The organism is Kribbella sp. NPDC051587 (assembly GCF_044453945.1).
Classification (GTDB): Bacteria; Actinomycetota; Actinomycetes; order Propionibacteriales; family Kribbellaceae; genus Kribbella.
The window spans coordinates 396989-509147 of sequence record NZ_JBITDE010000001.1; the positions used below are offsets into that span (position 1 = coordinate 396989).

The following is a 112159-nucleotide window of genomic DNA, read 5'->3' on the forward strand; positions in this document are numbered from 1 at the left end:
TCTGGCAGAACAACCGCTGGAGCATCCTCAACAACTCGATGAGCCTGCCGACCGACACGCCCGTCCGCGACGAACGCACACCACCGACGATGGATGTGCAGGCGTACCGCGATGCGGCACTCCGCGAGTTCGGGATGGATCGCTTCTATGCCAAGTACCTGCGCGACCTGCCGCCAGGGACCGCGCTGCCCAGCGACGCCGTGAAGTCGCAGTACCCGGACATGGCCGGTGGGCAGGTCTCACTGGCCTGGAATCTCTATGAGCAGTACGGCGATCGCGGCACGCTGGCGGCGTCGTACCCGCTGATGAAAGCGTTCATCGACAAGAACGCCGCCGATCAGCCGACCCTCGTCTGGCCGGGTGATCAGGGGTTCGGCGACTGGTGCCCGCCCGATCACGGGCCGGAGGCGAACGGTGGGATGGGCAGCCCGAACGCCGGCGACTGCTTCAGCGAGGTCTCGCTCGTGAACACCGCGCTCTGGTACCAGCAGACCGTCGACCTCGCGAAGGCTGCTCGCGTCCTTGGCCACGATGACGACGGCGCTCACTACGAGGCGTTGGCCGCAGCCATCAAGACCGCCTTCAACCAGCGGTTCCTCAACGCCGACAACACCTACAGCTCCGGGCGGCAGACCACGAGCGTGCTGCCGCTGGCCCTCGGTCTGGTCCCGGCCGATCGACTCGCTGGTGTCGGTGCGAGGCTCGCCGAGACGATCACCGCGAAGGATGCGGGCCACCTCGACACCGGCATCTTCGGCACGCGCTACCTCGTCGACGCGCTGGCCGCGATCGACAGGCTCGATCTGGCGATGCAGATCCTCGGGCAACGGTCGTACCCGGGTTTCGGTTTCCAGATCGAGCACGGCGCGACGACCAGCTGGGAGCAATGGCTGTACGACGCCGGGATGATCACCCACGACCATGCGATGTTCGCGGGGATCAACACCTCGCTCTACACCGTGCTGGCCGGCATCCAGCTCACCTCACCGGCGTACAAGACCGTCACGATCGCACCGCGGATCCCGGCCGCCCTCAGCTCTGTCACCGCCTCCATCGACACCGTCCGAGGGCGGATCAGTTCGTCCTGGCACAAGACCTCCGCGCTGACCTTGACGATCAGTACGCCGCTCAACAGCGTCCCGACAGTCGTGGTCCCGCTTCCGAGCCGAACAGCGCACGTCACCGCCCCGGCGAACGCCGTACTCGTGAGCAGGACCACGACCACTGCCACCTATCAAGCAGCCCCTGGGCCGTCGACCTTCATCATCGGTTGAGCGGGCCCTTCAGGGCCTCGATCGCCGCGGCTCGCGCGGCAAGTGACCCACCGGCCGGCTTCGCGGTCTTCGCCGCCGCGGTACCGTCGGCCGGTACGTCGGGACGCGGTGCCCCGGCGCAGACCGATCGCGAGCCCGGCAGGACGCCCTTGATCAGGTAGTCGTTGATCTTGGCCGTGGCACAGGGGTTCGAGCCGTACTGCCCGTGGCTGCCCTCGTCGCTGACCGAGATCAGCTGGTTGTCGAGCTTGGCCGCCATCGCCGGCGAACCGTCGTACTGGGTCGCCGGGTCGAACTCGGCGCCGATCACCAGACCGACCGGGTAGCCCTTGCGCTTCAGGTCGACGAGCTTCTCCTGCGGCTTCCATTTCGCGTAGGTGCAGTTGGTCGGACCCGCCTGCATCGCGCCCGGACCGTACGGGTACTTCTCGCGGAACAACCGCATCTGCTCCTCGTAACCCTTCGGGTCCTTCGACCAGACCGCCTCGCAAGAAACCGCCTGGAAGACGCCCTGGTAGGTCTCCTTGATCTTTCCGTACAGGACCTTCAGCGCCTTGCTCGCGTCCTTGCTCAAGGCCCGCTTCCCCGCCGGCGCGTTCGCCGCATCCCGGATCAGGCCGATCAGCTCCGCTGCGAGATCCCACATCGGCCGGTATCCCGAGCCGCCGAGAATGATGTCGAAGAAGGGTCCGTCGACCGGCGATCCGCCGCCCGGGAGCGGCCAGTCCACCGGGTGCGCGGCCACCTTCGCCCGGACCTCGTTCAGGTACGCCGTCACCTCGGCGAGCGTCTTGCCGAAGTGGTAAATGCTGTCCCGCTGGGCCATCCATTCCGCGAGGGCGTCGAAGTTCTCCCTCGCGGACATCGACACCTCCTTGGCCTGCTCGTAGTACAGCCAGTCCGGATGCATCGACGAGTCGAGCACCGACCGGTTCAGCCGGCCCGGGAACAGCGAACCGTAGACGGCGCCGAGATAGGTCCCGTAGGAGTAGCCGAAGAAGTTGATCTTCTTCTCGGCCAGCACGCCGCGAATGATGTCCATGTCTCTGGCGGTGTTCGCCGTACTGATGTATTTCCGGATCCCGCCGTCCGCCGCCGCGCAGCCCTCTTCCTGAGCCTTGGCATCGGCCTCGATCTGGGCGAACTGCTGGTCGGTCGGCCTGGTCTCGAAGAGCGGCTCGGTAGGCGGCAGCTCACACTGCAAGGACGTCGACCGCCCGGTCCCCCGGGGATCGAACCCGATCAGGTCGAACGGCCCCGCGATCTTCTCGTCCTTCATCCAGTTCGGCATCGCCAGCCCGTCGCCGCCGGGACCGCCCGGGTTCAGCAGCAACACCCCTTGCCGATGGGCGGGGTCGGCCGCCTTGCGCCGACTGATCGCGACCGACAGATTCCCGTCACCAGGCTTCTGGTAGTTCATCGGTACGACGATCGTCGCGCAGTCGAGCCCGGCCCATTCCTTCTCCCACTCGTCCGGCGGAAAGCCTGGTGGCGGCGTACCGGCCTCACACGCCGCCCACTCCACTTTCTGGTTGTAGTACGCCGCAAGCGCGGCATTAGCTGCTCCGCTCGCCGGCACCACCACCAGTGATCCGGCCGCCATCGCCAGCCCGGCAGTCAGGCCCACGACTCGCGCCAACCGTGGTCGTCCACTCATCTGTTGTCTCTCCGTTCACTGAACGTCAGAAGTCAGTGACGCTAGTGACACAGCGGTGAGGCGATGATCAGTAAGAGATAGGGATCCTGTGAAGACCACCAACCGTCCGTCGAACGGACTATTCTGTCCGGATGACCGACCGAGGGATGCAGGAACTGGCCTTGCTGTTGCTGACGGCCCTCGCGAACGAGTCGCGCCACGGGTACGCGATCGCCCAAGAGGTCAAGGCGATCACGGACGGCCGGGTCGCCCCCAGGACCGGAGCCCTGTACGGCGCTCTGGACCGGCTACTGGCCGACGACCTGATCGCCGTTGAACGCGAGGAAGTCGTCGGCGGCCGCGCGCGCCGCATCTTCGCCTTGACCCCGAGCGGCCGTGAACGCCTGGAGACAGAGGCGGAGCGGCTGGCCGCGACCGCTCGGGAGATGCGCCGGCGCCTGGCCGGTGGGACTGCACAGGCCACATGAGGTTGTACCCGGCGAGCTACCGCGCCGCTGCCGAGATCCTCGACGTCCATCGCGAAATGACGGTCGGCTTGCCGTGGGCTGCCCGAGTGCGCGCCGACGCGGACCTACTCGCCCACGCCCTGCGCGTCCGGCTCAAACTCGACTCCGCGTCCGCCGGTGGGCGGTTCTTCGAGTTGGCGGCACCCTTCGCGCTGGCGGTTGCCGCGGCGTACGGCGGAATCTGCTTGATGAGCTGGTACGCCGGCGTCGCGATCTCGCCAGGATCCACCTGGAACCACCTCACGACAGTCGACCTCGCACTGGGCCTCAACGTCCTCTTCCCGCTACTCATGTGCGTCGGCGGAATCGTTGCCCTGCTCAAGTATTGGCGGGCCGGCGTCCTCCTCACGGTCGTTGGCCTGCTGGGCTTCGCCCTCCAGTGGACCGTCAACCCGGGCCTGTACGGCGATGGTCCGTTCGAGGCGATCGCCGCCGTACTGACCGTGGTCGTGATCCTGGCTTGCCCACCTGATCGACGGGGTGAACGGAAGCGAGCGGCGGTCGCCGGAGCGATGGCGGCCGTCGCGTGGTTCCCGTCGGCCTTGGTACTGACGCGGGGGTTTGTCGTGAGCACGGACTACGGCGCTTGGCCACTGCTCGCCCTCGCTCTGACCGGCCTCACCTTCTACGCGCGACCCTCGGGTCTCCGCACGCTGGCGGCGATGGCCGCGGCCGCTCCACTCTTCGTCGCCTATGCCGTGATTTCCCTATAGTCCGTTCAAGTGAGTATTCTCTGCAGCGTACTATCCGCGCAGCAGAGGAGAGCTCGCCATGCCCTTCACCCTGGCCCACCCGGCCGCGGTCCTTCCGCTGCTGCGTCATCCGTTCGTCCCGGTCGCACTGATCGCCGGCTCGATGGCCCCGGACGCGCCGTACTTCCTGACCGCCGCCGGGATTACCTCGACCAGCGCGGACGACTGGTACGGCTCGTTCCTCAATGCGACCACCACCCATTCCCTCGCCGGGCTACCGATCGATCTGTTCTACACAGCCGTTCTGATCGGGGCCTATTTGTTGCTGAGGGCACCGGTCACCGCGCTCGGACTGGCACTCCCGAAGCTCGGGCGACCAAACATCCTGTGGCTGATCCTTTCGGCCCTCATCGGGGCTGGCACGCATCTCCTGTGGGACTTCCTGACCGACGCCGACTTCGTGCCGGTTCCACGACTACTCCAATACGCGAGTACGGCATTCGGGCTCGTCGTGATCGGCTGGTATCTCTGGAAGCACCGCAGCCAGTTCCGGGGCGAGCCCACGCTCAAGCCCGGGCTGCGCCGGGTGACCATCGCTCTCCTGATCGCAGCTCCGGTGCTCGGCGCCGTCGTACTGGCGCACTCCGACTTCGTCGCCTACCGCGAGGCGACCGACACCTGGACCGCCGTCGCCGAAGGCGTGCTCACGGGAGCGATCAAGCGAGCGGGCGCCGCCTTCGCGATCGCCCTTCTGCTCTACGCCGCCGCCTGGCGACTCGTAACCGCCGCTAACTCGACCACCATGTCGACTCGGCGATCGTCGTGAAGCCCAGGGATTGATAGAGGTGCTGCGCGGGGGCAGCCGCGGTCAGTGTGACGGGCAGCGGGTCGAGCTCACGCAGGACGGCGTACATCAGCTGGCGGGCCAGGCCGTGGCCGCGGAACTCGGGTCGCGTGGTCACGAAGTAGACGCCGGCCACGTCGTCCTGGGTGATCGTCGCGCCGGCAGCGGCCCATTGACCGTCGACCGCGATCAGGTAGGCGTCGAATCCGGGACTGGACAGCAGAGCGGGCGGGACGGCGGCCGCACTTCCGTACGGCTGGAAGTGCGGTAGCGGGAACCCTTCCACCACGACCTTGTCGACCGCGGCGAGCTGCTCCTCGGTCCGCACGTGCACCACGTCGACCGTCGGCTCGGGCAGCGGCGCGGCCGGGCGGATCATCACCGGCCATCGGGCGGGTGTCAGCGGTGGCGAGACAACGCCGTACGGATCCTCGATCGTCACGCGTGGCCAGGCCCGGCTCGTGAGCAGGTCGGTCAGCTCGGCGAGATCCGCGGCCGGCGGTTGGTCCGATGTCAGGACGACGCGGAGTCCGTTGCGTATCGGATCGAGGGCGGCGAGAAACCCTGGACGCTCGATCAGCTCATAACCACGAGCCGGTCCGAGTGCGCGCCAGAAGGCGGCTCCGTTCTTGTTGGCCAGGTGAAGATCGTTCATGGCAACGAACCTACGACAGGGCTCCGACAGTTTGTGATGGTAGGGCTAGCCCTACCAAGAGTCTCTGGCTGGCCGGATGGTTCGGCGGTGGAATCGTCCATAGCGTTTGGGGTGTTCGCAAACGCCCATCCCAAGGAGTCCCTGATGTCGTCATCATCTCGCCGCCGGTTCGGTCTGCTAGCCGCGGTCGTAACCGCAGCACTCGTTGGTACGGCGGCGGTCTCGTCGGCCGCGCCGGCCGCCGAGCTGACCCGGCCGAACAACGCAGTGCAGCAGAGCTTGAACGCTCTGGTGCAGGGCCCGGCCTTTCCGGGAGCGATCGCCACGGTCCGCGACCGACAGGGGAAGTCGCGGACCTACACAGCCGGTGTTGGTGATCTCGCCACCGGGGCTCCCGTTCCGCGGGCCAGCCGGGTCCGAATCGGTAGCAATACCAAGACTTTCACGTCGGTCGTCCTCCTGCAGTTGGTGGGCGAAGGCAAGATCGGACTCGACCGACCGGTCGACACCTATCTACCAGGGCTGGTCCGCGGCGACGGTATCGACGGCCGCAAGATCACCGTCCGCCAGCTACTGCAGCACACCAGCGGCATCCCGGACTACGACGAGATCTTCGGCACGGACTATCTGCCGCTGCAGCACACCTATTGGGAACCGCGGCAGATGCTCGACGAGGCGCTGCGGAAGAAGGCATTGTTTGCCCCCGGCACCAATTGGGAGTACAGCAACACCAACTACATCCTGGCCGGGCTGATCATCCAGAAGGTCACCGGACGCCCGGTCGGCGAGGAGATCACCCGCCGAGTGATCGAGCGCGCGGGTCTGCGTGACACGTACTGGCCGGCGCTCGGCGACCAGCGTATCCTCGGCCCGCACCCGAAGGGGTACTACAAGACAACCCCGGACGGCCCGGCCACCGATGTGACGGAATCCGAGCCGTCGATGGGTTGGGCAGCAGGGCAGATGATCGCCACGCCTGGTGATCTGAACAAGTTCTTCAGCGCGCTGATCAACGGCAAGCTCCTCAAGCCGGCCCAGTTGCAGGAGATGCTCCACACCGTGCACGCACCCGATCTGGACGTCAACGGCGACGGCGAGTACGGACTCGGGATCGCGAAGCTTGCCTTGTCCTGTGGTGGATTCGCCTGGACCCACGGCGGCGACATCCCCGGCTTCGAGACCCGCAACGCCGTCACCCCGGATGGCCGCGAGGCCGCCGTCGCAGTCACCGCACTGCCGACCACCATGGAGGATGCCAAGCGAGTGGCCAAGACTCTGGACACCGCGCTCTGCAGCTGACCACCCCAGCCGCAGTCGCCTCGCTCACCTAGAGCGAGGCGATCAGCGGTACCAGGGTGAGCCAGTTGGTTCGGGCCGCGTCGGCAGCTGCCTCGGCATCGCCCGCTGCGCAGTGGTCGATGATCACGTTGTGCTGGGCAACTGATTCGCGTCCGCTCAGGGAACCGAAGCGAAGCCGTTCGATGCGACGAAGAGCCGGCGTGTACTGGTCGAGCACAGCAGCGACCGCCTGGTTCGCACTGACCCGGACCGGTACGGCGTGGAAGTCGTCGTCGGCCTGGAGAGCGGCGTCGACGTCAGTGGCCCGCAGCGCCTTGGCGAAGCGGGCGTTGGCGGCGCGCATCTCGGCCAGGTCGGCGGCAGCGAGGTGTGGGACCGCTTCGCGGACAGCCAGTTCGTGCATGGCGGCGGTGACCAACTGGGCCTCGCGGAGGGCGCGGGCGTCGAGCGGGCTGACCATCGTGTAGCGCCCGGGCTTGGTCTGCACCAGCCCGGCCTGTTCCAGCCGCGCGAGCGCCTCACGGACCGGCGTACGACTGACTCCGAGCCACTCCGAGAGGTCGGCGTCGTTCAGGCGTTCGCCGGGTGCGAGCTCACCTTTGACGATCGCATCGCGGATCGCCCGATAGGCGTCCTCGCGCAGCAGTGAGCGCGGGACGACCGCGCGTTCCTTGGGCACCGGCATGCGACCGCAACCTACCGGAAGAGTCCGCTGTAGGCGTTGAGGGCAGGCTGACCACCGAGGTGCGCATACAAGACATTCGAGTCCTTGCCGATCTCACCGTCGCGGACGAGATCGATCAGTGCGGCCATCGACTTCCCCTCGTAGACCGGGTCGATGATCATCCCCTCCAACCGGCCCGTGAGCCGGATCGCGTCCAGAGTCGACTGCACCGGTACGCCGTACAGGTCGCCGGCCCAGCCTTCGAGCACAGTGATCTCGTCGTCGCGCAGGTCGCGGCCGAGGCCGATCAGTTCGGCGGTGGACCGGGCGATCTTCTCCACCTGCGCGTGGGTCTCGGCGAGCTTGGCCGACGCGTCGATTCCGAGCACGCGCCGCGGCCGACCCTGACCGGCGAACCCGGCGATCATCCCGGCCTGCGTGCTGCCGGTGACACTGCAGACGACGATCGTGTCGAAGAAGACGCCGAGCTGGCGCTCCTGCTGCTCCACTTCGTAAGCCCAGTTGGCGAATCCGAGCCCGCCGAGCCGATGATCCGAAGCACCAGCAGGGATCGCGTACGGCGTACCTCCGTCGGCGCGCACTTCGTCGAGCGCCTGGTGCCAGCTGTCCTTGAGCCCGATCCCGAACTCGGCCTCGACCAACCGGACCTGCGCTCCCATGATCCGGCTGAGCAGGATGTTGCCGACCTTGTCGTTCACCGGGTCCGGCCAGTCCACCCAGCTCTCCTGCAACAGGATCGCCTTCAGCCCGACCTTCGCCGCCACAGCCGCGACCTGACGCGTGTGGTTCGACTGCACTCCCCCGATGGTGACCAAGGTGTCCGCGCCCTGCGCCAACGCCTCCGGGACCAGGTACTCCAGCTTGCGCGTCTTGTTACCGCCGTACGCGAGTCCGCTGTTGCAGTCCTCCCGCTTGGCCCAGACCCGCGCCCCACCCAGGTGAGCCGTCATGCGGTCCAACGGATGGATCGGGCTTGGCCCGAACAGCAGCGGGTACCGATCGAAGTCGTCCAGGGCCATCTGCGCTCCTCAGCGATGTGCAATATATCGCATATTACAGCGTCTTCGGCGGCTCCTGTCCAGACCTACCGACGGTGACCGTCGGGGCTTGCATGTCCTGGCAAAGGCGGGCGAAAAGCCCTTCAAACACTTGAATTTCGTGAGCAATATCGTGGATTCAGGGGTATTTACGAGGATGCGGCGACTCGGTATCGCTCCGTTATTGCCGCAGGTGGTTACCGCCTGGTAGGAACGTCCATCAGCTTCGTACTGAACGGTAGTTCAAGTACGTGAATCTTGGATTTTCCGGAGGGGGTCCCGGAGTCCGACAGTGAGGTGGAGGACTCAATGCAGCGCAGTACCTTGCTATGCGGTGCTCTGCTGGCCGTGGTCGCGGGTCTGTTGTGTCTGGTCGGGGAAGCTCTCGGTCTGAACACGCAGCACGTGGCTCTGGTCGGTGGGGCCCTGGGGGGTGTGGTGGGGCTGGTGCAGGAACGAACCCCGGCCCAGCGAGCGATCGGGTTCCTGATCGGGCTGTTCGTGGCCTGGCTCGGGTTCGCCGTACGGGCTCTGTATCTGCCGGACTCGGCCTCCGGGCGAGCGGTCGCGGCCGTTGTTGTCGTGGCCGTGTGCGTGGTGTTCGCGGCGGGGTCGGGGAATCGGCTTCCGTTGTGGACATTGCTGTTGGGCGCGGCCGCGATGGTGGCTGTGTATGAGGAGAGCTACACGGCGGACAGTCCGGCGTTCCTGGCCGAGTCGCCGTCGGCGGCGACGGGCGTGTTGCTCGCGGCAGGGATCGGGTTCCTGGCGACCTCGCTCCAATGGCCCGGACGTGCACCAGCTGCGGTTCCACCTGCAGCTGATGAACCAACACCTGACGAGGCCCCGACCCGCGAGTTCGCCACCACCGAAGGAGAGCGTCCGTGACCGCCCGCCGGATCACCCGGGGACTGGCCGCCGCCATCGCCGTCCCCACCGTCTTCGTCCTGGCCACGTCACCGGCGCTGGCAACAGCCACCGCTGACCCGGTCGCAGTCACCAACACCGAGACCGTACAAGCGCGCCTCGACCCCAGCGGCAAGGTCGACAGCGCCCGCATCTACGAACAGCTCGCCTTGGTCGGCAAGGGCAAGGTGAAGGTCACCAATCCCGTGTCAGACAAGGGCATCCGCAACCTCGACGGCTGGGGCGGCTACACCGTCAAGGACGGCAAGATGACCGTCGACACCACCGTCGACGGCGAACAACGCCTGCGAACCGTCAGCGACTACGACAAGAAAAAGCTCCCGATCAAGGTCGCGGTCACCTACACCCTGAACGGCAAGCAGCTCAAGAAGCCCGGCGACGTCGTCGGTAAGAAAGGTCACCTCGAAGCCCACTACGTCGTCGAGAACACCTCGGCCCACTCCGAAGAGATCACCATCACCGACGGCTACGGCAAACAGGTGAAAGAACAGGCCGACGTCGTCATCCCCATGGTCGGCCAACTGACCACGGTCCTCCCACCCGAGTTCGGCGACGTCACCTCGAACGAAGCCAACAAAGCCGGCGACGGCAAGGGCGGCACCAAACTCAGCTTCACGGTGACCCTCTTCCCGCCAGTAGGCGCAGCCACCGCCGAGTTCGGCTGGTCCGCCCAGGTCAAGGACGCCATCGTCCCCGAAGCCGAGCTAACCGCCTTACCAGTAAGCCCCCTCGACAGCCCGACCTTCAAGACAGCGGTCACAGGCTACGAAAGCGGCGCCGAAAAGGGCACCGACCTGGTCGAAGGCGGCACCGAGCTCGACACCAACCTCATCAAGCTCCGCGACGGCTCCGAGAAACTCCTCAGCGGCTTGTTGCAACTGAACGCCGGCGCCAAAACCCTCAACGAAGGTCTGTCGAACAAGATCGCCCCCGGCGCGAACAAGGTCTCCACAAGCCTCGCCCAACTAGCCGGTGGCCTCGGCAAACTGGATACCGGAGCGTCGTTGCTCCGCACCAAGATGGGCGAAGCCGCCGCAGGCGCAGACCAGCTGAACACCGGCGCCGGCCAACTCGCCGACGGAACCAGGGACCTGAATACCGGCGCGAACAAACTCGCCAAGGGCGCAGGCGACCTGAATACCGGCGCAGGCAAGGTGGCCCAGGGCGCGAACGACGTGAACGCCGGGGCGGGCAAGCTCAAGACCGGTACCGGCCAGCTCGCCTCCGGTCTGAACCAGGTCACCGGCAAGGCGCCCGAGCTGATCGACGGACTGAACAAGGTCAGCGGCGGACTCAAGGGTGTCCAGGACGGACTCACCCAGATGTACGGCGGTGTTGGCCAACTGCCGGACAAGGCCGAGGCACTGCACACAGGTGTGGCCCAGCTCCGCGCGGGAATCGGCTCCGTCGACTCTGCCGGAACTCTGCTCGGTGGCTTGGAGCGCTTGAAGGATCAGCTCGCGGCATCCGGACCGGGCATCGACAAGATGCGCGGTGGCGTCTACTGCGCCTCCGATGCACTCAAGGCAGTCAGCAACGGCAAGCCGGTCGGCACCTACTCCGAGGAGTGCTACGGCGCCGCGGCCGCACAGCTGAACGGCCCTGCTGGAGCATTGAACGTCGGACCGGAGACCAACGCGGTCAAGAAGCTGATCCTGGACTCGGTGATCGCCAAGATGGGTGATTTCGACGACGGGCCCGGCGATCTGGATTCACCGTTGCCCGACTCGGCCAAGCTCCAGGTCGCACTCGCTTATCTGAAGGGCCGGTTGACGCAGCGCGCCGTACCAGGTCTTGCACAGCTCGAGTGCGGGCTCGACAACCGAGTCGCAGGATGCCCGGACTCGAAGCCTGGCCTGACCCAGGGGCTGGCAGCGCTGGACGCCGGCATCAGTCAACTGGTGTCCGGCGTGGTCACCAGCGTGCAGGGTGGCATCGGGACGCCGAAGGACACTCCCACCAACAAGACGCTGCGGGGTGGCATCAACGGATTGCAGGTGGGCGTGGGCCAGATCCAGGCCGGCGGCAAGACGTTGCTGGCCGGGCTCACCCAACTGTCGGATGGCGCAGACCAGGTCGACGGCGGTATGGGTTCGCTCGTCACCGGCAGCGGGCAGCTCAAGACCGGCGCCGGAACGCTTGCCAACGGAACCGGGGTGCTGAAGGCGGGTGCCGGGACGCTCGCTCACGGAACTGGCAGGCTCAACGCCGGTGTTGGTGTCTTCGTTGGCGGGACCAAGCGGTTGGACAACGGGCTGTTCCTGCTCTCCGATGGAACGGGGCAGCTGGCCGATGGCCTGGGGACGGCGAAGGACGGGACTGATCAGTTGGCGAGCGGATCCAAGGAGCTGGCTACGGGGATCGGGTCGGCGACCGATGGATCGGGGAAGTTGGCGGCGGGCTTGACGACAGCCGCCGACAAGGCGACGGGGATCCCGGATGGCGCCAAGAGGCTTTCTACTGAGGGGGCGCAGGCCCTGCAGAAGAAGGGTGCGGATACTGTCCTGGACTTCGGGCGTCGGTACTCGATGTTGGCGGCTGCGGCTGACCGGGCGAAGACCGAGTCGATGCCGTATGGAGCTCCTGACGGTGCGGCTAGCGCGACGGCGTACTCGCTGAAGCTGGCTTCGGCTACTGGTGAGGGTGGGCGGAGCTGGATTCGGTTGCTGGCTGGGCTGGCGCTGTTCGGGGTGGCGATCGGGGCGACGGGGATGATCCGTCGGCGCGCTCGGCACTGACCTTTGCTGGGGACCAGGTCGCGGTACCGGCCACGACCTGGTCCCCGACCATCCGCCCGCGGGTGCGCGGCTTTGCCTGCTCGGGCACGTCGGTTGTGGAGGCGGACCGCTCCCACTCACCAAGCGCCTCCGACAGCCGTTCCCACCTCCGGCCTGAGCGTGCCGCACCCGGCACTGGGCAGGTTAGTGAGTGCTGGCGGTCCGCCTCCCACCCACTCACCGCGGCACCCATCAACCACACAACACCCGTCGAAACGGTCAAGCCGTGCTCAACGTCGTACCGGGTTCTGTCGCTGGGCCGGCTGTGGCGCTAGCGTCCGAAGACATGCCGACCACGCTCTTCGATTGTTCGGACGTTGCGCGGGGAGTTGGTGGAATGGGGTGGGTGGGTTGGGGGTTGGAGTCGGTAGGCGGTACTGGGCGGAGGAGGAGAGCGATGGGTACGGATCTGAAGCTTGAGGCGGTTGTTGTGCCGGTTGCGGATGTGGACCGGGCTAAGGCGTTCTACGCGGGGCTCGGGTGGCGGGAGGATGCGGACTTTGCCTTTGACAACGGGTTCCGGATCGTTCAGTTCACGCCGCCGGGGTCGCCGGCTTCGGTTCAGTTCGGTACGGCGGTGACCACCGCGGAGCCTGGTTCGGCGCAAGGCATCTATTTGGTGGTGGATGACATCGAGGCGGCGCGTAGTGATCTGACCAAGCTCGGTGTGGAGGTCAGCGAGGTCTTCCACCCTGGGGCACCGGGTGCGCAGTTCGTGCCGGGTGCGGCCAATCGCGCGGAGGGACGCGACGAGAACGCTGGTAGCTACGGGTCGTTCGCCACGTTCCAGGACCCTGACGGCAACACGTGGCTGCTCCAGGAGGTCACCACCAGGCTTCCGGGGCGCGTGACCGAGGCGACGTACGAGTCGGTGGAGGATCTGACCGCGGCGTTGCAGCGCGCGGCCGCGGCGCATGGTGAGCATGAGAAGCGGCACGGCGGCGAGTACGACGAGCAGTGGCCGGCCTGGTACGCGTCGTACATGATCGCGGACCGGACCGGCCAGGAACTCCCCGAGTAGTTACTCCGGAAGAGCCGCGCGGAGCATGTCTTCGCGCGGGACGACCTTGATGCGCTCGCGGCCGTGAGGGTCGCCGAGGGCGATCTCGTGGGCGTCGAGGCGGGCCCAGGCGTCGCGGTCGACGATGGTGGCGCCGTTCGCGACCAGGTGGTTGATGATCGCGTCGGGGTCGGAGACCTCGGGGCTCGGCAGGGTGTCGGCGTCGGCGAGCAGGTTGGCGATCGTCTCGGCCGCGTCGGACTTGGTGTGGCCGATCAGGCCGATCGGGCCGCGCTTGATCCAGCCCGTGACGTACATGCCTTCCAGCGGTACGCCGTCCAGGTCCAGCACGCGACCGCGGTCGTTGGTGATAACCCCAGCCTGGTGGTCGAACGGCAGCTCGGGCAGATGCGACGAGAGGTACCCGACGGCGCGATAGACGGCCTGCACCGGCGTATCGACGTACTCACCGGTCCCGCGAGCGGTGCCGTCGCCCTGCAGTTGGGTCTTCTCGGTGCGCAGACCCTCGACGCGGTCGGTGCCGAGGACCTCGACCGGCGCGTGGCAGAGGTGGATGTGGATGCGGTGCGGTGCACCGGTCGGCTCGGCATCGAGGTGCTTGAGCAGCGTGTCGACGACCAGGCGGGTGCTCTTGCTGGAGCTGATCGCGGCCTGGCTCGCCTCGTCGATCTCGAAGCCCTCGGGGTGCACGATCACGTCGACCGACGGCGAGTGCGACAGCTCGCGCAGTTCCATCGGCGTGAACTTGATCTGGGCCGGCCCGCGCCGCGCGAAGACGTGGATATCCGTTGCCTGGTTGAGCTTCAGGCCCTGGTACACGTTGTCCGCGATCTCGGTGCTGAGCTGCTCGTCGGCCGGCTTGGCCAGCATCCGCGCGATGTCGAGCGCCACGTTGCCGGCACCCAGTACGGCGACCTCACGCGCCTCGAGCGGCCATTCCCGCGGTACGTCGGGATGTCCGGCGTACCAGCTGACGAAGTCCGCGGCGCCGTAGTTGCCGGGCAGGTCGACACCCGGGATGTCCAGCGGCCGGTCGGTGATCGCGCCGGTCGCGAAGATCACCGCGTCGTAGTGCCGGCGCAGGTCGTCGAGCTTGAGGTCCACGCCGTACGTGACGTTGCCGATGAACCGGATCCGCTCGTGCTGCAGCACGCGGTGCAGCGCCTTGATGATTTCTTTGATCCGCGGGTGATCCGGGGCGACGCCGTACCGGACGAGGCCGAACGGTGCGGGCAGCCGCTCGATCAGGTCCACCTGAGCGGTCGGGTGCTCCTTGGTCACGATGTCGGCGGCGTAGATACCGGCAGGTCCGGCACCGATGACGGCGATGCGGAGATCCTTCACAAGCTGCAGTCCCTCACAGTGACTCGAATGAGTTAGGTAGTCCTAACTTTAACGAGCCTTCGGCATCGATCCCGACTCGTTCCACACCTTGAGATTCATTTCACAAGCCTGCGGACCTGTGCTTGCCTACTCCAACTCGAAGCCCAAGGCCTTCGCGGCTCGGGTGGGGACGGGGTCGGCCCAGTTGGCGCTGTAGTTCTCGATGGTGCACAGGGAGCGCGTCTCGAGCTTGTCCACGTAGACCGTGCCGCGCAGGTGGTCGGTCTCGTGCTGCACGATCCGCGCCTGCCAACCCTCGAAGGTCTTGTGGTGCGTCTCGCCGGACGGGTCGTCGAAGCTGGCGTGGACGGCGAAGTAGCGGTTCACGACAGCGGTGTAGCCGGGCATGCTCAGGCAGCCCTCGAAGAAGCCTACCCGGCGGTGCCCGGCCGAGCGGTAGGTCGGGTTGATCGCGGCGAAGAACTCCAGCTTGTAGCGATGCCGCGCTTCGGCGATCTCGGCCGGAACCGTGGCCGGATCCTCCAGTACGGCGATCTGCACCGGTACGCCGATCTGCGGCGCGGCCAAGCCGACACCGGGAGCCGCCCGGTTCGTGCGCTTCATCAACTCGATGAACTCGGCCAGTACGGCGGCGTCCACCTGACCGTCGAACGGCTCCGCGACCTGCCGCAGTACGGCGTCGCCGAGCGACACGATCGGCGCCACGCCGCCATCGCCGTACTTGTCGACGAGCTCCTCGATCTGGTCCTTCACGATGCCAACTCCTGAGGCTGTCTGGACAGAACCGGCCAACGGCAACGCCGCGGCACCGGTGAGCAAGGTACGCCGGGTCAGTGCCATGCGCACCATTATGTGGCGAGTGGGAGCCTCAGGTCGAAGGAGGCGCCGCCGGCGGGTGAGTCGCTGACGGTGAGAGTTCCGCCGTGGGACTGGGCGAGGTCGCGGGCGATGGCGAGGCCGAGACCGGCGCCACCCTCGTCGCGGCTGCGGGCGTCGTCGAGGCGGACGAAGCGCTCGAAGATCCGCTCCCGATCGGCCTCCGGTACGCCGGACCCGTCGTCCTGGACCTGGATCACAGCCTGCCCGTCAACAGTGCTCACGACGACGCGAATCTCCTTGCTGGTATGACGTTCAGCGTTGTCCAGCAGATTGCTGAGAACCCGGGCCAAGCGGGTTTTGTTGCCCAGGACAACCGGTTCACCGGTGATCTCCAACCGCGCGGTCCGGCCGTCGATGGCATCGCGGACGAGGTCGGAGACGTGGATCCGCTCGGGATCAGGGTGGTCGCCCGCGTCGAGACGAGCGAGCAGGAGCAGGTCGGCGGCGAGGTGCTGCAGCCGGATGGTGTCCGCGATCAGCTCGTCGAGTTCGAGGAGCTCGGGGTGGGCCGCGGCGACCTCGAGCTGGGTACGGAGCGAGGCGATCGGGCTCCGGAGTTCATGGGATGCGTCCGCGACGAAACCACGTTGCTGGGCGACTGAGGTCTCCAGCGCGGTCAGCGTGTCATTCGTCGTACGGGCGAGGCGGGCGACCTCGTCGCGGGACTCGGGCACGGGGACGCGGCGGCGTAGGTCGCGGGAACCGGTGATGCCGGCGAGCTCGGCGCGGATCGCCTCGACTGGCGCCAGCGCGCGGCGGGTCACCATCCAGGTGACCAAGGCAACGACCGCGAGCAGGAGCGGCAGGCCGATGAGCATGGTCCGGCTCACGCTCGAGACTGCGTCCCGTGCGGTGGCGAGTTCGGCACCGGCCTGGACGGTGACTTCGCCGGCGCCCTTCGGCAGGGTCACCTTCAGTGCGGCGAAGCGGTAGTCCGCGGTCCGGCCGTCGACCGTCGCCGTACCGGTGGAGTAGCTCGCGTCGCCGTCGGCCACCCGCCCCGCCGGCTGTGTCGGTGTCGGGGTCGGCGTGTCTTCGTCATCGGGGTTATCGTCTCGCCCGCGTCCGCGGCCACGGCTGTCATTGTCATCAGTCGGCGAAGGCGTCGGCGTCGGGATTGGCTTCGGCTTCACCGTTGGCACTGGAGTCGGCCGGGCCGGCTGCACTGCCCTGCTGTCGACGGCGGACAAGCCCTCGCTGGCGGCGAGCACCTTGCCGTTCGCGTCGGTGATGCGAACCGGGCGTTCGTCATCCAGGTCGAGCTTGGCGATCGCCGTACCGCCGGCCAACTGGGACGCGAGTTGCTGCGCGGTGACCTCTGCTTGCAGTTGAGCTTGGCTGGCGAGGTTGGAACGCAGCAGCAGTACGACGGCCAGTCCGGCGATCACGAGAGCGACCGCGACCACCGCCGTGGCGGCGACTGTGGTTCGGGTTCGGAGGGAGCCGCGCATATCAGCCACCGTCCCGCGCCAGGCGGTAGCCGGAGCCGCGCACGGTGGTGATCGCCTTGCGGCCGAACGGCGCGTCCAGCTTGCGACGCAGCGCACTCACGTAGACCTCGATGATGTTCGGATCGCCGTCGTACGCCGCGTCCCAGACGTGGTCGAGGATCTGCGTCTTCGACACCACCTGCCCGGCATTCGTGGCGAGATGCTCCAGTACGGCGTACTCCTTCGCGGTCAGCTCGACCTCGTCGGACCCCCGGAACACCCGGCGCGCGGCCGGGTCGACCCGCAGGTCGCCGAGCTCGATCACGGGTGCTGCTCCCCTGGTACGGCGACGCAGGAGCGCGCGGATCCGGGCCAGCAGGACGACGTACGAGAACGGCTTGGTCAGGTAGTCGTCGGCGCCGGTGTCGAGTCCCTCGGCCTCGTCGTACTCGCCGTCCTTCGCGGTCAGCATCAGCACCGGCGTCTCGTCGCCGGCCGCGCGCAGGTCGGCGCAGACGCGATAACCGTTACGGCCGGGCAGCATGATGTCGAGCAGGATCAGGTCGTACTCACCGCTCTGGGCGCGGTCGAGCCCGGTGAGTCCGTCGTACGCGACGTCCACCACGAATCCCTCGGCGACCAGGCCTCGCGCGAGCGAATTGGCCAGCCGTTTCTCGTCCTCGACGATCAGCAACCGCATGCCCCCAGCCTGACATGCCCGCCTGAAGCCCGCTTCAGGTTCCTTCAGGACCGCTTCAGGACGGGTTGGCAAGGTCATTCGTGTCAGCAAGTTCCCCACCGAAAGGCCGCCTGATGAAGCGCCTCGCACTGACCCTGAGCACCGCCGCCGTCCTCGCCACCGGCGGGGTCGCCACCGCGTACGCCGTCCAGTCCGACGACAAGCCCACGCCCAGCGCCTCCCCCACCAGCAGCCCGACGGCCAGCCGCCCGGCCGACGTACCGACCGGATCGCTGACCGCGGCGAAGGCGGTCGAGCAGGCTCTGAAGGACGTCCCGGGTGGCGTGGTGGCCGACGTCGACTGGGACAACAGCAAGTGGGAGCTGGACGTGCACACCACGGCTGGCTGGCGTGAGCTGAGCTACGACGCCAACGGCAAGCTCCTCTCGAACCGCGCCGACAACCACGGCGACGACCACGCAGACGACCGCTCCGACGACAGCGGTCGCGACAGCGCCCAGGACCGCGCCGAGAACAAAGCCGACCGCTCGGACGACAGCGGCAACGACACCGCCCACGACCGCGCGGAGAACAAGACCACGCGCTCCGACGACAGCGCCCACGACCGGGCTGAGAACAAGGCAACCCGGTCCGACGACAGCGGCAACGACACCGCTCACGACCGCGCCGAGAACAAGGCCACGCGCTCCGACGACAGCGGCAAGCACCAGAGCGGCGGGTCCGATGACAAGGGTGGCGACGACCACGGCAAGCACGGTTCGGGCCACGACGACGACTGAGCGTCGTACCGGAACGCAACCGAGCCGGCCGAGTTCACCTCGGCCGGCTCGTGCGCTCGGACAGCTCAGCAGGGACGGATCAGGTCCACCGCATCGTTCCAACTGATCGTCGGGTCCTGCTGCGGCGCGATCGACGACTGGATCTGGATGAAGCCGTTCTGCGTGTTGTTCTCGTCGCGGTAGTAGTAGATCCAGGCGACGGTCCCCGGGGTCTGGTTGTTGTCCCACGAGGACGCCTGGTTCCGCCGGCCCCATTGGCCCAGGTCGAACAAACCGCAGTCGTAGAAGCCCAGCACCCACGGCTGCACGTCCGGACCGTTGTTGTAGTCGGTGTCGCCGAACACGCAGACCAGCCGGTAGGCACAGTTGGCCATCGTCGTCTTGTCGCCCGGCATCGGCAGCGTCAGCTCGACGCCCATCTTGTCCCAGACGATCTTGTTCGTGCCCACCTGGCGACCACCAGGTGTGTGCGCGAGCTGCCAGGCCATCTCCTGCTGGATCGCGGCGGCCCGCTGCTGCCCGTCCACGGAGCTGCCCACGGACGGCATCGCGCCGGGCGTGGGCGCCGCCTGGCTGAGGCCCGGTCCCGCAAGTCCGAGCACGGCGAGTCCTGCTGTGAGAACCGCTACTGTTCGCCGAAGTGCACGTGCCTTCATGAAGCTCCTCCTGGTCGGGCCGAGTCGCGATCTGGTGGCGCTTGACTGAGCGGACAACGTTCCATCCCGGTCTCACCCCGGCCAGCCTTTCCGTCACCATCGAACGGAAATCGATCTTCGGCGCCGACCTTTCACCCTCGATCGAAAGGGTCGGCAGCTCGTACGGCGAGACGGCTCAGCACCTGGCGGGATGAACGGATAACGTTTGCAGCGTGTTCGACCGGCCCGAGTCCGCACTGCACGTCGTCGCCCGGTCGCGGTTCTACCGAGCGGCGTTCTTGTCGTTGCTGATCGCCGGCATCGGCATGTCGGCCGCCACTCCCCAGCTCACGCTCTTCCTGGTCCGCGACCTCGGTACGCCGCTCCCCGTAGCCGGCCTGTACTACGTCACCAACCTCGCTGCCCCGATCGCCGGCTACCTGCTCGGCCGCCTCTCCGACCGCAGCCACGACCGCCTCCGCCTCCTCCGGATCTGCGCCGTCATCGGCACTATCGGCTGGCTGGCAATGGCGTCCACGAACGCCGTCTGGCAGCCTTTCGTGATCAGCGTCGTCGTCCTGAGCATCGGCGGCGGCGCGATGGCCCAGCTCTTCGCCGCCTGCCGCGACGAACTCAGCCGCAACCCCACCCGGGCCGACAACCGCGTCGTCGCCACCGTCCGAATGGGCTTCACGCTCGGCTGGATCCTCGGCCCGGTCCTCGGCAGCTGGTACGGCGGTGTCTTCGGCCTCCGCTCGCTTCTCGTCGCCACCGCGATCTGTGTCTTCGCGCAGATCATCCCCTTCGGCCGCCAACGCGTCGAGCGCTACCAAACCCAGCGACTCCGGGAATCGGGCAAGCGCGAGATCACCCACATGCTGCCGTTGCTCGCGTTCACCACCGTCTGCGTGCTGGCGATGACCGGCGACACGATCAAGTTCGGCTACCTCCCGATCTACATGGCCGACGAGCTCCATCTGTCCGACGGAATCCGTGGTGCCGTCATCGGCATCCAGCCGCTCGTCGAACTCCTCCTGCTGCCCGTCGTCGCCCGCGCAGCCGACCGCTTCGGCGGTCTGCCCGTGATGACCGGTGGCGTCGTGATGGGCCTGGCCGGCAACCTGTCCTTCGCCACCAGTACCGGCGTCGGCATGCTCTTCCTCGGCCAGATCCTGACCGCCGGCCTCTGGGCCTGCGTGGCCGCGATCGGCGTCTCGATCGCCCAGGACCTCTACCCCGAAGGCGTCGGTACGGCGTCCGGCGTCTTCCTCGGCGCCATCCCGGTCGGCTCCGCGATCGGCGGCACGATCGGCGGGATCGGCGTCGCCGCGATCGGTCTCCCCCAGGTCTTCTTCGTCCCCGCCGCCCTGACCAGCCTGGCCATCGTCGGCTTCGTCATCCTCAGCGTGCGGACCCAACCAAAGCCCTAAGCGCCCCGTACGACGCACTCCCCACATCCGCGGTCAGCACCATCAACCGCTGCGCATCAAGACCGAACCGCCCGCTCACCTTGAGCACCCACCAACCACGCCACTCCCCTCCAAATGACTGAGCCGTGCTCAACGTCGTACCGACCCACCCCCACACACCCCACTCGCCAACCTGCCAGTCCGCCTGACATCTCGACGGGCAACCCACCAGCCGAACGGGCAACCCCCGCCCCGGACCGGCAACCCTCCAACTGAAGGGATGCCCCCTGAGTTGGAGGGTTGCCCCCTGGAAATCTCGAGGGGCAACCCTCCAGGCGAGGGGATGACCGTTGAGCTGGAGGGTTCGCCCAAGGGTGGACGGGTGGGCGGCTGGACGCCGAGAGGTGGGTGGCCGGTGAGGTGGGTGGCTGGGCGCCGAGGGTGAGTGGCCGGGGTGGGCGGGTGGATCGAGTGAGGTGGTCGGGGTGGTGGGGTGGGCGCCGAGGGTGCGTGGTCGGGGTGGGTGGGTGGACCGAGTGAGGTGGTCGGTGGAGTGGGGTGGCGGGTGGCGCGGGTTAGGCGTTGTAGCCGCCGTGGGCGTCGAGGACGGCGCCGGTGACGTAGGTCGCGGTGGGGCCGGCGAGGAAGCCGATGGCGGCGGCGATCTCGTCGAGGTGGCCGACGCGCTGGATGGACAGGCCGGACAGGAGGACCTTCAGGACGTCGGGGTCGGGCTCCATGCCGCTCTCCATCAGGCCGGCCTCGACGACGTTCGCGGTGATGCCACGGGGGCCGAGGTCGCGGGCGACGCCGAGGGTGTAACGCTCGATGCCGGCCTTGGTCGCGGAGTAGTCGGCCAGGCCGGGGACGCCGACGCGGGTACCGAGGCCGGAGCTGATCGTGACGATCCGCCCGTTGTCGCGCAGGACCTTGGCCGCGGCGCGGATGACGGCGATCACGCCGAGGTAGTTGACCGCGTGCATCCGGTCGAGGGCCGCGACGTCCACGTCCGGGTCGTCGACCGGGCGGCCCTGCTCGACGGAGATCGCCGCGTTGTTCACCAGGATGTCCAGACCGCCGTACGCCGCCACAACCTGATCGATCAGTACGGCGGCCTGGGCCGTGTCGGCGTGGTCGACCTGGAACGCCACCGCCTTCGCGCCGAGCGCCTGTACCTCGTCGACGACGCCTTGCGCCTGCTCGGCGGAGTTCATATACGTGAACGCGACATCCGCACCCTGGGCCGCGAACAGCCGGACCGTCGCCGCGCCCAGCCCGCGGGAACCTCCGGTGACCAGTGCGACCTTGCCCGCCAATGCCTTACTCATACCCAGCTCCTCAGTCGTAACAAGAATGGTTACTTCAAAGCCAAGGTAACATACTTAGTTACGACGACAAGGAGTGGTGATGAGCGCGAACAGCAGGCTGACCATCGCGGCCCACGCGCTGGCCTGGATCGGCCTGTACCAGCGCCAGGGCCACGAGGTCGCCACCTCCGAACAGATCGCCACGAGTGCGAACACGAACCCGGTGGTGATCCGCCGTCTGCTCGGTGAACTGCGCCAGGCCGGGCTGGTCGAGGCACGCCGCGGCGTCGGCGCCGGCTGGTCGCTCACTCGCGAGCTGAAGTCGATGACGCTGCTCGACGTGTACGACGCGATCGAGCCGGGACCGCTGTTCGCCCTGCACCGCGCCTCGCCGGACGAGGGGTGCGTGATCGGGCACGGCATCCAGCCCGCCCTGCAGGACATCTACACCGGCATCGAGTGCACCGTGCGCAACGAGCTGGGCAAGACCACGCTCGAGGACGTCCTGCAGGCGGTGCTCGCCGTACCGCGCTGATCGAGGCGTCCTGCCGGGAGTTCTGGGGACGCCTCGCTAGGCTGGCCGTCATGGTGGACGGGGGCCTGGCGCGATATCGGTGGATCCAGGGGCTGATGGTCGCTGCCGGCGTGCTCTACTGCAGCCTGCTGCTGGAGCTGGCGGCCGGTCGCCCGCTCAACATCCACACCTCGATGCTCAGCGATCTGGCGGCACTGGATCAGCCCACCAGCCTCTACGCGCGCGGGATGGACCTGACGTCGGGGATTCTGCTGGTTCTCGCGGTCGTGCTCGCCCGCCCGGCCGCCCGGCTGGGCCGCGACGTGGCCGCACTCCTGATCAGCACCGCGCTCTTCGGGGTCGGAACGATGCTCAGCGTCTTCCTGCCCCTGGACTGTGCGCCCTCGTTGAGCCAGGCCTGTCTGGACTCAGAGGGCAGCGGCCGGGCCGGGATGGCGCTGTTCCTCCATGCGACGTTCTCGACCGTCGCCGGCGTCGGTTGCGTCGCGATGGCGGTCTTCGTGCTCCTGATCCTGCGGCGCACGGGCTGGGGTGGGCCGGTCGGCCGGACTGCCGCCGTACTGGCTGGAGCGGCCCTGGTCAGTCAGATCTGGCTCACCGTCGCGATCGGCATCCAGGAGCTGAAGGGCGACGACGCCCACCAGCCCGGGATCATTCAGCGCGCGTCGGTGGTTCTGGTGTGTCTGATGATGGCGACGGTGGCGCCGGGGCTGAAGCAGGCGCTGACGCCGGCGGAGTCGCTTCAGCCGGTGGGCTGATCCGGGTAAAGACGATCGGCCGAGCAGCGAGCCGCAGCCGTCGACGCCGGAGGAACTCCAGTACGACGACCGTCCCGATCAGCAGGCCGAGTCCGCCGGCTCCGCCCAGCAGGCCGAGTCGCAGCCCAGCCGGGTGATAGACGCAGGACACCTTGCTCGCCGACCTGCCGACCGGCATCGCCATCAGACCGGCCATCTGGGTCGGCTTGCGGAAGTCCTGGTTGTCGACCTGGCAGCGCCAGCCCGGTGTCCGGACGACGCTCATCACGACGAGTCCACGGGTCTGCGGGTTCAGCTTGACGTCGATGCTGTGGCCGCCGACGTGCACGCTGGCGGGCTGGCTCTGCCGGAGAGCTGTGACAGCGGCGTCGAGTTTGGTCCGGTCCAGACATCCGATCGGGCGATCCGGCAGTTGGGTCGACTCCGGCACTCGCAGCTTGACGTCGACCACGCCGCTCGGACCCGCCGTACTGACTCGACGGATCGGTGCGCCGCGGAAGATGCCGGGCCGCTTGGCGCCGGTGGTCAGGCTGATCGTCCACTTCTGTCCGTCGACGAGCACGTCACCGACGAACTCGGGCCCGAACAGGTAGACCTCGGAGCCCGGCTTGCACCGCGCGGTCAGCCGGAACTCGCCGGCCGTCTTCAGATCCTGCGGCTGGTTGATCGTCAGCTCGCCCGGCCGCTTGTCGCTGACCGTCACCTTGGAACCCTCGTCGACGTACGCGCGCAGTTTCGGCGTCGTGTAGACGCTCGCACCGAGCGCGGTCTCCTGCAGGCCGTACGGCCCGGGCAGGTCCGAGACCCACGGATGCAGCGGGCGGACCGAAACGAACGGCCCGACCTGGCTGCGCGCCAGCCGCAGCTCGCCGGTGGGATCGAGCGTCAGCCGCGCGCCGGTCGCGAAGACGGCGTCGACCACCGGGTTGACCGGATCGACGATGGACCGCCCGAACGCCGAGTACCCGAAGCCGAGGTTGAGCAACTCCTGGGAGAGCTCGTCCGGAATCGTCGAGCTGTAGTACTCCGGCCCCTCGCCACCGATCAGCATCGGGTCGTTGACCGTGGTGAACGCCCCCGGCGACACGCGCTGCCGCGGCCAGTCGTTGTCCCCGATCACCAGCACCCGGCTCGTCTCCTGCCGCGCTCCCCACGCGCGGCCGGTGTGGTACTTCTCGCCGCGATGCGCCTCGATCGCGTACGACGATGCACCCGACTCGATCAGTACGGCGGCAATCACCGCGCCGACCGCGATCCGTAGTACAAGCTGTTTCGGGTCCCGCCGGGTGAAGACCCACGCGAGGATCACCAGCACCCCAACCACCGGTACGGCGACCGCCGTGACCGCCGTCGACGTCCAGTTGTTCCACGCGAACGCATAGAGAGCAGCCACGAAAACGGCCGGTATGACGACCGTCGACACGCTCCGGATCCCAGCGGCCGCCGATATCCAGCCGGCGATCACGATCAGCCCGGCGATCACGAACGCCTGCCGGAACGGGTTCCCGTTCGGCGCGTCGAAGCCGTGCCAGATCTCGTGCGTGACGGTGATCTGCAGGCTGCCGATCGCGAGCAGGATGGCCACCGACCAGACGATCCGCTCGCGTAGTGCAATCTTCCAGTTGAAGGGGAAGCTCAGCGCGAGGAGCAGCATCAGGGTGCCGACGGCCAGGCCCGGCGTCTTCCCGACCCCCTCGGATCCAGGCAGCAGCCGGCCGAAGAAGTACAGCCAGCCGATCGGGTGGAAGGTCTCGTCCGGACTCGGCCGCGCATACCCGACCGATTTGAAGGTCGGCACCAGCAGCGGTGCGGAGAGCGCGATCCCGACGACGACCACGATCAGGCTGCGGACCGCGCCGCCGATCCGGCGGCCCCAGTCGCCACCGTCGGGGTCGGACAGGACGCGGGCGATCACGACGATCGCCGCGCCCAGCGTGGCCATGTAGACGGTGTAGAAGTGCGAGTACCAGAACAGGGTGATGACGAACGGCGACACGATCATCGACGGCAGTGAGCGTGACTTCCAGACCCACTCGCACATCAGGCAGATCAGCGGGAACGCGATCAGGCCGTAGAGCCAGCCGGTCATGTAGCCGCCGTCGTCGAGCGCCCACCCGCAGGTCGCGTAGGAGACACCGGCGAGCCCGGCCAGCCAGACCGGCCCGGTCGGGCGCAGCTTGCGCAGGTACGCCGTCATCGCTCCCGCGGCGCACGCGATCGCGGTCGCGGAGATCACGTAGAGCGCGAGGTCGATCTTGTCCCGCGGGAACAGCAGCACGATCCAGGACAGCGCGGCCCCGTTGTAGGCCATGAAGTCGCCGATGTACGGAACGCCGTACCCGCTGGACCAGTTGAAGAAGAAGTCGCCGGGCCCGGTCCCGGTCAGCAGGTCGCGCAGATGGGCGTGCATCGGGATGAACTGCTGCCCGAGATCCAGGATGTTGCGCGGGATGTCGCCGAACGGATAGCTACCGCGGATGATCCCGCCGGCGATGTAGGCAAGCGCGGCCGCCAGCGCCGCCACCGGCACTGCCAACCACCCGCGCCCTCGCCCCTGGGCTGCCGCCATCAGTCTTCATCCCTCGCTCGTGACCCCGCTGCGCCGTCCGACCTTATCCGAGAGGGTCAGCGAGGGATGAAAGTTGCCCTGTACAAGCAGGTGTTCCCGATCGGGAACCCACGGTAGACCGCTCAGAGATAGTGGAACCCAGGGTGCGGATGCATCAGAAAATCATGGTGCGAGATGTTCCACGCGTAGGCCCCTGCCATCGCGAACACGATCCGGTCCCCGGCCCGCACCCCGGCGACCGGAATCCCTTGTGCCAGCAGGTCTTTCGGCGTACACAGCTGACCGGTCAACGAGACCCGCCCGGCCGCTCCCGGCCGCGGCCACGGGTGCGACCACTCCTCGACCGGTACGACGGCGAACGGCTGGTCGTGTCCCTTGGTCGCCGGTGTCCGAAGGTGATGCGTACCACCCCGGACCACGGCGAAATGCTCACCTTGGCTCGTCTTCACGTCCAGCACCTCGGTGGCGTAATAGCCGCAGTACGCCGTGAGCGCGCGTCCCGGCTCGATCCGAAGCCGCAACTCCGGTCGTCGGTCGAGGAGCTTGCCCAGACCGCCACCGAACTCGACCCAGTCGAACCGTGCCGACGGGTCGGCGTAATCGACCGCCATCCCGCCGCCGATGTTCACCTCGTCGAACCGCAGACCGTGCCGGGTGGCCAGTGCGGCCGACCAGTTCACGATCTGCTCAGCCACCGCGAGGTGTTCGGCCGCGCTCAGCCCACTGCCGAGGTGCGCGTGGATCCCGCGCAGCCGGAGCTGTCGGCCGATCGGACCGGCCAGAAACTCCAAGGCACTCGGGACCGCAGTCGGGTCCAGACCGAACGGACTAGGCCGCCCACCCATCGCCAACGCGACCGACTCGAGCGAGCCCTCCGCTACCGGCACGTTGACGCGCAGCATGACGTCGACCCGCTGCTCACCGCCTAGCGCGGCCGCCAATTGGTAGAGCTCCTGCACGCTCTCCACATGCCACCGGTGCACCCCGGCCGTCACCGCCGCAGCGATCTCGGCCGGTGTCTTGCCTGGCCCTCCGAAGGCGAGCGGCGCATCAGGCGCCGCCTGACGCACATGCGCCAACTCCCCCGCGCTGGACACCTCGTAGCCGTCAACGGAGTCCCGCAGAGCCTCCAGTACGGCGGCATCCGGGTTCGCCTTGGCCGCGTAGTACAGCTCGACACCCGCTGGCAGCGCTGCCCGCACCGCCGCCGCGTGGGTGCGCAGCACGCCCAGGTCGTAGACGTAGGCGGGCAGCGCGTCCGCCGCCAGACCGGCGGCGAACGCGCTCACGTCGGGAGGTACGGTCACCGCGCGACGGGCTCGGTCGTGGCAGCGAGAACAGCCTCCGCGATCGGCGACGGCAGCCGAACGTAGCCGGCACTCCGGTCCGGAAGCCGACCCCACCGGGTCAGCATGTTCGTCTTCGCCGGCAGCGGTACGCCGGCCAGCAGTGCCGCGAGCAGCGGCGGGCAGCCGTTCTCGTCGGCGTACTCCTCCATCACGGTCCGCACCTCGGCCCACAACCTGCCCTCGAGGTCCGGGCTCAGGTCGGCCACGGCAGCCAGCAGGTCGGAGACGTGGTTGACGAGCAGGCAGTAGACCACCCGGTCCCACCCGCGCTGAGCGTCGTACGTCATCGGACCAGCGACATCCGCGGGCAATCCTGCGAGGGTCTCGGCGTGCAGCTCGTCGACGAGCTTGGTGCCTTCCAGGTCGCGGAACAGCACCTGCACCGGCTGGTTGTTCGCGTCGACGCCGATCAGCACGTTCTGCAGGTGCGGCTCGAGTACGACGCCGTGGTCGAGGTACGCGGCCAGCACCGGCGGTACCAACAGCCGCAGGTACGCCGCCCACCAGGACAGGATCTCGGCGTCATCAGCGTCTTCGAGTAGCAGCGAGATATGCGCCGAGCTCGTCGCGTACTCATCAGCCACGGCCGCTGCCATCAACGGCGTCACACCAGGCCGCAGTACGTCGTTCAGTCCGGTCCGCACGATCAACCCGAAGCCCTCGTAGACCGCAAGATCGGCAGCACCGTCCGCACCCGGCAGGGCCAGCGTCCGGAACGCGGGCTCCCGCAGTACGGCGGCATCGGGGAACCGCGCGGCCAGATCCGCCAGCACCGGCGCGAGCAACCGGGTGAGCGCCACCGCGCCTGTCATCTCGTACGCCGCGTTCTTGCGCAGGCAGTTGGTGATGCGGATGTTCAGGCTGAACTTGAGGAACGCATCCGGGCCGGCCAGCGTGCGGACCGAGGAGGTCGGCGTGAACGGGACCCCACCGACACCGAGGTCGATGACGTCACCGCGCTCGACCGCAGCCTGGAACAGCGGGTTGTCCTGAATCATCGCGAACTGCCACGGGTGTGCGGGCAGCAGCCGGTACCCGGCCGGGACCTCAGCCAGATTGTCGAGCAACGCGGTGATCTCCGGGTCGAGGCTCTCCTCGGCGAGCAGGTCCTGGCGAACCGCGAGGTGGCGGAGCTGGAACGCGGCGCGCGACTCGGGCGCGTAGGCGGCCCAGTCGTCGCGATCCTCGGTCCGGGCCTTCGGCGCCGGGTGGAACCGGTGCCCGAACAGCATCGCCTGTTCCGACTCGAGGAACCGGTCCGCGCCGGCCGGACGCGTCCGAGTCAGTGCACGCGTGACACCCTCATGGCTGGATTCGATCTGCGGAAGGAATTCCTCGTTCTCGAATCCACTCCGCAGGGCGAGCTCACGCCGTACCAGGTCGGCCAGTTCACGCCAGGTCAGCTCGGCCCAGAACGCGCCGTGCTCTTGGAACACGGGCCCGCTGAAGCGGTGCGCACCGATCAGCGCCGTACGGCGAAGTTCGACGCGCAAGAGGACACCGGCTCGCGGCAATCGGAGCAGCAGCCAGCCGTCGTCGACAGCGCTCTGGTGCTCCGGCGCGGAGACCTCGCGCAGCAGGCAGTTGAGCAGGGTGTGCGCGACGACGTGGTCGGCCCGCGGTAGTGCGGTCGCAGCCGGGGGAAGGGACTGCAGGACAGACATAGGTGACTCCGAAGTCATCCGGGGACGAGTGAGCAACACGGCGGAAACGGCTGTGACCAAGGCCGCGCAGGTGCCGATCAGCACCGGGGCGGCTGCACCGAACAGGCTGTTCGAGACAGCTGCGACGGCGCCGGCGGCGACAGCGCCGGCCTTGGAGAAGAATTCGACGGTACCGAACATCCGGCCGGGTGCGCGCCCTCTCGCGGCGTCCGCGGCCAGAATCGACAGACACACCAGACCGAGCGTCATCCCGATCCCGAGGATGAGCCGCGCGAGGACGAAACCGGGCAGGGTCCGGACCACTGCGTGCGCGGCCAGCCCAAGGGCCACGAACGCGAATCCGGCGGCGAGCCCGCTGCGCGAATGCGTGCGGAACCGCTTGTGCACGCCACTTGCGAACACGAGGTAACACAGGTGTGGCAAGGCGAACAGAAGTCCGGCGAGTGCCCCGGAGGTGTTCGGCATCCGCTTCTCGATCAACGCGATCAGGTAGGGGAACGAGATGATGGTTGCGAACACGAACGCGAACTCGAAGACGTACAGCATCCGGAGCGTTCGCAGCGGTGGCGGTGGCTCGGTCGGCACGACCTCATGCAGCTCGACAGCCGGATGATCGGGTTCCGGCAGCAGAACCAGCAGTACGGCGGCGGCCAGCGGCAGCACGGCCATGATCAGGTACTGACGGTGTGGGGAGACCCATGGACTCAGTGAGCCGACCAGGATCGGCGCGACCACCAACGCGGCTCGCGCACTCCCCTGCATCAGCGTGAGTGCCTTCGACAGCTTGTCGCCGGTCAGCGCCGCGGCCAGATAACCGTTGCTCGCGGCAAACGTTCCACCGAGGAAGCCCTGCAGAACGAGAGCCAGCGTGAAGGCCGGCAGGCTGTTCGCGAGCCCGGCCGCGAGGAAGGCGATCGAGAGTCCGAGCTGGGCCCGGAGCAGGAGCCGCTTGCGGCCATAGCGATCGGCGAGACGGCCCCAGAACGGCGCCCCGATCGCGCTGAAGACGGTCGGGACGACGTACAGGAGGCCGGCCCAGCGGCCGCTCTCGTCGCCGAGCGACGGCAGGATCTCGGTCAGGTACGGCGGAAGGCCGAGCGCGGCGAACGAGGCCACGAAGTAGCAGCCCGCGATCGCCGGGACGTGCATCCGGCTGAGGTTCGGGCTTGGCGGAGCGACGGGTCGTGCTGCAAGGAGTGTCATCGCGCGAGCCGGAGGTAGTTCGGGCCGGTCGTGTAGTGCTTGTTGATGTCGGCGGCGCCGGAGCGCTGCTTGCTCAACAGGGTTCCGGCAGTGACCATCGCCTTCACCGGCAGGCGGTCGGCGTCCAGCAGGTCCGCCCGGAGTGCGACGCCGTTCGGGCCGAGGCGGTCGATGGCCTCGGTCAGGCGAGTGCGCAGGATCGCGAGCAGCTCAGGGTCCGCGAGCTCGAACGCGAGCGACGCCGTACAGAGGTGAATGGTGATGGTGGTGAAGAGGTCGGTGAGGGCGCGGTTGTCCTCGCTGAACATCCGCTCGTCGGTGAAGGCGCCGCGGTCCGGCCAGCGTCGCAGGTTGATCCGAAGGCCGTCATTGTCCTTGTACAGCAGGCGAATCCGGGCCCTACCGTCGATGCGGTCGAAGATCACCGAGGTGTTCTGCTGGTGGGACTCGAGCGCGATGCCATAGCCGAACAGCGTCGTCTGCCAGTCGAACAACAGCGTGACGAGGGCGTCGTACAGGTCGTGGAGCTTGCCGTCGTAGAAGCGGTCGGTGAGGTGATCGACGACGCGCTGCCCGCTCGGGGCCTGAGCGGCGAAGGCGGCGAGAGGGACAGTCAGGGCATTGTCGAGACCGTCCGGGTAGCGACGGAGCAGTACGGCGAGGAGCTCGTCACCACTCTCGTAGTACGTCTGCTCGTCGGCGTTCAGGATCGTCGTCGCGAACCGCGCTTCCTTCGCGATGATCTCGCGCATCAAGCGCTCCCCCGCGGCACCGTCGACGAGCACGCCCGCCTTGATCGTCCGGCGGTTCCGCGCACCGAGCGTTGCCGTTGCCATCGGCAACTTCAGGTGGCAGCGCGGGTCCTGGACGACCGCCACGGTCCGGGTCGACAGCGTCGGTACGACGTCGAGGTACGGAACCGGACCGAGGATGCCATCGGTCACCTCGGTCAACGGGTGCAGCGGCAGGGTCGTGTGGTCGGTGAGTTCGGGCAGTCCGATGTCGGCGGGCGTCGGCCACCAGGTCGGCCAGTCAGCCTTGGCCGGTCCCGGTACGGCGATCCACCGGAGCTGGAAGGTCGGGTGGAACTCGGGGGTGTAGGCGCGCACCTGCTCCGTCGTCAGTCCGAGCCGACCGCGCGCGGTCGGGTAGACGGGATGATCGAGGAAGGCCGCCAAGGTGTCGAAGGCCAGCGATGCACCCAGGCCGGTCCATTCGATCGGGTCATCGCCGTACCGCTCCGCCAGACCGGCCAAGACCTCGGACTGGATCTCGTCGTCTAGCTCCATCGTGGTGAGTGTCTGGCGACACTCATCGGCGAAGGTGTCGTATCCGCCGCGATCCTCGGGGTCAGCCAGGTCCCGCAGTACGGCGATGATCTCGTCGAGCGTGGTCAGCTCGGTCCCGTCGACCTCGAGCAGCGGGCGGCGAGCGCCGTACTCGGACTGAAAGCCCTCCTCAACCACCGGCAACGCGAGCAGTCGACCGCCAAGCTCAAGCTGAAGCCACGAACCGTCGGACCGCTCGACAAGCGTGCTGCTGGTGCGCAGCCCGAGCACGTCTTCACGAATCAGAGTGGAGAGAACCCGCACTCCCAGAGTTGCCGCAGCGGTCACGGCTGGATGTCCCAGACGTTGTCGCGGAGGAATGCCGCGGCGACCTGCTTAAGCGCGGCCTGGTCCGGGCCGATGCCCTGGATCACGCCGAGGTAGTCGCGGTTCGTGGCGTAGTGGGGATGCTTCTCGCCGACCTCGCGGAAGGTCCGGTAAGACAGCGCGATCCCGTCGACCACTCGGTCGAACGGCTCCGGCGCCGCCTTCAGCGTCCCGGCCCGATCCGCACAGGCATAGAGGCTGTACGACGTCAGGTCGGTGCGCGCGCCGAGATCGGCCGGAAGCGGTTCGCCGAGGTAGACCCGCAGGACCTGCTCGAAGTACGCGATGCCAAGGATCTGCTCGAGCGCGAGGTCCATCCGGTCGCCGATCGCGCGGTAGTTGACCTCGATCAGCCGGGCCCGGCCGTCGCTCTGCACGACGAACTCGGTGTGGCACGCGCCGAACCCGACCCCGAGCGCGTCGAGCTGGGCCAGCACCTGGTCGGTGATCGCCTGCGGATGCGCCCCGACGAACTCCAGCGACAACTCGATGAACGCCGGCGGCTCGGAGATCGCCGTACGGAATCCGCCGAGCACCTGGCGCGTCGTACCGTCACCGAGGGTCTCCAGCGTGCGCAGGGCGCCGGCCAGGAACTCCTCGACCAGCAGTACGACGTCCGCCCGGCGCTCCCGGACCTCGGTGACGAACCGGACCAGGCCGGCCAGGTCGTCGACCAGCGCGACGTCCTCGCTCGCAACGCCCTCGCGAGGCTTGACCACGCACGGGAACGGGATGTCGGTCAGGCTCGCCGGGTCCTGACCAGGCGCCAACTCGGCGGCCCAGACGGTGTCGAGCCCAGCTGCACTCAGGCAACGCCTGGTCTCCGCCTTGTTCTTCGCGCGGAACGCGGCCTGCCAGTTCTTCCCCGGGAGGCCGACGTACTGGGCGACGAGACTGGCCTGCGTCTGCAGGTGATCGCTGTTGGTGAAGACCGCGTCGGGCGCGTGGTGCCGGGAAATTTCACCGATCACCTCACGGAAGTCCCGGACCGCGCACTCGCGGATCTCCGGCGGGTGCGGAAAGTTCTTATAGGCCTCGCGATGCGCGGCAGCCGAGTCCGTCAGGACGGTCACCTCGAGCCCGAGGCGTGCCGCCGCGGGGAGGAATCCTTCGGTGACGGAATCGGTCGGATTGAGGGCGAGCAGGTACAGCCGCATACCGAACGAGTCCTCCTGAACTGGGGCGGGGAGACTCGATCATCTTCGGTAAGCCTATCCTTAGTCAATCCCGACCACGAGAGGTCCGTCACGCGGACATCCCGCGGTCATTGCCATCCCCTCAGACCGGCGTTCAGCCCGGCCTGGAAGCGGCTGGTGGCGTTCAGTGAGTCCTGGAGATGGGTGATCCGGCGGCGCAGGGTACGGGGGCTGATGCCGAGGTGGCGGGCGATCGCTTCGTCCTTCATGCCGCTGGCCAGCAGGTTGAGCAACTGGGTGTCGGGAGTCTCGGCCGCGGCGAGGTGGAGCGGAGTCGCTTGCCGCCAGAGTTGATCGAAGAGGACCTGGAGCGCACTGGTGAGGACAGAGTCGGTGACGATGACCGCGCGCGGCTGGGTCGTGGTCGGGGTATCGCCGGCGAGCGGGAGCATCGCGGTCGAGCCGTCCACGATGAGGAGCTTGACCGGGACCTGCGGGAGCACGCGGGACTGCTCGCCACGGTCGGCCATCGAGGACAGCCGGGTCACCCAGCCGGGATGGTCGAGGACTTCGGAGGCATAGATCGCGCGGAAGCGGACGCCGCGGTCGAGGAGGGCGAGCTCGGCACCGGACACCTGACTGCTGCCGTCGGCAACGTACGGCGGGGTGTCGGTACCGACGGCCTGTTCGGTTGCCCCACGCAACATGTCGTCGATCCGCGCCTCGATCGCGTCCCGGCCGACCGCGATCTCGATCAGCCGGCTCGGCTCGGCCCGCAGCTGACCGGCGGTGAACTCGCGGGCGAGCTGATCGGCCATCGACGCGACCCCGTCGAGCGCCGTACGGCGTTCTCGCACCAGCATGCCGAGGCCCGAGCGCGGGTCGACCGGTGCGGGTGCGGCCTCGGACTCGGACCGCACCAGCCCAGCCGCGACCAGCCGGTCGATCGTGGCCTCGATGGTTGCCGTCGGCACCTCTAGCACCTCGGCGTGCCGATCCACCGGTACGCCGGGATCGCGGAGCACCTGGCGGTAAACCAGAGCGTCGAATCCGGATAGCCCCACCGCATCCCAGTCAGCCACGGACCCAGGCTAGTTGGCCGGTATCGGCGTTTGGCCGGAATGGGCGCCGTACCGGCACCGGCAGGGCTTAGCGTGACCTCGACCCCAACCGTTGTCCAAGGAGTGAGCCTTGCGTCTGCATGCCGGTCGTACCGTGATCGCCCTGGTGGGTGCGATCACCAGTGCGCTACTCGTCAGCTCGGGAGCTGGTGCCGCGACGGCGACCTTCTCACCGCAGTCGATCGTCTGGCCGACCCAGTCCGACGGCTACGTTCTCGGCCGGGTCAGCTGCAGTACGACGACCTGCCCGGCCGCCGTGAAGGCGACGCACGACGGCGGTAAGACGTGGGCCACCGTCGGCCGCACGCACAACGGGTTGGCGATGAGCGGCGAACCCGGGCTGACCAGCCTGCAGTTCGCCACCAAGACCTTCGGCTGGGCGTACGACCCGTTCCTCGAGGCCACCCGCGACGGCGGCAAGACGTGGACCCAGGTCCCGATCCCCGGTGGTGACGCCAAGGTACTCAACCTGCTCGCCGCTCAGGACGGGACGTACGTCGTCACCTCCGGCTGCGCGATCGGCAGCGGCATCTGCGATGACCGGCCGCTCAAGGTCTGGCGCGCACCAGCTGGGCAGCTCACCGGCTGGAAGCAGGTGAAGGTCGACGTGGCCGCCGGTGACCACGCCGCGCTTGCCTCCTCCGGGTCGACGGTTTACTTGCTCGCGGCCCCCTTCGTCGACCAGAGCCGACTCAGTACGATCAGCGGCGGCGTGGTCAAGCCGGTCAGTACGGTCACCTGCCCGACGCAGGAGGACGGCTTCGCCACCGACCTCGCTGCCAACGCACCGAACCGGATCTTCATCCTCTGCAACGCGAACTTCGGGCGCGGCCACTCCGACAAGTCGGTGATGGTCTCCGCCGATGGCGGCCGCACCTTCCGGTACGACGCTGTCACCGGCGGACTCGGTCTGGGCAGCCAGCTCGCGGTCGGTGCGGACGGTGCGGTTCTCCTGACCACTGTCACCGCCAGCCTGGTCTACAACCGGCCGGCCTTCGCCAAGTCCTGGCAGGTGGCCGACAACTGGCTCGAGAACAGCGAACACATCCACGACCTGGTCTGGCAGTCGGCGACGACGGCCTGGATGGTCGAGCGCGACGCGGCGTACACGCCCGACACCCGCCTGTGGATGACCCGCGACGCGGGCCAGACCTGGCAGCCGACCACGATCCCCGCCTGAGGAGTTTTGCTGTGATCTCATTGCGCCGGCTGACGATTCCGTTGGCCCTCGTCCTCGTGGGCGCCACCACCACCGTTGCGGCCGCGGACGAACCCAAGGCGGTGGCCAGCTGTGATCAGAAGGTCCAGCCCGGGTCCTTCACCTGCTTCGCGATGCGCCGGGCCGACCTCGGCTTCCGCTCCCGGGCCGCAGGTCCGGCCGGCTTCGGCCCGGCCGACCTGCAGGCCGCGTACAAGTTGCCGTCGGCATCGGCCGGGCGAGGTCAGCGTGTCTACATCGTCGACGCGTACGACGACCCGACCGCCGAAGCCGACCTGGCGGTGTACCGCAAACAGTTCGGTCTCCCGCCCTGTACGACGGCCAACGGCTGCTTCCAGAAGCTCAACCAGAACGGCAAGCCGAACCCGCTGCCCGCGCCGTCGCCCTCCTGGTCGGGTGAGATCTCGCTCGACCTCGACATGGTCTCCGCCGTCTGCCCGCAGTGCGCGATCACGCTGATCGAGGCCGACTCCCCCAGCAACGATCTCCTCACCGCGACCAAGACCGCCGAACAACTCGGCGCGAAGTTCGTCTCGCTGAGCTGGGGCGGCCCCGAGCCGACCAATGCGGCCAAGGCCGACCAGGAGTACTTCGCTCCCCGCGGAACCCTGTACGCCGTCTCGACCGGCGACAGCGATTTCGAAGCCGGTACGTCGTACCCGGCCAGCTCGGCCGCGGCCACCGCAATCGGCGGCACCTCCCTGACCAAGGACGCCTCCGCCCGCGGATGGAGCGAAACGGTCTGGAACAGCGAGCCCGGCCACGGCACCGGCTCGGGTTGCTCGGCCCAGATCGCCAAGCCCAGCTGGCAATCCGACATCCCGTCGACCGTCTGCGCCAAACGCGCGGTCGCTGATATCTCCGCCGTCGCCGACCCGGATACCGGGGTCGCGGTCTACCAGACCACGGGCGGCAGTGGCTGGGGCGTGTACGGCGGAACCAGCGCGGCCGCCCCGATCGTCGCCGCCGCCTACGCGCTGGCCGGGGATCCGGCACCCGCCACGCACCCGGCGTCGTACCCGTATGGCAAGCCGGCTCAGCTGAATGATGTTGTCAAGGGCAACAATGGTTCTTGCGATGCCGCTGCGCTGTGCACGGCGCAGCCCGGCTGGGATGGTCCGACCGGGCTTGGGACACCGAATGGTCTCCAGGCGCTGACCTCACCGATCGCCTCGAACAAGATCGCGCTCACCGCCCCAACACAACAGTTCGGTGCCGTTGGCGACGTCGTACTGCTGCGGGTCAAGGCCAACAGCGGCGCGTTGCGCTTCACCACCACCGACCTCCCGGCTGGGCTCCACATCCAGGCCTCGACCGGCGTCATCTACGGCCGCCTGACCACGCCGCACACGCACTCGACAACGGTCACCGCCGTAGACCAGACCGGAGCCCGCGCGAACACCGTGATCAACTGGGTCGTCAGCTCCCACCGCGATCCGGTCGTCAACGGCGACTTCGAAGCCGGCGTGGGCGGCTGGACCCAGACCGCGGACGTGATTCGCGAGGACGGCCAGTACAGCAAGGCCGGCTTGGGTTACGCGTTCCTCGGCGGCTACACCGAAGCGCACACCGACACCCTCAGCCAGGCCGTCACGATCCCGGCCACCGCACACCCGACCCTGCGGTTCGCCCTGCGCATCCATCCGGCCGCGAAGGACGCGCTCAGCCTCACGGTCGACGGCAAGGTCATCCGCACCATCTCCGCGACCCAGGCCAAGCCGTCGTACGCCGATCAGTCGGTCGACCTCACGCCTTACCGGGGCCGCACGGTCACCCTTGCCTGGACGAGCAGTGGGGCCAGCACCTTCCTGCTCGACAACGTCACTCTGCGCTGAGCTGCTGCCAGGCATCCCGGCCGAACGACCAGAGCAGCGCGATCAACCCGATCGCAGGCAGTACGGCGAGCCAGCCGCTGGCGGCGAGGCGTGGAAACACCCCCGCCGCCAGGACTGCTGCCAACAGCAGAATCGCTTGTCCAAGGCCCACCACCCGCCGCGCCTGACTGAACAGCAGCGGCGCGCGAAGTTTGGGCAACGCCAGGCTGGCCAGTAGGTACAGGTAGCGCATGGCGCCGATCAGCAACACCCACCAACCGGCCACGTGCAGCACGATCAGGCTGATGCTGAGTACGAGGGTGACGGCAGCGTCGGCTTCGTTGTCGAACCAGGCGCCGAAGCGGCTGGCCTCGCCGCGGGCGCGGGCGATGCGTCCGTCGATCCCGTCGAGGATCAGACAGAGCGTCGCCAGGGCCGTCGCGACGAGCACATGGGCCGGCAACAGCGCCAAGATCATGAGTCCACCAAGGAGCCTGATCGAGGTGACGGTGTTGGCAAGACCGAAGCGGGTCACAGTGGTATCCATCCGATGACGTCGTCGGCACGCCGGCATCTGTGCATCAGCTTCTGCTGAGTCTGGTCAGAACGATACCCACAGCAACCAGCAGGACCAGCGCGCATCCCCCGCAACGTCCGAACACCTGCAGCACGTGGTCGGCGTGTTTTCGGACGTTGCGGGGATGATGGGTGATGCCTACTCCTGCCAAGGCCCCGAACGGTCGCACCGGCCGCCCGCCGGTCACCTCGCGCGCCGCGATCCTGGCCGCCGCACGCCAGCTGATCAGCACCTGGCCCTGGGCCGTCGAGATCCTCACCGCCGACGGCTTCGTCGGCCTCCTCGACGACGCAGCCCTCTGGCCGGTTGAGGCGATCGTCGCCGGCGCGGTCGAAGCCGGCTGCACCCATGAACAGGCCGTCGTACTGTTCCGCAGCGTCTGGTACTACACGGTCGGTGAGATCCTCGTTCGCGCCCGCTCACCCCACCGCACCAGCTCCGGTGAGACGCCGCGCTTCGACTTCCCCAACAACCTCGACCCCGCACTGACCCCACAACTGACCGCCATCGGTGCCGACTGGAAGACCTACGCGGCCGGCGACACCTTCCCGATCGGTCTCAGCGCACTCGTCGACGGACTACTGGCCCAGGCGACAACTTAAACTTGTGCTGGTGAAGATTTCTCATGTGGTCTGGGACTGGAACGGCACCCTGTTGCACGACAACGACATCGTGCTGGCGGCGGTGAACGAGGTCTTCGTCGAACTCGGCGGTACGGTGATCACCTGGCCGGCCTGGCAAGCGGCGTACACGCGTCCGATGCGCGTCTCCTACGAGAACGTGCTGGCCCGCCTGCTCAACGAAGAGGAGTGGGCGCAGGTCGACAAGCTCTACCACGACCGGTACGACGCCCTCCTCGCCGAAGCCCTGTTGGCCGACGGCACCCAGGACGTGTTGGAGCAGTTGGCCGAGTCCGGCCGCACCCAGTCCCTGCTCTCCATGTGGTTCCACGATCGCTTGACCCCGACGATCGACGAGTTCGGCCTGACGTCGCACTTCACCCGCATCGACGGCCTCGTCGCCGAGGTAGGCGGCGGCTCCAAGGCCGACAGCCTCACCCGTCACCTCGAGGCCCAGAACCTCGACCCGGCCAACGTCGTACTGATCGGTGACGTAGTCGACGACGCCGAAGCGGCCAAGGCCGCCGGCGCCACCAGCATCCTCGTCACCACCGGAGCCATGAGCCGCCCAGCCCTCGAAGCAACCGGCATGCCCGTCACCTCCTCGATCCAGGAAGCCGTTGCCCTGCTGGACTAGCGGGTTATTGCTAGCCGGGATCGCTGAACGACACCGGCTTCCCGGCAGCACGGGCATAGGCGATCTCCCTGGTCGTGGACTCGCCGACATAGCCGCCGGGATTGACGACCAGAACGCGGTCAGCCAGATCGATCTTGCGCAGATGAAGCTCGCCCAACGCGATCTTCTGTTCGTCCGTGATGACATCCGCGGCGTCCAGGAAAACCCCTGGCGCGACAACGATGACGCCAGCCAAGCTCAAGTCCCGGTTCGCCACCCGCATCTCCTCGGCGAACTGCAAGGAGCCGCAGATGCACACGATCTCAGGTCGCTCAGCCACAACCCACCCCTCGGCTCGAACGGATAGTCCTCGGCGTGTCACCAACAGGTCGACAGTGTAGGTCTTGGGGGTTGCGGCGGTGGCCGGGCGGGGAGCTGGGATGGATCTGCCGGTCGCGTACACACCGACTGTTAGTACGCTCACCGGCCGCCCGCCCCAGCACCACCGTCACGCTGCAGCACGACCACCACGGCTGCGCACTAACAGTCCTTCTGCACACCCGCAACCCCCGCAGTGCTGCCAGCCGCGACGCGGCGGCGGGTTCCGGGCAGGACACCTCACTCCCCAAACCGGTTCGGGGAGGATCCAGGACGGATTCGGGGGGCGGATCCACCCCGAACCCCAAGCAACGGTCACCTCTGGTCGCCGCCTGCACAAAGCTGCCCCAGCCGTAGCCCCGGAAGCCCAGCCAACGCGCACATGATCGCCGACCGCACCATCCCCCTCAGCCACAGGACTGCCCAGCCACCCTGCTTCTCAGTAAAGCGGCCGCAGCGGCGAGCAACCACCGAGTACGCCACCGGCCACACTGGTTGACCACGCCATGGGGGATCAGCGCCACCCACATGGCTAACGTCCGAAGGATCGGAGACCGGCCCTCCGTCATGGGCCACCCGGTTCCGTGGTCATGTTGATGGTTTTGCCGTCGGGGAGGCAGCGGTGGGGTAGGCCGAGGGCGGTGAGGTGGGTGGCGGCTTGTTCGGCGCCTTGGGCGTCGGGGTGGTTGGAGCGCCAGTGGGGGACGATGCGGTACGGGACGAGGCGGAGGCACTGCGGTTCGGTGGTTGGTGGGTAGCCGTCGGGGAGGGCGGCTGGGTCGTCGATGAGGTCGATGCCTTGGAGGTCTGGTCCGGCGACGCATGCTCCTGCGGAGTAGCCGCCGTAGGAGAACTCGGGCCGATGCGCTTGTCGGTGAAGGGCATCGCGCAGGCGTGCCTGCGTCATCGCGCGTGCCAGGACGAAGGCGTTGCCGCCCAGGGCCCAGACAAGATCGAGGCCGTCCAGACGTGCGGGAAGTTCATCAGGGTTCGCGAAGTAGTCGCGCAGATCGAGTTCCTCGCAGGAGTAGCCGAAGCTCTCCAGAGTGCGACTCTCCCGGGCATAGTCGCGAGAACGCGAGGCGCCGTACAGGTCGAGTGCGTTGAGCACGATCCCCGCCTTGCCGGTGACCAGCGTTCCGGACAATCCCGACGGCTTGCTGTCGGGCGTCAGGTACCAGGAGCTCAGCACCAGTCGCATCAAGACCTCCCTGTCATCGGATCACGCGGTGGTCACCAGCTTGCCCTGCTATCGGCACCGGGTTCGCGCATGGAACGGCGGTTCGGGGGCACCGGCGGCAGAGAGGCCCAAGCAGAGAGGCCGACGACACCGAGCTGACGATCGGAGGACGGTGTGAAGATCGGGTACTTCCTGTCGAGCGAGGAGTACGCGCCCGCTCAGCTGATCGAGCAGGCCCGGATGGCCGAGGACGCCGGGTTCGACGGGTTGTGGATCAGTGACCATTTTCATCCGTGGAACGACGAGCAGGGGCAGAGCGCGTTCGTCTGGTCGACGATCGGCGCGGTGTCGCAGGTGTGCGAGTTGCCGGTGACGACTGCTGTCACCTGTCCGACCGTGCGGATCCATCCGGCGGTCATCGCGCAGGCGGCCGCGACGAGCGCCGTACTGCTCGATGGACGGTTCCGGCTCGGGATCGGGACCGGCGAGGCGTTGAACGAGCATGTGCTCGGGTCGGTCTGGCCGACGGTCGACGTCCGGCTGGAGATGCTCGAAGAGGCCGTGGAGATCATGCGGCGGCTGTGGACGGAGGAGGGGTTCGTCTCCCATCACGGTAAGCACTACACCGTGGACACCGCCCGGATCTACACGCGTCCGGACGAGCCGCTGCCGATCTACATGTCCGGCTTCGGTCCCGAGGCGACGGATGTGGCCGCGCGGATCGCGGACGGGTACATCACCACGTCGCCCGATGCCGAGCTGCTCGGCCGCTTCCGCGCGAACGGCGGGAGCGACAAGCCGGCGCAGGCCGGGTTCAAGGTCAGCTACGCGCCGACCGAGGCCGAGGGCGTCGAGCAGGCGCACCGGATCTGGGGCAACTCCGGCCTGCCGGGTGAGCTCGCCCAGGTCCTGCCGTCACCACGGCACTTCGAGCAGGCGAGCCAGCTCGTCACGAAGGAGGCGACCGCCAAATCCGTGACCTGCGGTCCGAAAGCCGACGACCACGTCGACGCGTTCACGCCGTACGTCGAGGCCGGGTTCGACGAGATCTACGTGGCCAACATGGGTCCGCACTCCGTCGACATGATGAACCTCTACCGCACCGAAGTACTGCCCGAACTGCGCCGTCGTCACCCTTAGGAGGAACTATGAGCACGAACCCGATTCCGGTCCCGCCGGTCGAGCCGCTGCCCGACCTGACCGATCCCGCGCCGGGCGAGAGCAACCCGGACCCGGACCTCGACCCGAGCCCGGCTCCCGCGCCCGACCCCGACGAGGACCCGGACGAGCAACTCCCGCGCTTCTAGGCTCCGTCGGCGTGCACTGCCAGCAGATCCGCGATCGCGCGGTTGCAGGGAGTCGGTACGCCGAGGGCGCGGCCCCGGTCGACGACGTCACCACTCAGCCACGGCACCTCAAGGCGGTTACCGCGCTCGAGGTCGTGGTGCATCGAGGACGTCATCTCGGCCGGGGCCTGATCGACGAAGGCCAACCGGTCGTCGGCGAAGTCGGCTGGGATCGCGACGCCCTGGGCGCGCGCGACCTGGACCACCTCGTCCATCACGTCACGCAGGAATGCCCGTGAGCGCGGGTTCGCGCGAATCGGCCCGATCGGCGTCCGCGTGCTGGCCGTCGTACCGGACAGGCCGACCAGGAAGACGAACTTCTCCCAGATGGTCCGCTCGATCTCGTTGCTGACGGCAACATCAATGCCGCCGTCGGCACAGGCCGCGCGGAACGCCTCGACCCGCGCCGACGCAGACCCGTCGTACTCGCCGAAGACCAAGCGCTGCAACGTACCGGTGTGCTTGATGACCCCCGGCTCGGCGATTGTCGCGCCGATGTAGGCGACCCCGCCGACCACATGCTCCGGTCCAAGGATCCGACGCAGTACGTCGTCCTTCACGACCCCGTTCTGGAACGACACCACCGCGGTCCGCTCACCCAGCAACGGCTTGATCAGCCCAGCCGATTCCTCGGTGTCCCACAGCTTCACGCCGAACAGTACGACGTCCGCCGGCGCCAGCTCGCTCGGATCATCCGTCACCTCGACCGTCGGCAGATGCACGTCGCCGAGCTCGCTCTGCACCCGCAGCCCGTTGGACCGCAGCGCCTCCAGCTGACGCCCCCTGGCCACGAAGGCAACCTCATGCCCCGCCGCCGCCAGACGTCCCCCGAAGTACCCGCCGATCCCGCCAGTCCCCATCACCGCAATACGCATGCAACCACCCTCGCACAGGCCCTGGGAGCACCCTCCGGCCACCGGATTGCGAGACGCTTACCGTCGAGACCTTTGCGTAAAGATGTGCTTACTGGGCGAGAATGCGCGGGTTCGCGCTTGCCCGACCGGCCCTTCCAAGGGTTCGATAGCAGGTGTGGAGCAGACGGAACAGCATGACGGGGTCTCGTACCGGACGTTGATCTGGCTGGCGGTGGCCGCGTTCTCGACCGGGATCGACGGCTACGTGCTGGCGGGTCTGCTGCCGGCGATCGCCGACGACCTGCGGGTGACCGAGCCGGCGGCCGGTCAGCTGATGACGGTCTTCGCGCTCACCTCGGCGATCGCGGCCCCGATCCTCGGTACGGCGACCAGCCGGTGGGAGCGTCGCCGGACGATCGCGCTGGCGTTGGCGGTCTTCGTGGTCGGCAACCTGATCGTCGCGCTCGCCCCGAACTACGGCGTCGCGATCGGCGGCCGCGTGGTCGCCGCGCTCGGCGGCTGTCTGCTGAACGCCGCGATCCTGGCCTACGTGATCGCGCAGACGCCGATCCGGCACCGCGGCAAGGCGCTGTCGTTCGTCCTCGGCGGCTGGATGACCGCGACCGCGCTCGGCGTACCGGTCGGTCTGGTCATCGGTCAGTCCAACTGGCGATTCCCGATGGTGCTGGTCGCCGTGGTCGGCACGATCGCCCTGATCGGGATCCTGCTTCGGCTGCCCGAGCTGCACCTCCCGGCCGGCACTCTCGCCGACCGGCTGCGGCCGCTGCGTCAGCCCCGGCTGCTGGCCGGCCTGCTCGTCACGGTCGGCATCTTGTGCAGCAGCTATACCTGCTTCACCTACGCCACCCTGATCTTCGGCCCGACCTTCAAGGCGGACTGGATGATCATCCTGATCATGTTCGGCTACGGCCTGTTCAGCATGCTCGGGAACGCCGTCACCGGTCGGCTCACCGACCGCTTCACGCCGATCCGGGTACTGACTGTCGTGCTCTGCGGACTGCTGCTGAACTCGATCATCGGCGGGCTCGCCCTCAACTACGCGCCCGTCACCGTGGCCGCCGTGATGGGGCTGGCCTGGTTCTTCCTGGCCGGCGTCGGCAACGGCGGCGGCGCGGTCCCCCAGCAGGCCCGCCTCGGCATGCTCGCCGGCGACTCGGCCGCGATCGTGATGGCCCTCAACGGCAGCGCCATCTCACTCGGTGCCGCACTCGGCGGTGGCCTCGGTGGCATCACGCTGGCTGCCGGCGCCGCACCGCACACCCTGCTCGCGGTCGCCGCCGTCATCCTCACCATCACCCTCGGCATCCACCTGCTCGTCGCCCGTGAACCTGCAACGTCCGAAAACACGCCGACCACGCACCGCGGGTCTTCGGACGCTGTGGGGGGTTAGGCGCGGTGATCGGCGGCCAACTCGCGAGCGAGGGCGAGGGTGACGTCATCCAGGGTCGCGGGGTGGAGGACTGCGTGCTGGGCATAGGCAGCACGCAGTAGGAGTTCGACGGAATCGGCGCGGCCGGGAGCTTCGGACGCGACCGACCCGACCGAGGCCGGGTCGAACGGGAGCTCCAGCAACCGGTAGATCTCAGTCAGCAACGGCCTGAGCAACTCGTCATCACCCAGCACGACCAGCGCGCTGAACAGCCAGCCGTCGCGCACCACGCGCTGCCCAGTTCCGATGAGCTTGACGACTCCACGGGCGTTGACGCTGTGCGCCCCCGGGCAGTACTCCCCCGGTACGGCGCCGACGCGCGCGTCGATACCGAGGTCACGGAGTACACCGGCGTACAGGTCTCCGTAGTGCGCGAAGCGCGACTCCATCCCGTCGGGAGCCAACCGCTCATGCCGGACATGGTCGACCACGAGGGCCTCGGTCGTGTACGCAACGGGTCGTCCACCGACCGCCCGGACCAGCGGCGCGAAGCCTGCGTCCCGAGCAGCCTGTACGGCGGCCGCGAAGCCCGGCAGGCGGGTATCCCGGCGACCGAACACCACCACCGGAGCAGCCGGTCGGTAGATCCGGAGCGCCTCATCCAGATCACCGTCGGAGGCACGCCGTACCAGCGCATGAGCGACCGCGAGCTCGAGAGCTTCTTCACCTTGTTGCAGAGAACCGGAGTACACATGCACCTCGGAATGGTGCCACGGGCCGATAGTGTGCCCGCATGGAGGAGGCCGAGCCCGACGTACAGGCACGGGTCCGCGCGAGCTTCGAGCGCCAGGGCCTGATGGAGCACCTGGGTGCGCGGCTGACCCGCATTTACCCGGGGTGTGTGCACATCGAGTTGCCACGCCGCCCCGAGGTCACCCAGCAGCACGGCTACTTCCATGCCGGGGCGACCAGCGCGATCGCTGACAGCGCAGGTGGCTACGCAGGCTTCACCCTCTTCGCTCCGGACAGCTCAGTACTGACCGTCGAGTACAAGATCAATCTGCTGGCGCCGGCCGAAGGCGACTACCTCGAGGCGGTCGGGACTGTCCTGAAAGCCGGTCGTACGTTGACTGTTTGTCAGCTCGAGGTCTTCGCGGTGGAAGGAGATCGTCGCACGTCGATCGCCACCGGGCAACAGACCTTGATCCAGATCGCGGCGCGTCCGGAACGCTGAAACGTTCGATCAACAGTTAACACCGCAGGCAATTTCGTCGGGGTCGGAGGCGCATTGTCTCGGGGTCCGGAAAGGTCTGAAAGAAGTTGACCGTGAGTACATCTTGACGGGGCCGGTCAGCACCTGATTACTGTTAGTGAGTAAGCCGACGGGGTCGGACCGCAGGCGATCTGGGGCCGCCGAAGTCCGTATGCCACTCGTCGTCGTCCAGTCGTCCGTGTGATCCGCCCGTCTCTCCGACAGCTGATCCACGCTGTGCCTTGGCTTCGTCGTGCCCGGGCAAAGCATGCAGCGTGGCGTTCCCTTCTGCCCAGACCACGCATGCGTGGTGCTGACGCATGCCCGCAGTCGATTCGAACGGTGGTGTGTTTGTCATGACCCTGACCGAACCTGATGTGAGCGCCAACGGACAGCCGCAACTCAGCCTTGGTACGGCGGCCGCCCGCAACCTGGCCACGACCACGAAGTCCGAGCCGCAGATGCAGGGCATCACCTCCCGGTGGCTGCTCAAACTGCTGCCCTGGGTGGAGGCCAAAGGTGGCGCCTACCGGGTGAACCGCCGGCTGAGCTACGCCGTCGGCGACGGCCGGGTCACCTTCACCACCTCCGGTGCGGAGGTCCGGGTGATCCCGCAGGAGCTCTGCGAGCTGGGCATGTTGCGCAGCTTCGACGACGTCGAGGTGCTGAGCGCGCTCGCGGACCGTTTCGTCCAGCGCGACTTCCAGCCCGGTGACGTGATCGTCGAGCGCGGCCACCCGGCCGACCAGATCTGCCTGATCGCCCACGGCAAGCTGGACAAGATCGGTGTCGGCAAGTACGGCGACGAGACCGTGCTGCAGACACTGGTCGACGGCGATCACTTCACCTACAAGGCGATTCTGGAGTCCGACGACCTCTGGGAGTTCACGGTCAAGGCGACCACGCCGGGGACGTTGCTCTCGTTGTCCCAGCAGTCGTTCGAGGAACTCGTCGGCCAGTCCGACAGCCTGCGTGCCCACATCGAAGACTTCCGCAACAGCCCCGAGGCGGCTCAGGACGAGTACGGCGAGGCTGCCATCGAACTGGCCTCCGGCCACGCCGGCGAGGCCGAGCTCCCCGGCACGTACGTCGACTACGAGACGACCCCGCGTGAGTACGAACTGAGCGTCGCGCAGACCGTGCTGCGGGTGCACACCCGGGTCGCGGATCTCTACAACCACCCGATGGACCAGACCGAGCAGCAGTTGCGGCTCACCATCCAGGCGCTGCGCGAGCGGCAGGAACACGAGATGGTCAACAACCGCGACTTCGGCCTGCTGCACAACGCGGACCTGAGCATGCGGATCCCGACCCGCAGCGGCCCGCCGACGCCGGGTGACATGGACGAGCTGCTCAGCCTGGTCTGGAAGGAGCCGGCCTTCTTCCTGGCGCACCCGCGCGCGATCGCCGCCTTCGGCCGCGAATGCACCAAGGCCGGCATCTATCCGGACGCGATCGACGTCGGCGGACACCGGCTGCCCGCGTGGCGCGGCGTACCGATCTTCCCGTGCAACAAGCTCGGGATCAGCGAGACCCGGACCAGCTCGATCATGCTGATGCGCACCGGTGAGGACAACCAGGGCGTGGTCGGCCTGCACCAGACCGGACTGCCGGACGAGTACGAGCCCGGTCTGTCGGTGCGGTTCATGAACATCAGCGAGAAGGCGATCATCAACTACCTGGTCAGCGCCTACTACTCGGCCGCCGTCCTGGTCCCGGACGCCTTAGGCGTCCTCGAGAACGTGGAGATCGGCCGCGAGGGCTGATCCATGAAGCAACAGCAGCCCTACGAGCTGCCCGACTTCTATGTGCCGTATCCCGCCAGGATCAATCCGCACCTGGAGGGAGCCCGGACGCACAGCAAGTCCTGGGCCTACGAGTTCGACATGATCGACGTACCGCAGGAAGGGCATCACGTCTGGGACGAGCACGACTTCGACTCCCACGACTATGCGCTGCTGTGTGCGTACACCCATCCCGACGCGACCGGTCCGCAGCTGGACCTGGTCACCGACTGGTACGTGTGGGTCTTCTACTTCGACGACCATTTTCTCGAGCTGTACAAGAAGACCCGGGACATCCCGGCGGCCAAGGCCTACCTCGATCGGCTGCTGTTGTTCATGCCGGCCGAAGGTGAGATCACCGAGGTTCCGGAGAATCCGGTCGAGCGCGGTCTGGTCGACCTGTGGAACCGGACGATCCCGTCGATGTCGACGGACTGGCGGCGCCGGTTCCGGATCACCACCGAGGCTCTACTCGCCGAGTCCCTGTGGGAGCTCTCGAACATCAGCGCCGGCCGGATCGCCAACCCGATCGAGTACATCGAGATGCGGCGCAAGGTCGGCGGCGCGCCCTGGTCGGCGAACCTGGTCGAGTACGTGACGGCCGAGGTACCGGAGGCGATCGCCGAGACCCGGCCCATGCATGTACTGAGTGACACGTTCTCGGACGCCATTCACATGCGGAACGACCTCTTCTCCTACCAGCGCGAGGTCGAGGTCGAGGGTGAGGTCAACAACGCGGTACTGGTGATGGAGACCTTCTTCGGTTGCCCGACGCAACGGGCCGCCAACCTGGTCAACGACATCCTCACCTCGCGGCTGCATCAGTTCGAGAACACGGCCGTGGTCGAGGTGCCCCAACTCCTGGCGGAGAACGGGATCGATCCGCAGGGACATCTCGACGTACTGAACTATGTGAAGGGCTTGCAGGACTGGCAGTCCGGTGGTCATGAGTGGCATCTGCGATCGAGCCGCTACATGAACAAGGGCGGCAAGGCCGCGTCGACGGGCCTGGGCAGTGGATTCGGTACGGCGGCGATGCGGATCGTGTCGTCATTGGTTGCCACCGCTCCTTATCGGGCCCGCAGTCACAGCTTCACGCCGTACCAGCCGGTCGGGCCGACCACGCTGCCCGACATCTACATGCCCTTCAAGGCCAAGAGCAGCCCACATCTGGACAGCGCGCGGTTCGCGGTGCTCGAGTGGGGCGAGCGGACCGGGGTGTCCGACGGCACGATCTGGGACGCCCGGATGCTCGAGGCGTTCGACCTGCCGCTCTGCGCGTCCGGCATCTTCCCGGATGCCTCGACCGAGCAGCTCGCCCTGGCCAGTCAGTGGCTGGCCTGGGGCACCTATGCGGACGACTTCTACCCACAGGTCTTCGGCCTGCGACGTGATCTGGCGGCAGCAAAGGCAACCACGGCACGGTTGTCGGCGCTGATGCCGCTGGACCTGAACGGCCCACCGCCGGTGGGACCGTTGGAGGTCTCGCTCGCGGATCTGTGGCAGCGCACTGCCGGCCCCATGGACGCGGAGAACCGGCGATCCTTCCGGCAGGCCGTCGACACGATGACCGAGAGCTGGCTGTGGGAGCTCGCCAACCAGGCGCAGAACCGCATCCCCGATCCGGTCGACTACGTCGAGATGCGGCGCCGTACGTTCGGTTCGGACCTGACGATGAGTCTGTGCCGGATCGGCCACGACCGCCGGATCCCGCCGGAGGTCTACCGGTCGCGTCCGGTGCAGGCGATGGAGGCCGCGGCGGCCGACTACGCCTGCCTGCTGAACGATCTCTTCTCGTACCACAAGGAGATCCAGTACGACGGCGACTTCCACAACGGGGTGGCGGTCGTGCAGAACTTCCTGGCCTGTGGCAAGGACGAAGCCGTTGCCGTCGTCAACGACCTGATGACGGCCCGGATGCAGCAGTTCGAGCGCGTCACCGAGACCGACCTGCCGATCATGATCACCGACTTCGACCTGTCCGACGAGGTCGGCAAGGCAGTGCTCGGGTACGCCGACGAACTCCGCAACTGGATGTCCGGAATCCTCGTCTGGCACGAAGGCTGTCATCGCTACCAAGCCTCCGACCTGCCTCATCGCCAAGCCGCCCTGCCGCATCGCCTCGGTGCACCCACCGGGCTCGGCACCTCCGCCTTCCGAATCCACAGAAAGGCCGGTGCAGCATGACGGTCGACCAGGAACAACCCCAGCTCTCCCTCGGTACGGCGGCCGCGCGGCAACTGTCGACGACCACCAAATCCGTTCCTCAGATGCAGGGCATCACCCCCCGCTGGCTGCTGAACCAACTCCCGTGGGTGGAGACCAAGGGCGCCGCGTTCCGGGTGAACCGGCGGACGACCTTCTCCGTCGGGGACGGCCGGCTCAGCTTCTCGGTCACCGGGTCGGACGTCCGGGTGATCCCGGCCGAGCTGTCCGAGCTGCCACCGCTGCGCGGATTCACGGATGAGGACGTGCTCAACGCGCTGGCCGACCGGTTCCATCGTGAAGACGTTCAGCCCGGTCAGGTGATCGTCGAATTCGGCAGCCGGGTGGACGACGTCGTACTGATCGCGCACGGCAAGGTGGCCAAGACCGGTGTCGGCGAGTACGGCGCCGGTACCGACCTCGGGACTGTTGCCGACGGCGACCATCTCGGTGCGCAACTGTTGACCGAACCGCCGGAGCATCTCTGGGAGTACACGGCCAAGGCACTGACCAGCTGTGTGATCCTGCGGCTGAGTCGTCACGACTTCACCGAGCTGGTCGATCGATCTGAGGCTCTCCGCGCTCAGCTCGACGAGTACCGGCAGCGGCCGAGGCAGGCGCAGAACAAGAACGGTGAGGCGGAGATCGATGTCGCCTCCGGTCACGCCGGCGAGGATGTGCTGCCCGGCACGTATGTGGACTACGACCCGGCACCGCGGGAGTACGAGCTCAGCGTCGCGCAGACGATCCTGCGCGTGCAGACCCGGGTGGCGGACCTCTACAACGACCCGATGGACCAGACCGAGCAACAGCTCCGGTTGACCATCGAGGCACTCCGCGAGCGGCAGGAGTGGGAGATGATCAACAACCGCGAGTTCGGTCTCCTGCACAACGCGGACTACAACCAGTGCATCTACACCCGCACCGGTCCCCCGACACCCGACGACTTCGACGAACTCCTCACCCGACGGCGAAAGCCCCGGCTGCTGCTCGCCCATCCGCGCGCGATCGCCGCGTTCGGCCGGGAGTGCACCAAGCGGCGCATCTACCCCGAGACCACGGTGGTCAACGGCAAGACCGTGCACGCGTGGCGCGGCGTACCGCTGCTGCCGTCGAACAAGATCCCGATCTCCGACACCAACACCACCTCAGTGCTGGTCCTGCGCACCGGTGCCGATGACGAGGGTGTCATCGGGCTGCACCAGACCGGCCTGCCGGACGAGTACGAGCCCGGCCTGAACGTCCGATTCCTCGGCATCAGCGACAAGGCGATCATCTCGTACCTGGTCAGCACCTACTACTCGGTGGCTGTTCTCGTCCCGGACGCGCTCGGCGTTCTGGAAAACGTCGAGCTCGGTGGATGAGAGGGATGAGATGTCAACACTCCAAGAAGAGACCAGTCAGGGTGATCGTTCGGCGGCCGAGGTGCTCGCCTGGAGCCGAGAGGTGGTCGATCCGGCACTCCGCGCCGCGGTAGCCACCCTCCCACCGGCGACGCGACGGATCGCCGACTACCACTTCGGGTGGGCCGACGAGGAGGGCCGGCCCGCGCATGCCGACAGTGGCAAAGCGATCCGGCCGGCGCTCGTTCTGCTCACCGCGCAAGCAGTCGGCGGTACGACGGAGTCCGCGCTACCGGCCGCGGTCGCGGTCGAGCTGGTGCACAACTTCTCCTTGCTGCACGACGATGTGATGGACTGCGACACGTCGCGACGGCACCGCGCCACCGCGTGGACCGTGTTCGGTCTCGGGCCGGCCATCCTCGCCGGCGATGCGTTGCTCGGCCTGGCCTTCGACGTACTGGTGGGAAGCGGTCACCCGGCTCGCGGCGAAGCTGCTCGGATCCTCGGCGCGGCGGTCCAGGAGTTGGTGGACGGTCAGTTGGCCGACGCCGAGTTCGAGACCCGGGCCGACGTCGTACCGGCGGAATGTGTGCGGATGGCGCAGCTGAAGACCGGCTCTCTGCTCGGGTGCTGCACGGCCCTCGGCGCCCTGCTCGGTGGCGGGCGACCCGATCAGGTCGACCACCTCCGCCTGTACGGCGAGGATCTCGGGCTCGCGTATCAGTACGTCGACGACCTGCTCGGCATCTGGGGGACGCCGTCGGTCACCGGCAAGCCCGTGTACTCGGACCTGACCAGGCGGAAGAAGTCGTTGCCAGTGGTCACGGCGCTCGCCTCCGGTACGCCGGCCGCCCGGGAACTCGCCGCGCTTTACGCGCGGACCGACGAGCTGTCGCCGGACGAGCTCACGACGGCGGCCGCGCTGGTCGAGACCGCGGGTGGCCGCGCGACCAGTCAGGCGCAGGCCGACGCCCTGCTGACGGCCGCTCTGGGTTCCTTGATCACCGCCGGCGCGATCGCGCCCGCGTCCACCGAACTGGAGAGGCTGGCTCGGCTCGCAACACGCCGCGATCACTGAAGGGGGGATCCGATGACGACACGCACCATCCTGCTCGCTGCACCCCGGTCGTTCTGCGCCGGGGTGGAACGAGCCGTCGACATCGTCGAACGACTACTCGCGGCCCGGTCCGGGCCGATCTACGTCCGTAAACAGATCGTCCACAACACCAGAGTCGTCGACGACCTTCGCCAACGTGGCGCGATCTTCGTCGACGAACTCGACGAGGTGCCAGCCGGCGCCACCGTCGTCTTCTCCGCACACGGGGTTGCGCCGGTGGTCCGCCGGGACGCCGCGCAGCGCGGACTCGACGTGGTGGACGCCACCTGCCCACTCGTCACCAAGGTGCATCTCGAGGCCCGTCGGTACGCCGCTCGCGGCGACACCGTGGTCCTGATCGGGCACGCCGGTCACGAGGAAGTGGAGGGCACACTCGGCGAGGCACCCCAGCAGACCGTACTGGTGGAAACGCTGGCTGATGTCGAGGCGCTGGAGGTGGACGATCCGAACCGGGTCTCCTACCTGACCCAGACCACCTTGGCCGTGGACGAGACCACCGCCCTGATCGATGCCCTACGCAACAAGTTCCCCGGTGCCCGCGGACCGGACACGGCCGACATCTGTTACGCGACCACCAACCGGCAGTCCGCGTTGAGCGTGATTGCCGAGGAGGCCGATCTCGTCCTCGTGGTCGGCTCGGCCAACTCGTCGAACTCGGTCCGGTTGGTCGAGCTCGCCGAGCGGAACGGCACGACGGCGTACCTGGTGGACCGGGCGGACGACGTACCGCTGGCGTGGTTCGACGATGTCCGCGTCGTCGGGCTGACGGCGGGCGCCTCGGCACCGCCGGAGCTGGTGCACGAGGTGATCGAACGGATCGCGTCCTGGGGTCCGGTCCAGGTCATCGAGCACGAAGTGACCCGGGAGACCGTCCGGTTCACGCTACCCCCGGCGGTGAGGCCAGCATGAGTCTGTATCTGAGCGGTGTGCTGTGGGTTGTCGGCATCATGATCGTCACCGGCATCCTGGCCGTCGTCCTGCGCAAGGCCCGGCAACGGGAGGGGCGCGAGGCCAACAACGAGGTGGCCGGCCAGGTCTTCACGATCGTCGGTGGCGTCAACGTGGTCATCGCCGCGTTCGTGTTGATCTCGTTGTTCGACGGAATGGATTCCGCCGAGAAGACGACGTACACGGAGGCGAATGCACTCGTCGCCGTGCGCTGGTCGGGGAACGCGCTGGCCGAACCGGCCAGGTCGCAGGTCGAGAAGCTGACCAAGGAGTACGCGACCGAGGTCGCCGAGCGCGAGTGGCCGGCGATGCAGGACGGTCGCGAGGTCAGTGGGCAGGGCTGGACGCTGCTGTCCGAGCTGCAACGCACGGTGGAGCAGGCCAAGACCACCACGCAGCGGCAGGAGGACAGCCGGGCCGAGGCTGCCACCCAGGTCTGGGCCGTCTACGAGGCCCGGCAGGATCGGCTGAACTCCAGCGGTAGCGGGGTCAGCTCCGTGGTCTGGTTCGCGATCATGATCGGCAGCGTGATGTCGGTCGCGCTGATGTTCATGTTCGGCGGGCCGGGGCTGTACTCGTACGCGTTCATCGTGTCGATGCTGGCCGGGGCGATCGGGTTGCTGCTGTTCGCGATCTACCAGCTGCAGAACCCGTTCAGCGGCGGTGCGAATGTCGGCCCGGATGCGTTCCTGTCCGCGCTCCAGCGTTTGGGCGACAGTGGGTGAGGCTCGTCGAGCGCTCGCCTGTGCCGCGGTGGTGGCAGCCACCGCGGCCGGGGTGGTCGTCCTGGCCGCTCCCTCCGAGGCGGCGACCGACTGCTCGTTCTTCGACTTCCAGTCGACCGGGTACACCTCGCTGTCCCGGCTGGTCCGGGTCGACCTGCCGGCCGGGACGTCGACCGACCTCGGCCGGCTGGACTACCAGGTCCAGGCGGCCGGATTCTCCACCAGGCAAGGACTTGTGTACGGCGTCGCGACCCGCGACCGGAAGGGATGGCTACTGCGTCGGCCGCGGCTGCTGACGATCAACAGCCGGGGTGCGGTCACCGATCTGGGTGAGGTACGGCGTGGGGTCGGTGGCCTCGCGGACCCTGTCGGTGGCGCGGTCCGGGGAACAAAGTTCTACGTGCGGGATGTGCATCGGCTCTTCACGATCGACCTCGATCCGGAGAGTCCGACGTACCGGAAGGTGGTGGGCGACGTGCGGCTGAAACCCGTGACGTTGGGATTGACTGTGGACGACTTCGGGGCCTCACCGGTGAGCGGGACGCTGTACGGCGTCTCGACCGCCGGGCATGTCGCGAAACTGGTGAGCCTCGACCCGGTGAGTGGCGCCGTGCGGGTGGTCGCCTCGGTGCCGGGGATTCCCTGGCAGGACTCGTACAGCTCGGTGGTGGTGGGGGCGTCGGGGGTGTACGCCGTCCACACCGGGCATGGCCGGACGAGCCAGGTGTTCCGGATCGGGTTCGACGGGTCCTCGACGCAGATCGCGTCGTGGCGGTCGTTGGCGTTCAGCGAGGCGGCGGGATGTCTGCCGCGCGTCGCGCCACCGCCACCCCCGCCGACTCCCACTCCAACCCCGCGGCCGCCTCGGCCAACGCCGACACCGACGCCGCGTCCGACACCTACTCCGACGGCTACCGTCCCGGCGCCGCCGCGGCCGACTCCTACACCTACCCGCACGCCGACTCCCACGCCGACACCAACCCCAACGCCAACTCCCACGCCTTCGGCTGAGCCGCAGTTGGAGGTGCCTGCGCCACCGCCCAGCCCGACGCCGACACCGACTCCAACGCCGCGTCCGCCCGCACCGCCGAGGGAGTTCGTCGCCGCGCAGCAGGCGGCGGCCAAGCCGGAAACACCGCACAACACCGTGCAGGTTCTGCGGCGCTGGTCGTTGGCGACGGTCGTACTGATCTTCACCGGTGCCGCAGCGATGGCTGCCCAGCGGCGAATGCGGCGCTCATGAACGCGCCCTGCGTCGAAGCACGACGCGATCATGAACTCGAGGTTCTGCACGATGCCCTGGGCAAGGACGCCGGGCTGATCCTGGTGATCGGCGAATCCGGAGTGGGCAAGACCCATCTGCTGCGGCAGGTGGCCTCACAACACTCGGTGCCGTGGTTCATCACGCAATGCCTCGCCGGTACGTCGTCCCTCGACGCCCTGCTCGAGGTGCTCGGGGTCGACGCGGCGGAGGCCGATCGGCGAGCTGCGGTTCTGCGCGGGCTGGAGCGACTCGGACCGATCGTGCTCGCCATCGAGGACTTGCAGTGGGCCGATCCGGAGACCCTGCGGCTGGTGCGCTTCATCGCGGCACGCATTCCGTCCGGAGTGCACCTCGTGGTGACGTGCCGTCCGGAGGCGACGGAGCGGGGCTTCCTTGCCGAGCGGATCACCGAGGTGCGCCTCGGCCCGCTCGATGCCGGCGAGGTGCAAGCCGTAGCTGCGAATCAGCTGGACGGGCATGTGTTGTCGCCCGCGCTGGCCGAGGAGCTGACTCGGCACAGTGGCGGATTGCCCTTTGCCGTGCTGGAGTTTCTGCGGACCATCAAGCCTGGTTCGGCCGTCGAGCGCGACGTACGGCGGGCGTTGGTCGAGACGCCGCCGCCGGTCGCGTTGCGGGCCTCGTTGGGGATCCGGATGCGCGAAGTACCGGAGTCATGTCGACATGTCGTTCGGGCGGCGGCCGTGCTGACGACCGCTGCTCCGGAGTATCTGCTGGGAACCGTGGCCGGGCTGACCGGACCGACGTTGACGGCGGCGATCGACCATGCGCTGACGACCGGTCTGCTGCATGAGCAGCGTCCGGGGCTTTACGATCACCGGCACACGCTGGCTCGACGTGCGGTGCTGGCGATGTTGCCGCCGGACGAGTTGCGGCGGTTGCACCGGCAGGCTGCCCGGGCGTTGATGGCGATCACGCCACCACCGCACGCACGGATCGCCGAGCATGCCCGGAGGGGTGGCCTGCTCGGTACCTGGCTGACGCACGCCGAGCTGGCCGCGGACCATTTGGTTGCTGCCGGCAACCTCATGGCCGCGGCCGATCAGCTCACCGCGATGTTGCAGGTAAGCGCCTTGCCGTGGACGGACCGGGCCCGGATCGCGACCAAACTCGGCCGGACCACGCTGGTCGACAGCAATCGGTGGGGCGACGTGATCGCCGTACTAGGTGGGGTGCTGGCTGAGTCCGACATTGCCGGAGTGACGCGTGGCCGGCTGCGGCTGGTCCTTGGGTTGCTGTTGCACGATCGGGCCGGGGACATCCGATCGGGGCGTCGCGAGTTGTGCGCGGCCGTGTCCGAGCTGGATGGCGATCCGGGGTCGATCGCGTGGGCGTTGTCGGCCTTGGCGGTGCCGACCCACGGTGGGGAGCCGATCACTCAGCAGCGAGTGTGGCTGCGGCAGGCCCGGTCACTCGTGCAGGAGACGGTCGACGGTCCGACGCGCTGCGCCGTACGGACGAATGAGGCCCGGTTCCGGCTGGCGACGGGTGAGCTCGACCCGGCGCCCGGTGCCGAGGCCGCTGGTGCGCGGGCCTGGCTCGGGCAGCGGCAGACGTTTGCGGACGTGGGACCGGATCGCTACTCGCGTGCGGTGGTGGCGGCCGCTCAGGTGCGGGTGGCCTTCGCCGCGGCCGATTGGGCGACACTCGAGGAGCGGTTGGCGCGGGCCCGGATCGCGGCCGAAGGTCTGTCACTGGTGCTGGCAGAGCTCGACCTGATCGACGGCCGGCATCGATTGGCTCGCGGCGATGTTGCCACCGGCAAGGGGTTGCTGGAGACCGTGATCACCCGAACATCCCTGGGACCGTTGCCATTGCACGCGGCCGCCGTTGCCGCCTGCCCCGATGCGGTCCACGATCACTGCCTGGACGTCGTACGGCGGAAGGGGTTGTGGGCGACGTCCGCCGATCTGGTCATTCAGGTCTGTACGGCGTTGATGCGGGCCGACCGGGTTGAGGACGCGACGCAGTTGGCCGACGAATTCGCCGAGGCGGTCGGCGATGTCAACGCACCCGCGGCCGCAGCGGCGGCCGCGCTGGTCGATGCGGTCGCGCGGCCGTCCGTGGCCGCGTTCCAGCAGGCAGCCGCGCAGTACGCCGCTTTGGGCTGGCGGTACTACGAGTGCCTGGCGCAGGAGCAGCTCGGCCGCTACCTGCTCGCCCAGGGCGACGCCGAGCATCTCACCACCATCGCGCGCCAGTACGACGCTCTCGGGGCGCGTGGAGACGGTGAGCGCTGTCGGGATGCCCTGCGGGCTGCGGGCCACGCGGCACCGCGGAAGCGTGGGCGGCGCGGTTACAACAACAAGCTCTCACCACGGGAGCTGGAAGTGGCCCAGCTGGCCGCACAGGGTCTCACCAACCGGGAGATCGCCGTCCAGCTGAACCTGTCCGTCAGCACGATCGAGGACCACATCACCAGCACCTTCCGCAAGCTCGGCGTCAGGTCCCGACGGGCATTGGGGCCACTCTTGTAAATCCGTTCTCATCGCAGCGATGAGTTCTCCCTCCGGCGATGGTCTATATCTGTGAAGGACCGCTAGCCGGAGGGAACGGATGGACATCGAGGAGGAGTTCGCGCGGCATCGCGCCGAACTCGTCACGCACTGCTACCGCCTGCTCGGCTCGCTGCACGACGCCGAGGACGCGCTGCAGGAGACCTACCTGCGCGCCTGGCGCGGGCAGGCCGGCTTCGAGGAGCGGTCGTCGGTCCGGACCTGGCTGTACCGGATCGCGACCAACGTCTGCCTCAACCAGTTGCAGCACAGCAGCCGGCGCGTCGTCCCCTCCGCCCTCGGCCAGCCCGGGGCCGACCCGGACGAACTGCGGCCGCCCGCACTCGAGGTGAGCTGGCTCGAACCGCTCCCCGACCTGATGCTCGGAACCGATCCGGCGACCGTGGTCGGCGACCGGCAGAGCCTGCGGCTGGCCGTGGTGGCCGCGATGCAGCACCTCGCCCCGCGGCAGCGCGCCGTACTGATTCTGCGTGAGGTCCTGACCTGGCCGGCCGCCGAGGTCGCCGCGACACTCGGTACGACGACTGCGGCGGTCAACAGCTCGCTACAACGAGCCCGGGCCGAGCTGGCGCGGATCCGCCCGGTCGAGGACGACCTCAGCGAACCGGACGAGCCGGCCCGCCGTGCCCTCCTCGATCGATTCTCAACCGCCATGGAGAGCAAGGATCTCGCCGCGCTGGAAGGACTTTTCACGGCGGACGCCCGGTGGGAGATGCCGCCGATCCCGGACTGGTTCAGCGGGCGGGACGCCGTACTGGGGTTGCTCGACAGCAAGCTGCAGTCCGGTCCCGGCCGGCGGGTGCTGGTGGAGACCGCGGCGAACGGGCAACCGGCGTTCGGGCTCTACATCCGCGGCGCGGATGCGTCCTTCCACGCGCACTCGATCAAGGTCCTGACACTCGTCCCGGCCGGGATCAGCGCGGTCCTGGCCTTCCACAGTCCTGGGCTGTTCCCGGCCTTCGGACTCCCCTTGACCCTGGCTAGGAGTGAACACAAAGATGTCTAAGGCAACTACCTTGCGAGCACTGCACGTGCCCGGTACGCCGGTCGTGCTGCCCAACGCGTGGGACGCGGCCTCGGCCCGGATGATGGAGTCGGCCGGGTTCGCGGGCGTGGCGACGAGCAGTGTCGCGACCGCGGCCGTCCTCGGGTACGACGACGGCGAGCAGGCACCCGTCGACGAGGTGCTGGCCGCCACAGCGCGGATCGTGCGATCGGTCGCCGTACCGGTCACTGTGGACTTCGAGCGTGGTTATCGGCTTTCGCCGGCCGAGCTCGTCGACCGGCTGGCCGCGATCGGCGTGGCCGGCGTCAACCTGGAGGACTCGGATCCGGCCGGCGGCACCATGATCGACCCGGGCGAGCAGGCCGAGTTCCTGGCCGCGGTCCGCGCCGCGGCCGGCGACACCTTGGTGATCAATGCCCGGATCGATGTCTTCCTGCGCCAGGCAGGTACCACTGACGAACAGTTCACCGGGGCGATCAAACGCGCCGCCGCCTATCTGGAGGCCGGTGCGGACTGCGTCTACCCGCTCGGTCTCGGAGACCTCGACCGGCTCGGCGATCTCGTCACCGAGACACCCGGTCCGGTGAACGTTGCCTACGGCCAGGGCGCACACTCGTTAGCCGACTATGCAGCCCGCGGCGCCGCCCGGATCACCTTCGGCCCGATGCTCCAGCGGACCCTGTACGGACGCCTGTCCAGCACTCTCGGCGCGCTCACGGCAGACCGGAATCCGTTTGCCGGGTAATTGGTGCGTGTGGGATTCCGCAGCCGGGGTACCGCCCGATAGGTAGGACGAAGCAACCATCGAGAGAACGGGGAAAGACGATGGGTATTTTCGACAAGGCCAAGGACGCCCTCGGCGAGCACGGCGACAAGGTTGACGAGGGCATCGAGAAGGCCGGTGATTTCGCCGACGAGAAGACCGGTGGCGAGCACGCCGACCAGATCGACAAGGGCCAGGAGTTCGCCAAGGACCGCCTGAGCGGCCTCGGCGGCGACGACCAGAACAGCTGAGCCGTACGCCCGGTCACCGCCAGCTCTTGGCGGTGACCGGGCGGCGCAGTTTCAGGCGGTCACCGGCCCGACGCTGTCCGGCGTACTGGACGGCATAGTTCACCGGCTGTAGACGGTGGTTGACGGATCGATCGTTTGTACCACCAGGAACTATTGCCCGGCGGGTTCGCTCCCCGTGGTTCGCGACGTACGCTACGAACCACTATCTGATGCAGGGGGGAACTTGCTGATGAGTCGGCTGTGCCGTGCGCTGGTGTGGATCTCGGGGGCCTCGGCCGGGCTGGGCGCCGCACTTGCGGCGACGATCCCGTTCGAAGACGTGGAAATGGTGGACATCTCGCGGCGTGGGGGCGTGCCGGGAGCTGCTCATGTGGCGGCGGACCTGGCGGATCCTGCGTCCTGGCAGGTGGTGGCCGCTGACTTCGATCAGCGGCTGAGTGATTTCCGTGGTGACACTGTGGTGTTCATCCACAGCGCTGCGACGCTGACGCCGTTGGGATCCGCGGACCTGGTGGAGGCCGAGCCGTACACCCGCAATGTTCTGCTCAACTCCGCCGCGGCACAGGTACTGGGCCATGCGTTCCTCACCGCGGTGGCGCGAGCCTCGTACGACAAGCACCTGATCGTGATCTCGTCCGGTGCTGCGCAGAACCCGCACGAGGGTGAGTCGAGCTATGGCGCCGGCAAGGCCGCGATCGATCAATGGGTTCGCACGGTCGGACTCGAGCAGGAACGGCGTGCCCCTGGCTGCCGGGTGATCTCGGTGTCACCGGGTGCGGTCGACACCGAAATGCAGGCCGAGCTCCGGGCCAGCTCGGTGCCTGACGCGCACCGGTTCCGACAACTCGAGGCGGACGGTCAACTGGCCAAGCCGGAGAACGTCGCCCGCATCATCTGGTCGCTCCTGGACCGGGACCTGCCGAACGGCAGCGTCCTGCACGTCCGTGACTTCAGTTGACCCGGCTGCGACGCCGCTTGGGGTTGCAGCCCTGGATCACCGGAACGCCGGGGACCGACTGCGGTTGCGGTGGTACGACGGGACGGTCGGCCGACAGCGCCAGAATCCCGTGCGCGAGCAACTGACCGAACTTCGAGCGCGGATCGTCCGGATCACCGAGGATGTCCAGGGTCGGCACGATCACGGCCGAGACGTGCTCCTCAATCGTTGCCTTCTGCAACAGTACGGCGAACCCGTCCGGATCGGTCAGGGCGTCGTCGACGTGCACGGTACCGAGGATGTGTCCCTGGGTCCGGGCTGCCTCCGCGAGCAGCTGTTGTTCGGTGCCGATCTCGAAGTGGCGCAGTGAGCACCGCCGCTGCACGTAGCCGAGAGCGAGTGGCATCGGCCGACTGATCATCATCGTCACTGACCCCCGTCAGGTGATTGCACCGACCGGGCCAGCCGGTGCACTTGCCGTCGTGTCGCCGGATACAGCTCGGCGTAGGTGCGGAACAACGTCGCGTAGGTACCGGCGGTCTCCGGATCCGGGTGGACGGTGTGATCAAGCTCCGCCCAATCGGTCTCCGGTGCGACCAGTCCGATCCCGATCGCGGCCAGCAGCGCATCGCCGTACGCCGCTCCGATCGTTTGCTTCGGTACTTGCTGTTCCAGACCGCTCACATCACTGACGATCTGCGTCCACAGACCGCCTTGGGTGCCACCACCAACCGCCACCACTCGTGCCGGCTGACCGGCTGCGGCTTCGAACTCGGCCACGATCTGCCGAACCCCACAGGCAATGCCTTCGTACGTCGCACGCAGCAAGTGGCCGCGTCCGTGTCGTAGCGTCAGTCCGGCGATCACACCGCGCGCCAGCGGGTCGTAGATGGGCGTCCGCTCGCCACTGAAGTACGGCAGCATCACCAGCCCTTCGCTACCGGCCGGGACCGCCGCTGCCTCGCTCACCAACGTCTCGAACGGCACTCCCCCGGTCAGGTCCTGCAACCAGGTTGTGATGATGCCGGAGGTCGCCATACCGGCAGCCAAGGTGTGTGAGGCTCGCTCGACACCGGAGGTGGTCCAGAGGCCGCGCACACTGGTTGGTGTGGTCAGCACCTGGACGAAGAACATCGTCGAGCCGTACATCAGCATCAGATCGCCCGGCTTGCGGACACCGACGCTGAAGGCCTCTGCCCACGCGTCCACAGTGCCGGCAACCACCGGAGTGCCCTTGGCCAGGCCAGTCGCTGTCGCAGCCGCCTCGTGCACGATGCCGACCTGCTCAGCCGGCCACACGAGTCTCGGCAACGCCAGACCGGGGAGAACCGCTTCCACCCAGTCGGTCGCCCACTGCTGCTTCTGGATGTCGTAGAACGGGTCGCACTGGCTGGCGGTGTGATGGTCGAGCACCCACTCACCGGTCAGCTGCGCAATGACGTACGTGTGAGCGCTGAACCATCGGTCCGTGGGACGCCAGTCGGCTCCGGCGGCCCGCCGCAACCATGCCAGCTTCGGACCGATCGCCTGACTGGACAGGTCCTTGCCACAGCGGGCCAGGATCGCGTCCGCGCCGAGCCGGCCGGTGATCTCGTCGATCTCCACGGTCGCGCGGGTGTCAACGCCGTACAGGATGGCTTCGCGCCGCGGCTTGAGGTCGTCGTCGGTCTGTACGACGCACGGTCCGAGACCGGAGACGCAGACGGCGGCGATGCGCTTGTCCGGGTGGGCCGTGGTGAGCTCGCGCAGCACCTCGACCACATCACCCCACCAGTCCCGCTCGGCGTCCATCTCGGCCCAGCCGGGCTGCGGGAACGTCGGCGCGTGGTCCCTCCTGGCTGTGCCGATGAGCATGCCGTCCGGAGTGGTCAGCACGGCCTTGGTACTGGCCGTGCCGATGTCCACGCCTATGAGGTGGCTCATGCGGTCACTCTCCGGCGTGGGAGGAGGCCGGACAAGGCAGTTCCCCAGGTGTTCAGCAACACCATGGTCACTAGCAACAAGCCTTGGCAGATGTTCACCACGTGCGAACTGACGCTCAAGGACAGCAGTCCGGCGCCCAGCAACTGCATGGCGATCGCTGCGATCACCACACCGGCCACAGTGAGGTAGCCGCCTTCCGGATCCACGCCAGCCAGTACGGCGATCACTACGGCCAGCAGCACGTAGGACGAGCCGTAGTCCGAGTTCGCGCCACCTGCTCGCGCGGAGATAATCAGACCGGCCACACCACCGAGCGCACCGCTCATCACGTACGTCGCGAGCAGCACTCGGGCTCTCCGGATGCCACTGAAGTCGGCAGCGGTCGGATTGGCACCGACCAGGCGCATCCGGAAGCCCAGTGGAGTCTTGGCGACCACCACGCCGATGATGACGGCCACGATCAGCATGACCCAGAAGATCAGCGGGATACCGGCGACCGTGAGCAACGCAAGTCGTGTGAAGGACTCCGGCAGTCCCTTGACGACAGTCCCACCGGACGCGACCAGTGCGAGTCCTGAGAACAGCTGTCCGGTCGCCAGAGTCGCCAGGATCGGCGGTACGTGCTTGTAGCCGACCAGCAGCCCGTTGACCGCGCCACAAGCCAGTGCGACACCGAGAGCAGCCAGCATGGCCAGACCGGGCGACTGGTGGCCGTTGGTCATGATCAACGCAGCCACGACACCGGACAGGTTCGCGATCGACACCACGGACAGGTCGATTCCGGCGGTCAGCATGGTCAGCGCCATCGCCAGGCTGAGGATCCCCACCTCGGGCGACGCCAATTCGACGTACTGGAGGTTCTGACCGCTCAGGAAGACGGGCGGCTTCAGGATGCCGAAGACGACGACGATCGCGACCGCCACGACCAGGAGCCGGATGAAGCTCGCGCGCGTGCCCATGGTGAGCAGCAGCCTGCGGAAGCGCTCAGGCATTCGTCACCTCCGGCGCGGGCGCGTCCAGGATCGGCCGGATCCGTTGCCGGCGGCTGATCGTGGTCTGCAGCAGGATGCCGCCGATCAGCAACGCACCAACCGCTGCACGCTGCCAGATCGTCGGGATTCCGAGGGGCACCAGCGACGCCGTCACCAGCGAGATCAGCAGTACGCCGAGCACCGCGCCTCGCACTGTGCCTTTGCCACCGGCGATCGCGACGCCGCCGAGCACTACCGCTGCCAGGGTGTCGAGCTCGCGGCCCATGAAGGTCGTCGGATCCGCGCGTCCGCTCAGAGTGACCGAGATGATCCCCGCCAGACCGGCGACCGCACCGGCGATCGCGAAGACCAGCACGCGGGTCCGTGGTACCGAGATCGCGGCGCGCGAGGCTGCCTCGGCGTCGCCGCCGACCGCGAACACGCTCCGGCCGGCGATCGTGAAGCGCAGGAACGCCCAGACCAGCACGCAGACCACGAGGACGACCAGGATCAGTACGTTGAGGCTGGTGGTGCCGCGGACCGCTCCCTTGACGGTGATGAGGTGCGTCGTGCCGAGCGTCTGCAGGGGCTGCGGCAGCGACGAGATGACCTCGCCGCCGACGAACGCGAACATCGCGCCGAGGTAGATCGAGCTGGTGGCCAGGGTCGCGATCAGGACCGACGTCCGGGCCACGATGACGACGGCCGCGTTGATCAGGCCGAGACCGAGGCCGATCGCCGTACTGATGGCGAAGGACGGCACGGCACCGAGTGCACCGTCGCCTTGCGGGCCCCACTTGACGGTGGCGTAGGCCGAAAGGATGCCGACGGCAAGGAACGAGACGTCGATACCGCCGGAGACCACGACCAGCATGACGCCGACCGCGAAGAGGATGCCGACCATCGAGGCGGTGAGGACGTTGAAGAGCGTCTGCAGGCCGAAGAAGTCCGGGAACTTGAGGCTGACCGCGAGGATCAGCAGAGCCATCAGGCCGACCAGCAACAGCTCCTGGTTCTTGATCAGCCGCTTCATGAGGCTGTCACCGCTTCGACCACGGTGTCCTCGCGGAGCTGATCGCCGGTGAGTTCGCGGACGATCCGGCCGCTGCGGACGACCAGGATCCGATGGCACATCGAGATCAGCTCGGGGACGTCGTCGCTGATGATCAGCACGCCGAGACCCTGCAGGGACTGGGCATTGAGGACACCGAGGATGTCGAACTTGCTACCGACATCGACCCCCACCGTCGGTCCGTTCAGGATCAGCACCTTCGGCTCGCCGACGAGCCACTTGCCGAGCAGCACGCGCTGCGCGTTCCCGCCGGAGAGCGAGCGGACCGGGTCGGTCAGCTTGCCGAGTTTGATCCGCAGATCGCGGACCACCTGGGTCTTGCGCCGCTCGATCGCTTGGGACCGAAGGAAGCCGCGCCGGGCCGGCAGGTGCGTCGCGACGATGTTGTCGCCGATCGGCTGGTCGAGGAACAGGCCCTGGGTCAGCCGGTCCTCGGGCACGTACCCGATGCCGGCCTTCACCGCATCGCCGAGCGCCTTGATCTCGACCGGTCTGCCGAGCACCTCGATCGTGCCGGTCTGCGCCGGCTTCACCCCACAGATGGCTTCGGCGATCTCGGTCCGCCCGGAGCCCAGCAGCCCGGCCAGGCCGACGATCTCGCCGCGGCCGATCTCCAGGTCGACATCGGCGAACAGCGGCTCACGGCCGAGGCCCTTCACCTTGAGGGCGGGCGCGCGGCCCTTGTTCCGGGGCGCGACCCGATCGAAGCTCTGACTGCCGCGACCGGTCATCGTCTCGGCCAGCGACGCGTGGGTGAACTCGTCCGGCCGGCCGCTCGTCACGACCGCGCCGTTGCGCAGGACGGTGACCCGCTCGGCGATCGAGAAGATCTCCTGCATCTTGTGCGAGATGAACGCGAGTGCTACCCCGGCCTCCTTGAGCCGGCCGACCGCCGCGAACAGCGCGTCGACCTCCTTCCAGGTGAGCGCGGTCGTCGGTTCGTCCATCGCGATGAACTTCGCCTCGTGCGCGAGCGCCCGCGCGATCGCGGTCAGCTGCCGCTCGGCGACAGTCAGTTCGCCGACCGGGATGTCCAGCTCGATCTCCACACCGAGCCGTACGACGGCCCGCTCCGCCAGAGTGCGGGCCGCCGTACGGGAATAGAGGCGCCGGCCACCGGCCACGGATCCGGGCAGCGCGATGTTCTCGGCGGCGGTGAGGTTCGGCATCAGGCTGAAGTCCTGGTAGATGACCTCGATCCCGGCCGAGAGCGCCTGCCGCGGCGTGAGGTGGTCGTACGCCGTACCGGCAATCACGACCTGGCCGGAGGTCGGGCGGTGGGCGCCGCTGATCACCTTCAGCAGCGTGGACTTGCCACAGCCGTTCTCACCCACGATGCAGTGCACTTCGCCGGGACCGAACGTCACGCTGACGTCCGTCAGGGCCTGGACGCCTCCGAAGCGCTTGGAGACGCCGACCGCTTCGACGATGGGAGCTGGCATCGGAACCCGTTCAGAAGTCGTAGTTGCCGATCTCGGCCCTGGTCAGCACCAGCATGGCGTCTCCGAGGAACACCTTGGGGTTCTGTGGCGAGACCGCGAGCTTCTCGTAACCCTTCACGCCCAGGTTGGTGCCGTCGGCGAGTTGCTTGCCGTCGACAATCAGCTTCGCGGCACTCAGCATCGCCTCGCCGGCCAACTCTGGGTCCCACAGGTAGATCGCGTCGATCGAGCCGTCGTCGACGAACGCCTTGGTCTGCGACGGGACGCCGGTGCCGAAGACGCAGGTCTCGTTCTGCAGTCCGGCCTCCTTGACCGCCCGGGCGATGCCCGGAATGTCCTCCGACGACGCGCCCTGGAAGCCGGCCAGCTTCGGGTGTGCCTGGAGCAGTTCCTTGGCCTTGCGGTACGCCTGGTCGCCGTTGTTGTTCGACTCGACCGGAGCGCTCACCCGCTTCATGCCGGGGAACTTCTGCTGCTGCAGCTCGTACGCCGCCTGGGTCCAGGCCATGTGGGTCGCGGCGGTCAGCGTGCCGACGAACTGGACGTACTCGCCCGTGCCCTTCATGCAGGCGGCCATGTCGGTCATGATCTTCTGCCCGTACTTGGCGTTGTCGAACGCCTCGATGTCCGCGTCGACATCGGTCAGGGCCGGCGCCTCGTGGGTGACCACCTTGATCCCGGCCGCCCGCGCCTGCTTGATCACCGGGATCACCGAACTCGGGTCCGACGGCACGATCGCCAGCGCCGCGGGCTTCTGCGCGATCAGGCCCTGGATCAGGCTGACCTGCTGCTCGGGGCTGTTGGTCGAGGGACCGGTCTGGGTGGCGGTCACCTTGGCGGTGGTCGCGAACTGCTTGACGCCGGCGTTCATGCGGTCGAACCAGGCGATGCCGGTCAGCTTGACCACATTGATATAGGCGCCGCCCGCACTGGATGAGGAGGAGGGGTTTCCGGCGGGCGGCGCCGTACTGCCCTGGTCCACCGTCCCGCACCCGGCAAGCATCGCGATCAGTACAGCGCCGGGCACTAGCAGTGACGGCCTGAGCATGCGAAACTCCTTCGAATGGTTCGGCAAACCAGCGTTTGTATGGTGCACGTTTTCGCACGTTTGCTTGCACGAATTCGTGCAGTGCGCCTCACTCTGGCGGCTGGTTCCGGTCTATGTCAATGGTGAGTGACGACCCGATTCCGGGCAGTTGCGACCTTACGGCCTGGTGACCGATGGTTTACAGTCGAGCACTATTCGAAGGCCGGAGGGAGGCGACCGATGCGGTTACGGCTGAACGCGCGTCAGCGTGCGATTCTCCGTGAGGTCGAGGGCCGCGAGTACGTCGAGGTCAAGGACCTCGCGCACCGGCTCGACGTCGACGTCTCGACGATCCGCCGTGACCTCCAAGGACTCGTCCGCGACGACCTGGTCGAACGCCTGCACGGCGGCGTCCGGCGCCGTACCGTCGAGAGCCCGCCGGTCGCCTTCAGTACGACGCCCGACAGCGGCGTCGACGCGATCGCGCACACCGCCCGCAGGATGGTCCGCAACGGCGACCGGATCGCCCTCGGCGCCGGCGTCTGCATCGACCGCCTGGTCGGCACCCTGTTCGACGTCGAGGACCTCACCGTCGTGACCACGGACCTGCAGTCCGCCGAACGCCTCAGCCGCCAGCCCAACATCCGCGTCGTCATCGCCGGCGGCGAACTCCGCGACGCCCCCGGCTCCACAGTCGTCTCCGGCGCCGCCACCGCCGAGTTCCTCGCCGCCCAGCAAGCCGACTGGGTCTTCCTCGAGGTCGACGGCATCCACCCCTTCGCCGGCATCACCAGCTCCCACACCTGGCACGTCTCCACCGCCCGCGCCCTGCTGTCGGCCGGCGACCGCCGCGTCGGCCTGGCCCGCTCCCAAGCCTTCGGCGCCCGCTGCGTCGGCTTCATCGCCGAAGCCTCCGAACTGGACCTCGTCATCACCGACGACCGCCTCACCGACGCCGAACTCCCCGCCTTCGCCGGCCGCATCGTCCGCGCCTCCCTCGACCCCACTGACGACTGGCGCACCGAACAACCCCCCACCTACCACGCCCCCCGCCGCCTCTAACCACCCCATTTGGTGGGTTCACCCATCCCCTTGCGGGTGGGCCAACCGCAATGCAATAGGCCAACCCACCATCCGCCTGGCCTACCCACCAAATGCGGCGAGGGAGTGGCGGCGCACCGGCGGACGGGGCCATCCGACCTTAAGCACGGTTCAACCACTTCGGCGGGCGTCGCGTGGTTGAGGGGTGCTCAAGGTGTCACGGGCTGGGGTATGGGTCGCCGGGGGGCGGGTGTGGTTGCGGCGTACCGGCGGGCGGGTAGTGGTTGGGGATTTGGGTTGGCGGGCGGCGGGGCGGTGGGGGCTGGGGCTGGGAGTACCCGTTCTTCGGTACGGCGTTAGTCGGTGATGGCTCGACTGAGGTAGACGGCGGCGATGAAGGTACGGAAGAGGGCCAGGGGGTCATCGGCGTGCATGCGGACGACGGTTTCGGATTGGCGGTCGACGTTGCGGAGGGCTTCGGCGAGGTCGGCGTGGGCGCGGGTGTGGAAGCGGACCGTTAGTTCGGGTGCGGTCGGGATGGTGGGTGGTTGGATGTCACCCTGGAGGGCTCGGCGGGCGGCTTCGTGGATGAGTTCGCGGGCTCGGTCCGGGTGGATGGAGAGGGCCGCGTTGTGGGAGATGGACTGCTTGATGACGACGCCTTCGGCGGCCGGGATGAAGGGGCGGGCCTCGTCGATCGTGGTCTGGTCGCCGGTGATGAGGACGATCGGTACGTCGTACGCCTGGGCGACGAGCGTGTTCACGGCGGCCTCACCGGCGATCACGTCGTTCAGGCGGACCTCGGCGATCGCGCGCGGGTTGTAGGTGTGGTGGAGGACGGACGACGTCGCGCCGGCCGAGCCGTGGTACGAGATGAAGAAGATCGCGTCGAACGAGGCGTCGAGACCTTCCATCATGTAGAGCGGTTTGTGCTTGCCGGACAGGTAGCTCGCCCGGCCGTGCAGTTCGTCCGGGCGGAGGTTCTGCATCGTCGAGTGTGAGTCGTTGACCAGGAACTCGGTCGCGCCGACCTCGAGCGCGCCGTCGATCGCGGCGTTCACCTCGGCCTGCAGTTGACTGCGGTAGTACTCGTACTCCGCGCTCGGTGCCCGGCACTGCGACCAGTCGACCACCCCGGCCGTGCCCTCCATGTCGGTCGACAGGAAGATCTTCATCGGGTCAGCAGACCGTATCGGTCGCGACACCGAGGGCCTGGCGGTGCAGGCGGTCGAGGTATACGGCGGTCGGGATCGTTGCGAGCAGCAACGAGATGTCGCAGCGCGGCCCCGAGTGCCGGAGCTTGTCGACCCGGACGAGCTCGGCCAGCAGATCGACCGTCAGCTGGTCCAGTTGCTTGCGGACGGCATCGAGATCGGGGCCGGTGGTCGGCGCGGACTCCGGGTGCTGGGCCCAGTGCGCCAACAGCCCGCGCTGCACGACCTTGCTCGCGTCGATCTGCGCCTGGAAGAAGCTCGCCGTCTCATCAGGGTCGATCCCCAACTGAACCGCCGACGCACGGACCGACACCAGGATCTGCTGCTCCCGCACCGGGTCGTCCACCGGCTTGCCACTGAAATACTTGGACGCGGCGACATCGTCACCCACGACAATCCGCCGTACGACGAGATCGGTCAGCCGCTCGAACCCGACCCGCGACTGCACGGTCGTGACCTGCGTCGGAGCGGGTTGGGCGAAAGCCGGCGTCACCACCTGACTGCCCCCGAGAACCGCCGCCACCAAGAGCACTCGTCCGACCAGCCGCATCCGTGCCTCCACTGTCGAGATCCAGTTGACCTCCGCGACTTTACGCCGCCGCTTGGGTCGCGAACTGGGTGGCGTGGAGTTCGGCGTACAGGCCGTGGGCGGCGAGGAGCTCGTCGTGCGTGCCGTGTTCGCGGATCTGGCCGTCGTCGAGGACGAGGATCTGGTCGGCCTTGCGGATCGTGGAGAGGCGGTGCGCGATGACGAGAGAGGTTCGGCCGACCAGGGCGTTGGCCAGAGCAGCCTGTACGGCGGCCTCGGATTCGGAGTCGAGGTGAGCCGTGGCCTCGTCGAGGATGACGATCGAGGGCGACTTGAGGAGCAGGCGGGCAATGGCCAGCCGCTGCCGTTCACCACCGGACAACCGATATCCGCGATCACCGACGACTGTGTCGAGCCCATCGGGCAGACTGTCAACCAGGGTAGCGATCTGAGCCGCTTCGAGCGCCGCCCGCAGGTCAGCTTCGGTTGCATCGGGGCGGGCGAGCAGGAGGTTCGACCGGATCGTGTCGTGGTACATGTGCGAGTCCTGCGTGACCACGCCGATCACATCGCGCAGCGAGCGTTGCGTGACCTCGCGGACGTCATGACCGCCGACCAGGATCGCGCCACCGGTGACGTCGTACATGCGGGAGACGAGCGAAGCGAGTGTGGTCTTACCGGCACCGGACGGGCCGACGACCGCGATCATTTCGCCGGGACGGACCGAGAAGCTGATGCCCTTGAGCACCTCTTCACCCGTCTCGGCCGACAGCGTCGCCACCGACTCGAGCGAGGCGAGTGAGACCTCGGCAGCCGACGGGTAGTGGAACCTCACCTGGTCGAACTCGAGCGACGGTTCGACATCGGCCGGCAGCTCCTTCGCATCCTTGCAATCGGCAACCATCGGCGGAAGGTCGAGCACCTCGAGGACCCGCTCGAAGCTGACCAGCGTGGTCATCACATCGACCTGGACGTTGGAAAGCGCCGTCAGCGGACCGTAGAGGCGCGTCAGATAGGCGGTCAAGGCAACGACCGTCCCGATCCCGAGCGCACCCTGGACCGCGAAGACACCACCGACGCCGTACACGAGAGCAACCGCGAGCGCCGCCACCAAAGTGAGCGAGACGCGGAAGATCCCGGCGTACATGGAAGTCGTGACGCCGATGTCGCGCACTCGCGCGGCCCGCTCGGCAAACTCCTTCGACGAATCCTGCGTGCGGCCGAAGACCTTGGCCAGTACGGCGCCTGCCACGTTGAACCGTTCGGTCATCGTCTGCGCCATGGTCGCGTTCAGCCGGTACGTCTCGGCCGTTGCCTCGCGCAACCGACCGGCCATCAGCCGGGCGGGGAGGATGAACAACGGCAGCAGTACCAGCGCGAGCAGGGTGATCTTCCACGACATCACGAACATCGCGGCCAGCACCAAGGTGACACTCAGGACGTTGCTGACGACGTTCGACAGCGTCGAGGTGAACGCCTGCTGGGCGCCGAGCACGTCGCCGTTCAAGCGTTGAATGAGCGCACTAGTCTGGGTGCGGCTGAAGAAGGCGACCGGCATCTGCTGCACGTGATCGAACACGGAGGTGCGCAGATCGTAGACGAGCCCCTCGCCGATCCGCGCGGAGAACCAGCGCTGAGCCAGCGTGACCGCACTGCTGACGATCGCGAGCAAGGCGACGACGAGCGCGAGCCAGATGACCAGCGCGGTGTTCTTGGGAACGATGCCGCGGTCGATGATCGCGCGGTACAGCAGCGGGGTCGCCGCGCCGGTACTCGCGTCGATCGCGACGAGAACGAGGAAGGCGGCCAGATAGCCGCGGTAGGGAACAGCGAACCCGGCGATGCGGCGCAGTGTGCCCGCGGACAGTTTGTGGTGCCGGACGGAGGAGTCCTTCAGCAACGAGCGCATCGCTCGCCCGCCGCCGCCTCCCGAGCCCGGGATCCCAGAGATCTGTGACATTGAAGCCCTTCGGTTGAGTTCAGATATACTGAGGTTACCTCACTATGAGGGAACCTCACAAGACCCCCACCGATAGGCTCAGCCCGTGAACGCCTCCGACGACACCGCGGAACAGATCGCCGCGCGCCTGGACGGCATCGTGCGCCGCCAGCGCCGCGCCGCCAAGGCCGACGTCGAGGGCCTCACCCACGGCCGCTTCCGCGTCCTGCGCACCCTCGACCAGGCCGGCCGCCCCCTCCGCCTGAGCGAACTCGCCACCCAGCTAGGCATCGTCCCCCGCTCGGCCACCTCGGTCGTCGACGACCTCGAGGCCGGCGGCCTGCTCGCCCGCCACCCCGACCCTCACGACCGCCGAGCCACCCTGGTCGCCCTGACCCCCGCCGGCACCGACCTCCTGACCGCCGTCCGCCGCAACCGCCGCGACGCCATGGTCACCCTCCTCGACCGCCTCACCCCCGCCGAGCAGTCCACACTCCTCACCCTCCTCAACCGCCTCGCCGACGACTGACAGTTCCCCGACGCCCGGTACGGCGATCGCTAGCATCCGAACGTGCTGAGATTGGACGGGATCACGCGGGCACTGCTCGCGGTAGCCGGTGTCGTGTTGGTGCCGGTGGTGTGGGTCGACAGGATCCCTGAGGCCGCAATCGTCCCCGCCTTGCTCGGCTGGGACATCCTGGCGCTCGCCTTCCTGAGCAGGCAACTGTGGATCATGCGGTGTGGTCGCGCGGCGGCCGACACCGAGGAGCCGCCGGCCTGGTTGCCCTCGGCACGGATGATGCGACTGAGGTTCGGAGCGCTGATCGTTGCCAGTGCGGCCGGACTGTCGAGCGGCAAGCTGATCGTGTTGGTAGACGCGGCCGACGACGGCACCTCCTGGCATCTCTGGACCGTCCGCGTACTGGCGGCCGTGACCGTCGTACTGGCTTGGCTGATCCTGCACACGGGTTACGCGATGCACTACGCGAACATCTACTTCGCCACCGGGGAAGGCATCAGGATTCCGGGGACGCGGACGCCGAACTTTCTCGACTTCGCGTACTTCGCGTTCACGATCGGGGCGACGTTCGCGACCTCGGATGTGGAGATCACCAACCGGCGGGTGCGGCATGCGGTGATCTGGCACTCGGTGTTGTCGTTCTTCTACAACGCTGCCGTGCTGGGGATCGCGATCGGGGCGTTCACCGGGAAGTAGCGAGGCGGGCTCGCCATTCCTCCATGGCCTCTTGGAGTTTCGAGCTGACGAGCATGACCAGCTCGGCGGAGGTTTCGAAGCGGGCGCCGGCCGGAGTGTCGGCGCCGAGAACCTCGGCGGCGCGGCGGGACGAGGCGGCGAGCGCTTCGTTCATCTGCACGGCTGCGATCAGGTTGCGGAGCCAGATCTCGTCGTCGATGACGTAGCGTTCGCGACGCTCGCCGGGGTCGCGTTCGCGGCGCAACATCCCTTGCTGTTCGAGGAACGCGATCGCGTGCGAGATGGACGCCGGGCTGACGCGGAGCCGCTGGACGAGGTCGGCGGCGGTGAGGCTGCCGGAGTCCGTGATGTTCAAGCAGGTAAGGACTCTGGCCTCCATCCGCGGCAGACCTTGCTGCACCAGAAGCTCGGTGAAGGAATCCGCAAGCTCCTGTACGGCGACCGGGTCGCGCCCGTGACTGTCGTCGAACATCGCCGGTGCCGGCGGCTCGGCCTGCTTCTGCCGGCGGGCGCGTTCCCGGGTGTCCTGGTCGGCGCGAGCCGCTTGATAGCCGTCGGGGCCGCCGTTGCGGGTGACCTCGCGCATCACGGTCGACGCGGGCCGCTCCAGGCGGCGGCCGATCTCGGCATAGCCGAGGCCCTCGCCCAGCCAGGTGGCGATCTGCTGACGGTCGTCGGTGGTGAGTCTGCCTCCGGGCATCCGGTCCGGCCTCCTGGTCTGGTCGCGCGTCGTACGACGCTGCCCAGTATGCATTCATCGCCAACTCATTGCAAAGCCTCGCATTGCATTCAGTCTCAGCTTCATTGCAAAGGACGATGGATCCACGCTCAGGAAAGCCGAAATTGCGTGTTGACGGACCTCTAAACGCAACGTACGGTTCTTCTTGTTCAGAGATTGCCAAACGAACCGAACGCAAGGAGCCCCACCATGACCACCACGATGATCCCGGTCGACGACACCGCACTGTCGGTCTCGGACTCCGGTGGTACCGGCCGCCCGGTCGTGTACCTGAACGGCGCCTACGCCAACTGGAAGCACTGGAGGCCGGTGATCGCTGCCCTCGGCAACGACTTCCGGCACATCACCTACGACGAGCGCGCTCGCGGCAAGTCGAAGCAGTCGTCGGACTACTCGTTCGCCGCCTGCCTGCGCGACATCGACGCCGTACTGGAGGCCACCGGGGCCGAGCAGCCGATCCTGGTCGGTTGGTCGTACGGCGCCACGCTCGCCGCGCACTACGCCGAACTGCACCCCGATCGCGTCGCCGGAGTGGTCGCGGTCGACGGCGCGATGCCGTACGGACTGACCGGCGAGGAAGGGGCGGAGCGGATCCGCCAGCTGTTCAGCAAGATGCGGTTGTTGCTGCCGCTGGTTCGTCCGTTCGGTCTGGCGGCGCGGATGAGCGTCGACGACCACATCGACGTCAACATCGAGGTCAACGCGATCGGTGCGGCGATGGGTCCGGTCCTCGAACGCATCACCTGCCCGCTGCGCTACGTGCTGGCGACCGGCTCCAACCTCGGCGGCGCCGAGGAGGAGATGGAGGCGGCCCGCGCCTCGCTGGACCCGATCCTCGCGGCCAACCCGAACGTGCAGATCGCCGCGAAGGTCCCCAGCAACCATTCACACATCCTGCGCAAGAACTTCGACGCCGTCGCCGACGCCGTCCGCGCCACCGCTTCCGTCACCCGCTAATCACTTATACACAAGGAGAAACATCATGACCATCAACCTCACCGACCAGGACAAGACCACCCTGCGCGTCGCCGCCTACGGCGCCGTCAGCCTGCTCGCCGCCGCCGGCGACAAGCCGCACAAGATCGCCACCAACGGCACCATGGCGCTGACGTCCGCCACCGGCGTCGTCGGTCACGTCCTCAACGAGAAGCGCGGCACCATCCCGCTGAAGGGCAAGAACGTCGCCGAGATGGCCGACCAGGTCCTGCCCGCCCTGAAGGACGCCGTCACGCTGCTCGAAACCCACTCCCCCGCCGAGGCCGAGAACTTCCGCACGACCATCACCATCGCCCTCGAAGCGGCCAAGCTCCACCAGTCCGTCCCGTCCCCCGTCCTCACCGAGATGACCCGCAAGATCACCGAGTCCCTCGCCTGATGGGAGTCCGGACACCAGCCACTCACCAACCTTCCAAAACCGCCTTTGGACGACCCCGTCTGAGCGTGCGCGCGCGGTACGACGGAGGTTGGTGAGTGGGGGCGGTCCGCTCTCAGCTGCGGAGGTGGTTAATGATGCCGTCGATGTCCTCGATCATGCGGTCGTGGCGGATGAAGTGACCGCCGCCGTCTTCGTAGTGGGTGTAGGGGATGCCGGCCTGATCGAGGGCGGCCCGGAACTCGCGATGGCCGGCCAGGACCTGCGTTTCGTTGATGTAGTCACCAGGGTCGGCGCTGGGCGACGTACCGGCCAGCAGGAAGATGCGCTTGCCGCGGTAGCGCTCGATGTTCTGCATCGCGTTGTCCGCGGTGACCCGAGCCTCGTCCCAGGGCACGCCGTAGATCGTCCCGCCGTTGAGTTCGACAGCGGCCGACGACGCGTTGGCCCAGTTCGCCACCAGCCCGCCGTCGCGGCGGATGCTGGCCGGCCCGGAGTGCGAGCTGACTGAGGCGAAGTGGCCGAAGTACTTGGCCGTGTACTTCAGGGCACCGAAGCCGCCCATCGAGAAGCCGGACACCGCCCGGCCGGCGAATTCGGCGTACGTGCGGAAATTCGCGTCCACCCACGGGATCAGCTGGTTGAGGTGGAAGCTCTCGTAGTTGCGCGGGCCGACGTTGGTGGTGACCGGGTTGGAGTACCAGCCCGCCTTCCCGCCGTCCGGCATCACGACGATGATCGGCTTGCCCGCGGTCCAGTCCCGGACACCTTCACGGTCGAAGGTGATGAAGTCCTGCAGACCTCCGTGCAGCAGGTAGAGAACCGGATACCGCCGGCCACCGCTTTCGTGATAGCCATCGGGCAGCAGCACGTTGACCGCGGGCTGCCAGCCGATCTCGGCGGTCTGGAAGCGGTAGTACCACATCCGCGGATCGGCCTGGTTGCTGTCGACGATATGAAGCCCGAAACCGTCGTCGGCGGCGCTGGCCGCGGCGGAGGTGGCCAGAATGGTTCCAGCGCCGAGGCCGGCCGCGACGGTCAGGCCGCCGGCAGCCTTCAGGACAGTTCTCCGGGTGGGGCGGTGCTCGCTCACCATGATCTCCTGGGGAGAGTAGGGATATGCACTGTCAGTCACAGCGCATATCTAAGTTAGTAACATAACTTAGGGGTCAGCGGACTCAGAGGAGGGTTGTGACAGGCACTTCGCCCCGGCGCAAGACCGGCGGCCGGCAGGCGCAGATCGGGCTCGCGGACATCGAGCGCGAAGGGCTGCGCCTCGGCCTCGCGAACCTCACCGTGAACGGCGTCGCCAGCGCCCTCGGCGTTACGCCGACCGCGCTCTACCGCCATGTCGACGGCAAGCTCGGCCTGGAGTCGCTGGTCGGCGAGGCAGTTCTCGCCGAGCTCCGCCTCGTCGACGATCCGGCCGACGACCTCAACACCCATCTGCTGTCGTTCGCTCAACAGCTCCGGTCGTTCGTCATCGACCGGCCCGGGCTCGCGGCGTACATGCAGGGCTTGTTCCCGCGTGGCGCGTCCGGGGTGCGGTTGCAGCGCGAGGCGATCGAAGCGCTCGGACGACGCGGGTACGGCGCTGCCTCCGCGGTCATGTTGTCGGGCACCGTCGCCTCCCTCGCGATCAACCTGGTCGCCGCCGAGGAACGCCATCGCCCCTACGAGAATGGCCCGTATCAACGCGAGCTCGAGAAGGTCTACGCCCTCCTCGCCTCCGACGAGGTGCTGGCGGCCGTCCACGCGGAGCTCCCCCGCATCAGCAGTGGCGACTACTTCGGCATGGTGATGACCGCATGCATCCGCGGCCTGACGACCAGCGCTCCGCCTGACCGGTCCGTCCCGGAGGTCCTGAGCGATCTCGGTCTGACCGATTGAGCACTTCGCTCAATCGTCGGGGCGCGCGGCATGCCGGATGGTTTGGTCAGAGCATGCGGATTGCGAAGACATCGCCTGCTGAGGCGGCACAGCTGTTGCGGGACGACCAGGCATTACTACTGACGGCGATCGATGGCTTGAGCGCCGAGGAGCTGCAAGCGCCGTACCGGCTGAGTGCGGGACCGCTCGGGCACTTCTGTGAGTCGTTGCACGACTTGGTCGGCCATGTGTTGATGTGGGACGAGATCACCCTGGCTGTACTGCGTGATGCGCGGAACGGGCGGATGCATTGGAGCCTCGATCCCCGCTGGGAGACCCCTGAGGCCGGCAGTGCGCTGAACGTCGGAGGCGTCGAGGCCGGGCGACACATTCCCTCGGACCTCCTGCTCCATCGTTTCCACAGCGTCGGCGAGGCGCTGCTGGCGGAGATCGAGCAGTACGACGAGATCGCGTGGGCCGATCCGATGACCGGCGGCGGGTACGACGGTGGAATCGGGGCGCTCGCCGAGTATGTGTCGACCCCGCCGGGGTACGAGGTGTTCGGCCACGCGGCAAGGCACCTGAAGCCATGATCATCGACTCGCCGGTGTTCGCGGCCGAGACCGACGCCTTGCTGAAGCTCTTCGCCAACCAGCCGGCCGGACCAGAGCTCGACCCCTACGAAAGCCTGCTCCTGGATCGAAGGGAACTACCCGATCCAGACCTCGCCGGTACGGCGGACTCACGCACCCGACCGTGTGACCTACAGATCGAGCTGCCGGGGCGCACGCTCGAGGCTCGGGTCTACCGCCCGATTCAGACTGCGGGTCGGACGCCGGTCGTCCTTTGGCTGCACGGCGGCGGGTTCATCGGCGGCCACCTGCGCGACATCGAGTACGCGACCTCCGGGATCGCTGCCGAGGGCAACGTTGTCGTTGTCTCACTCAACTATCGACTGGCACCCGAGAACCCTTACCCAGCTGGGCTTGACGATGCCTACGAGACGCTGGAATGGATCCGGGACCACCGGCCCGAGCTGAACGGCGACGGGCGGATCGCGATCGGCGGACAGAGTGCGGGCGCAGCGTTGGCGGCCGGGGCCTGTCTGGTTGCTCGGGACAACGGAACCCCGCTCCCCGATCACCAGATCCTCTGCTACCCGTGTCTCGATCTCGATCAGGACACCGCGTCGTACCGGCTGTTCGACGGCACGTTCCTCAGCATCGCGCCCGGCCGCTGGTCGTCCACGCAGTACTACCCGACCGGCGAGCTCCCGGCGACCGCCGTACCGCTCAGGGCTGAAGACCTCGAGGGCCTTCCGCCTGCGCTCATCCTCGCCGCCGGCCGGGACCCGCTGCGTGACGATGCTCGCCAGTACGCCGAGCGGTTGGACGCGCGGCTGGTCGAGTACGCCGACACCATGCACGCGTTCCTCAACTTCCCCGCCGTCCTGTCCGCAGGCCGCCATGCGGTCGAGTTGATCGGCGCGCACCTCCGGGAGGTGTTCTAGTGGTCGGCGCCGTGGTTGAAGTAGCGGGCCGGGTCGCTGGCTGCGCGCGGCCCGGAGGCTAGCCAGACGGCGAACTCGTCGGGGTACCGCCGCTCGAGTTCGTCGAGGTAGGCCCGCCGTACGTCGATCGTCGCCGACCAGTGATCGGTCCGGCGGAGCTCCCCGAAGCTGCGCCGCCAGGCCAAACACAGTTCGGCTGCCGTCATCTCACTCAGCGGTACGGCGTTGTCCAGCTCAGGCACGTCCAGCGCCTCCGTGTCGGCGACCGGCACGGCCACGACGGGATGCGGGGGCGTCGACGAAGCGGCCGGTGCCTCGCGAAGCCAACCGATCCACGCAACGACCGGTGGCGACGTCGCGGCGATGACCACGAGCAGGAGCAGCACCTCGAGTCCCACGGCAGCGCCGTACCCGAGAACTGCCAGCCCGGCCGCACCGCCGAGGGCTGCCCAGCGGGGGGCGGCCCGGAAGACGTCAGCCGGCGTGCGCTCCACCGACAACCCGAGACCGACGTAGATCGCGCCGGCCATGAAGGCGGCGAGCAAGAACGCCGCCAGATTGGGCCCTGGCGTCACGAACACCAGCGCCGTCAACACACCGATACCGGCCAGCGCCCCGACAGCTACGCGCCAAACCCGGTAGTACCGCGTCCCGACGTACCTCTGCATGCCTTATCAGTGCCCACAATCGGCAGATGTCAAGCAGTCGCGTCGGCTGTGGTCAGAGTGCGGGCGATCAGGGCGCCGACCTGGTCGAGTTCGATCAGGAAGCCGTCATGCCCGTACGGCGAGTTGATCGTGTGCACGCCGTCGGCCGCCGGGTAGGCGCTGACCAGCTCGGCGGACAGCGACGGTGGATAGAGGCGGTCGGAGTCGACCGCCGCCACGACCAGGCGGGAGCGCAGCCGGGCCAGCGTGGCGGCGAGGCCGCCGCGACCGCGGGTGATGTCGTGGCTGTTCATGGCGCGAGTCAGGACGACGTACGAGCCGGGGTCGAAGCGGCGGGCGAGCTTGGTCGCGTGGTGGTCGAGGTAGGACTCGACGGCGTACCGGCCGCCGGTGGCCGGGTCCTCGCCAGACTGCGCGGAGCGGCCGAAGCGGGTGGCGAGCTCGTACTCCGAGCGGTAGGTGATGTGTGCGATCCGCCGCGCGATGCCGAGGCCGGCGGCCGGGGAGCGACCGGTTCCGTAGTAGTCACCGCCCTGCCAGTCGGGGTCCGACGTGATCGCGGCGAGCTGCGGCGCACACCAGGCGATCTGGTCGGCCGAGGCGTAGCCGGTGGAGGCCAGGACGATCGCCGTACCGACGCGGTCCGGGTACATCAACGGCCACTCGATGGCACGCATGCCGCCCATCGAGCCTCCGATCACGGCCGTCCACCGATCGATTCCGAGGGCCTCGGCCAGGGCGGCCTCGGCGTTCACCTGGTCCCGGATCGTGATCGCGGGGAACCGGCTCCCCCACGGACGGCCGTCCGGCGCCTCACTTGATGGGCCGGTGGTTCCCTGGCAACCACCGAGCACGTTCGCGGCAACGACGTACCAGTCGGCGGGGTCGAGGTACCGGCCGGATCCGATCAGACCGTCCCACCATCCGGGGGTCGGCTGATCGGGTCCGGCCGGACCGACGACGTGCGCGTCTCCGGTCAGTGCGTGACAGATCAGGATCGCGTTGTCTCCTTGGGGATTCCCCCAGGTCTGGTACGCGATCCGTGCCCCGGGCAACGTCGTACCGCTCTCGAGCAGAAGGTCGCCGACGGCAACGAAGCGCCGCCCGGTGGCACTCATCAGGATCAGACCGACTTCGCGGCGGCGAACCCGACCTCGAGGTCGGCCAGGATGTCCTCGATGTGCTCGATACCGACGGCCAGCCGGACCAGGCCGGGCGTGACACCGGAGGCGAGCTGATCCTCGGCGGACAGCTGGCTGTGCGTGGTCGAGGCCGGGTGGATCACCAGGGAACGCACGTCACCGATGTTGGCCACATGGCTGTGCAGCTGCAGCGCGTCGACGAACCGCTTGCCTGCGTCCACCCCACCCTTGATCTCGAACGCGACGACGGCACCCGCACCACGCGGCGCATACTTCTGTGCGAGTTCATGCCACGGCGACGACTCCAGGCTCGCGTAGGCGACGCTGTCGACCTCGTCGCGCGCCTCCAACCACTTCGCGACCTGCAGCGCGTTGTCGACGTGCCGCTCGATCCGCAGCGACAGCGTCTCCAGGCCCTGCGCGATCAGGAACGCGTTGAAGGGCGACACGGCCGGGCCGATGTCACGCAGCCACTGCACACGGGCCTTGAGGATGAAGGCGAGGTTGCCGAGATCCGAGCCGACCCCGAGGTCGCGGCCGTAGGTGAGACCGTGGTAGCTCGGGTCCGGGTTGTTGAAGCCCGGGAACCGCTCCGGGTTCGCCGCGTAGTCGAACTTGCCGGAGTCGACGATCACCCCGGCGATCGCCGTACCGTGGCCTCCCAGGTACTTGGTGGCCGAGTGGACGACGACGTCCGCGCCGTGCTCGATCGGACGGATCAGGTACGGCGTCGCCACCGTGTTGTCGACGACCAGCGGGACGCCGTACTCGTGCGCGACGTTCGCGACGCCCTCGATGTCGAGGATCTCGCTCTTCGGGTTCGCGATCGTCTCGGCGAAGAAGACCTTGGTGTTCGGCTTGATCGCGGCCTTCCAGGACTCGAGGTCGCCTGCGTCCTCGACGAACGACACCTCGATCCCGAGCTTCGGGAACGTGTAGTGGAACAGGTTGTACGTGCCGCCGTACAGGCTCGGGCTGCTCACCACGTGGTCGCCGGCCTCGGCGATGTTCAGCAGTGCGATGGTTTCCGCCGCCTGACCGGAAGCCACCAGCAGTGCCGCCGTCCCACCCTCGAGACTCGCGATCCGCTGCTCGACCGCGTCCTGGGTCGGGTTCTGGATCCGGGTGTAGATGTTCCCGAACTCCTTCAGCCCGAACAGACTCGCCGCATGATCGGTGCTGTCGAACGTGTACGACGTCGTCTGGTAGATCGGCAGCGCACGGGCCTTGGTGGTCAGGTCCGACGTCTGCCCGGCATGGATCTGCCGGGTCTCGAACGACCAGCTGGGCGCGGTGTCAGTCATTGTTCCCTCTTCTCGGAGTCACAGCACGTGATCAAAAGGTACTAATTGGATCGACTTACTGAACTCAATCTCGAAGCGTGGACACCGTTGCAGGTTGGTGCAAGTTTGTTGCTTGTGAGTCAGGCCCGTACTGATGATGGTCCAGCTCAAGCTGTGCCGTGCTGGGTCGACGAACGAAGAGGAGTTCGATGTCCGTACGAGGAGGACTGGTCGCCGCTGTCGGGACCGGATTGCTGCTGACACTCGGTGGTGCGGCGGCGACCGCGGCCCCCACCGTCGCGCCGCAACTGCGCCAGCTCTACAAGGGGGAAGTCGGCGTGACCCCGCCCGAGATCTGCAATCTCTACCAGTCGCCGAACAACACTCGTGCGTCGATCTGTTCGGCCGCATCGTCCCCGGGGATGTCGGGCCAGCCGGGCGTGGTGGATGGCTACTACCGTGGAACGCTCACCGGCGCCGCCGGTTACATCCAGGTGCGCGTCAACAGCACCGTGGAGACCATCAACAGCTACCCGACTGCGGAGACTGCTGACTTCCGCGGCATCTGGACCGACGCCAGCAGCGTTCAGTTCCGGGCCTGCGGTTACTCCGGTGGTTGCGGCCCCTGGAAGTAGTCCCCGGCAGCCCTGCCACCGTTGACGGGCAATCGTTTGCATGCTGGGATTCGGACCATGACAACCCGGATCGCGATCGCCGGTGCCGCCCATCCGCATGCGAGGTACGTGACCGCCGAGGTCGACCGGTACGACGACTACCAGCTCGTGGCGGTGGCCGACCCCGACCGGGCTGTCGCCGAGCGCTACGCGACGCCGTACCAGGCGAAGGTGTTCACCGACCACCGGCAGATGCTCGATGAGACGCAGCCTGACGTCGTGATGGTCGCGGGGATCTACGCCGATCGGGGCCGCGCCGCCGTCGACGCACTCGACGCGGGTGCGCACGTGCTCGCCGACAAACCACTCTGTACGACGCTCGCCGACCTGAGCGCGATCACGGAAGCCGCGAACCGCAACAATCGGCACGTCGTCCTGCTGCTCGAGAAGCGCTACTACCCCGAAACAATCGCGATGACCGAGCTCATCCACGAGCTCGGCACGATCCACGGGGTCGTCTCCACCGGACCGCACAAACTCAACCGCCCGACTCGCCCCGAGTGGTTCTTCGACCGCGCCCGGTACGGCGGTCTCCTGAACGATCTCGCCGTTCACGACATCGACGCCGCCCTGTACTTCACCGGCCTCACCGCGGGCACGGTCACCGGCGCGCTCGCCAGCGAACCCGGCTTCCCCCGCTACGGCACCGCCACCCTCACCGGCCCCGGCGTGCTCATCACCGCCGGCGTCGACTGGCTGACCCCCGCCGCCTCTCCCTTGCACGGCGACTACCGGATGAAGCTCATCGGAACCACCGGCACCGCCGAACTCCAATGGGCCCAGAAACGCCTCCTCCTCACCACCACCGACAAGGCCCAGTACGACGTACCGCTGCCGCCCGGCCACCGCCCGGCCGAACTCCCGCTGCAAGCACTTGCCAAGGGCAACGAAGCCGACATCACCACCAGCCACAGCCTGCTGGTCACCCGTCTTGCCCTCCTCGCCCAGCAGTCGGCCGAGAACGGCAACCAGCCCCTGCCCTGGACCAGCTGACCGAAACGAGAATCCATGCGCTTCGCCATCGTGGGTGCCGGTGCGATCGGTACCGTTCACGCCCGTCTCATCGACGCCTTGGACGACGAACTCGTCGCGGTCGTCGACACCGACCTCGATCGCGCGCGACAGCTCGCCGACCAGTACGGCGCTCGCGCGGTCCCGGACGCGGCCGGCGCCTACGACGAGGTCGATGCCGTCAGCATCTGTCTGCCCAGCGCCCTGCACGCGGACGCTGCGATCGAGGCACTGCACGCCGGAAAGCACGTCCTGGTTGAGAAGCCGGTCGACATCACCCTCGCCGCCGCCGACCGGCTCATCGCTGCGCAGCGGGAGACCGGCCGCACGGTCTCGGTCATCAGCCAGCGCCGTTTCCAGGAACCCGTTGCCCGGATCAAGCAAGCAGTCGACTCCGGCGCCCTCGGACGGATCACCTCGGGCATCGTCGAGTCGGCCTTCTACCGACCGCAGTCGTACTACGACGGCGATGGCTGGCGCGGCACGCTCGCGATCGACGGTGGTGGCGCACTGATGAATCAAGGCATCCACGCCCTCGACCTCCTGGTCTGGATGCTCGGCCGTCCCGTCAGCGTCAGCGCCCAGACCGGTCAGCTCGCCCACGAGAACATCGAGGTCGAGGACGTGGCCGCTGCCACCGTCACCTTCGAGAGCGGCGCGATCGGCCTCCTCCTGGCCAGTACGGCGGCCTATCCCGGCAGGCCGGTGCGGTTGTCGATCCACGGCGACCAAGGCACCGCCGTCATGGACGACGACCGCCTCACTGTCCTCACCGGTACCGAGGACTTGGGTGAACAGAGCTCCACGCAGCAGGCACATCTGGCGCAGTACCGGGACTTTGTCGACGCAGTACGGGAGGGCCGTCCGCCTGCGGTGACGCTGGAAGCTGGTCGGCGGTCGTTGGCTACGGTGCTTGCCGTCTACGAATCCGCCCGCGAGGGGCGTCCCGTCGAGCTGCAGGAGGCCTGAGCGATGCGCATCGCCTTGGTAGGAACCGAGAACAGCCACGCCACGCACATCATCCACCACCTCAACGAGGACCCGATCTCGGAGACGGCCCGCATCGTCGCCCTGGTCGGCGCCGACGACGAGCACAACCAGAAACTGCTCGCCACCGGCGGCATCACTCAACTCGTCCCGACCCCCACCGAACTCATCGGCAGCGTCGACGCCCTGATCGTCACCAACCGCGACGGCGCCCTGCACCGCGAGCACGCCGTACCGTTCCTCGAAGCCGGTGTCCCCGTCTGGGTCGACAAACCACTGGCAGCCAGTACGGCGGACGCCCGGGCCATCCTCGAGGCCGCTCGCCGCACGAGCACCCCGGTTACGTCGTACTCGGCTGTCCGCTGGGTCGCCGACGCGGACATCCTTGCCCAAGGCACCCAAACCGTCGGCGACCTCCAGGCGATCACCGTCACCGGGCCGGCCGACCCTGCCAGCGAGTACAGCGGCATCTTCTTCTACGGCATCCACGCCGCCGACCTCGCCCAGCGCCTCGCCCCCGGCGAGCCGGGACCGGTCAGCACTGAGCAGGTCGGCGACACCGTCATCGCCCGCTATCGCAGCAACGGCGTCGCGGTCACCCTGCAACTCGTCAAACCGACCGACGCCGGTCGCGTCCCCTTCCACGCCGAGATCGTCGGCCGCGAAGGCGTGGTGAGCCACGATGTCCGCCTCGACGCGGACTACGTCGTACCGGGTTTGAAGGTCTTCCTTGACCTCCTCGCCACGGGTCGCGCCCCGCTCGACGACGCGACCCTGCTGGCGCCCATCACCGTCCTCGAACAGATCAGCGCAGCCCTGAACTAGCCGCCCAGCAGCAGCTTCGTGGCATGGGTGGCGCCGTCGGTGTCGATGGTCGGAGCCAGGGCTTGCGCTCGGGACAGCGTCTCCGGCGCCAGGGTGGTGTTGAGCGCCTCGGTCAGGGATTCGAGGGTTGGGTCTCGATCCAGGTGCGCGAAGCCCGCGCCCAGTTTCGCAATGCGTGCGGCCCACCGAGGCTGGTCGACGATCCGCGGTACGACGAGTTGCGGCGCACCGGCTTTGGCAGCGGTGGTCGTGGTTCCGGCGCCGCCGTGGTGGATGACGGTGGCGACTCGTGAGAAGAGTGCTTGCTGATTGACCTCGCCGACCACGAAGGTGTCCTTCTGGTCGTCGATCGCGACGAGATCGGCCCAGCCGCGACTCATCAGGATCCGGCGGCCGTGCGCGCGGGCCGCTCCGATCGTGTTCTCGGCGATGTTCGCCGGGGCGTGCGCGGCCATGCTGCCGAATCCGACATACACAGGTGGTTCGCCGGCGTCCAGGAAGGCCTCCAGATCCGCCGCGAGCGGACGGTCATCGGGCAGGGTCAGCGCCCCGATCTGGAGCGCGCTGGGGTCGTCGGACGGCCACAGCGTCGGGTCGGCGGCCAGCCACGGCTGGTCAGTGCGGACATACGAGCGCACATCGTCGACCGGCGGCAGGCCGATCGCGGCTCGCTGAGTGTTGAGTGCCTCCAAGTACAGCTCGTTGGTCTTCTCGGGCGGGAGCCCGAGGGTGTGGAAGGACGCGAAGGCGTAGCGGAGGCCGAGCTTCTCCGCGACGTCCCGCGCCCCGGCCGGCATCAGGCCGGTGGCGACGATCCCATCGGCGCCCTTGGCAACTTTCGGTAGTACTTCGAAACGCGCTGCGACCAGATCCGGCGCGAGCCGCAGTGCGTCCTCCCTGGTCGGCGGCTTCGGGTTGTTCACCACTGAGCGCACCGACGGGCCCACCGGCACCAGCTCCACGCCCGCGCGCGCCGCCAGTACGCCGAACTCCTCGTCCGGCGGTGCACACAGCACCGCCTCCGCGCCGTACTCCTGCAACCTCCGTGCCAGACCGGCCAGCGGTTCGACATCCCCGCGCGATCCCCACGTCAGCAGAACAAACCGCATTGTCACGCCCCTCGATTCGTGATGGACCGCCCATCCTGAAGCATCACCCGGGCCTTGCCGCAAGCCCACCCCTGCGCTATAGATTGGAAGGGGAGAGGGGTTCCGCTGAGGCACATCTCGCGGACATCGGGGCAGATTTCAGGGATCCGGGGCGGGATCAGGCGCGTCTATACCTACGCTCGGGGTTGTTTCTCATGAGGGGGTAGGTCAGTGCGTAGTCAACTGTTCGCTGCGGAGAACCAGGAGCAGGAGTCGGCCCAGCCGGGTCTGCGGCTGCAGAACTCGAAGCTGCTGAAGGTCGAGCTGCGGGGCGAGGTGTTCGCGCGCCAGGGCGCGATGGTCGCCTACCAGGGCAACGTCCAGTTCGAGGCCCAGGGCTCCGGCGGGATCGGCAAGTTCATCAAGCAGAAGCTCACCGGCGAGGGCATCCCGCTGATGAAGATGAAGGGTCACGGCGACGTCTTCCTCGCCGACCGCGCCGCCGACGTCTACCTGATCGACCTCGAAGGGCCGCACGACGGGCTCAGCATCAACGGCGCCAACGTGCTCGCGTTCGAGCCTTCGCTGAGCTGGGACATCCAGCGCGTCCAGGGCATGGGCATGATGTCGAACGCCGGCCTGTTCAACTGCACGTTCTCCGGCCAGGGCCGGCTCGCGATCACCTGCAAGGGCACCCCGGTGGTCCTCACGGTCGACCAGCCGACGTACGCCGACCCGCAGGCCGCGATCGCCTGGTCGACAGGGCTCCAGACCGGCTACCAGCGCGCCGACCAGATCGGCCTCGGCACCCTCCTCGGCCGCACCACGGGTGAGGCGTTCACGATGAGCTTCGCCGGCCAGGGCTTCGTCGTCGTCCAGCCGTCGGAGGAGCCGCCCGGCGGCTTCATCAGCGGAACCGGCGGCGGTCAGCAGACCGGCCAGGACGGCGGCGTGGCCGGTGTTCTCGGTGGTCTACTCGGCGGACGTTAGTCCTTCGCAGATATCCCAGGCAGCCTGCCGAAGAAGGGCCGCGGTGTCCGCATCGAGGCCCTTCACCGGTAGGTCGAGCCCGACCGGATCCTCAGCCAGCAAGGCGATCAGGAACACACACGCGGCCAGATAGCTGCCCGCCAACGCCGGGTGACTGTTGTCCTGGTCGTGCAGCACCGGTTCGTCATGGGTAGCGAGGAACCGCTCCCACACCATCCCGACCGGGATCAGCGTCGCGCCGAGCTCCACCGCAGCCCCGCCGTACGCGTTCGTGAGTGCTCCCTGGGATTCCGGCGCGTTGCGGCGCGCCCACGTCAGATAGAGCGCCGTCCGCGCGCCGGCCGCCGTGATCGCGGCATCGAAGTCCCGCACACTCTCCCGGAACCGCTCCGCGCTCTTGACCGGCAACGTGCTCTGCTCCTGCAGTACGACGACGTCGTACCCGCCGCTCGCGATCGCGCTGAGCGCCTGACCCGCGTTGAGGTGCTGGCGCAGTGACGCACCCCCGGCCGAGATCAGCTTGAACTCGACCTCGACCCCACGCTGAGCAGCCAGCCCCTTCAACAACCCGGGCAGGTTGTTGCGCGCCGTGAAGCTGTTCCCGACAAAGAGAATCCGCACGACACCGAACCTACTACGTGTCACCATCAGCGTCATGACGCTGCGGATTGTGCGAGTTGACGACGAGGCGACGCTGCTCGACTGGCGGCGCGTGCACAACGAGATCGTTCCTCCGGCCGCGTTGTCGGTCGAGGAGGTCCGCGAGCGCAGCACCCGCAACATCCTCGAGGTCGCGTACGACGGTGACGTGCTGGTCGGATGCTCGACGGTCCGACCGCCCTCGGCGGAGACTGCGGCGGAGACCGTGATCGCGCGCGTACTCCCGCCGTACCGGAGGCGTGGATTCGGCGAGACGCTGTACCAGCACTGCCTGGCGCAGACCGGCGGACCTGTGGAGACTCACATCCTGGCCAGCAACGTTGAGGGCATTCGGTTCGCCGAGCATCACGGCTTCGTCGAGGTGGAGACGTATGTGCTGCCCGGCGAAACCGAATCCTGGGTGTTGCTCAGGCTCGACTCAGCCTCGCGTTGAGGCCGTTTCCGGTACGACGGCCTGGCGGAGGCCGGGGGTGGTGGTGGCGACGGTCACGACTGCTGCCACGCAGAGGACGGCGCCTGAGATGAGCGCAGTGAACGGTGAGGTGAACTGGGCGGTGACGCCGCCGCGGACGTTGCCGAGGTTGGGGCCGGCGCTGCCGACGATCTGTTCGGCTGCGGCGGCTCGGCCGAGGAGTTCATTGGGGGTGTGCAGCTGAACAATGGTGCTGCGGGCAACGACCGAGACCGTGTCGGCGGCACCGGCGATGGCTAGAAAGGCGAGCGCGATCCATGGGGTTGGTGCGAAGGCGAACAGGCCCAGCGCGACTCCCCAGCTGCCGGCGCCGATCAGCATCACCACGCCGGGGCGTGGCAGTCGGGTGTAGGAACCGGACAGTACCGAGGCGAGCACTCCCCCGACGGCGATCGAGGTCAGGAACAGCCCGAGCGTTCGCGGGTCACCACCGAACCGCTCGGCGTTCAACGCCGGGAAGAGGCTGATCGGCATCGACAGCACGGTGACGGCGAGGTCGGTGATCAGCGCCCCACGGATGACCGGGGTCGACACGACGAAGGTCAGCCCGTCGACAACTCCGCGCAGACCGGGTCGCACGTCGCCGTCGACTCGAAGCAGTGGGAGACCGAGTACGCCGTACAGGGCTGCGGTGAACGTCAGCGCGTCGACCAGGTACGCCGTACTGGGGCCCCAGGCGCCGACGACCAGTCCACCGGCGGCCGGACCGATCAGCATGGCGCCTTGGAAGGCGACGCGGTTGAGGGCGATGCCGCCGGCCAGCAGCTCTCGGGGCAGCAATTGCGGGAGGATGCTTCGGGCCGCGGGACCGGATGCTGCACCGAAGGCGGCCTGCATCGCGACCAGCCCGAGCAGTACGCCGACGGGCACCGAGCCGATCAGCAACTGGCTAGCCATCAGGGCGGAGGTGAGCAGCTGGCCGAGCGTGGTGATCAGGTAGAACCGTCGGCGTTCGAACCGGTCGACCGCCGCTCCGGCGAACAGGCCGAGCACGATCAGCGGCAACGCCTGCGCGAGCCCGACCGCACCGGTCCAGGCCGAGCTCTTCGTCTCGTCCCACACCTGGAACATCACCGCGACGAACGCCAACTGCCCACCGAAGACCGACACCGCCTGCCCGAACCACAGCCGCCGGAACGGCCGCGACGCCCGCAGCGGGGCCAGGTCGATCAGCATGCCTTTCATTCGGCAAGCTTTTCGGTGACGCGTTCGTAGAAACTCTTCCGCGCCAACGCCGCCTCGATGTCGCGCACGACCTGCGTCATCTTGTACGGCAGCTCGTCCTCGAGCTCCGTGATCGCCGCCTCGGTCGCCCGCCACTCCGCAGCCAGCAACCCGGCCAGCTCCTCCGCCTGCGGCGTGAGCGCCACCACCTTGGCCCGAGCATCCGGCCCGGCCTCGGTCTGCACGAGCCCCGCCGTCCGCATCGCCGCGACCTTCTGACTGAGTGCCGAATGCGTCCGCCCCACCGACTCGGCCAGCTCGGTGATCGTCATCGGCCCCCTGAGATGCAGCCGCAACAGCTCCATCACATAGGTCGGCTTCAGCCCCTGAATGTCGCGATCGGTGTAAACCCGCCCGATCTCACCGTCGATCCGCCCCAGCAACTGATGGAGCGCACGCCACTGACTCTGCTCTGTCGGATCATCCACCAAGCCATCGTAACAGCACTTATATAAGCACTGTCACAACGGCTCGATGTTCATGCTGCGATGGAAGACGTTGGCCGGCAACCACCAAGTACGCCGCCGGCCGCACTGGTTGACCACGCCAGCCGATGGACATCAGCAGATGTCTGTTACCGCTGGGACCCCGTTCGCGATATGCCCCCAAACCGGTTTGGGGAGGCGTCATGCTCCCTGAGCACCGATGTGGGGAGGATCCACCGCCCGCAGCGGTCCAGGATCCTCCCCAAACCACCTCGCCACCGACGCGGTTCAACCCCAAACCGGTTTGGGGAGGCGTCATGCTTCCTGAGCATGGATGCGGGGAGGATCCACCGCCCGAAACGGTCCGGGATACTCCCCGAACTGCGGCGGCACTGGCGGGGTTCCTCCCCGAAGGGGTTTGGGGAGGAACCCCAGCACGTTGGGAGCGGTACGGGGCGGGGTGATCCGCTGAGCGGTGGTGGGGTGGGTAACGTCCGAAGACACGCCGACGACGCCCTGCGGTTGTTCGGACGTTGGGGGGATTAGGGGAGGGGGCGGTCTAGGACTGCTTTGAGGTGGCTGAAGGTGTCTAGGGAGTACTTGCCGTGGTAGCGGCCCATGCCGCTTTCGCCGACGCCGCCGAAGGGGAGGTCGGTGGCGGTGAGGTGGACTACGGGGTGGCCGAAGCCGACGGCGCCGGAGGAGGTTTCAGTGAGGATGCGGTGCTTGACTTCGTCGGATTCGGTGAAGGCGTAGAGGGCCAGGGGCTTGTCGCGGTTGCGGATGAAGGCGAGGGCTTCGTCGAGGGACTCGACGGTGAGGATCGGGAGGACGGGGCCGAAGATCTCTTCGCCCATGACCGGGGAGTCGGCGGCTACGTCGGTGAGGACGGTGGGGGCGATGTATTTGGTGGCCTTGTCGGTTTCGCCGCCGACGACGACGCGGCCGCTGGTCAGGAGGCCGGAGAGGCGGTCGAAGTGGCGTTCGTTGACGATGCGGCCGTACTCGTCGCTCGTGGACGGGTCGGCGCCGAACTTGCGGTGGACCTCGGCGGTGAGGGCGGCCTCGAGGGGCGCGGGGTCGCCGATCGCCAGGACGTAGTCGGGGGCGACGCAGGTCTGACCGGCGTTCAGGAACTTGGCGCGGACGAGTCGCTCGGCGACCTTGGCCGGGTCGACGGCGGGATCGACGATGACCGGGCTCTTGCCGCCGAGTTCGAGAGCGACCGGGGTGAGGTGTTTCGCGGCCGCCGTCATCACGATCCGGCCGACCTGGCCGTTGCCGGTGTAGAAGATGTGGTCGAACTTCTGCTCGAGCAGGGCGGTCGTCTCCGGGATGCCGCCCTCGACGACCGCGACCGCAGAGGCATCCAGGTACGCCGGTACGTGCCGCGCGATCGTCGCGGAGACGGTCGGGGACAACTCGCTCGGCTTGATGACAGCAACGTTGCCTGCAGCAAGGATTCCGACGAGCGGGGCGAGGGCGAGGTGCAGCGGGTAGTTCCACGGGCCGACCACCAACGCGACACCGAGCGGCTCGCGGATCACTTCCGCCGTACCGGGCAGGAGTTTGTCCGGCAGCGGTGCCGGCTCCGGGGCGAGCCACTCGTCGAGGTGTTCGAGGGTGTGGTCGATCTCGTTGACGATGAACATCAGCTCGGTACCACGCGCCTCGTCGGCGGGCTTGCCGAGGTCGGTGTGCAGCGCGCCGACGAAGTCCGCGTCTTGTTCCAGCAGCATGGTCTTCAGCGCGTTCAACTGCTCCCGCCGCCACTCGACCGGCCGCGTGATGCGCGAGTCGAAGGTCGCGCGGAGATCGGTGACGAGCTGGGGAATGTCGGAGGTCATCAGGAGTTTCCGTTCGGGAGCCATTCGGGGCGGTTTGAGCCGCGGGGGACGAGGATGGTGCTGAAGGCACCGGGGGTGGCGGACATCTGCACCTGGTCGGTGACGCCTTGGTACAGACCGAGTGGGGTTTCGGCGGTGAAGGTGTCGGGGTCCAGATAGGCGTGGTCGCCGCCGCTGCCCGCGATCTGCCGGGCGTAGTTCTGGTCGAAGATGCCGAGGCTGATGATCCAGAGCGCGATCCGGGTCAGCGAGATGTGCACCCGGTACGAACCGCCTTCGGTGGCGCGGCGGATCAGCGCGGCGCAGATGCCGGCGGTCGCGAGCCAAGGTACGAGGTAGTCGTTGACCACTCCGATGTGCGGCAGGACCGGCTGGTCGGCCGAACCTTCCAGCGTCATCATGCCGGTCACACAACCCGCGGTCTGGTCGAAGCCGACTCTCGTTGCCCACGGCCCCTGTTCGCCGTGGAGCGAGACCGTGGTGTGGATGATGCCAGGCCGGATCGCCGCCGCTTGCTGGGGTGAGAGACCGAGCGTGGAGACCTGGCCGGGGCGCCGGTTGGCGTAGAAGACGTCGGCGCCGCGAAGCAGGTCGCGGACGGTCTTCATCGCGGCCGGGTTGCGGGCGTAGTCGACGGTCGCGGACCGGACACCGACGTTCGCCGTCATGTAGACGACCGGGTTCTCCCACTCGGTCGGCCGCCAGAGGTTGAGCGCGTCGGCGCCGTGCTGAGCCAGCGCGCGGCCGATTCCGGCCCCCGCGATGACGTGGCCGAGGCCGAGAGCCCGGATCCCGTCGAGCGGTTGCAGTGCGCCCGCGGGGAGCGGCTCGGGCGGTGAGTCGCCGATCTTCTCGATCTCGATGAGTGGGAGGCCGGCCAGAACGTCCTTGTACTGCGTGGTTTCCAGGAACTCCTCGGTACTACGGACCATCGGCATCACGATTCCCGCGTCCGCACCGGCTTCCTCCAGCTCGCTGGCCTTCCAGCGGGCGATAGCAGCGGCGATCGCGGTCGCGTCGTCGTACGTGCGAAGGAGTTTGAGCGTTGCGGTCTTGAGCTTCGGGTAGATGTTGAGCGGCATCACCCAGCGGCCGTCGCCGGCGCGGTAGAACTTGAGCGACAGCGGGCTGGCCGGGTCGGCGGTGTTGGTCGGCGGCAGGCCGTTCACCAACTCCCACTTCTTGTCGTAGAACGGGCACAGCCGGTGCGGCGCCTTCCGCAGATCCATGCTGATGTCCTGCCCGGACCCACCGCGATGCCGCCACAACGCGGCCAGCGCGACGGACTTCGCCACGAGTCCGATGGCGGGCGCAGCACCCAGCCGTACGGCGCTCGGCACGATCGGGTCCGCGCCGACGAACTCGACCCGTCCCCCACAGTCGTCGGCCGTGAACCCGACATCCGCCAGCACCTCCCCTAGCGCGGCATGAAGGTCGAACTGATCATCCGCCTCAGAGCGAATCGGGTTGGCCAGCGAGGCGCGCACCCGCGCAGTCACAGCACTCATTTGCTGTCCCCGGAAGGAGCAGTTCCCAGCGCCTTCATCAGCGCGATCTGGGCGGTATCGCGCTTCTTCGCGAGTTCGGCGACGGTGCCACCGAAGTCGTCGGCCTGCTTGCTCAACAGAGCGTTCGTGGGTTCATCGAGGTTGGGGGCGCCTAGCTGGCCCCAGCGTTTCTGGAGGCCCGGACCCAGGTGCTCGAGGAAGTGTGGGAGGCCGCCGGGGCCGCCGCCGAGGTGGAAGCTGAGGAAGGGTCCGCTGACTGCCCAGCGCTGGCCAAGGGATGAGGTGACGACCTCGTCCAGTTGTTGCTCGGTCACCACACCTTCGGCGACCAGGTGGACGCATTCGCGGAAGATTGCCGCCTGCAACCGATTGGCGACGAATCCGGGGACCTCTTTGGCCAGCACGATCGGCTTCTTGCCGAGGCTGGTGTAGAACTCCACAGCGCCCTGTACCGCTTCGGCTGAGGTCTGTTGGCCCGGCACGACCTCGACGAGCGGGATCAGGTGTGGCGGGTTGAACGGGTGGCCGACCACCAACCGCTCGGGCGCCTGCAGAGCGGTGGCGATATCGGTCGCCGGAATCCCCGAGGTGGACGTCAGAAACAAGGCATGTGCAGGAGCATTCGCCTCGATCGTCGTCCAGATCTGATGCTTGAGGTCGAGCCGCTCCGGCCCGTTCTCCTGTACGACGTCGGTGCCGTCAACCGCGCGCGCCAGATCGGGCTCGAAGCTCACCCGGTCGGTCAGCCCGGCGCTCGACAGACCGAGCTCGTCCAACGAAGGCGCCAACTCTGCCAAGCCGGCGTGGACGACGTCCTCAATACCAGGAGCCGGATCGCTGATCACGACGTCGATCCCGTGTGCCGCCATCAGGCCGGCCCAGGAGACACCGATCACGCCGCCACCGACAATGGTTGCCCTCATCATCGATCTCCGTCCAGGTAGTCGTGCACGACCGAGACCGGCCCGAGCGTCAGGTCGGTCAGGATGTGACTGGCCGACACGATCTCCAGCACCGGCAGATCGGCCAGCGGTGCCAGCGCGTGCGGTACCAGGTGCAGCCGCGCCGGTCCCGTCCAGGCACCCTTGATGGTCAGGTCGGTGAGCTGGCTGCGGACCAGTTCACAGATCCGCGGCTTGCGGTCGTAGCCCGGCAGCAGCTTCAGCATGTACGTCGGCGCGGTCAGCTCGGCGCGCGCTTCGGCCTCGGCCATCACCTGGTGCTTGTACCCCATCGTCGCCAGCGCGACCTGGATCGAGCCGTAGTCCAGCGTGCCGACCAGCGTGTCCGAGTCCACGCTCAGCGTCGGCTTCCCGAACTTCTTCGGATACCCGGAATACTCGCGGCCGCTGGTGATCGCGCCGAGGTGATCGACGTACATGCCGAGGGTGAACTCACCCGGCGAACCGTCGTACTCGACGAGCGCGACCTGCCCGGATTCGGTGTAGTCGCCGAGCCCGGTCACGTCCGGCATCCGCATCACCTCGAACCGGACCAGCGGGTCGGTCACCTTCAGCGGCGCCGGGACGAGCGCGTTGAGCGCGTCCGGGTCGGTCCGGTAGGTGATGTTCAGATACTCCCGATCGGTGAACCGGTAGGGCCCGCGCGGAAAAGCCGGCGAGGCCAGAGGAGTGGTGAGCTGGGCCCTGACGTCGTCCTCGGACATGACCATGTCCTCGATGCTAGAACACGACCCTTGCTACGGTGCGGCGCATGAACGCATTCGCGGTTCGGACCGCCATCGACCTCGACGCGCCACCGGCCGCGGTCTGGCGAGTGCTCACCGACAGTACGGCGTACCCGGAGTGGAATCCGTTGATCTTCTCGTTGACCGGTGAGTTGACGGCCGGTACGACGGTGACCACCCGTGTTCGAGATGCCAAGGGCAAGGAGCGGACCTTCACTCCGCGTGTCCTCGTGGTCGAACCGAACCGGGAGCTCACCTGGCTCAGCCGGGTCGGCTTCGGCGGTCTGTTCGACGGCCGGCACAGCTACCAACTCGAGCAGCTGCCCGGTGACCGGACCAGGCTCCGCAACGACGAGGAGTTCCGCGGGATCTCGGTTCCGTTCCTCCGCTCGATGTTGCGCAAAACCATCGAGCCGCAGTTCGTTGCGATGAACAACGCCCTGGCGGCTCGGCTGGCTCAGGACGTCTGACTGCCACCCAACGAGGGGCTGGTGGCGTGCCGGATGAGCAGGGTGGGCGGTTTCGTCAGGCCCACGGACCAGATGTCGGTGCTTCCATCGGCGGCGCGGAGCGGATAGAGCAGTGTCTCGTTGTCACGCCAAACGGGTTGGTCATCGAGCAAGCGGTCGTCGGGCGGGTTGGTGATCTTGCGGGTGGCGAGGTCGAGGACCGCGAGCCGCCATTTGCCGGTGGCAACCTTCTGTTTGTAGGCGATCCGGCGGCCGTCGGGTGACAGCGACGGGCACTCCACGTTGCGAGCGATCGCTTCACCGCGATAGAGCCGGTAGTCGCCTTCGATGAGGTAGGTCTTCCCCTTGCTGCCCATGGTCAGGTAGAAGCGGTTGCCGTCGGCAGCGAACGTGATACCCCAATAGTTCACGTCCGAGGCGAAGTAGCGCTCGCCGTCGACGAGGATCGGAAGCGTCTCGATGGACTTGATCAGCCGCTTCTTGTCCAGGTTGTAGAGGCCGGTCCGGGTGGAGAAGCCGGTGGCGGCATAGGAGTCGCCGGTGACGAAGAGCGTCCAGTTCACGATCCGGCCGTTGGGCGAGACGCGCGCCCGACTCGGTGTCCCGGGCAACGTTTCCCGGTGGATCTCCTGCAGGTTCGCGTCGAGGACGAGCATCTCGGTCAGCGGCGGCAGCGAATCCGGTTTGAGCCGCAGACAGATCGCCGTACCGCGAGCTGCGGCGAACCGGTCGCAGGACAGCTCCCCCACCTTCCGGGTAGCCCCCGGATCAGCCACCGGAACCGCCGCGAGCTTGCCGTGGTCGGGCCCGTCCGCGAGGTTGCGGAAGAACAGTGTCGACTGATCCAGCGCGAGCGACTGCCCGGTGCTCACCGGTACGGCGTTCACGGTCGCGCCGCCGTGTCGCACCGACACGACGTACCCGGCGGCACCTCCGAGCAGCACGACGAATCCGGCGATCAGCCCGATGATCTTCTTCATCGTGCGGCCTCCAAAGGTCTGATCACGGCCGCGGCGACGGTTACCATCAGCAAGACCGCGGCGAACAGGAGCAGCGCGGGCCGGACATCCCACAACGTCCACAACAGGCCGACCGTGACGGCCGAGACCATCCGCGCCAGCGCCTGCCCGGTCTGCAGTACGGCGAGCCCACTCGCCCGAAGGCCCTCCGGAAGCATTGGTCCCGCAGCCGCCGGAAGCACTCCGTCGGTGGCGGCGTAGAACGCCCCGTGCAGAGCAAGCGCCAGCCACCAGTTGCCGATCGGACCGCAGACCAGCAGGATCGCGACGATCAGCGCCAGGTGTCCGGCGATGAAGATCTTCCACCGCCCGATGCGGTCCCCGAGCCTGCCAAGCGGGATCGCGAGCAGCAGGAACGTTCCCGCCGTACCGAGCGGCAGTAGCGGGAACAGCCGGCCGTCGATGTCCCAGCGCCGTTGCAACGCCAGGTAGAGGAACGAGTCCGTGACCGTGAACAGACCCAACGCGGCAGCCCAGATGCAGCAGCGCCGGAAGCTTGCCTCCCGCAACAACCCCAGCATGGTGCGGAAGGACGGTTTGGTCTTGACCGGCTCGCTGCTGAGCCGGGTCCGGTTCGGGACCAGGACGACCAGCAGCAGGACAGCGCAGGTCGCCAACGAGAAGCTGGTGACGAAGACCGCGTTGTAGTTGCCCAAGGCAGCCCATAGCACCGCGGTCGCGGCCAACGGACCGAGGAAGGCCCCGACCGTGTCCATGGCCCGGTGCACACCGAACGAACGACCGAGCGTCTCGGGCGAACTGCTGAGTGAGATCAAGGCGTCCCGCGGGGCGGTCCGGACGCCTTTGCCGGCTCGGTCGACAGCCAGTACGACGCCGATCGCGGGTACCGACGAGCCGGCCACCAGGAACCCCAGTTTCGCGGCGGCCGAGACGCCGTACCCGATGCCTGCAACGGCCTTCAGTCGCTGCCACCGATCAGCGACATGCCCGCCGACCAACCGCAGTACGGCGGTCGCACCGGCGTACAGGCCGTCGAGCAGACCGAACTGCAACGGGTTCAGGCCGAGACCGAAGACCAGGTAGAGCGGCAGGATCGCGGTCACCATCTCGGCCGAGATGTCGGTCACCAGACTGACGATGCCCAGGGCAACGACCGTGCCGGGGACCCGGGTCAGGACCGAGCGGGCTGGTGTCGCCCGGGCCGCGGCGTGGTCCGCGGCCCGGGTTCCGGCGAGGTACATGACCTCAGCCCTTGGCCCGGCAGGTGTACGTCGGGCTGCTGTCCTCGACATTGTTGTTCAGGCCGAGCAGCTGCGAGGTCCACGAGTTGTCGGTCATCGTCAGCTTGATCACGCCGTAGGTGCTGAGCAGCTTGGCCGTGGTCGGGTGTGCGGGCGACAGGTCGTACGGGTGCGCGCCACCCATCCCGCCGACGATCTCGACCGTCCCGTTCGGGTCGGCGTTGCCGTCACCGTTCATCGGCACGAACCGTTCGTAGTCGTGGTCGTGACCGTTCAGCACCAGGTCCACCTTGGCGCCGGTCAGGATCCGCCAGAACTGTTCGCTGTCGTCGTTGTCGCCGTGGTCACCCGAACTCCACCGCGGATGGTGGAAGTAGGCGGCGACGCACCCCTTGGTGTTCTTCGCCAGGTCGGCGCGGAGCCAGGCGAGCTGGTCGTCCCGCGGCGTGGCCAGGGTGTCGTGCGTCATGTAGTCGCTGGAGTCCAGGGCGATGAAGTGCCAGTTCCCCTTCTCCCAGCTGTAGTAGCGCTTGCCCTGCGGCTTCGCGATGGCGTCCCCGAAGTACTTGTCGTAGCCGTTGTACTTCGGCGAGTCGTAGGTGTCGTGGTTGCCGGTGACCGGCTTGGTGATGCTCTTGTACTTGCCCCACGTCTTCGCGTAGTAGTTGGTGTAGTCGGACAGATGCGCGTCGTCGTACTGGCTGTCGCCCATCGTGATCAGGTTGGCCGGCTTGATGAAGTCGACAACCTTCACCGTCTTCGGGTGGATGCAGGTCGAGTCCGACGCGGTGCACTGCTCGGCGATGTCACCGGCTGCGGCGAGCACGAACTGACCGGTGCCACCGGCGCTCGTCTGCACCGTGATCGCCGCGCTCGCGGCGGATACGTTGTCGGCCAGATCACGCGCTCGCACGCTGTAGCTGTACGACGTGTCGGCGGCAAGACCGGCATCCGTGTACGTCGTGGTCGTGGACGTCGCGACCGCGACCCCGTTACGCAGGATGTCGTACCCGGCGACGCCGACATTGTCGGTGGACGCGGTCCAGCTGAGCCCGACCGAGGTGGCCGTGACAGCTGAGCTCGCGAGCCCGGTCGGGACCGTCGGCGCCTGGGTGTCGCCGGTCGAGTCCGAGACGCCGTACACCTCGGCCTCGAACAGCGAATACCCGTACGCCGTTCCGCGCTTCGTCCCGACCACTCGCACGTACCGGCCGTGGCCGGTCAGTCCGGTGATGTCATCGGTGGCGCCGTTCTGACTGGTAAGGCTTTTGACAGTACTGAAAGTGGTGCCGTCGTTGGAGACCTCGATCCGGTACTCCCTCGCGTAGGCGGCCTCCCAGGTCAGTTTGACCCGGTGGACGTCGGCCGGCTGACCGAGATCGATCCGCAGCCACTCCGGATCGTGGCCTTCCATGCTGGCCCAGCGCGTGGCGGTGTTGCCGTCAACCGCCTTGTCTGCCGTCGTTGTGTTGTCCTCGATGCTGGACGCGAGGACCGGTTTTCCCCGTGATAACAGAGAATCCGCAGTGGTACCGGCGATGGCCGCCGATCCACCCAGTGCGGCGACCAGGACGACGGGTAACAGCGTCGACAGCCGGCGCAATCGTTTGCTCATGACAACCTCCGTGGGGCGTGCCGGAGAAACTGTTAGGAAGGTTACCTAACAGTCCGAGCAAGGTAAACCCCGGGTGAACCGCTCGTCCAGTGCTCAGCCGGAGTGAGTTGTGCCGCGCAGGACGAGCCGCGCCGGTACGACGAGCTCCTGCGGACCCGCCGGCTCGTCACCCCCGAGGTGGGCGAGCAACCGGGCCGTGATGGCCTCGGCCATCTCCTCGTGCCCCGGATTGATCGATGACAACGACGGCACCAGGTACGCCGCTTCGTCCAGGTCGTCGAAGCCGATCACCTGCACCTCGGCCGGCACGCGCAGCTCCGCATCCGCCAGTGCCCGCAGGGCTCCGATCGCCACCACGTCGGTCAGCGCGAACACCGCGTCGAAGGAGATACCGCGATCGAGCAACGATCGGATCGCGTCGTACCCGTCCTGCAAACGGAAGTTACTTTGCACATTGAGCTCGGGATCGACCGGTACGCCGGCGTCGTCGTGCGCGAGCGCATATCCGCTGGCGCGTAGTCCCGGCATGTTCGCGGCGCCGCTGGGTTCGCCGCCGATCATCGCGATCCGACGAGCGCCGGTCGACAGCAGATGCGCGGTCGCCAACCGGGCGCCGCCGACGTTGTCCATCATCACGTGGTCGAACCGCGACGGCAGAGCCCGCTCGCCGATCATCACGACCGGCGCATCGGTGTTCAGCCGGGACAGTTCGCCCGGGTCGATGTCGACCACGCTGAGGATCAGGCCGTCGTACATGCGGAGCCGGGAGAACGCGACGGCGTCGAGCTCACCCTCGCGGCTCGCGCCCGTCCGCTCCATCACGATCCGCAGCCCGTGCGCCTCGAACCGGTCCGCCAGCCGTCCTGCCAACTGGGCGAAGTACGGGCGCTCGAGCTCTGGCACCGCGAGCCCGACCACACCGGTCCGGCCCGCGCGCAGATGCCGCGCGGCCAGGTTCACCTGATAGCCGAGCTCCGCGATCGCGGCCAGCACCCGCTCCCGGGTCGCCGCACCGACCCGCGGCCGGCCGTTGACGACATTCGAGACCGTCATCGTCGACACCCCCGCGGACCGGGCGACATCAGCCATCGTCACCACGGAGGCCTTCTTCATGGGCCCAGCGTAGTGGCCGAACACCCCTGCTAATTAAGGGCTGGTCCGCTCAGGCGTCAGGACTCGACCCGGGTACGGCGTTCCCGGACGGCCGCGTACCCGAATCCGGCAGCGGCGAGCACGATCCCACCCCCGGCCAGACCGCCGACCAGCGTCATCCGCTGGTCGAGGCGATCGTCACACTGCATCGGGGTGACGCCCTTGTCCGGGGAGTACACCGACCCACAGCTGACGTTGTCGACCGCGAGTGGACGGATGGCGAGGAAGAGCCCGGTCAGCAGCAGAAGCACGCCCACTGCACCGAGCAGCTTGCTCAGCACGTCCCTGCCTGCGGCAGACCAGGACGCCGGCCCGGGTTCGGACTCGACAGGAGGGCAGGCAAGCCCGACCAAATCGCGGTGGTCAGACGCTGCATGCACGCTCACGCTCCCTGGACGCTTGTCAGATTTGATCAAATCTAACGCGCCTAGCCACGGTCGTTGAAGTCCAGGCCCACCCGGGCGGGCAATCTTCACTCATTCCTAACGCTCCTCCCGGGTAGCAACGATCCGCAGGACTAACCGGTTCACCTGGCGGCACGGCGGAGCGCGGATTCCCGCCTGGCGGACACCACCGAGCCCGATTCCCGGCGCGCCATCCGGCGCAGCACGACCAGCGCGAGCAGCAGACCGGCGACCGCCCAGAGCGCGAGCACCCCGGCCGTCTCGAAATGCCGCCACGACTGACCCACCTCGACCACCACCGCTTCGTCGGGCAGCAGCGCCGACCGCATCCCGAGTCCCATCCAGTAGATCGGGGTCAGTTGGCCGATCCACTCCAGCCAGCCGGGCAGCGCGGTGATCGGGTAGAAGATGCCCGAGATCGCGATGAAGCCGAGCGTCGGCAGCTGGATCAGGCCCTGCGCCCGGGCCGAGGTGAAGACCGATCCGAGGACGGCGCCGATCGGCAAGGTCGCGACCATTCCGAGCAGCAGGACCCACACCAGCGTCAGCCAACCGGACGCATCGACACTGAGACCGCCGACGACGATCAGCCCCGGAATCAGCACGATGACCAGGTCTGCGAGCAGAGAGCCGGCCACCGAGACGACCTTGCCGACCAGGTAGCCGCGCATGCCGTTCGGCGTCGCCTTCGCTCGCAGCAACGTGCCGTCCTCCCGGTCGGCGGTCAGCTGCTGACTCATGCTGACCAGGCCCATCGCCGCGTTCATTCCGAGGATGCTCGGCAGCGCCAACGCTCCGAGCAGCAGGCCGCTCGACCCGAAGTCGCGATGCCGGAGGAAGAACAGTGCAGCCAGCGTGAGCACCGGCCAGAGGAAGTGGCTGACCAGCTCAGGCCCGTTGGTGAACGACTGCCGCAGCTCGATCAGGCCGCGCTGCCATCCCGCCCTCACGACGCCACCAGCGCCAGGTAGGTGTCCTCGAGCGAGGCCCGGCGGACCTCCAGTTCGCGGAGCTCCTCGCCGTACTGGGCGAACAGGCCGCGGACGAACCCCGTCGAGTCCGCCGTCTTCTTCCGGAAGCCTTGCCCGTCGATACTCCAGCGGACCTCGTCCTCACCGGCGATCGCGGCGGTCAGCTCGGCAGTCGTCCCACTGGCGATGATTCGGCCGCCGTTCAGAATCAGGATCCGGTCCGCGAGCCGGCTGGCCTCGTCCAGATCGTGAGTGGTGAGCAGGATGGTCGTGCCGTGCTCGGTCGCGAGCCGGGCGACTAACTCGTGGAACTCGCGGCGCGCCTCGGGATCGAAGCCTGTGGTCGGTTCGTCGAGGAACAGCAGTTCGGGCCGCCCGACGATGCCGATCGCCACGTCGAGCCGCCGCCGCTGACCACCGGACAACATCCGGATCTTCTTCCCGGCGCTCTCCGTCAGGCCGACCTCCGCGAGCAGCTCACCGGTCGGCCACGGCCGCTCGTAGTACACGCCGAGGTGGTGCAGGAGTTCATCCACTCGCCAGTTGCCGTGGTCGCGCCAGGACTGCAGCACGATCCCGACCCGTGCACGCCAGCTCTCATCGGCATGCGCCGGATCGACGCCGAGCACCTCGACCCGGCCTGCCGATCGCAGCCGGAAGCCTTCGAGAATCTCGATCGTCGTGCTCTTCCCGGCGCCGTTCGGGCCGAGCAGGGTGAGCACCTCCCCCGGCCGCGCCGCGAACGACACATCGTGCAGTACGTCGACCTCGCCGTACCGCATCTGCAAACCCTGAACGTTCATCATGGCTCGAAAGCTACGTTGCGTTCATAGCTGCGGAAAGCTCATACAGCCCGATCTGTGCAATGATATGGGAGTTAACGCACCGATGTTGCAATGACTTGAAGGTGAACCAATGCCCGGTGGCCGGCTGTCCCATCAGGAGCGGCGCGCGATCGCGGCCGGCCTGAACGAAGGACTCGGGTACGCCGAGATCGCCCGACAGCTCGACCGGCCGACCTCGACGATCAGCCGCGAGGTCGCACGCAACGGCGGCGGACGCGGCTATCGCGCCGACCACGCGCACTACGCCACCTCGTCGCGGGCTCGGCGCGCACGGCCGCAGACCGCGCAACGGCCGAGCGACACCGACCAGTACACCGAACAGTTCGCCGCGATCATGGTCGAGGGCGGACTCCCCCGGATGGCTGCACGGGTATTGGCCCGGCTCTACACCGCCGACAGCCGCAGCCTGACCGCGGCCGAGCTCGTCACCGCGCTGCAGGTCAGTCCCGCCTCGATCTCGAAGGCGATCGGCTACCTCGAACAGGTCGGCATGCTGCACCGCGAACCCGATCCGCGCCGCCGGTTGCAGCACTACGTGATGGCCGAGGACGTCTGGCAGCAGGCCTGGAAGATCAGCTCACGAACCAACCTGAACTGGGCCGAGACCGCGGCCGAAGGCGCCGAGCTGTTCGGTCCCGACAGCCCGGCCGGTCGCCGGCTGGCACAGATGGCCGACTTCTTCGGACAGCTCGCCGACGACATGAGCGGCGGGCCTGGGTTCGAGGTCATCGACGATGCGTTGACGATGCTCGCGACGTACCGCGAGGCCGGTCGAGTGATCGAGGACGAGCGGGCGGCCGCCGTACTGGGCTGGTCGGTTGACCGGGTGAAGACCGCGCTGGAGCTCGGTTCGACTACTCGGCTGAGCCCCGAGCAACGAGCAGACCTCGCAGCAGGCGGGGAGTGATCGTGCCGTCGGCCAGGCCGAGTTCGACGAGGTCGTCGAAGACCGTCTGATCGGCGGCGGCTGCGCGGATGCCGCGGGTGAGGACGTGCGGCGAGTTGGTCAGGTACGCCGTCAGTGCGGTGTGGCGGAGATGGCGACCGAGGAGTTTCCGGACGCTCCGGTTGTAGCGGCCGCTGGCATCAGATTCGTTGCTCCGCAGGGATTCCGCGACCGCTCGACCGGCGAGCAGACCGGTGGCGATCGCGTAATAGATGCCTTCGCCGGTCATCGGGTTGATCAAGCCAGCGGCGTCCCCGGCGAGCAGCACCGGCCCCTTGGGCGGTCGCCACGACCAACCGGTGAGTGGGAGGTGATGGCCTTGCCATGCGTTGCCACCATCGGTCGCGCCGGGCAGCAACTGGTCCAGCTGCGCGAGGAGGTCGGCGCGCGTTGGATGCGGACGGCCGTCGGTGAGGCGTTCGCCGTACCCGACGTTCGACCAGCCGTCACCGCGATCGAAGGACCACGCGTACGACGGTTGCCGGCCGGCGCCGTACGCGATCACCTGACTCGCAGACCGGGCCGGCGGCGTGGGCGCGTAGCCGCGAATCGCGAGGGCGACCGGACCAGGCGGTGCCCCGAGCTCCCGCCGTACGACGGAGTGCGCGCCATCGGCGCCGACCACGAACCGGCCATCCAGCTCATCCAGTCGGCGCACGCGTCGCCGTACAAGCTGTGCACCCGCGGTTCGGGCGGCCACCACGAGGCGGTGATCGAAGACTGCGCGCGGGACCACCCAGTTGGGTCGAGCCATGTCGCGTTCGACGCCGACAGTCCCGTTGGTCAGGACGAAGCGCCGTACCGGGGTCCAGTCGTCGACGAGGCCGGTGACGCCGACCGCGGCGAGCAGGTCGAAGACGTGCGGGGCGATGCCGTCACCGCAGGTCTTGTCGCGGGGAAAATCGTGCCGGTCGAGCAGCGCGACCGACAGGCTCGGGTCGACGGCGAGTGCGCCGAGAGCCGTCGCGGCTCCGGCCGGTCCGGCGCCGACGATCACCAGGTCCCACACAACGCCTAGTGTCGCATTGGTCTACTGGCTCTTCGAGGCTGTTCGAACAGGTTCTCGCGGTGACGGCCGACGGCGACGATCAATGGCATGAGAATCCGCCTCCTCGCGACCGCCGTACTGCTGCTCGGGGCAGCTCTGGTCGCTCCCACCACCGCGCAGGCCACCGACCTGCAGATCGAGAGCGTCGCGAACGGCCCGGTCTCGCGGCAGGAGATGCTGCTGCGTACGGCGTCGTGGATCCGCGACAAGGTTCCGTACAGCCAGGACAACAACAGCCCGCATGTGAACGAGTTCGGCAGCTACCGCCGCGACTGCTCGGGCTACCTGTCGATGGCCTGGCACCTGAGCAGCTCCCTCAGTACGGCGACGCTGCCGACGGTCATGCATCAGATCACGTACGACGATCTGCAGCCGGGCGACGCGTTGTGGCGGCGATCGGGCGGCGTGAACCACGCGGCGATGTTCGTCCGCTGGTTCGACACCGCGCGGACGCGGCCGATCGTGCGGGAGGAGTACGAGACCGGCCGGATCGCCGAAGAGCGGACGTGGACGAACAGCTATCTGAAGACGTTCACGCCGTACCGGTACAACAAGGTGGTGGGTGCGACCGCGAGCCCGGTGTCGTCGATCGGTCAGGACGTGACCGGCCGGCTGATGCGGTTCGAGGCGACGGCGGACGGCGCGGTCCAGTTGTCCGAGCAGACCGGTCCGGCGTCGACCAGTTGGCAGACCGGCACGATCGATCCGCCCGGTGGCGTGGTTCCCGGCGTACCGATCGCTACCTCGGCCGACTCGATCGGGCGGGCGTACTACTTCGCGCGCACACCGGACAACAAGCTGCGCACCGGCTGGGAGACGAACCCGGGTGCAGGACCGTGGCTGTCGGCAACGATCGAGCCGACCACCGACCTCGATGGTGTCGAGACCGTTCAGCCGGTGGGACGCCCGGCCGCAGTGATCGATGCCCGCGGCAAGTTGACGTACTTCGTCCGGACCAGCGACGGCCGCCTGTTGCACGGTTGGCAGGACCAGCCCGGCAGCTCGGTCTGGCACGCGACCATCATCCGCGACGAAGCCGGCCAGGCCGTGCAGCTTGATGGTGATCCGGTCGTCTCGCAGGATGTGCTCGGCCGGATCGCGTTCCTGGCCCGCACCTCCGACGGCAAGCTGCGCTACGGCCGCCAGGCCGCGCCGGGTACCGGTCCGTGGGTGATCAGCACGCTCGCGGCGACCGGCATCGTCGGCAATCCGTCGGTCGGGCTCGATGTGTCGGGCAAGCTCGTCTACTTCGCTCGCGGGACCGACGGCAAGCTCCAGCACGGCTGGCAGGCGACCCCGGGTGCGGACACCTGGCAGTCGACCGTCGTACCGCCGACCACGGACACCGACGGCGTCGAGACCGTGCAACTCGCCGGCGATCCGGTGATCAGCATGGACAACAGCGGCAAGCTCACGTACTTCGTCCGGACCACCGACAACCGCATCCTGCACGGCTGGCAGAACGTGCCCGGCTCGGACCCGTGGCACGCCACGATCATCCGTGACGCCACCACCAACCAGGCCGCCCCGGCCACCGTCGACCCGGTTCTCAACACCGACTCGGCCGGCAAACTCGTCGTACTGCTGCCGACGACCTGGCTCTACCAGCACGCCCCCGGCACCGGCCCTTGGCACTTAGGGGCAATCACCGGGTAGCGCCTGAACTACCCCCATGTGGGTCCTTGAGCCACTGCAGACGCAGGGAGGTCAGCTCTAGCGTCTGCAGTGACTTCAAGGAGGGGACGATGAAACTACTGCTGGCTTTGGCACTTGTGTGCGCATCGACCAGTACGGCGGTTGTCGCGCAGGCGGCACCGGTTCTTGACTGGCACCAGTGCACGTTGAACGCCGACGACGAGGAAGGCAAGGCGCTCGACGCGGCCGGAGCCCAATGTGCCGAGCTGAAGGTACCGCTGGACTACTCACGGCCGACCGGTCCGAAGATCACGCTGGCGATGTCGCGGATCAAGGCGACCGAGAACCGCATCGGCGCGCTGGTGCTGAACAACGGCGGTCCCGGCGGCACGGGCCTGAGCGCCGCACTCGACCGGCCGGAGGCGATGCAGACCGTCGGCAAGCGCTTCGACCTGATCGGGCTGGACCCACGGTTCGTCGGCCGCAGTACGCCGATCGACTGCAAGCTGCCGTTCGCCGGCTGGCCGTGGGCGAGCGGGAGCACGCAGGCGTCGTACGCGCGGGATGTCGCGATCCAGGCCGACATCGCGAAGCGCTGTACGGCGGAGGCCGGGTCGGTGCTGCAGTACGTCAACACGCGGAACACCGCCCGGGACCTGGACCAGGTGCGAAGCGCGCTCGGCGAGCAGAAGGTCTCCTATCTCGGCTATTCCTATGGCAGCCATCTCGGGGCGGTCTATCTCCAGATGTTCCAGGGGCGGACCGATCGGGTCGTGTTGGACGGTCCGGTGAACCCCGCGACCTACAGTCCGCGGCTGCTCCAACCGACCGGGCCGGTCAACGAGGACAACCTGCGGGCCTGGGCGACCTGGGCGGCCGCGCGGAACTCGACGTACCAGCTCGGAGCGACGACCCGACAGGTGCTGGCCTCGATCGACCGCGTCTACCGGCACGTGCGGACGACCGACCTGGAGATCGGTGGGCACAAGGTCGGCGAAGGCCTGGTGCCGATGCTGCTCTTCGTTTCGATGAACGACGACCGGGATCCTGCCCGCGCCGATGCGGCCGTCCTCGTGCAGACCTTGGTGAAGGCGATCGACGGCCCGGTGGAGCCGCGGGCCGACGTGGGCGAACTCCTCGATCTGATCCTCTCCCCCGCGATGTCGCAGACCATCAGCGCCCAGACCGCGATCGTCTGTGGCGACGCGACGGCGCCGCGCGATCCGCAGGTCTACTGGCGCGACATCCAGGCGCATCGGTCTCGTGAACCCCACTACGCGCCGATCACCCGCACGATCTCGCCGTGCGCGTTCTGGCCGGTCAAGCCGCAGGAGGCACCGACCCGGATCGCCAATGCGGAGCACGCGCTGATCGTTGGCGGCGAGTACGACCCTCGGACGCTGCACGAGAATGCCGCCGTACTGAAGAAGAGCATCAGTGGCTCACGGACGTTGACCGTCGCGGGCGCCCGCAAGCACGGCATCTTCGGTGAGTACGGCAACGTGTGCGCCGACCAGAAGGTCGTGTCCTATCTGTTCAGTGGCGAACTGCCGGCGACTGACCAGGTCTGCTAGTAGCCCGGTCGTCGTCCGGGCTTGTTCGGACGGCGAGACGTCGTACGGCGGGGGCGAGCCGCATGGCCCCCGCTTGCCGGGGCGGACGGGATGACCGGCCGGGCTTCGTCGAGGTCGACCACCTTGGGTGGCGGCGGAACGAAGAGCGGCACGGTCCGCTCCGTCGGGGCGGGTGGCGGCGGAGGGGGCGGCGGCGGGGCTGGTGCTCGCGCGGCCGACTCCTTACTGACCCGCGGGACGCTTGCCACCGCGACCGCAGCCACCGGCGGCCGAACCGTCCGGCGGGGCAGTTTGGTGCGCAGCTCGATTCCGAGTACGTCGATCAGTCGGCTCCAGGCGGCGACCATCACCGCGACCGCGAAGATCGTCAGACCCGCGAACAGAATCGCCTGCAGGCCGGAGCCCCAGTTCGAGGGGCCGGTGCGCGTCATCGCGGCGAGCATCGCCACCACGACCGCATTGGTGACGCCGACAGCAACGGCCACCCCGACTGTCCTGAGCAGCACCCGCCGCTCCAGACCGACATCGTCGGCCGCGGCCACCAGGCCGGCGATCAACCCGGCCAGAACCGGCACCGTATAGACAAGCGCCAGCGTGAGACCCGGGCTCGCCACCAGATAGAAGACGTCGAAGACCAGCGCGGTCCCGCTGAGCGCGGCCGCGAAGCAGACCACCATCGGCGGGTACGCCCGCACGATGGCAGCCGCGTCCGCGGGCACCGTCCTGATCATCCCGAACGCCAAACCACCGGCTCCATCCGCTTGTTCTCCCCCATTGTGCCGTCCGCACCACTCGCCGTACTCAACGAGCCCAGGCGAGTCGCGTCATGGCCCTCCCGGCTGACGGGAGGTTGCTGGGGGCAAGGGGTCAGGCAGCGACCGGCATCGGGGCGAGTCTGGCGCGGAGGTCGTCGAGAGTTTTGCGCAGCACGCGGGAGATCTGCATCTGGCTGACGCCGATGTCCTTGCCGATCTCGGACTGGGTCCAGCCCTCGATGAAGCGCAGGTGCAGGATCCGGCGTTCGCGGTCGTTGAGATCCGACAGCACCGGCTGCAGCATCTCGACCGTCTCGAGCTGGTCGATGCTGTTGTCCTCGGCGTCGGCGACCACATCGGCCAGCGTCAGGTCGGCGTCGGTCTCGGCCGGACGGTCGAGCGACAGCACGTTGAAGCAGCCCTTCGCGGCCATCGCCTGCTCGACCTCGGTCACCTCGACGTCGAGGTGCTCGGCCAGCTCGGCGGGAGTGGGCTCGCGGTTGAGCGCCTGCTCCAGCTCCGGCAGCTTGCCGGCGATCGTGCCCTGCATCTCCTGCAGGCGGCGCGGGATCCGGACGGTCCAGGCGCAGTCGCGAAAGTACCGCTTCACCTCGCCCCGGATGGTCGGGATGGCGAAGCCGATGAACGGCGTCTCCGCCTCGAGCCGGTAGTGGTGAGCGGCCTTCACCAGGCCCAGGTAGGCGACCTGCTCGAGGTCGTCCGCCTCCGCACCGCGGCCGCGGAACCGGCGGGCGATCCCGCGCGCCATCTCCAGATTGAGCTCGACGACCTCTTCGAGCAGTTCCTGCCGCTCGGTCTCGTCGGTGCTGGCGGCCCGGCGTTCCATCAGGACCCGGGTGGTCGCTTCACGCGCGGCGCGATCGGCCGCGGTAGAACACTGAACAGTGGTGGAGCTCTTCATTTGGATGACCTCGCGACTGTCGTCACGGCGTAGCTCTTAGCTGAACCACGGTCATGCCTGCCTGCTGCCCGTACCCACCAGGCCGGATCGCATGCGCCGACCCGCGAAACACCCCGGTCTGCTCACCGTGTGCGAGCGAAAGAGCCCTTCCAACGGTCGTTTGAGCCTCTTGACATGACTGCGGGTAATGGAGCAGACACAGAGCCTCCAAACATGTACGATGCAAATGCAAGCCCAAATGCACGTGCATATGCCAAGGACGTACGGAAGGTGCAGCTGATGACTGCTATCTACAACGGCATGCCCGGCGACTCCATGACAGAGCTGGTGTGGAAGAAGAGCCAGCGGAGCAGCCCCCAGGGCAACTGCGTAGAGGTGGCAAAGCTGCCGGGCGGCGGCGTGGCGATGCGGAACTCGCGTCACACCGACGGACCGGCACTGGTATTCACCAAAGCGGAGATCGAGGCTTTCCTGGGCGGCGCCCAGGACGGGGAGTTCGACTACCTCGTCTGACTCGAGCAGTCTCCTGAAAAGGACCAGGGCCCCTTCGCCAGGCGAGTGACGAAGGGGCCCTTTTTCATGCCCTCAGCTGGTCGTGCGGACAGCTCCGCGGGACCCGGACAACGTCGAAGGCCGGCCCTCGGAGGGAGGGCCGGCCTTCGGTGTTGCCGGAAACGTCGTCTGTACTACTACTGCACGGTGAGCGGCCAGAGCTGTTCGCTGCTCGGCAGCTCGGAGGCCTTGCCGGTGGCCGCGTTGTCCACGGTGATCCGCAGGCCGGTGAACTTCGGCGTCATCACGCGCTGGTACCGGGAGGCACGGTCAGGTTCGGCCAGGTACTCCGCGATCAGGTGATCTCCCAGCCAGATCCTTACCATCTTCCGTCCTCCTCGGTCTGCGTTCATGGGGCCAGGCTCACGATGGGGTCGCCGTCGAGCTGACGGACTCCGCGCAGCCATCCTTCGAAGGCCCAGCGCTGCTGCTCGGGGCAGCGCGCCACCAGCTCCTGGATCTCCCGCTCAGTCAGCTCGTCGGGCGCGCGCCCGCCTGCATAGGCGGTGTGCTCGGCTACCTCACTGTCGTCGTCAATCATCGACTCGGGTTCCCCAACCAGTCATGCCGGCGCACTCGTCACCAGCGATCTGTAGGACCGGCCTGCCAGCTCTCGCGCCGTAACAGTTTGCGAGATCCAGCTCACCTTCTGTGCATGAAGTAATCATGGCGTCGGCACGCTGCGAATGCAAGCGCCCGATGCACGTGCATCCGCACGTTTTCCAATTTGAGATAACAATCGACCGTTTTACGCCTGGATCAGCCCTCCGAAGCCCGGCCGAACGCCGTTCGACGGCCTGTCGGTACGCCGACTTTGTCCTGACAAGGAAGGCGATGAGTAGGGTGTCCGGGACGGGCTGGATCACCGAACGTCACGACCGATGGCGATTCGCGTGGCTTATGTAAGAACTTCGGCAGATTCAGGCTCGGGCATGCGATGATGTCTGCCTGCGAGCCCGGTTCCGGCCGGAGTCGCAGTGAGGACGCTGAGGACAACGCTGATAACACAGCACTGGGGGCCGGAGGTGAGTGTGACCGAGTCGGGCGCGCAAAGCGGGCCGACAGCACTCCGCATCATCCTCGGAGCGCACCTGCGCCGGATGCGTGAGGCCGCCGGAATCAGCCGGTCGGATGCCGGTTGGGAGATCCGCTCGTCGGAGTCGAAGGTCAGCCGGATGGAGCTCGGCCGGGTCGGCTTCAAGGAGCGTGACGTCCGCGACCTCCTGACTCTCTACGGCCTCGACGACGGCGAGGAGCGCGAGCGGCTGCTCGCGCTGGCCCGCGAGGCGAACAACCCCGGCTGGTGGCACCGCTTCGGCGACGTGCTGCCGAGCTGGTTCCACTCTTATCTGGGACTGGAGTCGGCCGCCGCGCTGATTCGTTCCTACGAGCTGCAGTTCGTGCCCGGTCTGCTGCAGACCACGGACTACGCCCGCGCGGTCGTCCAGCTGGGCCGCGGCCTGGTCACGGCCGAAGAGGTCGAGCGCCGGGTCAACCTGCGGATCAGCCGCCAGGAGGTGCTGACCCGGGCGACGCCGGTCCGGCTCTGGGCGGTGGTCGACGAAGCAGTGCTGCGCCGGCCGATCGGTGGCCAGAAGACCATGATGATGCAGCTCGACCATCTGATCGAGATGAGCGCGCTGCCGAACGTGACGCTGCAGGTGATGGGCTTCAACGACGGCGGCCACGCGGCCACCGGCGGTGCTTACAGCATCCTGCGCTTCCCGGAGCCGGATCTCGCCGACGTCGTCTACATCGAGCACCTGACCAGCGCGCTGTACCTGGACAAGCAGGAAGACCTCGATCAGTACACGGCCACGATGGAGGCGCTCTGCGTCGCCGCTCCCCCGCCGAACAAGACCCGCGACATCCTCACCAGGATCCGCCGCGACTTCGACGAATGACACCGTGCCGACCGAACTTCTGACGCCTGATCCGGGGCCCCGGTCCCGGCGTCGTCATCGGTAGGCGAACTGTCAGTCCCAGGCTTCGGTCACGGGCGTCATCATCATGGGTCGAGCCTAGGAACGGCGCCGCCCGCGGACCATCCGAATCTGGACGGCCGAACAGGACCTCGAAACGCGAGGTTGTGGATAACTAGCGGGCGACCAGCCCGGCGATCATCGCGACCGTGTCCCGCGGGCCGAGCGCCATCGCCCGCAGCGTGTCGAAGACGATCCCGTAGCGCTCGACCTCGGATTCCTTCTCGAGGAAGAGGTTCCCGGCCCAGCGCTCCTCGCAGATGAGATCGGGCGCGGTGTTGCCGAAGCCGAGCCGGATGAACGACCCGATCATCCCCGGATGCGCGCCCTTGTCGAACGGGATGACCTGCAGGTTGATGTTGGGCCGTTCGCTCAGCTCCAGCAGCCGGCGCAGCTGCGCACGCATCACCGCCCGGCCGCCGACCTCGCGGCGCAGGGCCGCCTCGTCCATCACCGCCCAGAACTGCACCGGCTCCTCCCGTCCCGGCGCCGGCCGGGTCAGGATGGCCTGCCGCTCGGCCCGGACCCGGACCAGCTCCTCGATCCGTTCCTCCGGGATCGGCACCACGTCCAGCAGGCTGGCCCGCGCGTACTCGGGCGTCTGCAGCAGACCAGGGATGAGCAAGGCCTCGAAGTTGTGCAGAGTGCTGGCCTCGGCCTCGAAGCTCATGTAGGTGGCGTAGCCCGGGGAGATCTCGTCTGCGTAGACGCGGTACGGCCCGAGCCAGCCAGGGCTCTTCGC

Annotated in this window: 107 protein-coding genes and 1 pseudogene (2 of these 108 cut by a window edge); 52 read left to right on the forward strand and 56 right to left on the reverse strand. The window is 67.8% G+C overall.

Annotated features, from left to right (window positions below; all coding sequences use genetic code 11):
• On the forward strand, window positions 1-1274 hold the 3' portion of the coding sequence (locus tag ACIA49_RS01840; protein WP_396375181.1) for a family 78 glycoside hydrolase catalytic domain. The gene continues 1882 nt to the left of window position 1, outside the view; the window shows 1274 of its 3156 coding nt (coding positions 1883-3156); its start codon lies beyond the left edge, outside the window; its stop codon occupies window positions 1272-1274.
• On the opposite strand, the gene ACIA49_RS01845 is transcribed toward ACIA49_RS01840, so the two are convergent.
• The gene (locus tag ACIA49_RS01845) at window positions 1264-2931 is read right to left on the reverse strand and encodes an alpha/beta fold hydrolase (protein WP_396375182.1); all 1668 of its coding nucleotides are present in this window, start codon (window positions 2929-2931) and stop codon (window positions 1264-1266) included. The genes ACIA49_RS01840 and ACIA49_RS01845 overlap by 11 nt on opposite strands.
• A 131-nt stretch (window positions 2932-3062) precedes the next feature.
• Here ACIA49_RS01845 and ACIA49_RS01850 point away from each other — a divergent pair, with 131 nt between their 5' ends.
• From ACIA49_RS01850 to ACIA49_RS01860, 3 genes are read left to right on the forward strand one after another with little or no spacing between them, the layout of a single operon-like run.
• Window positions 3063-3398 carry a PadR family transcriptional regulator gene (locus ACIA49_RS01850; RefSeq protein ID WP_391543052.1) on the forward strand — a complete coding sequence of 112 codons (336 nt, stop codon included), beginning with the start codon at window positions 3063-3065 and terminating at the stop codon, window positions 3396-3398.
• Window positions 3395-4150: a hypothetical protein gene (locus tag ACIA49_RS01855; RefSeq protein WP_396375183.1), complete on the forward strand. Its 756-nt coding sequence runs from the start codon at window positions 3395-3397 to the stop codon at window positions 4148-4150. Before ACIA49_RS01850 ends, ACIA49_RS01855 begins: the two co-directional genes overlap by 4 nt.
• 58 nt (window positions 4151-4208) lie before the next feature.
• Window positions 4209-4955: a DUF4184 family protein gene (locus ACIA49_RS01860; RefSeq protein WP_396375184.1), complete on the forward strand. Its 747-nt coding sequence runs from the start codon at window positions 4209-4211 to the stop codon at window positions 4953-4955.
• Here ACIA49_RS01860 and ACIA49_RS01865 read toward each other — a convergent pair.
• Window positions 4918-5628 carry a GNAT family N-acetyltransferase gene (locus ACIA49_RS01865; RefSeq protein WP_396375185.1) on the reverse strand — a complete coding sequence of 237 codons (711 nt, stop codon included), beginning with the start codon at window positions 5626-5628 and terminating at the stop codon, window positions 4918-4920. The two genes, ACIA49_RS01860 and ACIA49_RS01865, sit on opposite strands and share 38 nt — an antisense overlap.
• A 144-nt stretch (window positions 5629-5772) precedes the next feature.
• Between ACIA49_RS01865 and ACIA49_RS01870 the strand changes: the two genes are divergently transcribed.
• Entirely contained in the window at window positions 5773-6927 is a 1155-nt protein-coding gene (locus ACIA49_RS01870; protein ID WP_396375186.1) for a serine hydrolase domain-containing protein, read from the forward strand.
• A gap of 28 nt (window positions 6928-6955) precedes the next feature.
• Here ACIA49_RS01870 and ACIA49_RS01875 read toward each other — a convergent pair whose 3' ends face one another.
• Together ACIA49_RS01875 and ACIA49_RS01880 are read right to left on the reverse strand one after the other, a co-directional pair.
• On the reverse strand, window positions 6956-7612 hold the full coding sequence (locus tag ACIA49_RS01875) for a GntR family transcriptional regulator (RefSeq protein WP_396375187.1): 657 nt from the start codon (window positions 7610-7612) through the stop codon (window positions 6956-6958).
• Between the two features lie 11 nt (window positions 7613-7623).
• Window positions 7624-8631, reverse strand: coding sequence for a 1-aminocyclopropane-1-carboxylate deaminase (locus tag ACIA49_RS01880; RefSeq protein ID WP_396375188.1), 1008 nt, complete (start codon window positions 8629-8631; stop codon window positions 7624-7626).
• A 327-nt stretch (window positions 8632-8958) separates the two neighbouring features.
• Between ACIA49_RS01880 and ACIA49_RS01885 the strand changes: the two genes are divergently transcribed.
• The 3 genes from ACIA49_RS01885 to ACIA49_RS01895 all read left to right on the forward strand — a co-directional run bounded on the left by ACIA49_RS01885 (window position 8959) and on the right by ACIA49_RS01895 (window position 13374).
• Complete coding sequence (locus ACIA49_RS01885; protein WP_396375189.1) at window positions 8959-9537, forward strand: hypothetical protein; 579 nt, start codon at window positions 8959-8961, stop codon at window positions 9535-9537.
• Complete coding sequence (locus tag ACIA49_RS01890) at window positions 9534-12314, forward strand: hypothetical protein (RefSeq protein WP_396375190.1); 2781 nt, start codon at window positions 9534-9536, stop codon at window positions 12312-12314. The genes ACIA49_RS01885 and ACIA49_RS01890 overlap by 4 nt, the downstream gene beginning before the upstream one ends.
• A gap of 436 nt (window positions 12315-12750) precedes the next feature.
• Entirely contained in the window at window positions 12751-13374 is a 624-nt protein-coding gene (locus ACIA49_RS01895) for a VOC family protein (RefSeq protein ID WP_396375191.1), read from the forward strand.
• On the opposite strand, the gene ACIA49_RS01900 is transcribed toward ACIA49_RS01895, so the two are convergent.
• The 4 genes from ACIA49_RS01900 to ACIA49_RS01915 all read right to left on the reverse strand — a co-directional run bounded on the left by ACIA49_RS01900 (window position 13375) and on the right by ACIA49_RS01915 (window position 17727).
• A complete protein-coding gene (locus ACIA49_RS01900; protein ID WP_396375192.1) occupies window positions 13375-14718 on the reverse strand; it encodes an FAD-dependent oxidoreductase in 1344 nt (447 codons plus the stop codon).
• A gap of 126 nt (window positions 14719-14844) precedes the next feature.
• Window positions 14845-15558, reverse strand: coding sequence for a peptide deformylase (locus ACIA49_RS01905; protein ID WP_396375193.1), 714 nt, complete (start codon window positions 15556-15558; stop codon window positions 14845-14847).
• Between the two features lie 8 nt (window positions 15559-15566).
• Window positions 15567-17048, reverse strand: coding sequence for an ATP-binding protein (locus ACIA49_RS01910; RefSeq protein WP_396375194.1), 1482 nt, complete (start codon window positions 17046-17048; stop codon window positions 15567-15569).
• A 1-nt stretch (window position 17049) separates the two neighbouring features.
• The gene (locus tag ACIA49_RS01915; RefSeq protein ID WP_396375195.1) at window positions 17050-17727 is read right to left on the reverse strand and encodes a response regulator transcription factor; all 678 of its coding nucleotides are present in this window, start codon (window positions 17725-17727) and stop codon (window positions 17050-17052) included.
• Window positions 17728-17840: 113 nt separating this feature from the next.
• On the opposite strand from ACIA49_RS01915, the gene ACIA49_RS01920 reads away from it, so the two are divergent.
• Window positions 17841-18506: a hypothetical protein gene (locus ACIA49_RS01920; RefSeq protein ID WP_396375196.1), complete on the forward strand. Its 666-nt coding sequence runs from the start codon at window positions 17841-17843 to the stop codon at window positions 18504-18506.
• 65 nt (window positions 18507-18571) lie between these two features.
• Here the strand turns inward: ACIA49_RS01920 and ACIA49_RS01925 are convergent, their stop codons facing one another.
• Window positions 18572-19162 carry a hypothetical protein gene (locus tag ACIA49_RS01925; RefSeq protein WP_396375197.1) on the reverse strand — a complete coding sequence of 197 codons (591 nt, stop codon included), beginning with the start codon at window positions 19160-19162 and terminating at the stop codon, window positions 18572-18574.
• Window positions 19163-19374: 212 nt separating this feature from the next.
• Between ACIA49_RS01925 and ACIA49_RS01930 the strand changes: the two genes are divergently transcribed.
• Window positions 19375-20571: an MFS transporter gene (locus ACIA49_RS01930; RefSeq protein ID WP_396375199.1), complete on the forward strand. Its 1197-nt coding sequence runs from the start codon at window positions 19375-19377 to the stop codon at window positions 20569-20571.
• 554 nt (window positions 20572-21125) lie between these two features.
• Here ACIA49_RS01930 and ACIA49_RS01935 read toward each other — a convergent pair.
• Window positions 21126-21878: an SDR family NAD(P)-dependent oxidoreductase gene (locus ACIA49_RS01935; RefSeq protein ID WP_396375200.1), complete on the reverse strand. Its 753-nt coding sequence runs from the start codon at window positions 21876-21878 to the stop codon at window positions 21126-21128.
• A 79-nt stretch (window positions 21879-21957) separates the two neighbouring features.
• Between ACIA49_RS01935 and ACIA49_RS01940 the strand changes: the two genes are divergently transcribed.
• Both ACIA49_RS01940 and ACIA49_RS01945 read left to right on the forward strand, forming a co-directional pair.
• Window positions 21958-22392: an Rrf2 family transcriptional regulator gene (locus tag ACIA49_RS01940; protein ID WP_396375201.1), complete on the forward strand. Its 435-nt coding sequence runs from the start codon at window positions 21958-21960 to the stop codon at window positions 22390-22392.
• 50 nt (window positions 22393-22442) lie between these two features.
• A complete protein-coding gene (locus ACIA49_RS01945) occupies window positions 22443-23150 on the forward strand; it encodes a DUF998 domain-containing protein (protein WP_396375202.1) in 708 nt (235 codons plus the stop codon).
• Here the strand turns inward: ACIA49_RS01945 and ACIA49_RS01950 are convergent.
• From ACIA49_RS01950 to ACIA49_RS01975, 6 genes are all read right to left on the reverse strand, one after another.
• Window positions 23044-25719: a YfhO family protein gene (locus ACIA49_RS01950; RefSeq protein ID WP_396375203.1), complete on the reverse strand. Its 2676-nt coding sequence runs from the start codon at window positions 25717-25719 to the stop codon at window positions 23044-23046. The two genes, ACIA49_RS01945 and ACIA49_RS01950, sit on opposite strands and share 107 nt — an antisense overlap.
• A 122-nt stretch (window positions 25720-25841) precedes the next feature.
• Window positions 25842-27026 carry a type III PLP-dependent enzyme gene (locus ACIA49_RS01955; protein WP_396375204.1) on the reverse strand — a complete coding sequence of 395 codons (1185 nt, stop codon included), beginning with the start codon at window positions 27024-27026 and terminating at the stop codon, window positions 25842-25844.
• Window positions 27023-29935 (reverse strand): MFS transporter, encoded by a 2913-nt coding sequence (locus ACIA49_RS01960; protein ID WP_396375206.1) that lies wholly within the window; start codon window positions 29933-29935, stop codon window positions 27023-27025. The genes ACIA49_RS01955 and ACIA49_RS01960 overlap by 4 nt, the downstream gene beginning before the upstream one ends.
• On the reverse strand, window positions 29932-31551 hold the full coding sequence (locus ACIA49_RS01965; protein ID WP_396375207.1) for an IucA/IucC family protein: 1620 nt from the start codon (window positions 31549-31551) through the stop codon (window positions 29932-29934). The genes ACIA49_RS01960 and ACIA49_RS01965 overlap by 4 nt, the downstream gene beginning before the upstream one ends.
• Window positions 31548-32747 (reverse strand): acetyl-CoA carboxylase biotin carboxylase subunit family protein, encoded by a 1200-nt coding sequence (locus ACIA49_RS01970; protein WP_396375208.1) that lies wholly within the window; start codon window positions 32745-32747, stop codon window positions 31548-31550. Before ACIA49_RS01970 ends, ACIA49_RS01965 begins: the two co-directional genes overlap by 4 nt.
• A 107-nt stretch (window positions 32748-32854) precedes the next feature.
• Window positions 32855-33808 (reverse strand): LuxR C-terminal-related transcriptional regulator, encoded by a 954-nt coding sequence (locus tag ACIA49_RS01975; protein WP_396375209.1) that lies wholly within the window; start codon window positions 33806-33808, stop codon window positions 32855-32857.
• Window positions 33809-33917: 109 nt separating this feature from the next.
• On the opposite strand from ACIA49_RS01975, the gene ACIA49_RS01980 reads away from it, so the two are divergent.
• Together ACIA49_RS01980 and ACIA49_RS01985 are read left to right on the forward strand one after the other, a co-directional pair.
• Window positions 33918-35027, forward strand: coding sequence for a WD40/YVTN/BNR-like repeat-containing protein (locus ACIA49_RS01980; RefSeq protein WP_396375210.1), 1110 nt, complete (start codon window positions 33918-33920; stop codon window positions 35025-35027).
• Between the two features lie 11 nt (window positions 35028-35038).
• A complete protein-coding gene (locus tag ACIA49_RS01985) occupies window positions 35039-36901 on the forward strand; it encodes a putative Ig domain-containing protein (protein ID WP_396375211.1) in 1863 nt (620 codons plus the stop codon).
• On the opposite strand, the gene ACIA49_RS01990 is transcribed toward ACIA49_RS01985, so the two are convergent.
• A complete protein-coding gene (locus ACIA49_RS01990; RefSeq protein ID WP_396375212.1) occupies window positions 36888-37427 on the reverse strand; it encodes a CDP-alcohol phosphatidyltransferase family protein in 540 nt (179 codons plus the stop codon). The genes ACIA49_RS01985 and ACIA49_RS01990 overlap by 14 nt on opposite strands.
• A gap of 164 nt (window positions 37428-37591) precedes the next feature.
• On the opposite strand from ACIA49_RS01990, the gene ACIA49_RS01995 reads away from it, so the two are divergent.
• Both ACIA49_RS01995 and ACIA49_RS02000 read left to right on the forward strand, forming a co-directional pair.
• Window positions 37592-38059: a hypothetical protein gene (locus tag ACIA49_RS01995; protein WP_396375213.1), complete on the forward strand. Its 468-nt coding sequence runs from the start codon at window positions 37592-37594 to the stop codon at window positions 38057-38059.
• A gap of 10 nt (window positions 38060-38069) precedes the next feature.
• Window positions 38070-38714: an HAD family hydrolase gene (locus tag ACIA49_RS02000; RefSeq protein WP_396375214.1), complete on the forward strand. Its 645-nt coding sequence runs from the start codon at window positions 38070-38072 to the stop codon at window positions 38712-38714.
• A gap of 10 nt (window positions 38715-38724) precedes the next feature.
• Here the strand turns inward: ACIA49_RS02000 and ACIA49_RS02005 are convergent, their stop codons facing one another.
• Together ACIA49_RS02005 and ACIA49_RS02010 are read right to left on the reverse strand one after the other, a co-directional pair.
• The gene (locus ACIA49_RS02005; protein ID WP_396375215.1) at window positions 38725-39033 is read right to left on the reverse strand and encodes a hypothetical protein; all 309 of its coding nucleotides are present in this window, start codon (window positions 39031-39033) and stop codon (window positions 38725-38727) included.
• A gap of 603 nt (window positions 39034-39636) precedes the next feature.
• Window positions 39637-40272 (reverse strand): Type 1 glutamine amidotransferase-like domain-containing protein, encoded by a 636-nt coding sequence (locus tag ACIA49_RS02010; protein ID WP_396375216.1) that lies wholly within the window; start codon window positions 40270-40272, stop codon window positions 39637-39639.
• Window positions 40273-40425: 153 nt separating this feature from the next.
• Between ACIA49_RS02010 and ACIA49_RS02015 the strand changes: the two genes are divergently transcribed.
• Together ACIA49_RS02015 and ACIA49_RS02020 are read left to right on the forward strand one after the other, a co-directional pair.
• Complete coding sequence (locus ACIA49_RS02015) at window positions 40426-41391, forward strand: TIGR03557 family F420-dependent LLM class oxidoreductase (RefSeq protein ID WP_396375217.1); 966 nt, start codon at window positions 40426-40428, stop codon at window positions 41389-41391.
• An 8-nt stretch (window positions 41392-41399) separates the two neighbouring features.
• Window positions 41400-41558 (forward strand): hypothetical protein, encoded by a 159-nt coding sequence (locus ACIA49_RS02020; RefSeq protein ID WP_396375218.1) that lies wholly within the window; start codon window positions 41400-41402, stop codon window positions 41556-41558.
• Here ACIA49_RS02020 and ACIA49_RS02025 read toward each other — a convergent pair.
• The gene (locus ACIA49_RS02025) at window positions 41555-42472 is read right to left on the reverse strand and encodes a ketopantoate reductase family protein (RefSeq protein WP_396375219.1); all 918 of its coding nucleotides are present in this window, start codon (window positions 42470-42472) and stop codon (window positions 41555-41557) included. The two genes, ACIA49_RS02020 and ACIA49_RS02025, sit on opposite strands and share 4 nt — an antisense overlap.
• Window positions 42473-42626: 154 nt before the next feature.
• On the opposite strand from ACIA49_RS02025, the gene ACIA49_RS02030 reads away from it, so the two are divergent.
• Window positions 42627-43862, forward strand: a complete 1236-nt coding sequence (locus tag ACIA49_RS02030) for an MFS transporter (RefSeq protein ID WP_396375220.1) — start codon at window positions 42627-42629, stop codon at window positions 43860-43862.
• Here the strand turns inward: ACIA49_RS02030 and ACIA49_RS02035 are convergent.
• Window positions 43859-44599: a biotin/lipoate A/B protein ligase family protein gene (locus ACIA49_RS02035; RefSeq protein ID WP_396375221.1), complete on the reverse strand. Its 741-nt coding sequence runs from the start codon at window positions 44597-44599 to the stop codon at window positions 43859-43861. The two genes, ACIA49_RS02030 and ACIA49_RS02035, sit on opposite strands and share 4 nt — an antisense overlap.
• A 35-nt stretch (window positions 44600-44634) precedes the next feature.
• Here ACIA49_RS02035 and ACIA49_RS02040 point away from each other — a divergent pair, with 35 nt between their 5' ends.
• The 13 genes and pseudogenes from ACIA49_RS02040 to ACIA49_RS02100 all read left to right on the forward strand — a co-directional run bounded on the left by ACIA49_RS02040 (window position 44635) and on the right by ACIA49_RS02100 (window position 59991).
• Complete coding sequence (locus ACIA49_RS02040) at window positions 44635-45075, forward strand: PaaI family thioesterase (protein ID WP_396375222.1); 441 nt, start codon at window positions 44635-44637, stop codon at window positions 45073-45075.
• Between the two features lie 374 nt (window positions 45076-45449).
• Window positions 45450-46859 (forward strand): family 2B encapsulin nanocompartment shell protein, encoded by a 1410-nt coding sequence (locus ACIA49_RS02045; protein ID WP_396375223.1) that lies wholly within the window; start codon window positions 45450-45452, stop codon window positions 46857-46859.
• Window positions 46860-46862: 3 nt separating this feature from the next.
• Window positions 46863-49064 (forward strand): germacradienol/geosmin synthase, encoded by a 2202-nt coding sequence (locus ACIA49_RS02050; protein ID WP_396375224.1) that lies wholly within the window; start codon window positions 46863-46865, stop codon window positions 49062-49064.
• Window positions 49061-50446 (forward strand): family 2B encapsulin nanocompartment shell protein, encoded by a 1386-nt coding sequence (locus tag ACIA49_RS02055; protein WP_396375225.1) that lies wholly within the window; start codon window positions 49061-49063, stop codon window positions 50444-50446. Before ACIA49_RS02050 ends, ACIA49_RS02055 begins: the two co-directional genes overlap by 4 nt.
• Before the next feature lie 10 nt (window positions 50447-50456).
• A complete protein-coding gene (locus ACIA49_RS02060) occupies window positions 50457-51503 on the forward strand; it encodes a family 2 encapsulin nanocompartment cargo protein polyprenyl transferase (RefSeq protein ID WP_396375226.1) in 1047 nt (348 codons plus the stop codon).
• Window positions 51504-51515: 12 nt separating this feature from the next.
• Window positions 51516-52451 carry a 4-hydroxy-3-methylbut-2-enyl diphosphate reductase gene (gene ispH, locus ACIA49_RS02065; RefSeq protein WP_396375227.1) on the forward strand — a complete coding sequence of 312 codons (936 nt, stop codon included), beginning with the start codon at window positions 51516-51518 and terminating at the stop codon, window positions 52449-52451.
• A complete protein-coding gene (locus ACIA49_RS02070; RefSeq protein WP_396375228.1) occupies window positions 52448-53215 on the forward strand; it encodes a hypothetical protein in 768 nt (255 codons plus the stop codon). Before ispH ends, ACIA49_RS02070 begins: the two co-directional genes overlap by 4 nt.
• Window positions 53208-54458 (forward strand): DUF6923 family protein, encoded by a 1251-nt coding sequence (locus ACIA49_RS02075; RefSeq protein ID WP_396375229.1) that lies wholly within the window; start codon window positions 53208-53210, stop codon window positions 54456-54458. The genes ACIA49_RS02070 and ACIA49_RS02075 overlap by 8 nt, the downstream gene beginning before the upstream one ends.
• On the forward strand, window positions 54455-56974 hold the full coding sequence (locus ACIA49_RS02080) for a LuxR C-terminal-related transcriptional regulator (RefSeq protein WP_396375230.1): 2520 nt from the start codon (window positions 54455-54457) through the stop codon (window positions 56972-56974). The genes ACIA49_RS02075 and ACIA49_RS02080 overlap by 4 nt, the downstream gene beginning before the upstream one ends.
• A 76-nt stretch (window positions 56975-57050) precedes the next feature.
• Window positions 57051-58019, forward strand: a pseudogene (locus tag ACIA49_RS02085) (sigma-70 family RNA polymerase sigma factor); the annotation flags it as partial.
• On the forward strand, window positions 58012-58764 hold the full coding sequence (locus ACIA49_RS02090) for an isocitrate lyase/phosphoenolpyruvate mutase family protein (protein ID WP_396375231.1): 753 nt from the start codon (window positions 58012-58014) through the stop codon (window positions 58762-58764). The pseudogene ACIA49_RS02085 and the gene ACIA49_RS02090, both read left to right, overlap by 8 nt.
• Window positions 58765-58844: 80 nt before the next feature.
• Entirely contained in the window at window positions 58845-59033 is a 189-nt protein-coding gene (locus tag ACIA49_RS02095) for an antitoxin (protein ID WP_391543101.1), read from the forward strand.
• Window positions 59034-59262: 229 nt separating this feature from the next.
• Window positions 59263-59991: an SDR family NAD(P)-dependent oxidoreductase gene (locus ACIA49_RS02100; RefSeq protein WP_396375232.1), complete on the forward strand. Its 729-nt coding sequence runs from the start codon at window positions 59263-59265 to the stop codon at window positions 59989-59991.
• Here the strand turns inward: ACIA49_RS02100 and ACIA49_RS02105 are convergent.
• Genes ACIA49_RS02105 through ACIA49_RS02130 form a run of 6 tightly spaced genes read right to left on the reverse strand, consistent with a single transcriptional unit; the run spans window position 59984 to window position 66426 of the window.
• Window positions 59984-60394 (reverse strand): hypothetical protein, encoded by a 411-nt coding sequence (locus ACIA49_RS02105; protein ID WP_396375233.1) that lies wholly within the window; start codon window positions 60392-60394, stop codon window positions 59984-59986. The two genes, ACIA49_RS02100 and ACIA49_RS02105, sit on opposite strands and share 8 nt — an antisense overlap.
• Before the next feature lie 2 nt (window positions 60395-60396).
• Complete coding sequence (locus ACIA49_RS02110) at window positions 60397-61893, reverse strand: FGGY-family carbohydrate kinase (protein WP_396375234.1); 1497 nt, start codon at window positions 61891-61893, stop codon at window positions 60397-60399.
• Entirely contained in the window at window positions 61890-62885 is a 996-nt protein-coding gene (locus ACIA49_RS02115) for an ABC transporter permease (RefSeq protein WP_396375235.1), read from the reverse strand. The genes ACIA49_RS02110 and ACIA49_RS02115 overlap by 4 nt, the downstream gene beginning before the upstream one ends.
• Entirely contained in the window at window positions 62878-63897 is a 1020-nt protein-coding gene (locus ACIA49_RS02120; RefSeq protein ID WP_396375236.1) for an ABC transporter permease, read from the reverse strand. The genes ACIA49_RS02115 and ACIA49_RS02120 overlap by 8 nt, the downstream gene beginning before the upstream one ends.
• Complete coding sequence (locus ACIA49_RS02125) at window positions 63894-65378, reverse strand: sugar ABC transporter ATP-binding protein (RefSeq protein ID WP_396375237.1); 1485 nt, start codon at window positions 65376-65378, stop codon at window positions 63894-63896. Before ACIA49_RS02125 ends, ACIA49_RS02120 begins: the two co-directional genes overlap by 4 nt.
• 10 nt (window positions 65379-65388) lie before the next feature.
• Complete coding sequence (locus ACIA49_RS02130; protein ID WP_396375238.1) at window positions 65389-66426, reverse strand: autoinducer 2 ABC transporter substrate-binding protein; 1038 nt, start codon at window positions 66424-66426, stop codon at window positions 65389-65391.
• Between the two features lie 219 nt (window positions 66427-66645).
• On the opposite strand from ACIA49_RS02130, the gene ACIA49_RS02135 reads away from it, so the two are divergent.
• Window positions 66646-67467, forward strand: a complete 822-nt coding sequence (locus tag ACIA49_RS02135) for a DeoR/GlpR family DNA-binding transcription regulator (protein ID WP_391543109.1) — start codon at window positions 66646-66648, stop codon at window positions 67465-67467.
• 335 nt (window positions 67468-67802) lie between these two features.
• Here ACIA49_RS02135 and ACIA49_RS02140 read toward each other — a convergent pair whose 3' ends face one another.
• The 3 genes from ACIA49_RS02140 to ACIA49_RS02150 are packed head-to-tail and all read right to left on the reverse strand — an operon-like array spanning window position 67803 to window position 71149.
• A complete protein-coding gene (locus ACIA49_RS02140) occupies window positions 67803-68621 on the reverse strand; it encodes a M55 family metallopeptidase (protein WP_396375239.1) in 819 nt (272 codons plus the stop codon).
• A 4-nt stretch (window positions 68622-68625) separates the two neighbouring features.
• Entirely contained in the window at window positions 68626-69210 is a 585-nt protein-coding gene (aroQ, locus tag ACIA49_RS02145) for a gamma subclass chorismate mutase AroQ (RefSeq protein ID WP_396375240.1), read from the reverse strand.
• Window positions 69211-69250: 40 nt separating this feature from the next.
• Window positions 69251-71149 carry an ABC transporter ATP-binding protein gene (locus tag ACIA49_RS02150; RefSeq protein ID WP_396375241.1) on the reverse strand — a complete coding sequence of 633 codons (1899 nt, stop codon included), beginning with the start codon at window positions 71147-71149 and terminating at the stop codon, window positions 69251-69253.
• Window positions 71150-71234: 85 nt separating this feature from the next.
• Between ACIA49_RS02150 and ACIA49_RS02155 the strand changes: the two genes are divergently transcribed.
• Together ACIA49_RS02155 and ACIA49_RS02160 are read left to right on the forward strand one after the other, a co-directional pair.
• Window positions 71235-71657, forward strand: coding sequence for a MarR family winged helix-turn-helix transcriptional regulator (locus tag ACIA49_RS02155; RefSeq protein WP_396375242.1), 423 nt, complete (start codon window positions 71235-71237; stop codon window positions 71655-71657).
• A 42-nt stretch (window positions 71658-71699) separates the two neighbouring features.
• On the forward strand, window positions 71700-72344 hold the full coding sequence (locus ACIA49_RS02160; protein WP_396375243.1) for a DUF1345 domain-containing protein: 645 nt from the start codon (window positions 71700-71702) through the stop codon (window positions 72342-72344).
• On the opposite strand, the gene ACIA49_RS02165 is transcribed toward ACIA49_RS02160, so the two are convergent.
• Complete coding sequence (locus ACIA49_RS02165) at window positions 72331-73098, reverse strand: helix-turn-helix domain-containing protein (RefSeq protein WP_396375245.1); 768 nt, start codon at window positions 73096-73098, stop codon at window positions 72331-72333. The two genes, ACIA49_RS02160 and ACIA49_RS02165, sit on opposite strands and share 14 nt — an antisense overlap.
• Before the next feature lie 174 nt (window positions 73099-73272).
• Between ACIA49_RS02165 and ACIA49_RS02170 the strand changes: the two genes are divergently transcribed.
• Together ACIA49_RS02170 and ACIA49_RS02175 are read left to right on the forward strand one after the other, a co-directional pair.
• Window positions 73273-74040, forward strand: coding sequence for an alpha/beta hydrolase (locus ACIA49_RS02170; RefSeq protein WP_396375246.1), 768 nt, complete (start codon window positions 73273-73275; stop codon window positions 74038-74040).
• Window positions 74041-74065: 25 nt separating this feature from the next.
• Window positions 74066-74458, forward strand: a complete 393-nt coding sequence (locus tag ACIA49_RS02175; protein ID WP_396375247.1) for a hypothetical protein — start codon at window positions 74066-74068, stop codon at window positions 74456-74458.
• 112 nt (window positions 74459-74570) lie between these two features.
• On the opposite strand, the gene ACIA49_RS02180 is transcribed toward ACIA49_RS02175, so the two are convergent.
• Entirely contained in the window at window positions 74571-75548 is a 978-nt protein-coding gene (locus ACIA49_RS02180) for an alpha/beta hydrolase (protein WP_396375248.1), read from the reverse strand.
• A 98-nt stretch (window positions 75549-75646) separates the two neighbouring features.
• Here ACIA49_RS02180 and ACIA49_RS02185 point away from each other — a divergent pair, with 98 nt between their 5' ends.
• The 3 genes from ACIA49_RS02185 to ACIA49_RS02195 are packed head-to-tail and all read left to right on the forward strand — an operon-like array spanning window position 75647 to window position 77834.
• Complete coding sequence (locus ACIA49_RS02185) at window positions 75647-76345, forward strand: hypothetical protein (protein WP_396375249.1); 699 nt, start codon at window positions 75647-75649, stop codon at window positions 76343-76345.
• 53 nt (window positions 76346-76398) lie between these two features.
• Entirely contained in the window at window positions 76399-76917 is a 519-nt protein-coding gene (locus ACIA49_RS02190) for a hypothetical protein (RefSeq protein WP_396375250.1), read from the forward strand.
• Window positions 76914-77834 (forward strand): alpha/beta hydrolase, encoded by a 921-nt coding sequence (locus ACIA49_RS02195; protein ID WP_396375251.1) that lies wholly within the window; start codon window positions 76914-76916, stop codon window positions 77832-77834. Before ACIA49_RS02190 ends, ACIA49_RS02195 begins: the two co-directional genes overlap by 4 nt.
• Here ACIA49_RS02195 and ACIA49_RS02200 read toward each other — a convergent pair.
• From ACIA49_RS02200 to ACIA49_RS02210, 3 genes are read right to left on the reverse strand one after another with little or no spacing between them, the layout of a single operon-like run.
• Window positions 77831-78502, reverse strand: coding sequence for a hypothetical protein (locus ACIA49_RS02200; protein WP_396375252.1), 672 nt, complete (start codon window positions 78500-78502; stop codon window positions 77831-77833). The genes ACIA49_RS02195 and ACIA49_RS02200 overlap by 4 nt on opposite strands.
• A gap of 29 nt (window positions 78503-78531) precedes the next feature.
• Entirely contained in the window at window positions 78532-79620 is a 1089-nt protein-coding gene (locus ACIA49_RS02205) for a homoserine O-acetyltransferase (RefSeq protein ID WP_396375253.1), read from the reverse strand.
• A 5-nt stretch (window positions 79621-79625) separates the two neighbouring features.
• Entirely contained in the window at window positions 79626-80948 is a 1323-nt protein-coding gene (locus tag ACIA49_RS02210) for a bifunctional o-acetylhomoserine/o-acetylserine sulfhydrylase (RefSeq protein ID WP_396375254.1), read from the reverse strand.
• A gap of 188 nt (window positions 80949-81136) precedes the next feature.
• Here ACIA49_RS02210 and ACIA49_RS02215 point away from each other — a divergent pair, with 188 nt between their 5' ends.
• From ACIA49_RS02215 to ACIA49_RS02230, 4 genes are read left to right on the forward strand one after another with little or no spacing between them, the layout of a single operon-like run.
• Complete coding sequence (locus tag ACIA49_RS02215) at window positions 81137-81562, forward strand: hypothetical protein (RefSeq protein WP_396375255.1); 426 nt, start codon at window positions 81137-81139, stop codon at window positions 81560-81562.
• Window positions 81563-81619: 57 nt separating this feature from the next.
• Window positions 81620-82594: a Gfo/Idh/MocA family protein gene (locus ACIA49_RS02220; protein WP_396375256.1), complete on the forward strand. Its 975-nt coding sequence runs from the start codon at window positions 81620-81622 to the stop codon at window positions 82592-82594.
• Between the two features lie 15 nt (window positions 82595-82609).
• Window positions 82610-83581 (forward strand): Gfo/Idh/MocA family protein, encoded by a 972-nt coding sequence (locus ACIA49_RS02225; RefSeq protein WP_396375257.1) that lies wholly within the window; start codon window positions 82610-82612, stop codon window positions 83579-83581.
• Window positions 83582-83584: 3 nt separating this feature from the next.
• Window positions 83585-84424 (forward strand): Gfo/Idh/MocA family protein, encoded by an 840-nt coding sequence (locus ACIA49_RS02230; protein ID WP_396375258.1) that lies wholly within the window; start codon window positions 83585-83587, stop codon window positions 84422-84424.
• Here the strand turns inward: ACIA49_RS02230 and ACIA49_RS02235 are convergent.
• Entirely contained in the window at window positions 84421-85533 is a 1113-nt protein-coding gene (locus ACIA49_RS02235) for a glycosyltransferase (protein WP_396375259.1), read from the reverse strand. The two genes, ACIA49_RS02230 and ACIA49_RS02235, sit on opposite strands and share 4 nt — an antisense overlap.
• 210 nt (window positions 85534-85743) lie before the next feature.
• Between ACIA49_RS02235 and ACIA49_RS02240 the strand changes: the two genes are divergently transcribed.
• Complete coding sequence (locus ACIA49_RS02240) at window positions 85744-86502, forward strand: AIM24 family protein (RefSeq protein WP_396375260.1); 759 nt, start codon at window positions 85744-85746, stop codon at window positions 86500-86502.
• Here the strand turns inward: ACIA49_RS02240 and ACIA49_RS02245 are convergent.
• Window positions 86485-87123 (reverse strand): hypothetical protein, encoded by a 639-nt coding sequence (locus ACIA49_RS02245; protein WP_396375261.1) that lies wholly within the window; start codon window positions 87121-87123, stop codon window positions 86485-86487. The two genes, ACIA49_RS02240 and ACIA49_RS02245, sit on opposite strands and share 18 nt — an antisense overlap.
• Window positions 87124-87157: 34 nt before the next feature.
• Here ACIA49_RS02245 and ACIA49_RS02250 point away from each other — a divergent pair, with 34 nt between their 5' ends.
• Window positions 87158-87595, forward strand: coding sequence for a GNAT family N-acetyltransferase (locus ACIA49_RS02250; RefSeq protein WP_396375262.1), 438 nt, complete (start codon window positions 87158-87160; stop codon window positions 87593-87595).
• Here ACIA49_RS02250 and ACIA49_RS02255 read toward each other — a convergent pair.
• The 6 genes from ACIA49_RS02255 to ACIA49_RS02280 form a co-directional block, all read right to left on the reverse strand.
• Window positions 87581-88819, reverse strand: coding sequence for an MFS transporter (locus ACIA49_RS02255; RefSeq protein ID WP_396375263.1), 1239 nt, complete (start codon window positions 88817-88819; stop codon window positions 87581-87583). The two genes, ACIA49_RS02250 and ACIA49_RS02255, sit on opposite strands and share 15 nt — an antisense overlap.
• Window positions 88816-89286 (reverse strand): MarR family winged helix-turn-helix transcriptional regulator, encoded by a 471-nt coding sequence (locus ACIA49_RS02260; protein WP_396375264.1) that lies wholly within the window; start codon window positions 89284-89286, stop codon window positions 88816-88818. The genes ACIA49_RS02255 and ACIA49_RS02260 overlap by 4 nt, the downstream gene beginning before the upstream one ends.
• Window positions 89287-89825: 539 nt before the next feature.
• Entirely contained in the window at window positions 89826-91130 is a 1305-nt protein-coding gene (locus ACIA49_RS02265; protein WP_396375265.1) for an aldehyde dehydrogenase family protein, read from the reverse strand.
• Window positions 91130-92638 carry a CoA transferase gene (locus ACIA49_RS02270; RefSeq protein WP_396375266.1) on the reverse strand — a complete coding sequence of 503 codons (1509 nt, stop codon included), beginning with the start codon at window positions 92636-92638 and terminating at the stop codon, window positions 91130-91132. Before ACIA49_RS02270 ends, ACIA49_RS02265 begins: the two co-directional genes overlap by 1 nt.
• Window positions 92635-93561, reverse strand: coding sequence for a 3-hydroxyacyl-CoA dehydrogenase NAD-binding domain-containing protein (locus ACIA49_RS02275; protein WP_396375267.1), 927 nt, complete (start codon window positions 93559-93561; stop codon window positions 92635-92637). Before ACIA49_RS02275 ends, ACIA49_RS02270 begins: the two co-directional genes overlap by 4 nt.
• On the reverse strand, window positions 93561-94310 hold the full coding sequence (locus ACIA49_RS02280) for an acetoacetate decarboxylase (protein WP_396375268.1): 750 nt from the start codon (window positions 94308-94310) through the stop codon (window positions 93561-93563). The genes ACIA49_RS02275 and ACIA49_RS02280 overlap by 1 nt, the downstream gene beginning before the upstream one ends.
• 41 nt (window positions 94311-94351) lie before the next feature.
• Here ACIA49_RS02280 and ACIA49_RS02285 point away from each other — a divergent pair, with 41 nt between their 5' ends.
• Window positions 94352-94795, forward strand: a complete 444-nt coding sequence (locus ACIA49_RS02285; protein WP_396375269.1) for an SRPBCC family protein — start codon at window positions 94352-94354, stop codon at window positions 94793-94795.
• Here ACIA49_RS02285 and ACIA49_RS02290 read toward each other — a convergent pair.
• The 7 genes from ACIA49_RS02290 to ACIA49_RS02320 all read right to left on the reverse strand — a co-directional run bounded on the left by ACIA49_RS02290 (window position 94783) and on the right by ACIA49_RS02320 (window position 101964).
• Window positions 94783-95775: a hypothetical protein gene (locus ACIA49_RS02290; protein WP_396375270.1), complete on the reverse strand. Its 993-nt coding sequence runs from the start codon at window positions 95773-95775 to the stop codon at window positions 94783-94785. The two genes, ACIA49_RS02285 and ACIA49_RS02290, sit on opposite strands and share 13 nt — an antisense overlap.
• Window positions 95772-97016, reverse strand: coding sequence for an MFS transporter (locus tag ACIA49_RS02295; RefSeq protein ID WP_396375271.1), 1245 nt, complete (start codon window positions 97014-97016; stop codon window positions 95772-95774). The genes ACIA49_RS02290 and ACIA49_RS02295 overlap by 4 nt, the downstream gene beginning before the upstream one ends.
• 4 nt (window positions 97017-97020) lie before the next feature.
• Window positions 97021-98631, reverse strand: a complete 1611-nt coding sequence (locus ACIA49_RS02300) for a discoidin domain-containing protein (RefSeq protein WP_396375272.1) — start codon at window positions 98629-98631, stop codon at window positions 97021-97023.
• Between the two features lie 93 nt (window positions 98632-98724).
• Window positions 98725-99744 carry a LacI family DNA-binding transcriptional regulator gene (locus tag ACIA49_RS02305; RefSeq protein ID WP_396375273.1) on the reverse strand — a complete coding sequence of 340 codons (1020 nt, stop codon included), beginning with the start codon at window positions 99742-99744 and terminating at the stop codon, window positions 98725-98727.
• 56 nt (window positions 99745-99800) lie between these two features.
• Window positions 99801-100064 carry a hypothetical protein gene (locus ACIA49_RS02310; RefSeq protein WP_396375274.1) on the reverse strand — a complete coding sequence of 88 codons (264 nt, stop codon included), beginning with the start codon at window positions 100062-100064 and terminating at the stop codon, window positions 99801-99803.
• Between the two features lie 245 nt (window positions 100065-100309).
• Window positions 100310-101137: an ABC transporter permease gene (locus tag ACIA49_RS02315; RefSeq protein ID WP_396375275.1), complete on the reverse strand. Its 828-nt coding sequence runs from the start codon at window positions 101135-101137 to the stop codon at window positions 100310-100312.
• On the reverse strand, window positions 101134-101964 hold the full coding sequence (locus tag ACIA49_RS02320; protein ID WP_396375276.1) for an ABC transporter ATP-binding protein: 831 nt from the start codon (window positions 101962-101964) through the stop codon (window positions 101134-101136). Before ACIA49_RS02320 ends, ACIA49_RS02315 begins: the two co-directional genes overlap by 4 nt.
• A gap of 109 nt (window positions 101965-102073) precedes the next feature.
• On the opposite strand from ACIA49_RS02320, the gene ACIA49_RS02325 reads away from it, so the two are divergent.
• The gene (locus ACIA49_RS02325) at window positions 102074-102910 is read left to right on the forward strand and encodes a helix-turn-helix domain-containing protein (protein ID WP_396375277.1); all 837 of its coding nucleotides are present in this window, start codon (window positions 102074-102076) and stop codon (window positions 102908-102910) included.
• Here the strand turns inward: ACIA49_RS02325 and ACIA49_RS02330 are convergent.
• A complete protein-coding gene (locus ACIA49_RS02330) occupies window positions 102858-103958 on the reverse strand; it encodes an NAD(P)/FAD-dependent oxidoreductase (protein ID WP_396375278.1) in 1101 nt (366 codons plus the stop codon). The two genes, ACIA49_RS02325 and ACIA49_RS02330, sit on opposite strands and share 53 nt — an antisense overlap.
• Before the next feature lie 87 nt (window positions 103959-104045).
• On the opposite strand from ACIA49_RS02330, the gene ACIA49_RS02335 reads away from it, so the two are divergent.
• Together ACIA49_RS02335 and ACIA49_RS02340 are read left to right on the forward strand one after the other, a co-directional pair.
• Complete coding sequence (locus tag ACIA49_RS02335; RefSeq protein ID WP_396375279.1) at window positions 104046-105653, forward strand: hypothetical protein; 1608 nt, start codon at window positions 104046-104048, stop codon at window positions 105651-105653.
• Between the two features lie 89 nt (window positions 105654-105742).
• On the forward strand, window positions 105743-107206 hold the full coding sequence (locus ACIA49_RS02340) for an alpha/beta fold hydrolase (RefSeq protein ID WP_396375280.1): 1464 nt from the start codon (window positions 105743-105745) through the stop codon (window positions 107204-107206).
• Here ACIA49_RS02340 and ACIA49_RS02345 read toward each other — a convergent pair.
• Both ACIA49_RS02345 and ACIA49_RS02350 read right to left on the reverse strand, forming a co-directional pair.
• Window positions 107203-107937, reverse strand: a complete 735-nt coding sequence (locus ACIA49_RS02345; protein ID WP_396375281.1) for a hypothetical protein — start codon at window positions 107935-107937, stop codon at window positions 107203-107205. The two genes, ACIA49_RS02340 and ACIA49_RS02345, sit on opposite strands and share 4 nt — an antisense overlap.
• A 136-nt stretch (window positions 107938-108073) precedes the next feature.
• Window positions 108074-108883, reverse strand: coding sequence for a SigB/SigF/SigG family RNA polymerase sigma factor (locus ACIA49_RS02350; protein WP_396375282.1), 810 nt, complete (start codon window positions 108881-108883; stop codon window positions 108074-108076).
• Window positions 108884-109162: 279 nt separating this feature from the next.
• Here ACIA49_RS02350 and ACIA49_RS02355 point away from each other — a divergent pair, with 279 nt between their 5' ends.
• Entirely contained in the window at window positions 109163-109396 is a 234-nt protein-coding gene (locus tag ACIA49_RS02355) for a DUF397 domain-containing protein (protein ID WP_391543154.1), read from the forward strand.
• 176 nt (window positions 109397-109572) lie between these two features.
• Here the strand turns inward: ACIA49_RS02355 and ACIA49_RS02360 are convergent, their stop codons facing one another.
• Both ACIA49_RS02360 and ACIA49_RS02365 read right to left on the reverse strand, forming a co-directional pair.
• The gene (locus tag ACIA49_RS02360; RefSeq protein WP_132176115.1) at window positions 109573-109761 is read right to left on the reverse strand and encodes a hypothetical protein; all 189 of its coding nucleotides are present in this window, start codon (window positions 109759-109761) and stop codon (window positions 109573-109575) included.
• A gap of 23 nt (window positions 109762-109784) precedes the next feature.
• Window positions 109785-109976, reverse strand: a complete 192-nt coding sequence (locus ACIA49_RS02365; RefSeq protein WP_132403887.1) for a hypothetical protein — start codon at window positions 109974-109976, stop codon at window positions 109785-109787.
• Between the two features lie 490 nt (window positions 109977-110466).
• Here ACIA49_RS02365 and ACIA49_RS02370 point away from each other — a divergent pair, with 490 nt between their 5' ends.
• Window positions 110467-111339, forward strand: a complete 873-nt coding sequence (locus ACIA49_RS02370; protein WP_396376026.1) for a helix-turn-helix domain-containing protein — start codon at window positions 110467-110469, stop codon at window positions 111337-111339.
• Between the two features lie 193 nt (window positions 111340-111532).
• Here ACIA49_RS02370 and ACIA49_RS02375 read toward each other — a convergent pair whose 3' ends face one another.
• Window positions 111533-112159, reverse strand: partial view of a helix-turn-helix domain-containing protein gene (locus tag ACIA49_RS02375; RefSeq protein ID WP_396375283.1) — the 3' portion only. It continues 246 nt past the right edge of the window; 627 of the gene's 873 nt are visible here — the last part of the coding sequence; its start codon lies beyond the right edge, outside the window; the stop codon is at window positions 111533-111535.

Bases quoted from the DNA above. Each gene is read 5' to 3' on its own strand.
- ACIA49_RS01995 (WP_396375213.1), top strand. From the start codon at position 37,592: ATGCCTACTCCTGCCAAGGCCCCGAACGGTCGCACCGGCCGCCCGCCG.
- ACIA49_RS02320 (WP_396375276.1), bottom strand. From the start codon at position 101,964: ATGATGAACGTTCAGGGTTTGCAGATGCGGTACGGCGAGGTCGACGTA.
- ACIA49_RS02360 (WP_132176115.1), bottom strand. From the start codon at position 109,761: ATGGTAAGGATCTGGCTGGGAGATCACCTGATCGCGGAGTACCTGGCC.
- ACIA49_RS02230 (WP_396375258.1), top strand. From the start codon at position 83,585: ATGCGCATCGCCTTGGTAGGAACCGAGAACAGCCACGCCACGCACATC.
- ACIA49_RS02125 (WP_396375237.1), bottom strand. From the start codon at position 65,378: ATGCCAGCTCCCATCGTCGAAGCGGTCGGCGTCTCCAAGCGCTTCGGA.
- ACIA49_RS01905 (WP_396375193.1), bottom strand. From the start codon at position 15,558: ATGGCACTGACCCGGCGTACCTTGCTCACCGGTGCCGCGGCGTTGCCG.
- ACIA49_RS01885 (WP_396375189.1), top strand. From the start codon at position 8,959: ATGCAGCGCAGTACCTTGCTATGCGGTGCTCTGCTGGCCGTGGTCGCG.
- ACIA49_RS01915 (WP_396375195.1), bottom strand. From the start codon at position 17,727: ATGCGGTTGCTGATCGTCGAGGACGAGAAACGGCTGGCCAATTCGCTC.
- ACIA49_RS02215 (WP_396375255.1), top strand. From the start codon at position 81,137: ATGTCCGTACGAGGAGGACTGGTCGCCGCTGTCGGGACCGGATTGCTG.
- ACIA49_RS01935 (WP_396375200.1), bottom strand. From the start codon at position 21,878: ATGAGTAAGGCATTGGCGGGCAAGGTCGCACTGGTCACCGGAGGTTCC.
- ACIA49_RS02345 (WP_396375281.1), bottom strand. From the start codon at position 107,937: ATGATCAGGACGGTGCCCGCGGACGCGGCTGCCATCGTGCGGGCGTAC.
- ACIA49_RS01945 (WP_396375202.1), top strand. From the start codon at position 22,443: ATGGTGGACGGGGGCCTGGCGCGATATCGGTGGATCCAGGGGCTGATG.
- ACIA49_RS02195 (WP_396375251.1), top strand. From the start codon at position 76,914: ATGATCATCGACTCGCCGGTGTTCGCGGCCGAGACCGACGCCTTGCTG.
- ACIA49_RS01870 (WP_396375186.1), top strand. From the start codon at position 5,773: ATGTCGTCATCATCTCGCCGCCGGTTCGGTCTGCTAGCCGCGGTCGTA.
- ACIA49_RS02100 (WP_396375232.1), top strand. From the start codon at position 59,263: ATGAGTCGGCTGTGCCGTGCGCTGGTGTGGATCTCGGGGGCCTCGGCC.
- ACIA49_RS02070 (WP_396375228.1), top strand. From the start codon at position 52,448: ATGAGTCTGTATCTGAGCGGTGTGCTGTGGGTTGTCGGCATCATGATC.
- ACIA49_RS01940 (WP_396375201.1), top strand. From the start codon at position 21,958: ATGAGCGCGAACAGCAGGCTGACCATCGCGGCCCACGCGCTGGCCTGG.
- ACIA49_RS01855 (WP_396375183.1), top strand. From the start codon at position 3,395: ATGAGGTTGTACCCGGCGAGCTACCGCGCCGCTGCCGAGATCCTCGAC.
- ACIA49_RS01865 (WP_396375185.1), bottom strand. From the start codon at position 5,628: ATGAACGATCTTCACCTGGCCAACAAGAACGGAGCCGCCTTCTGGCGC.
- ACIA49_RS01845 (WP_396375182.1), bottom strand. From the start codon at position 2,931: ATGAGTGGACGACCACGGTTGGCGCGAGTCGTGGGCCTGACTGCCGGG.
- ACIA49_RS02060 (WP_396375226.1), top strand. From the start codon at position 50,457: ATGTCAACACTCCAAGAAGAGACCAGTCAGGGTGATCGTTCGGCGGCC.
- ACIA49_RS01860 (WP_396375184.1), top strand. From the start codon at position 4,209: ATGCCCTTCACCCTGGCCCACCCGGCCGCGGTCCTTCCGCTGCTGCGT.
- aroQ (WP_396375240.1), bottom strand. From the start codon at position 69,210: ATGCGGCTGGTCGGACGAGTGCTCTTGGTGGCGGCGGTTCTCGGGGGC.
- ACIA49_RS02300 (WP_396375272.1), bottom strand. From the start codon at position 98,631: ATGAGCAAACGATTGCGCCGGCTGTCGACGCTGTTACCCGTCGTCCTG.
- ACIA49_RS01880 (WP_396375188.1), bottom strand. From the start codon at position 8,631: ATGGCCCTGGACGACTTCGATCGGTACCCGCTGCTGTTCGGGCCAAGC.
- ACIA49_RS02010 (WP_396375216.1), bottom strand. From the start codon at position 40,272: ATGCGACTGGTGCTGAGCTCCTGGTACCTGACGCCCGACAGCAAGCCG.
- ACIA49_RS02280 (WP_396375268.1), bottom strand. From the start codon at position 94,310: ATGGTCATGTCCGAGGACGACGTCAGGGCCCAGCTCACCACTCCTCTG.
- ACIA49_RS02025 (WP_396375219.1), bottom strand. From the start codon at position 42,472: ATGCGTATTGCGGTGATGGGGACTGGCGGGATCGGCGGGTACTTCGGG.
- ACIA49_RS02210 (WP_396375254.1), bottom strand. From the start codon at position 80,948: ATGACTGACACCGCGCCCAGCTGGTCGTTCGAGACCCGGCAGATCCAT.
- ACIA49_RS01875 (WP_396375187.1), bottom strand. From the start codon at position 7,612: ATGCCGGTGCCCAAGGAACGCGCGGTCGTCCCGCGCTCACTGCTGCGC.
- ACIA49_RS01990 (WP_396375212.1), bottom strand. From the start codon at position 37,427: ATGGATACCACTGTGACCCGCTTCGGTCTTGCCAACACCGTCACCTCG.
- ACIA49_RS02335 (WP_396375279.1), top strand. From the start codon at position 104,046: ATGAGAATCCGCCTCCTCGCGACCGCCGTACTGCTGCTCGGGGCAGCT.
- ACIA49_RS01910 (WP_396375194.1), bottom strand. From the start codon at position 17,048: ATGCGCGGCTCCCTCCGAACCCGAACCACAGTCGCCGCCACGGCGGTG.
- ACIA49_RS02225 (WP_396375257.1), top strand. From the start codon at position 82,610: ATGCGCTTCGCCATCGTGGGTGCCGGTGCGATCGGTACCGTTCACGCC.
- ACIA49_RS02055 (WP_396375225.1), top strand. From the start codon at position 49,061: ATGACGGTCGACCAGGAACAACCCCAGCTCTCCCTCGGTACGGCGGCC.
- ACIA49_RS02275 (WP_396375267.1), bottom strand. From the start codon at position 93,561: ATGAGGGCAACCATTGTCGGTGGCGGCGTGATCGGTGTCTCCTGGGCC.
- ACIA49_RS02165 (WP_396375245.1), bottom strand. From the start codon at position 73,098: ATGCATACTGGGCAGCGTCGTACGACGCGCGACCAGACCAGGAGGCCG.
- ACIA49_RS02140 (WP_396375239.1), bottom strand. From the start codon at position 68,621: ATGAAGATCTTCCTGTCGACCGACATGGAGGGCACGGCCGGGGTGGTC.
- ACIA49_RS02350 (WP_396375282.1), bottom strand. From the start codon at position 108,883: ATGAAGAGCTCCACCACTGTTCAGTGTTCTACCGCGGCCGATCGCGCC.
- ACIA49_RS02235 (WP_396375259.1), bottom strand. From the start codon at position 85,533: ATGCGGTTTGTTCTGCTGACGTGGGGATCGCGCGGGGATGTCGAACCG.
- ACIA49_RS01895 (WP_396375191.1), top strand. From the start codon at position 12,751: ATGGGTACGGATCTGAAGCTTGAGGCGGTTGTTGTGCCGGTTGCGGAT.
- ACIA49_RS02325 (WP_396375277.1), top strand. From the start codon at position 102,074: ATGCCCGGTGGCCGGCTGTCCCATCAGGAGCGGCGCGCGATCGCGGCC.
- ACIA49_RS02050 (WP_396375224.1), top strand. From the start codon at position 46,863: ATGAAGCAACAGCAGCCCTACGAGCTGCCCGACTTCTATGTGCCGTAT.
- ACIA49_RS02365 (WP_132403887.1), bottom strand. From the start codon at position 109,976: ATGATTGACGACGACAGTGAGGTAGCCGAGCACACCGCCTATGCAGGC.
- ACIA49_RS02270 (WP_396375266.1), bottom strand. From the start codon at position 92,638: ATGAGTGCTGTGACTGCGCGGGTGCGCGCCTCGCTGGCCAACCCGATT.
- ACIA49_RS02265 (WP_396375265.1), bottom strand. From the start codon at position 91,130: ATGACCTCCGACATTCCCCAGCTCGTCACCGATCTCCGCGCGACCTTC.
- ACIA49_RS02040 (WP_396375222.1), top strand. From the start codon at position 44,635: ATGGAGGAGGCCGAGCCCGACGTACAGGCACGGGTCCGCGCGAGCTTC.
- ACIA49_RS02120 (WP_396375236.1), bottom strand. From the start codon at position 63,897: ATGAAGCGGCTGATCAAGAACCAGGAGCTGTTGCTGGTCGGCCTGATG.
- ACIA49_RS02200 (WP_396375252.1), bottom strand. From the start codon at position 78,502: ATGCAGAGGTACGTCGGGACGCGGTACTACCGGGTTTGGCGCGTAGCT.
- ACIA49_RS02105 (WP_396375233.1), bottom strand. From the start codon at position 60,394: ATGATGATCAGTCGGCCGATGCCACTCGCTCTCGGCTACGTGCAGCGG.
- ACIA49_RS02305 (WP_396375273.1), bottom strand. From the start codon at position 99,744: ATGAAGAAGGCCTCCGTGGTGACGATGGCTGATGTCGCCCGGTCCGCG.
- ACIA49_RS02190 (WP_396375250.1), top strand. From the start codon at position 76,399: ATGCGGATTGCGAAGACATCGCCTGCTGAGGCGGCACAGCTGTTGCGG.
- ACIA49_RS02290 (WP_396375270.1), bottom strand. From the start codon at position 95,775: ATGAAGAAGATCATCGGGCTGATCGCCGGATTCGTCGTGCTGCTCGGA.
- ACIA49_RS02340 (WP_396375280.1), top strand. From the start codon at position 105,743: ATGAAACTACTGCTGGCTTTGGCACTTGTGTGCGCATCGACCAGTACG.
- ACIA49_RS02090 (WP_396375231.1), top strand. From the start codon at position 58,012: ATGTCTAAGGCAACTACCTTGCGAGCACTGCACGTGCCCGGTACGCCG.
- ACIA49_RS01970 (WP_396375208.1), bottom strand. From the start codon at position 32,747: ATGCGGCTGTACCTGCTCGCCCTCAATCCGACCGATTCCGTCACCGAA.
- ACIA49_RS02295 (WP_396375271.1), bottom strand. From the start codon at position 97,016: ATGTACCTCGCCGGAACCCGGGCCGCGGACCACGCCGCGGCCCGGGCG.
- ACIA49_RS02135 (WP_391543109.1), top strand. From the start codon at position 66,646: ATGCGGTTACGGCTGAACGCGCGTCAGCGTGCGATTCTCCGTGAGGTC.
- ACIA49_RS01850 (WP_391543052.1), top strand. From the start codon at position 3,063: ATGACCGACCGAGGGATGCAGGAACTGGCCTTGCTGTTGCTGACGGCC.
- ACIA49_RS02110 (WP_396375234.1), bottom strand. From the start codon at position 61,893: ATGAGCCACCTCATAGGCGTGGACATCGGCACGGCCAGTACCAAGGCC.
- ACIA49_RS02170 (WP_396375246.1), top strand. From the start codon at position 73,273: ATGACCACCACGATGATCCCGGTCGACGACACCGCACTGTCGGTCTCG.
- ACIA49_RS02205 (WP_396375253.1), bottom strand. From the start codon at position 79,620: ATGAGTGCCACCGGGCGGCGCTTCGTTGCCGTCGGCGACCTTCTGCTC.
- ACIA49_RS02220 (WP_396375256.1), top strand. From the start codon at position 81,620: ATGACAACCCGGATCGCGATCGCCGGTGCCGCCCATCCGCATGCGAGG.
- ispH (WP_396375227.1), top strand. From the start codon at position 51,516: ATGACGACACGCACCATCCTGCTCGCTGCACCCCGGTCGTTCTGCGCC.
- ACIA49_RS02285 (WP_396375269.1), top strand. From the start codon at position 94,352: ATGAACGCATTCGCGGTTCGGACCGCCATCGACCTCGACGCGCCACCG.
- ACIA49_RS02150 (WP_396375241.1), bottom strand. From the start codon at position 71,149: ATGTCACAGATCTCTGGGATCCCGGGCTCGGGAGGCGGCGGCGGGCGA.
- ACIA49_RS02115 (WP_396375235.1), bottom strand. From the start codon at position 62,885: ATGCCTGAGCGCTTCCGCAGGCTGCTGCTCACCATGGGCACGCGCGCG.
- ACIA49_RS01960 (WP_396375206.1), bottom strand. From the start codon at position 29,935: ATGACACTCCTTGCAGCACGACCCGTCGCTCCGCCAAGCCCGAACCTC.
- ACIA49_RS02080 (WP_396375230.1), top strand. From the start codon at position 54,455: ATGAACGCGCCCTGCGTCGAAGCACGACGCGATCATGAACTCGAGGTT.
- ACIA49_RS01925 (WP_396375197.1), bottom strand. From the start codon at position 19,162: ATGAAGGCACGTGCACTTCGGCGAACAGTAGCGGTTCTCACAGCAGGA.
- ACIA49_RS02250 (WP_396375262.1), top strand. From the start codon at position 87,158: ATGACGCTGCGGATTGTGCGAGTTGACGACGAGGCGACGCTGCTCGAC.
- ACIA49_RS02020 (WP_396375218.1), top strand. From the start codon at position 41,400: ATGAGCACGAACCCGATTCCGGTCCCGCCGGTCGAGCCGCTGCCCGAC.
- ACIA49_RS02175 (WP_396375247.1), top strand. From the start codon at position 74,066: ATGACCATCAACCTCACCGACCAGGACAAGACCACCCTGCGCGTCGCC.
- ACIA49_RS01950 (WP_396375203.1), bottom strand. From the start codon at position 25,719: ATGGCGGCAGCCCAGGGGCGAGGGCGCGGGTGGTTGGCAGTGCCGGTG.
- ACIA49_RS02045 (WP_396375223.1), top strand. From the start codon at position 45,450: ATGACCCTGACCGAACCTGATGTGAGCGCCAACGGACAGCCGCAACTC.
- ACIA49_RS02355 (WP_391543154.1), top strand. From the start codon at position 109,163: ATGACTGCTATCTACAACGGCATGCCCGGCGACTCCATGACAGAGCTG.
- ACIA49_RS02095 (WP_391543101.1), top strand. From the start codon at position 58,845: ATGGGTATTTTCGACAAGGCCAAGGACGCCCTCGGCGAGCACGGCGAC.
- ACIA49_RS02255 (WP_396375263.1), bottom strand. From the start codon at position 88,819: ATGAAAGGCATGCTGATCGACCTGGCCCCGCTGCGGGCGTCGCGGCCG.
- ACIA49_RS01920 (WP_396375196.1), top strand. From the start codon at position 17,841: ATGAAGCGCCTCGCACTGACCCTGAGCACCGCCGCCGTCCTCGCCACC.
- ACIA49_RS02130 (WP_396375238.1), bottom strand. From the start codon at position 66,426: ATGCTCAGGCCGTCACTGCTAGTGCCCGGCGCTGTACTGATCGCGATG.